Raw genomic sequence first — 111,203 nt, 5'->3', positions numbered from 1 at the left:
CCGGCGAAGCCGCCGAGGCCGCCGAGGACCTCGGGGCGCTGGGCCTTCTTCACCCACTCCTTCATCAGCTCGACGGCGCGGTCGCCCGCTTCGATGTCGACGCCCGCGGCTGCGTAGCTGGCACCAGTTGTCTCAGACATGGCTAATGAGAACCTTCGTGTCGTACAGCAGGTATTGCGGGCTGCCTACGGGCGGCGGATCGCGTCGGCGGCGGCCGTGGCGGCCGGGCCGGCGGCCAGCTCCGTCTCCAGGAGCTGCTTGCCGAGCAGCTCGGGGTCGGGGAGCTCCATCGGGTACTCGCCGTCGAAGCAGGCGCGGCACAGGTTCGGCTTGGCGATGGTGGTCGCCTCGATCATGCCGTCGATGGAGATGTAGGCCAGGGAGTCGGCGCCCAGGGAGGTGCCGATCTCGTCGATGCTCATGCCGTTGGCGATGAGCTCGGCGCGGGTGGCGAAGTCGATGCCGAAGAAGCAGGGCCACTTCACGGGCGGCGAGGAGATCCGGATGTGGACCTCGGCGGCGCCCGCCTCGCGGAGCATGCGGACCAGGGCCCGCTGGGTGTTGCCGCGCACGATCGAGTCGTCGACGACGACCAGGCGCTTGCCCTTGATGACTTCCTTCAGCGGGTTCAGCTTCAGGCGGATGCCCAGCTGGCGGATGGTCTGCGAGGGCTGGATGAACGTCCGGCCGACGTAGGCGTTCTTCACCAGACCGGCACCGAAGGGGATGCCCGAGGCCTCGGCGTAACCGATGGCCGCCGGGGTGCCGGACTCCGGGGTCGCTATCACCAGGTCGGCCTCGACCGGGGCTTCCTTCGCGAGCTTGCGGCCCATCTCCACGCGGGAGAGGTAGACGTTCCGGCCGGCGATGTCGGTGTCCGGGCGGGCCAGGTACACGTACTCGAAGACACAGCCCTTGGGCTTCGCTTCCGCGAACCGGGACGTGCGCAGGCCGTTCTCGTCGATGGCGACGAACTCGCCCGGCTCGATCTCGCGGACGTAGGAGGCGCCGCAGATGTCGAGGGCCGCGGACTCGGAGGCCACGACCCAGCCGCGCTCGAGGCGGCCGAGGACCAGGGGGCGGATGCCCTGCGGGTCGCGGGCCGCGTAGAGGGTGTTCTCGTCCATGAAGACGAGGCTGAAGGCGCCGCGCACCTGCGGAAGGACCTGGCCGGCCGCTTCCTCGATGGTCAGCGGCTTGCCGTCCTCGTCGACCTGGGCCGCGAGGAGCGCGGTGAGCAGGTCGGTGTCGTTGGTGGCCGCCACACGCGGCGTGCGGCCGCCCTCCTGCTTGGGCAGGTCGGCGACCATCTCGGCGAGCTGGGCGGTGTTGACGAGGTTGCCGTTGTGGCCGAGCGCGATGGAACCGTGCGCGGTCGCGCGGAACGTCGGCTGGGCGTTCTCCCACACGGAGGCGCCGGTGGTCGAGTAGCGGGCGTGACCGACCGCGATGTGACCCTGGAGCGAACCGAGTGAGGTCTCGTCGAAGACCTGGGAGACCAGGCCCATGTCCTTGAAGACGAGGATCTGTGAGCCGTTGCTGACCGCGATTCCCGCGGATTCCTGGCCTCGATGCTGGAGGGCGTAGAGCCCGAAGTACGTGAGCTTGGCGACCTCTTCGCCCGGAGCCCAGACACCGAAGACGCCGCAAGCGTCCTGGGGGCCCTTCTCACCGGGGAGCAGGTCGTGGTTGAGTCGTCCGTCACCACGTGGCACGCCACCGAGTGTAGGCGAGGTCGTCCACTGGTCCGAATTGGGGATACCGGACTTTTCAGTGGATCACTGCTCTGCGACGGCTCGCACACTCGTGCCGTTTTCGCTGGTCAGCGTCAGAGTTTGGTGATCCACTCCGTACTTCAGCTTTCCGTCGAAGAGTCGCAGCAGGGTTTTCTCGTCGGACATGAGTGAGTCTTCGCACATCATTCGGGTCGTGGACGGGCGGCCGAGGGTGATATCGCCGTCGCGGACGGTGGCCTCGGCGTTCACCTTGTTGCAGCCGAGGCTGCCGGAGACGGTGCCCTTCTTCTCGTCGAAGGTGAGGTGGGCGCGGCCATCGGTCTCCGGGGTCGTGACGGTCCACTTGGTGCCGCTCAGCGGGGCGTCCTCGGCCTTGGTCAGGCGGACGGTGTCCCCCTGGTCGGTGGTGAGGGTGAGGCGGTCGCCGTCCACCCGGGCCTTGAACTCCCGGTCGGAGAGAGTGCGGGCGAGGGCCTCCTCGAACTCCATGGGCTTGTTCTCGCAGGCCATTTGCGTGGACATGGTCTTGCTGAGCCGGATGCGGTCGCCGTCGACGGTGGCGTCGGCGCCGAACTTGTTGCAGCCGTAGCTGCCCTCGGCCCGGCCCTTGTCGATGGTCACGTGGGCGCCGGCCGGGGCCTTGTGGGTCCGGCCGTCCGCGGTGACGCTGTCCACGCTCCACCGGACGCCCGTCACCGGCTTCTCGGCGCGGACCGAACCGCTGCCGCTGTCCGCCTTCTCGTTGCCGCAGGCCGCCATGAGCGGGACGAGCATGGCGGCGGCCGTCAGGGTCATGCGCTGCTTCTGCCTGTCCATGCCACTTCGACGGGCGACCCGGGGGGATCGGTTCCCCTTACGGCGCCGGTTCCCTCCTGTGCCGCCGCTCATTCCATCAGCGGCAGGAAGGCGGACAGATCCGCCCGCTCCCCGCTGGCGCTGACGCGGGTGTCCTGGCGCGCCTGCGCCCAGGTCAGCCGCCCGGTCGCCAGCCGGATCCAGGTCAGCGGGTCCGTCTCGACGACGTTGGGCGGGGTGCCCCGGGTGTGCCTCGGGCCCTCCACGCACTGCACGACCGCGAACGGCGGAACCCGTACCTCCGTCGAGCCGCCGGGCGCCTTCGCTGCCAGCGCGTCGGCGAGCAGCCGGGTGCAGGCCGCGAGGGCCTGACGGTCGTAGGGGATGTCCAGGCCCGGGACGGCGGCGTTGAGGTCGTCGGTGTGGACGACGAGTTCGACGGTGCGGGTGACGAGGTAGTCGGCGAGGGTCATGGCGCCCGTGCGCGTGGCGAGCAGGCGGGTGCCGGGGGCGTCCGCCAGCTTCTCGGTGAGGCGTTCCCCGGTGTCGGCGTAGAGGGCGTCGAGGTCGGGGTGGGCCTCGGCGAGCTGCCGGGTGTCGTCGGCGATGCCGGCGGCACGGGCGGCGGTGGCGAAGGGCCAGTCCAGGAGGGCGAGCTCCGCTTTCGCCGGCTCCTCGCGGTCGAGGTTGCGGCTGACGCTCTCCACGGCCAGCGTCACGTGCGCCGCCAGCTCCCTGACCGTCCAGTCACCGAGCCGCGTCGGACGCGCCAACTGCTCGGCGCCGAGGGCGCGGACGGCCTGCCGTACGTTCCCGAACTGGGTGGACACGGCCGTGCGGATCTTGGCGGGGTCGTAGCTGCGGGTGCGCTTCTTGGCCGGGGGCATGGCGTCAGCCTAAGGGCGAGTCACGGCTGCCGGATGGGCCTCGAAGATCTCCCCGTTGGCGGGCACGCCGATGCCGTGCCAGGTGAAGGGGATGCCCCGGGCCGCGTCCGGGTCGGGGCCGTCCATCAGCTGGAAGTGCAGGTGCGGCTCGGAGGAGTTGCCGGAGTTGCCGCAGCGGGCGAGCACCTGCCCTGCACGCACGCGGTCGCCCTCGCGGACGGTGAGCGAGCCGCGCTGGAGGTGGGCGTAGGCGGCGTAGGTGCCGTTGCCGAGGTCCAGGATGACGTGGTTGCCGAGGATCTGGCGGACACCGGACATCTCTCGCACCGAGCCCTCGATGAGCATCAGGTACAGCAGGCCCGGCAGCGAGTTGCGGCTCAGGTGGTCGCGCCGGCCGTCGCAGGCCCGTACGACCGTGGCGTCGGCGACCGCGAGGATCGGGGCGCCGAAGGCCGGGAAGGCCTGGGGGCGGCGGGCGAGCGGCCACAGCCAACGGAATGCGGGGCGGGAGCCCGGCTCGGGCTCGGCGAGGATGTCGATGGCGTACGTCTGCCCGTGAGCGTGGATGCCATGGCTCGGGGTGCGGTCGGCCGGGCTGTTCAGCGCGGACCAGCGGCCGGTGACGGGCGGGGCGACCTCGAGGGGTTCCCGGGCCTGGCGAGGGCTGTCGGGGGCGCCACCCCACCGGTGGGCGACGGTGACGACGACGTACGCGAGGGCCAGCAGCAGGCAGTTCCACAAGACGTGGTAGCCCCAGCCGAGGCAGATGTGGGCGATCACCAGCGCGATGAAGGCCAGCTGGAGGCCCTGGAAGGCCACCACGCCAAGCTTGCGTGCGGACCTACGTTCCCCCGGTTCCGTCGCTGTCAAGGACGGGCCGTCGTCACCGCCACCAGCAGCGGTACGACCCGCTCCGGCGGCACCTCGTAGCGGCCCCTGCCGGTCGTGCGCAGCCAGCCGGTTCCGGTGAGCTGGCGCAGGTGGTGGTAGATCTGGCCGGTCGTGCCGACCTCGTCCAGTTCGGCGAGTTCCGCCGCGGTGTGCCGACCGCCGAGGATCTCGCGGAGCAGCCGGAGCCGGACCGGGTGGCCGAGCGCCGCGAGCGACTCGGCGACCGGTGTCCAGTCGTCCTCCATCAGCCCTTCCGTCAGCGTCCCCATCTGCCACGCGTACTCCTCGCCCCCCGGCAGGCGTACGAAGCCGGTGTAGAGGACGCCTCCGTCGGCGGCTTCCAGCTCGGACAGTTGCTCCTTCAGCCCGTTCAGGGCCCAGAAGTCGCCTTCGTCGAGGCGGGGTCCGGCGCGGTGGGCGGCGCCTTCCAGGACCGCCAGCCGGCGCTCGAGGTCGTCCACACGTTGCTCTAGTTCCACTCCGTGATTATTACGGAACTACGTAATCACGCGCAAGGGTTCGGGATCGGCCGAGGGCAAGCACAACACCGGCACCCGGGCCCCAGAACCTGCGAAGGCCCCGCCGGTCACCATGACCGGCGGGGCCTCCGTCGTGCTGCCTCGGGCGCTACGCCAGCAGCGCCGGGATCGTCCCCTCGTGGATCTCGCGCAGCTCGGACAGGGAGAGCGTGAACTCGCCCTGGACGTCCACAGAGTCGCCGTCCACGACACCGATGCGGGTGGCCGGCAGGCCCCGCGCGCCGCACATGTCGTTGAAGCGGACCTCCTCCGAACGCGGCACGGCCACGACCGCGCGGCCCGCCGACTCGGAGAAGAGGAAGGTGAAGGCGTCCAGACCGTCCGGGACGATCAGGCGGGCGCCCTTGCCGCCGAGCAGCGCCGACTCGACGACCGCCTGGATCAGACCGCCGTCGGAAAGGTCGTGCGCGGAGTCGATCATGCCGTCGCGGGAGGCGGCGATCAGGATCTCGGCGAGCAGACGCTCGCGCTCCAGGTCGACCTTCGGGGGGAGGCCGCCGAGGTGGTCGTGGACGACCTGCGACCAGGCCGAGCCGCCGAACTCCTCACGCGTGTCGCCGAGGAGGTACAGCAGCTGGCCCTCCTCCTGGAAGGCGACCGGGGTGCGGCGGGCGACGTCGTCGATGACGCCCAGGACCGCGACGACCGGGGTCGGGTGGATGGCCGCCTCGCCCGTCTGGTTGTAGAGGGACACGTTGCCGCCGGTGACCGGCGTGCCGAGCTGCTGGCAGGCGTCCGCCAGGCCGCGCACGGCCTCCGCGAACTGCCACATCACCGCCGGGTCCTCGGGCGAGCCGAAGTTCAGGCAGTCGGAGACGGCCAGCGGCTTGGCGCCGGTGGTGGCGACGTTGCGGTAGGCCTCCGCCAGCGCGAGCTGCGCGCCCGTGTACGGGTCGAGCTTGGCGTACCGGCCGTTGCCGTCGGTGGCCAGGGCCACGCCGAGGCCGGTCTCCTCGTCGATCCGGATCATGCCGGAGTCCTCGGGCTGGGCGAGGACCGTGTTGCCCTGCACGAAGTGGTCGTACTGGGAGGTGATCCAGGACTTGGAGGCCTGGTTCGGGGAGCCGACGAGCTTCAGGACCTGGTCCTTCAGCTCCTCGCTCGTCGCCGGCCGCGGCAGCTTGTTCGCGTCGTCCGCCTGGAGGGCGTCCTGCCAGGACGGCCGGGCGTACGGGCGCTCGTAGACCGGGCCCTCGTGGGCCACCGTGCGCGGGTCGACGTCGACGATCTTGCCGCCGTGCCAGTAGATCTCCAGGCGGTCGCCGTCGGTCACCTCACCGATGACCGTGGCGATGACGTCCCACTTCTCGCAGATCTCCAGGAAGCGGTCGACCTTCTCCGGCTCGACGACCGCGCACATGCGCTCCTGCGACTCGCTCATGAGGATCTCCTCGGGCGAGAGCGTCGAGTCGCGCAGGGGGACGTCGTCCAGCGTCACGCGCATGCCGCCGGAGCCGTTCGAGGCGAGCTCGGAGGTGGCGCAGGACAGGCCGGCCGCGCCGAGGTCCTGGATGCCGACGACGAGCTTCTCCCGGAAGGCCTCCAGGGTGCACTCGATGAGGAGCTTCTCCTGGAAGGGGTCGCCGACCTGGACGGCCGGGCGCTTCGAGGGCTTGGCGTCGTCGAAGGTCTCGGAGGCCAGGATCGACGCGCCGCCGATGCCGTCGCCGCCGGTCCGGGCCCCGTACAGGATGACCTTGTTGCCCGCGCCGGACGCCTTCGCGAGGTGGATGTCCTCGTGCCGCATCACACCGATGCACCCGGCGTTGACCAGCGGGTTGCCCTGGTAGCAGGAGTCGAAGACGACCTCGCCGCCGATGTTGGGCAGGCCCAGGCAGTTGCCGTAGCCGCCGATGCCCGCGACGACACCCGGCAGGACGCGCTTGGTGTCGGGGTGGTCGGCGGCGCCGAAGCGCAGCGGGTCGACGACGGCGACCGGGCGGGCGCCCATGGCGATGATGTCGCGGACGATGCCGCCGACACCGGTGGCCGCTCCCTGGTAGGGCTCGACGTACGACGGGTGGTTGTGCGACTCGACCTTGAAGGTGACCGCGTAACCCTGGCCGACGTCCACCACACCGGCGTTCTCGCCGATGCCGACGAGCATGGCGTCGTTCTCGGGTGCCTTCTCGCCGAACTGGCGCAGGTGCACCTTGCTGCTCTTGTACGAGCAGTGCTCCGACCACATCACCGAGTACATGGCGAGCTCGGCACCGGTGGGCCGGCGGCCGAGGATCTCGACCACGCGCTCGTACTCGTCCTTCTTCAGGCCCAGTTCGGCCCAGGGCAGCTCGACGTCGGGGGTCGCGGCCGCGTGCTCGACCGTGTCCAGAGGCGTCCGGCTCATGCGTTGACCAGCTTCTTGAGGATCGAGGTGAAGAACGGGAGACCGTCGGTACGACCGGTACCGATCAGCGGCTCGACGGCGTGCTCGGGGTGCGGCATGAGGCCCACGACGTTGCCGGCCTCGTTGGTGACACCCGCGATGTCGTTGTTCGAGCCGTTGGGGTTGACGTCCAGGTACCGGAAGGCGACCCGGCCCTCGGACTCCAGTGTGTCCAGCGTGTGCTGGTCGGCGACGTACTGCCCGTCGATGTTCTTCAGCGGGATGTGGATCTCCTGGCCGGCGGTGTAGTCGCTGGTCCAGGCCGTCTCGGCGTTCTCCACGCGCAGCTTCTGGTCACGGCAGATGAAGTGCAGGTGGTTGTTGCGCAGCATCGTGCCGGGCAGCAGGTGGGCCTCGGTGAGGATCTGGAAGCCGTTGCAGATGCCGAGGACCGGGAGGCCGGTCTTCGCCTGCTCGATGAGCGGCTCCATGACCGGCGAGAAACGGGCGATGGCCCCGGCGCGCAGATAGTCGCCGTAGGAGAAACCGCCGCACAGCACCACGGCGTCGACCTGCTTGAGGTCCTTGTCCTTGTGCCACAGGGCGACCGGCTCGGCGCCCGCGAGCCGGATCGCGCGCTGGGTGTCCCGGTCGTCCAGACTGCCGGGGAAAGTGACGACGCCAATACGAGCGGTCACTTCACGGCCTCCGCGACTTCCTCGACCCGGACCGTGAAGTCCTCGATCACGGTGTTCGCGAGGAACGACTCCGCAAGATCGTGAATGCGGGCGAGGGCGGCCTCGTCGACCGGCCCGTCAACTTCCAGTTCGAAACGCTTTCCCTGGCGGACGTCCGAGATCCCTTCGAAACCCAGCCGCGGCAGTGCGCGCTGCACCGCCTGGCCCTGGGGGTCGAGGATCTCCGGCTTGAGCATGACGTCGACTACGACGCGTGCCACTGGCACTCCCGGTGTGTGGTGCTGAGCAGGTTCCTTCAGACTACCCGCACAAAATTTCTACGCGCGTCGACTTGTAGGAATCTACGTGACGGTCATCACGATCCTGCATCGACCGGCCCCCACACGAAAATTTCCGGGAAAGATTCCGGGTCGACACCCGAAACCTATTGCGTTCGGACACGCGGACAGATTTAGTCGGGTTTCACATTGCATTGTCAGGCACTGTAGAAATGAATTGGCAAGTGCCGCAGGAAGGGACCGATATTCGTGGCGCAGAAGGTCGTGGTCACTCTCTTTGACGACATCGACGGCTCGGAAGCGGCGGAAACGATCGCCTTCGGACTGGACGGCAAGTCGTACGAGATCGACCTGAACGAAGTCAATGCCGGTGAACTGCGGAAGGCGCTCGCGCCCTACGTGGAGGCCGGCCGCAAGCGGTCCCGCTCGGGCAGGGCATACCGGCAGACGGAGGTCGCCCCCGACCCGTCGGCCGTGCGGGCCTGGGCCCAGGCCCACAAGATGGAGGTCCCCGCGCGCGGGCGCATCCCCAAGAGGGTCTACGAGGCGTTCACCGCCGCGCAGTGACGGCCCGGTGAGGCCGGGCGGACGACCGGTCACCCGCCCCTCGCGGCAACCGACTTGCGCAGCACCCCGGCTGATCAGCTAGAGTCTGGAGCACGCCGAGGGGCGAGGCCGAAAGGCCCAGCTCACGGAAACATGCGGGTGTAGTTCAGTAGTAGAACATCCCCCTTCCAGGGGGAAGGCGCAGTGTGCGATTCCTGTCACCCGCTCTGCATCGCCAGTACCGACCACTCTTGTGGATCAGGTAGGCTGGTGCCCGCACCGATCGGTGAGAGCCGGTCGGGAGCAAATGCGGACGTAGCTCAGTTGGTAGAGCGCAACCTTGCCAAGGTTGAGGTCGCGAGTTCGAGCCTCGTCGTCCGCTCGGGAATGAGACCCCGGTCCTGATGGACCGGGGTCTTCTTCGTGTTTGCGTTCCTCGTCCCTGATCCTTGCTCCTGACATTTGTCATGCCGAGTGATGACAGCGCGCACTGCTCCCGGAGCCGCGCGGCCGGGACGCTGAAGGCATGGAAAACAACGGACACGAACACGTGATTGAGGTCACTGACCTGCGGCGTGTGTACGGGGGCGGGTTCGAGGCGGTAAGCGGAATCAGCTTTTCCGTACGGCGCGGGGAGATCTTCGCCCTGCTGGGCACCAACGGCGCGGGCAAGACATCGACGGTGGAAGTGCTGGAGGGACTCGCGGCACCGGCGGACGGCCGGGTACGGGTCCTCGGGCACGACCCGTACACCGACCGGGCCGTCGTACGGCCCCGCACCGGCGTGATGCTCCAGGAAGGCGGCTTCCCGTCCGAGCTGACCGTCGCGGAGACCGCGCGGATGTGGGCGGGGTGTGTGAGCGGGGCCAGGCCACCGGCGGAGGTCCTGGCGCTGGTCGGGCTGGAGTCGAAGGCCGGCATCCGGGTCAAGCAGTTGTCCGGAGGCCAGCGGCGCCGGCTGGATCTGGCGCTCGCGCTGCTCGGCGACCCCGAAGTGCTCTTCCTGGACGAGCCGACCACCGGCCTCGACGCGGAGGGCCGCCGCGACACCTGGGAGTTGGTGAGCGCGCTGCGCGACGGCGGTACGACGGTGCTGCTGACCACGCACTACCTGGAGGAGGCGGAGAACCTCGCCGACCGGCTGGCGATCATGCACGAGGGACGCATCGCCACCACCGGGACCCCGGCCGAGGTGACCGCATCCGAACCGTCGCGGATCTCCTTCGAGCTGCCCGAGGGCTACTTCGCCGGCGACCTCCCACCGCTCGGCGAGCTGGGCGTGACCGGACACGAGACCGACGGCCGGATCATCCGGCTCCGCACCCATGAACTGCAGCGGACGGCCACCGGGCTGCTGATGTGGGCCGCGCAGGCCCGGGTGGAGCTGCGCCGCCTGGACGTGCGGTCGGCCTCCCTGGAAGAGGCGTTCCTCGGCATCGCCAAGAACGTCTCCGCGGAGCAGGCCATGGGGATGACGACGAAGGAGTACGCGGCATGAGCGCCACCCACGCGACGACCCGCCCGGCGCGGGCGGCGACCACTCCACTGAGCCGGATGACGGCACTCGCCCGTGCCGAGATGACCCTGCTCGGGCGTACCAAGGGCGCGCTCGTCGCCGCGCTGTTCGCACCGCTGGTGCTGCCGGTCAGCACATCGCAGCTGTCCAAGGAGATGGACCTCGCCGAAGCCGGGCTGAGCACCGGCACCCTGGTGCTGCCCGCCTCGGTCGGTTTCTCCCTGCTGTTCGCCGTCTACTCGGTGCTCGTCGGAACCCTCGTCGTCCGGCGTGAGGAACTCGTCCTCAAGCGGCTGCGCACCGGTGAGCTGAAGGACGTCGAGATCCTGGCCGGTTCCGCGCTGCCGGCCGTTCTCACCGGGCTCGTGCAGTGCCTGCTGCTGGCGGTGGGCTGCTCGGTCCTGCTGGACCTGTCCGCGCCGCCCGCGCCGCATCTGGCCGTCGCCGGCCTGCTGTTGGGGCTCGTGATGTGCGCCGCGCTGGCGGCCGCCACCGCGAGCTTCACCAGGACCGGCGAGAGCGCCCAGGTCACGCCCATGCCACTGATGATCATCTCGATGATGGGCTCCGGCATGTTCTTCCCGCTGGAGCTGTTGCCCGACCGGGTGGCCTCCGTCTGCGAACTGCTGCCGCTGACGCCCGTCGTCACCCTGGTGCGCGGCGGCTGGACCGGCGACCTGTCGGCGTACGAGGCGCTGGGCGCCGTCGCGACGGCGGTGGCCTGGATCGTCATCGCCGTGTTTGCTGTACGACGGTGGTTCCGCTGGGAACCGCGGCGTTGACCGGAGGGGGAGTGACGGGCTGATGCGGGGGCCGGGCGGGTGGTGGCGGCGGCAGAGCACGCCGGAGAAGGTCGAGACGTACACCCGGGGGTCGTTCCACTTCTTCGCGGTGCTCGAGTTCGTGACGATCGGGCTCACGGCCCTGATCCCGTTGGGAGGGTGGGTGGGGGCCGCCCTGCTGCTGACGGCGGGCGTGCACGCCGCGCTCTGCTTCGTCACCGTGTCGCGGGCGCTGGACTGGACGCGGGGCAGGCGGCCCCAGCCCGTCGGACTGCTGTGGTCGCTGGCCGCCGTCACCGCCGCGGTGGGCGTCACCGCGATCGCCGTCGCGGAACGCGGACCGGACAGCGAGAGCGTGGACGCCGCCGTGGGCGGGGCCTTCGGGGTGGTCGTCATCGTCGGGGTTGGCATCATCGCACTCGGCATCCGTGAGCGGAAGCGCGTGTTCGCCGTCGTCGGGGCCTTCGGCGCGGCCTCATGGATCGTGGCCTTCACCCGGGGCGCGCCTGCGGGCGAATCGCTCTTGGCGTCGGTGACGGTTCTGTTCGGCGGCGGGCTCGTCGCCTTCACGGCCGTCGTCTCGGTGTGGCTGCTCAACATCGTCTACGAACTCGACGAGGCACGTGAGACCCGGTCCCGGCTCGCCGTCGCCGAGGAGCGGCTGAGGTTCGGGCGGGATCTGCACGACGTCATGGGACGGAACCTCGCCGTCATCGCCCTCAAGAGCGAACTGGCCGTGCAGCTCGCCCAGCGGGACCGGCCGGAGGCCGTGGCGCAGATGGTCGAGGTGCAGCGGCTCGCGCAGGAGTCGCAGCGGGAGGTACGCGAGGTCGTCCGGGGCTACCGGGAGGCCGACCTCGCCTCGGAACTCGCCGGTGCGCAGGGCGTGCTGACCGCGGCCGGTATCGACTGCACGATGAGCGGGGCGCCGGCGGCGGGGCTGCCGGTCGCGGTGCAGTCCGCCCTGGGATGGGTGGTGCGGGAAGCCGCCACGAACGTCCTGCGGCACGGGGACGCACGGCGGTGTGCGGTGAGACTGCGGATATCGGAGGGGCGCGTGGTGTTGTCCGTGGAGAACGACGGGGTCACCGAGGCCGGGGGCGGGTCGTCCGGGTCGTCCGGCTCCGGGCTCGCCGGGCTGCGGGAGCGGCTGGCGGAGATCGACGGGACACTGGAGGCCGGGCCCGGGGGCAAGGGGCTGTTCCGGCTGACGGCGGAGATTCCGCTGCCGTCGGGGGCCGCATCGCCGGGGTCCGCTCCTTCCGGGTCCGTCGCCCCTGTGCGATCCATGAGTGAGGTCACGCCATGACGGCCGTGGAGCCGGTCCGGTTGCTGCTCGCCGACGACGAGCACCTCATCCGGGGGGCGCTCGCCGCGCTGCTGTCGCTGGAGGACGACCTCACGGTCGTCGCCGAGGCGGCCACCGGGCCGGAGGCGCTGGCGATGGCCCGGGCCCACAAGCCCGACGTCGCCGTACTGGATCTCCAGATGCCCGGCGCCGACGGTGTGAAGGTCGCCACATCCCTGCGCACCGAACTGCCCGGCTGCAAGGTGCTCATCGTCACCAGCCACGGGCGGCCCGGGCATCTGAAGCGGGCGCTGGAGGCCGGGGTGCGGGGGTTCGTGCCGAAGACCGTGAGCGCGCAGCGGCTCGCCGAGCTCATTCGCACGGTGCACGCCGGGAACCGTTATGTCGACCCGGAGTTGGCCGCCGACGCGATCGCCGCGGGGGACTCGCCGCTGACCGCCCGGGAGGCGGAGGTGCTGGAACTCGCCGCCGACGGTGCCCCCGTGGCGGAGATCGCCGAGCGGGCCGCGCTGTCGCAGGGGACCGTGCGGAACTACCTGTCGTCGGCCGTGTCGAAGCTCGGGGCGGAGAACCGGCATGCCGCGGTGCGGCTCGCGCGGGAGCGAGGTTGGGTATAGTGGTTCTCGCGCCACGGCGCATGCGAACGTAGCTCAGTTGGTAGAGCGCAACCTTGCCAAGGTTGAGGTCGCGAGTTCGAACCTCGTCGTTCGCTCCAGCGAGAAGCCCCCCGGTTCCGGCCGGGGGGCTTCTCTGTGTCCTGAATCCAGCGTCCTACGACCAGCTCGTGCCGGTCAGGCGCTCGTACGCCTCCACGTACTTGGCGCGGGTGGCCTCGACGACCTCCTGCGGCAGCGCGGGCGGCGGCTGCTCGCTCTTGCGGTCCCAGCCGGACTCCGCCGAGGTCAGCCAGTCGCGGACGTACTGCTTGTCGTACGACGGCTGCGCGCGGCCCGGCTGCCACTGGTCGGCCGGCCAGAAGCGGGAGGAGTCCGCGGTCAGGACCTCGTCCGCGAGGACCAGGGAGTCGCCGTCGAAGCCGAACTCGAACTTCGTGTCCGCGAGGATGATGCCCCGGTCGCGGGCGATGTCCCGCCCCCGGGAGTAGACGGCGAGGGTCGCCTGGCGCAGCCGGGCGGCGGTGTCGGCGCCGACCTGGCGGGCGACCTCCTCGTAGGAGACGTTCTCGTCGTGCTCGCCGACGGCGGCCTTGGTGGCCGGGGTGAAGATCGGGGCGGGCAGTTCACTGCCGTCGACCAGGCCCTCCGGGAGGGCGAGGCCGCAGACCGTGCGGGACTCGTTGTACTCGACCAGGCCCGAGCCGGTCAGGTAGCCGCGGGCCACGCACTCCACGGGCACCATCTGGAGCGACTTGCAGACGAGCGTGCGCCCCGCCCAGTCGGCGGGGGCGCCCGCGGGCAGTTCCGTGCTCAGGACGTGGTTGGGGACCAGGTCCGCGAGCTGGTCGAACCACCACAGGGAGAGCTGCGTGAGGACCCGGCCCTTGTCGGGGATCTCGGTCGGCAGCACCCAGTCGAATGCGGAGATGCGGTCGCTGGCGACCATCACGAGGTCGCCCGCCTCGTTCTGGTACAGCTCGCGCACCTTTCCGGTGTGCAGGTGCACCAGGCCCGGAACCTGGATCGGCTCAGGCTTTTCTACGAATCCGGACACGGTTCCTCCCCGTGGTTCTGTCCATTGGGGTTGATTCTCCCGTATGCGGGGCTGATCCCGGACAGTGGGTCAGTCGCGTTTGCAGATGCGGTCCAGGAGGTTTGCGGTGGCCCGCTGAACGCGGGCGTCGACGTGGCCGGGGCGGTCCAGGGCCGGGGTCCAGGCGAACGTTCCGGACGCGAAGACCCAGGCGCCGGAGGGGGCGCGGTACAGCGACGTCTCCTGGTGGCGGGGCGCGCCCTCCTTGTCGGTGTACGGCGAGTGGGCGAGCAGCACGCGCTCCTCGTGCTCGGGCAGCGGGGTGCGCGGGTAGTAGCGGTCGGCCTCGCCCGCCACCAGGCCCTCGATCTCGTCCCCCTCGTGCGCCCCGGTCGCCTCCCACAGCCAGTGGCCGGCGTTGCGCACGATCAGCGGATGCGGCTCGGGGACGGGGCCGGCGTACTGGATGCCGATGAGCTGCTGCTCCGCCCGGTCGACCTCCCGCCACAGCACCGGCTTGCCCGGCCCCCTGCGCTTGCGGCAGGTCAGCAGGCGGTCGGGGACGCCGGACGGGGAGGGGCCCAGTTCCACCTGCCAGTACATGGAGTTGGCGGAGAGGAAGACGAGCGAGGTGCCGGCGTCGCGGGCGAGCTCGACGGCAGCGCGCATCGGGGCCGACCAGTACTCGTCGTGGCCCGGGAAGACCAGGCCGCGGTAGCGGGCGGGGTCGACGCGGCCCGCGTGCAGGTCACCGGCGGTGGCGTAGGCGACGTCGTAGCCGTAGCGCTCGGCCCAGCGGATGAAGTCGTAGGCGTGGCCGATGTGCATGGGGAGGCCGGCGCCCGCGTACGGGCGGTCGAAGGAGACCGTGGTGGCCGCCTCGGCCTCGCCCAGTAAACGGCCCTTCTCGTCCCAGGCGTGGTAGAGGCTGGCGCCGGTGCGGCCGTCCTCCGGGTAGAGGTTGTACGCCTGCCAGGTGATGTCGGGCAGGACGAGGAGCAGGTCGGCGGGCTGGTCGTGGCGGACCGTGAAGGGGACGTGGGAGCGGTAGCCGCCTGCGGTGGTGAGGACGGCGACGTACGCCCCGATGTTCCAGTACGACGGGACCTGGAGCCGCCAGGACAGCCACCAGTGGTGGCAGGAAACCGTACGGTCCGCCGTGAGCGGCGGGGGCTGCACGATGCCGGACAGGCGCGGGCTCGTGGTGATCTTCGCGGCGCCGTCACCGCCGTAGTGGCCGATGCGGTAGATGTCGACGCCGAACTCCTGCGGCGGGTCGACGGTGATGTGGAAGTCGATGGCCTCGCCGGGCGCGACAGCGCCGGTGGAGGTGAAGCCCTTGATCTGGCGGTGGACGTCGTCGGCCGCGCGGGGGCCGCCGGAGCGGCTGCCCTTCGCGGCGTGGGCCGGGTCCTGGTCCACGTACCAGGGGACGACCTGACCGGTGTCGTCGAAGTACGTCACGTTTCCGCGCAGCCACGGAACGGGGCCCAGCCCGAAGGGATCCGTCACGGCGTGCGCCAGCGCTCCCGACTCCCAGCGGTGGATCTGCTCCGAGCCCATGGTTGCTTCCCCTCCCCTTCGCCCCCGTGGTGGTGCGTGCTGATGTGGTGTGTGCGGTGTCGTCCGCGTCTGTGCGGTGTTCTGCGGCCTGTGCCGTGCTCTGGGGGCTGTGCGGTTGCGTCACGCTCATGTGTTTGTCGTATGTCGCAAGCCCTTGCCATGCACGCGAACGGTCCAAGCACATCACATAACGCGCGCACTTCGTTACTGTTCGTTTCGAATTGGCCAGAAGCGGAAGCGGGTGCTCCGGCGGTCAGACGAGCCGGACCGGCTTCTCGGGACGTATCCCCAGCTCGGCCAGCCAGGCCCGCAGGGGCGTGGAGTCGCCGTCCTCGATCAGGATGAGGATCTTGGGTGCGAGGTCGGCGGCGCGTTCGCCGTTGTGGAGGAGGGTCGGGCCGTCCAGCCAGTCCAGGCCCGGTGTCGCACCCGCGGTGTCCATCGCCGCGCAGCAGATCATCGCCGTGAGGTGATCGGCGAGCAGTTCTCGGGCGGTCCGCGGGGGCTGGAGGGGGAAGAGAGGGAGGGTCCGGTCGTCCCAGAGGGCGGCGGGGTCCGGGGTGGCCGGGGAGCCGGTGGACGAGGAGGCCGCGGTGAAGGGGGCGGTGGCCGACGGGCTCGGCGTCGCGGTGGCCTCCTCGCGGGACAGTTCGGCGCTGAGCCGGGCGGCGAGGGTGGCGCTGCGGGGGGTGGTGCCGGAGAGGTCTTCTTCGTCGTCAGGAGGTGGTTCGGGGCTTCGAGCGGTGAGGTGGGTTTCTCCGGCTCTGTCCGTCAGGTGGTCCGGGTCCGCTCTGTCTGTCAGGTGGTCCGCTCTGTCCGTCGGGTCATCCGCTTCGTCCGTCAGGTGGTCGAGGACGCGGGACAGGGTCGGGCCGCCGGTGCTCACGGCCGCGCTTCCCGGGGCCGGGCGGACACCCATGGCGTCCAGGACGCGGTGGAGACGGGCCGCCTCTATGCGCCACTTGCGGTCCACGACCTCCTCCGGATACTCGCTCCAGCCCACCGGCGACCAGTCGGGCCCGGGCGCCGCGGGGCCGCCGTGGAAGAGGCGGGCGGCGAGGAGGGAGGCGGCCTCGTCGACCGTGCCCGGCTCCTCCAGCAGATCGCAGGCGGGCCGCTCGCCGAGACGGGACGCGAAGCCCTCGGCCAGGCGGTCGCGCCGGGACAGCTCCGTGAGCGCCGCCACCACACCGGCGTCCAGCCGGGACGGCCAGCGGCCCATCCGCCAGGCGGGCAGCGCGACCCGGGTCAGCAGCCGGTCCCAGCCCGCGTACGCCAGGCCCACCTGCTCCTGGGCGACGATCCGCAGTCCGTAATCCACAGCCTGTGCACGCTCCGCGGCCGCGGCCGCCACACCCCGCTCCATCTCGGCGGCGTGCACTCGGCAACTGCGCAACAGAAGCCGGGCCACCCATCCGACACCGGCCAGCACGGCTCTGGGCACCGGACCGCGGTGCGGCGACGAGGCCACGGCCACTGCGGCGTCCAGACCCCGGACGAAGCGCCGGGCGGCGGCTATGTCCGGGTGCGCCGAGGGGCCCGTACCGGCGACGACCGGGGCGAGGACCGCGCGCAGCTCGCCGACCCGCATCCACCACAGGAAGGGCGAGCCGATGACGAGGACCGGCGCGACCGCGTGACGGCGGTGCGGGTGTCTCCCGCCGCCGGCTATGTCGTCGTGCTCCTCGGCGGGGGGCGGGCCGTGGGCGCGGTGCGTGCGGTCCTCCAGCCAACTGTCGCAGTCCGGCGTGAGCGCTATCGCGGAGGGCGCGGGGACGTCGAGCCGGTCGGCGAGGTCGCGCACCATCCGGTACAGGTCGGGGGCCGCCTCCTCCATGATCGGAATGGTCGGGCTCATGGCCGGGCGGGCCCGGGCGACGACCAGGGCGATACCCGCGGCGGCGAGCAGTACGAGAACCGCGACCGGCGTCAGGATCCAGCGGGCGGTATCCCAGCCGGGTCCGACGAGACGGCCGGTGGCGGCGCCCGCGAGCAGGATCACGGCGACGGCGGCGGGCAGCAGAGCGATGGCCAGCGCGCGGCTGCGCATGCGCAGCACGATTAGCGCCCGGGACCGCGCGACCTGCGCGCCTGCTTCCACACCCGTTCCGGTCACGACCGACCTCACCCCCTCCCCGTTGACCTGACGCTGTCCTTGCTCACTCCCCCACTGTGGCACCCGCCACCGACATCGCAATGCCGGTGGGCCAAGTGCCGGAACGCTTGCGCCGCACCCTAGTTGGGGCTCCGCCCCCCGTCAGCCGGAAAGGCCATCGGTCACTCGATGGAATGGCTTTGGGGAGAGGTGGATGACGGACAGCGAGGATCGGGCCCGGCATTCCGAAAACTTCAAGCCCCGGATCCTGAGACGGATCCGGGGCCTGTGAGGTTCACCGAGCGGGTCGGTTTCCCGCGTTGGTGTGACGCCAGGTGGCGGGGTTGACGAGTGACGTGACGCTGGGTGGCGGTGACGCCGGGATCCGGGGTTGCCGGGTGGTGGCTGGGAGCCGGGTGGTGGTTGGGAGCCGGATGGTGGCGGGGAGCCACGTGGTGGCTGGGTGCCTGGTGGTGACGGGGTGCCGGGTGGTGGCTGGGTGCCGGGTGGTGGCGGGGTGCCGGGTGGTGGCTGGGTGCCAAGTGGTGGCGGGGTGCCGGGGGGCGGCAGGTCGCCGGGGGGCGGGGTTGCCGGTTACGCCCCTGCCACCTTCGCGGCGATGTCCGTGCGGTGCTGGGAACCGTCGAGCCGGATGCGGCCGACGGCCGTGTAGGCGCGGTCGCGGGCCTCGGTGAGGTCCTTGCCGGTGGCCGTGACGGACAGGACGCGGCCGCCCGCGCTGACGATCGCGTCACCGTCGCGCTTGGTGCCGGCGTGCAGCACGTACGCGTGCGGGGCGTCCTGGGCGGCGACCTCGTCGAGACCGGTGATCGGGTCGCCGGTGCGCGGAGTGCCGGGGTAGTTGTGCGAGGCGATGACCACGGTGACGGCCGCGTCGTCGCTCCAGCGCAGGGGCTCCAGGTGGGCGAGGTTGCCCGTGGCCGCGGCCATGAGGAGGCCGGCCAGCGGCGTCTTGAGCCGGGCCAGGACGACCTGGGTCTCGGGGTCGCCGAAGCGGGCGTTGAACTCGATCACGCGCACGCCGCGGGAGGTGATCGCGAGTCCGGCGTAGAGCAGCCCGGAGAACGGCGTGCCGCGGCGCTTCATCTCGTCCACGGTCGGCTGGAGGACGGTCTGCATCACCTCGTCGACCAGCTTCGGGTCGGCCCACGGCAGCGGGGAGTACGCCCCCATGCCGCCGGTGTTCGGGCCCTCGTCGCCGTCCAGCGCGCGCTTGAAGTCCTGGGCGGGCTGGAGCGGCACGACCGTCTCACCGTCAGTGACGGCGAACAGGGAAACCTCCGGGCCGTCGAGGTACTCCTCGATGACCACGCGCTCGCAGGCGGCGGCGTGGGCCTTGGCCGCCTCCAGGTCGTCGGTGACGACGACGCCCTTGCCGGCGGCGAGCCCGTCGTCCTTGACGACGTACGGGGCACCGAAGGCGTCGAGGGCCGTGGCGACCTCCTCCGGGGTCGTGCAGACGTACGACCGCGCCGTGGGCACCTCGGCCGTCGCCATGACGTCCTTCGCGAAGGCCTTGGAGCCCTCGAGCCGGGCCGCCTGCCCGGACGGGCCGAAGACCGGGATGCCGGCCTCGCGGACGGCGTCGGCGACACCGGCGACCAGCGGCGCCTCCGGGCCGACGACCACCAGGTCGGCGCCGAGCCGCGTGGCCAGCTCGGTGACGGCAGCGCCGTCCAGGGCGTCGACCTGGTGCAGCTCGGCGACCTCGGCGATGCCGGCGTTGCCGGGGGCGCAGTGCAGCGCGGTGACGTCGGGGTCGTGGGACAGGGAGTGGCACAGGGCGTGTTCGCGGGCGCCGCTGCCGATGACGAGGACCTTCACGGGGCTCAGCCTAACGGGAAGCGGCGGGTTCCCTTTGTGCGGGCTGCCGAAGGAGGCGGAGATCTTGGATTGGAGGTTCCTCTGAATGAGGTTGTGGCGACCCGATCGGCCAGGGCTTGCGGGGTCGGCACCGGACCCCTGGGGCGAGCGGCTCAGGGCTCGTTCGAGAACTCCTCCACCACCGTCGCCCCCAGCTCCCGGACGATCAGCTCCTGGCCGGAGAGCGCCGACTCGTCGAGGTCGGGGTCGTCGTCCTCGGGAATGTCGTCCTCGACGGAGACGGACCGGGGCCGCGGGGCGGAGGGCTGGGGTACGGGGGCGGTGGGTGCGGGGGCCGGGGCCGAGCTGCGGGCGGGCGCGCTCGACTGCTGGGGTGAGGCGGACGAGGCCGTCGCCTGGGATGCGGCAGGGCGCTGGGCGGTCGCCGTACCGCCGCCGGTGCCGGTGTTGTAACCGCCGCCTCCACCACCGGCGTTGTAGCCGCCACCGCCGCCGTAGCCACCGGTGCCGCCGCCGTGACCGCCCTGGCCGCCTCCGAACCCGGAAGGGCCGCCCGGGGCCTGCGGCGCGGAGCCGCCGGAGGGGTCGACGATCGCCTCGATCTTCCACTGGACGTTGAACTGCTCGCCCAGCGCCTGCCGCAGCACGTCCTCGCTGCCGCTGCTCAGGAAGTTGTCGCGCGCGCCGGCGTTGACGAAGCCGAGCTGGAGGGTGGTGCCGTCGAAGCCGGTCACCTGGGCGTTCTGGCTGAGCAGGATCCAGGTGAAGCGACGGCGGTTCTTGACCGCTTCCAGGATGTTCGGCCAGAGCATGCGGGGGTCGAGACCGCCCGGGGCGGGGGCAGGGGCGGGCGCCGCAGGTGCCGGGTCCGAGGGCGCCGGTGGGGTGCTGGGTGCCGGGGCGCTCGGAGCGGGCGTGCTCGCTGCCGGGGGCGGCGACGCGGGTGCGGGTGCGCCCGAGGCGGCCGTGGGCCAGCCGCCGGGGCGACGGCCGCTGCCTGCGGAGGCCGCGGTGGGCCAGGCACCGGGGGCCGGGGCGGAGGCGGCTGCGGGAGTGTCGGAGGGAGCGGGAGCCTGAGCGGGTGGTGTCTGGGGCGGCTGGGCGGGCCGGGCCTCGGCGGGCTGGGCGTGCCCGCCGTCGGCGGGGGCGGAGGTGGGTGCGGGCTCGGCGGGAGCGGGCGTACCCGACGCCGACGGCTGCTGCGCAGCCTGGCCCGCCGCGGCGGGGGCATGCGCTTGCCCGCCCGAAGCCGCCGCATGACCGCCACCGCCACCACCGGGGCTCGCGGGGCCCGGGCTCCCGGGGCCCCCGCCACCCGGCGCTCCGGAGGCACGGACCGCCGCCCGGGCCGCGGCCGGACCGCCACCGGGCGAGACGGGAGCGGCCGCCGGACCGGCCGCCTGACCGGCCACCGCTGCCCCGTGTCCCTCCGGCCCCGGCACGTACCCCATGGCGGGCATGCCGGCGGGGCCCTGGGAGGAGAAGTTCACGCCGCGCTCGATCCGGTCCAGGCGGGCCATGACGGACCGCTCGTCACCGTAGGCGGCGGGGAGCAGGACGCGGGCGCAGATCAGCTCCAGCTGGAGACGGGGCGAGTTGGCGCCGCGCATCTCGGTCAAGCCCTCGTTGACGAGGTCGGCGGCCCGGCTCAGCTCGGCGGCGCCGAAGGTGCCGGCCTGGGCCTGCATCCGCTCGATGACGTCGGCGGGGGCGTCGATGAGCCCCTTGTCCGCCGCGTCCGGGACGGCGGCGAGGATCACCAGGTCGCGCAGCCGTTCCAGCAGGTCGGTAACGAACCGACGGGGATCGTTCCCACCCTCGATCACACGGTCGACGACCTCGAAGGCCGCGGCCCCGTCACCGGTGGCGAAGGCCTCGACGACCGAGTCGAGGAGGGAGCCGTCGGTGTACCCGAGCAGGGCGGTCGCCATGGCATACGTCACACCGTCCTCGGCGGCGCCGGCCAGCAGCTGGTCCATGACGGACATGGAGTCACGCACGGATCCGCCACCGGCCCGCACGACGAGCGGGAGGACACCGTCCTCGACCGGGATGGCCTCCTTCTGGCACACCTCGGCGAGGTACTCCCGCAGGGTCCCGGGCGGGACGAGCCGGAACGGATAGTGATGGGTCCGCGACCGGATGGTCCCGATGACCTTCTCGGGCTCGGTGGTCGCGAAGATGAACTTGAGATGCTCCGGCGGCTCCTCGACGACCTTCAGCAGCGCGTTGAAGCCGGCCGACGTGACCATGTGGGCCTCGTCGATGATGTAGATCTTGTACCGGCTGCGCGCAGGTCCGAAGAAGGCCTTTTCGCGCAGGTCACGGGCGTCGTCCACGCCACCGTGGGAAGCGGCGTCGATCTCGATGACGTCGATGGAACCGGGTCCGTTGCGCGCGAGGTCCTGGCACGAATGGCACTCGCCGCACGGCGTGGGCGTAGGACCCTGCTCGCAGTTCAGGCACCGCGCCAGGATCCGCGCGCTGGTCGTCTTGCCACAGCCGCGCGGCCCGCTGAACAGGTACGCGTGGTTGACCCGGTTGTTCCGCAGCGCCTGCTGCAACGGGTCGGTGACATGCTGCTGCCCGATGACCTCGGCGAAGGTCTCCGGGCGATAGCGGCGGTACAGAGCGAGAGACGACACGCATACGAGGTTATAGGCGCCCACTGACAACAGACCCCGCCGCAGGAAGCCCGGAACGCAAACGCCCCCCACGCACCCGCCAGAGCCAACCTACCCTTGCTGCCTTCCGGCCCTGGGGGAGTTCAGTCAGATAGCGCCGCGTGAGGGGCTGCGCCAAGGTTACCTGATGTCGGGGGCAGGGAACGAGTTCGCGAGCACTCCCCTGGGTCATGTAATGTTCCTGGCGGAGGATTCGCCTAGAGGCCTAGGGCGCACGCTTGGAAAGCGTGTTGGGGGCAACCCCTCACGAGTTCGAATCTCGTATCCTCCGCCAGTGCCTCACCGGGCACGATGTCGAAGGGCCCCACCGTTCGCGGTGGGGCCCTTCGGCGTGCTCCGTCTCACATTCCGTCTCGGTCAGGCACCCGGCCCCCGGTGGCCGTTTCCGACGCGGGAACGGGAATGGGCCCACGCCGTGCCTGCCGGTACTCCGCGTACAGCCGGTCGGCGGTCTTGCAGGTGCCGATGGCCTTACCGTCATCGTTCACGGTCCGGCAGGCCGGGCACCCGGGGCAGTGCAGCAGCAAGCGCAGGTACGCGGCCCGCTCGGGACCGCTCGGGCACTGATGGTCCCCGTTCTCGTAGTGATCGCACAGGGCGATGACGGAGCGGGCGAGGACTTGCGCGTGGGCGATCCGGGCGGAAGGGGTGTGGCCGGGTTCCGCACGCAGCCGCAAGCGCCCCTCCCCGATGCAGAAGAAGGCACAGACCCCCGGCACGTCGTCCTCGGACAGGGCTGGCTCCCTCGTCTCGATCTCGGTGATGACGAGCATCAGGTGTCCGCGTAGCTGGAGCGTGAGCGTCCCCGACTCCTCGAGGGAGAGCACGTCGGCATCCTCCGCCAGCACGCGCTCCGCGCAGGCGCGCATCACGTCGAGGTCCACCGGCAGAGCCTCGGTCGCGGGCGCGGTCACGACTCGTCCTCGTCGGTCGCCGAGTCGCCCTGCATCACCAACGCCAGCACGTCGCCGGACCTGCACAGACGACCAGGACGGACCATGGGCACCATCCAATACGAGGCTTGCGTCCGCTCGTCCCGCTCAGTGCGGTCGGCACGCGGCACGCCCAGGTAAGTGCCCTCCCCCAGGCACTCCGCGACCGGCGCGAACCACGCCTGTGCGGTACCGGGCGGCACGAGGGCGTAGTAGCGCCGGAATCCCGGGTCGTGGATGACCGGGCCACCACCGAGATACTGAGCGAGTCGTTCACTCAGGACAGACGACTCGTCGCTTCCAGCAGCACGGTGCACGATCTGCTCAGGAAGACGAATCGCCTCAAAGAGGATCCCCAGCGGAATCAGCGCGAGCCTCGCGGCGCTGCCCCACTCGCTGCGTGCCGTATCCGGCGACGGGTGGGCGGAGGCCAGCCAGTCCTCGACGCTTCCGCAGGGCGACGGGCTGGACAGGGATGCCAGGATCGCCGCCGGGGCCAGAGTCTCTGCCATGTCGATCTGCGCTCTCAGGAGGTGGCCATTCCCCGGAGCCGCGTCAGCGACCACCGAGGATTTCGTCTCGCGATCGTCGTGCGGATGCCCGGGACGGAGGAACCTCTCCCAAAAGCCACTTCGGGACGTCCCTCAGGCGGTAGAACGTCCCTGGAAGCGTCCCGACGTACCGTGAGGGATCTCGAGATGCCGAATGAGAGGCTGCGGGCCGTCATGGCGGCCGGGGGCTGGACCTGCGAGTCCCTGGCAGCGAAGGCAGAGGTGGACCCCAAGTCCGTGGAGCGGTGGGTGAATCTGGGACGCGTACCCCGGCGCCGCACCGCCCACAAGGCCGCCGAAGCCCTGAGGGAGGACGTCTATGCCCTGTGGCCGGCGCTGCGGCAGGCGAAGGCAGCGCGGGCGGTGAGCCCTGAACTGGTCGCCTTGTACGGACACCGGGCGGACGTGCCGGTGTCCGCATTCATCGATCTTCTCGCCTCGGCACGTGAGCGCATTGACGTCCTGGTGTACGCGGCAGTGTTCCTGCACGAGGCGTACCCCCGACTCAACGAACTGCTGCGGGAGCGGGCAGAAGCCGGCTGCACCATGCGCATCGCGTTAGGAGACGCAAACTCCCCGAACGTCCAACAGCGAGGCAGAGAAGAGAAGTTCGGCCACGGCATCGAATCGCGATGCCGACTGGCGGTCATGCACTGTCAGCCGTTGATCGGGGTAGCCGGTGTCGAGGTACGCACGCATGGGACGACCCTCTACAACAGCCTTTACCGTGCGGATGATCAGATGCTCGTCAACGCCCACCTGTTCGGCGTGAACGCCTACGCCGCCCCGGTGTGGCATCTGCGCAGAAGTGACGACGGCGGCATGTTCGACACGTATGCCGCCAGCTTCGACGCCGTGTGGGAGACAGCCCGGCCAGTGGAGGCGACCTAGTGGCCCGCACCGAGTACTACGACGACCCCGAGGCCCCGGAACCGAACAGCCTCGTCGTGGCAGCCTCGGCGGTTGTCACCGACGACCAGGGCCGCCTCCTGCTCCAACGCCGCAGGGACAACGACCTGTGGGCCCTGCCCGGCGGCGGCATGGACATGAGCGACTCCCTCCCCGGCTGCGCAATCCGTGAAGTCAAGGAGGAAACGGGCTTCGACATCGAGATCACAGGACTGGTCGGAACCTACACGGACCCCCGGCACATGATCGCTTACAGCGACGGCGAGGTACGCCGCCAGTTCAACATCTGTTTCCGGGCCCGCATCGTCGGAGGCGAGCTGACCATCTCCGACGAGTCCACAGAGGCCCGGTTCGTCGACCCCTCGGAACTGGACGCACTCCCCATGCACCACACCCAGCGCCTGAGGCTTCGCCACTTCCTGGACAATCGTCCGACGCCCTACTTGGGGTAGGACGAGGCCCGTAGACCGTCTCCAGTCCGTTCGAAATGCCGGACTGCAGACGCAGCTCGCCGCGGAAGCCGCCACAACCCCAGAACCGCCAGGTCAGCCCTGTATCTCTACTCGACAACCGACAACTCCACCAGCACCAATCCCGAACTTCTGCCACACGCCGCCACGACGTGCACAGAAAAGCCGGTCACGGCCACCGTCGACCATCAGCTGAGATCGAAGTACAAGCATCTCCCGGGACCGGACAAGGACGTGCAGACCGACTGAGTTACAACTTTCTCTACTGGTTCAAGGCACCCGGCTCCGCTCCGGGCGCCGCTCCTGCCTTCGGCCCGCTCCGCCCGCGCTGCGCCGACGCGCGCCCACGCGTGATAGGACCGGTAGCCATGAGTCGATCACCGCACACAACGCCCGCGGGTTAGAACAGTGCCTCCGGCGGGGGATCGGCCGGCACCGGGATGGAGGGGGCGCCGTTTCCGACCGCGGGTCCGTAGTGGCGTGCGCGAGAGGCTTCCATCCCGTCCGCCGTCGACCCAGGCAGAGCCGAGCAGACGCGGCCCCTGGCGTCCAGGTCGTTTCGTACAGTGGCGCGCTCCACCTGGACGCCAGGAACCACGCCCGCTCCACATGCGTGTGGGTCGACGGCGGACGGGATGGAAGCAGGGGTGGGTGGTGGTAGGGCGTCTGTTTGCCTGCTACCAGGCGATTTGCGTCTTTCGGGAGTGGGTCGGCGGGTACTCCTGATGCGAGGCTGCCTACTGGTGCATATGGTGAAAATGGTCTGCGTAAGCTGCGGAGGTTGCAAATGGCAGGCACGAAGATGGCACCTGCGCCTCGAAGCCTGGTTTGGGTGATCGTCGTCGTGCTGGCAGCGGTCGGAGCAACTGCCCTGTCCATGAAGTCTCAGCATAAGACTGCAGAAGAAGCGTTCATTAGCGGCGAGTTCACAATTGCCGGGTTCTTGATCATTGCCGCAGGCATCGGAGACCTCCTGTGCTGGATGACCGAAGGGCAAGTGAAAACCACCCTGATCTTTCTACTCCTGGGCTGCATCGCCACCCTGGTCATCAGCGGGACCGCCTACTGGATTGTGCGAATGAGGGGCACCCAGTGACCTCAGAGCATTACGCTTGGGCGATCGGCAGCTTTGCCTTGGCGGCCAGCGGTGGCACGGCAGCCGTCTATCGAGCAGCAGGTGGGTGAAGATCATGAACGTAGTACTTTTGGTGCTGATCATTGTCGCTGTTGCAGCGCTCACCTGGACGAGCGCCGTTCTCGACGTACGTCGGAAGCGCCGCGAAGTTGCAGAGCAGCAGATGAGGGATCTAGCCGCTGCACAACTCGTGCAACGACTCGCCGACCGCCTGCTGGCCACTCATGGATCGGGACCTGCTGAGGTGCCGGTGACACCGGACGAGAAGAAACTCTGGAAGCTGCCGTCCGAACTTGAAGTTACGGGGCACGAGTCGCCGCCACACATGGCGGTCTGAGACTCGGCGGTCGGCCTGGGGCACTCTTGTCAAGACTGCGGGTGGCCGCTGACACCAGTAGCTGACACCAACAAGACCGAACAGCGACGACCGATACCGGACCTCAGGGGACGATCGACCGAGGCACACGGCCGGTTGATCGGCGTCCACGATTCCTGGTGATCGACCTGATAAGGATGAGGCCACAGGTTCAAATCCTGTTAGCCCCACAGCGGCAAAGTGTCAGGTGAAAGCCCGGTAGATCTCCAGGATCTACCGGGCTTCTACAGCAGCCCGGTCATCGCGGGCGCGAGCGCCACTCCCGCGATCGACCCCGCCGCGCCCGCTGAGCGCGCGGCACCGAATTGGGGCTCAGCCGCGGTGATGCCACCAGTAGAGCGCGAGCGCTCCAACCCCACTGAGACTCGCCTTCACACCGACCCGCACCAATTCATCCTCAGCAGTGTTGAGGAGACGCCGGAAGTGGTGCCGTGCCCCGGATTCCGCGAGGGTCCTGTGCATCCGGCGGTGCATACGGGCCGTGCGGGCTGCCGCACGACTGGTGGCTATCCGACGTCGTACGCGCGCTGCGCGGGCGATCTTGGGTGTAGGCCGCTGACACTGGCAGCGCCTACACTTCCGGTTGCTGGGAATTTTCGACCTCCTTGTGGGTTGATCTTCCTGACTCTGTTGGCGGCCTCCTGCTCTCACCCAGGGGGCCGCCGCCGTTTTCGGCGACGGCCATGACCGCGCGCACCATTCTGACGCACCGCACTGACACCAGGTGCCTCTCGAGGTCAAGGCCAATTGACGGCTGCCGCACCGCAGATGAGACCCTCTGTGGGTACTTCAGCCTTGCGCTGGGTCCAAAGTGGCAGCACAGCGCGGCAAGTCGAGCCTGGGCACCGGGCAGGTGACGGTGCACCCCACGACCTGGTTCATGAGCCCCTTCGGTCGCACGGATGTTTCGCGTGAAACAGAGACCAGACCAATACAGGGCGGTTGGTCACGCAGTCGAACTTCACGCGACCTCGACGCACATGCCCAACTCGGTGAACGGGTCGATCTCAGGGCACGGCGTCGACCTCGCCGTCGACGGCGTATCCCATCTCCGGCAACTCGTACTTGTTGCGGTTGATGAACACGTCGATCTACTCCACGACACGGTGGAACTCGATGAACATGTTGAACTTGGTGTGTCCGTGCAGTGCTACGGACTCAGACGACTTCGGGCGCAGCTTCTGTCCGGGTGCGACCACAGTCCTAGCAGCGCACAACCGGTGGCGCGCCGTCTCCGCCTTCGACGACCAGCTGGCCGCCGCACGGCAGGGGGCACGGGTGTGGCACGGCCTCCGTCCGGCGGGCCTCGCCGAGGGTGCGCCGGATCAGCTCGGCACCCATGCGCGCGACGTTCTCCACGGCCTGGCGCTCGCCCTCGGCCAGCGTGCGGAACGGCCCGGGCGAGTTCCGGAACCTGAGGGACAGCCACTCGGCGGCCTCCGGAGCGGAGCGCTGGCCGGTGAACTTCCAGCGGCGCGGGTCCGCGGAGTCCTTCGCAGCGAGCAGCACGACCTGGCGGTGGACGTCGTCGCTCCAGCCCTGGCCCGTGGCGGCGCGGAAGGCTGGCCGTTTCACGCGTTCGGCGAGCCAGTCCGCGGTCGTCACGAGACCCGTCTCGATGGTCATCAGGACGTACACGTCGACGGGCGTCGGGCGGGGGCCGGGGGCGTCCGGGTTGGTGTCGGCGCGGTCGGCGGCCTGCTCCTGGCGCTCCTCCTCGGTCATGAGGTGCCGGAGGGCGGACGCCGTCGGCGTTCATGACCGTTCATGCAGGCCCCTAGCCAGGTCCGACACGGAGTCCCAAGAGCTACAGATCAGAAGCGGAGCCGTCGAGTGCGCTCCGCGACCGCACCACAAGCGCACCAGATCGAGCGGGGAACAGCGGGGAATCACGGGGAAAGCCACCGTGCCCGAGGAGGTCGTTCCTAGGCTGTTCCCCCAGGTCAGCCCCCGGACTGACCACAAATGACCGCAGCTTCTCAAGCTGAGATCATCAGCGCTTGGGACCGCTTCCTCCTTCACAGCGCGCAACAACGTGTGCTCAATACAGTCGTATGGACTGGACTGCACCTCTGAGTGCCATAGCCGGCGCACTCGCTGGCATCGTCGCGACGTTCGTTTTGGACCGAGACCGCTGGAAGCGTGCCCAACGAGCAGACGCGCAGACCGTTCTGCGCGAAGCCTTCGTGACCTACCTCTCTCACCTGGCCCGCGCGACAGAGAGCATGCGCTTCGCCTCAGAAGCTGCCTACGACACACCTGGAGATCGCAGGCGTGCAGTCCGTGCCGCCTTCTCAGAGTCCGGTCTGTTCGAGCAACGATTCGGCCTGACGATGCTTGCCCCGCCTCGCGTGGTCGAGCTGGGCGTCGAAGCGTTCCGCACCGTCCGAACTCTGCGCGATCTACTCGCCGACGGCGCACACGTCACGGATGGCACCTTCCAGACCGCACAGCACACCTACTACAAGGCCGTTCAGGCCACCGCATCCGCCATGCGCCAAGAACTCGGCATCCCTGAATTGCCCTTCGATCCCTTGGCGCCCAGCCACGACACCCGCACTCAGCGGCATCCCTGAGCACCACTCAGGGCATGCCCCTGTGAGAGACACCGGGCCTTCGGGGCAGCTCGGCGCGGCCGGGCCCCCGTCTCAGTTTCCGTCTCATTCAGCGCCGTTCACGGCCGTTCATCAAGGACCGCGCGCCGAGTTCGCCTCACGGGCCAGCCGCCCATGAACGCAGGTGAACGCCCTCGAACCGAGTCCAGCACCCCACCAACACAGTTGGAAAGCGTGTTGGGGGCAACCCCTCACGAGTTCGAATCTCGTATCCTCCGCCAGTGCCTCACCGGGCACGATGTCGAAGGGCCCCACCGTTCGCGGTGGGGCCCTTCGACATGCGTGGAGTGGTTTCAGTCGCCGCGCCGGTGCTCGGCGTCGATCTCGGTGATCAGGGCCTCGATGCGGGTCTTGATCTCGTCGCGGATGGGGCGGACGGCCTCGACGCCCTTGCCCGCCGGGTCCTCCAGGGCCCAGTCGAGGTACTTCTTGCCGGGGAAGACGGGGCAGGCGTCACCGCAGCCCATCGTGATGACGTAGTCGGACGCCTGGACGGCCTCGGTGGTGAGGATCTTCGGCCTGGCGTCGGCGATGTCGATGCCGGCCTCCTTCATCGCCTCGACCGCGGAGGGGTTGACCCGGTCGCCCGGGACGGAGCCGGCGGAGCGGACCTCGATCCGGTCGCCCGCGAGGTGGTGGAGGAATCCGGCAGCCATCTGCGAACGCCCGGCGTTGTGGACGCAGACGAACAGCACGGAGGCGAGCGGGCTGGAGGACATCGGCTCTTCCTTCGTCAGCGGTTCTTGCATCAGCTCTGACTGGTATCAGGCTGGGCTGATGTGACAGTATCAGCCCATGATGACGTCAGTCGACACTGATCTGATCCGGGTTCTGGCCGACCCGCTCAGGCTCCGGATCGTGACCCTGCTCGCCGAAGAGACGCTGTGCACCACCCACCTGGTGGAGGAGACCGGCGCCCGGCAGACCAACCTCTCCAACCACCTGAGAGTGCTGCGCGAGGCCGGTGTCGTCGAGACGGAGCCGTGCGGCCGGTACACGTACTACAGGCTGCGCCCCGACGTCATCGACCGGCTCGCCGGGCAGTTCGCCGACCTCGCCGAGTCCGCACGCACCGCCGCCGACAACAAGAGGGCCTGCCCGTGACCCGCACCGAAGCGTCCGCGACCGCCGAGGAGTCCTCGGTCGTCGGGAAGCTGTCGACGCTCGACCGTTTTCTCGCCGTGTGGATCCTCGCCGCGATGGCCCTCGGGCTCGGCCTGGGCCGTGCCGTCCCCGGCCTGAACGACGCCCTCGCCAAGGTCGAGACCGGCGGCGTCTCCCTGCCGATCGCCGTCGGCTTGCTGGTCATGATGTACCCGGTGCTGGCCAAGGTCCGTTACGACAAGCTCGACGCCGTCACCGGCGACAGGAGGCTCATGGTCTCGTCGCTGGTCGTCAACTGGATCGTCGGCCCGGCGGTCATGTTCGCGCTCGCCTGGATCTTCCTGCCGGACCTGCCCGAGTACCGCACAGGCCTGATCATCGTCGGACTCGCCCGCTGCATCGCCATGGTCATCATCTGGAACGACCTCGCCTGCGGCGACCGCGAAGCGGCAGCGGTCCTGGTCGCGCTGAACTCGGTCTTCCAGGTCCTCGCGTTCGGCCTGCTCGGCTGGTTCTACCTCGACCTGCTGCCCGGCTGGCTGGGCCTGGGCAACGGCGAACACCTCGACATCTCGATATGGAAGATCGCCCTGAACGTCGTCGTCTTCCTCGGCATCCCGCTGCTGGCCGGGTTCCTCACCCGCCGCATCGGCGAGCAGAAGCTCGGCCGGGAGAAGTACGAGAGCAGCTTCCTTCCGAAGATCGGGCCGTGGGCGCTGTACGGCCTGCTCTTCACGATCGTCATCCTCTTCGCCCTCCAGGGGAAGACCATCACCTCGCAGCCGCTGGACGTCGCCCGCATCGCGCTGCCGCTGCTCGTGTACTTCGCGGTGATGTGGTTCGGCACCTTCGCCCTCGGCAAGGTCATCGGCCTCGCCTACGACCGCACCGCGACCCTCGCCTTCACGGCGGCCGGCAACAACTTCGAGCTGGCCATCGCGGTCGCCATCGCCACCTTCGGTGTGACGTCCGGCCAGGCGCTGTCGGGCGTGGTCGGGCCGCTGATCGAGGTGCCGGTCCTGGTCGCGCTGGTGTACGTCTCCCTGGCCTGGCGACGGAAGTTCAGCGCCGGTCGGCGGCTGACGGCGGTACCGCAGGAGAGCGGCGGCTGACGGCGGTACCGCAGGAGAACTGACGCACCGGGCTGGACCGCGCGCTCGCGCAGGGCGCGGTCAGCTCGCGGCCGACGTGCTGGTCAGCAGCTTGCCCATCGCGGCCAGCACGGACGGCTCGACGCGGTAGTAGACCCAGGTGCCGCGCCGCTCGGAGGTCAGCAGCCCGGCCTCCTTCAGCTTCTTCAGGTGGTGGGAGACGGTCGGCTGCGAGACGCCGACGTCGGAGATGTCGCACACGCACGCCTCGCCGCCCTCGTGTGAGGCCACGGCCGAGAACAGCCGCAGCCGTACCGGGTCCCCCAGGGCCTTGAACATCCGCGCGGCCGTCTCGGCCTCATCGGCGGTGAAGGGACGCTCGGTGAGGGGCGGGCAGCACGGCGCCACGGCCTCGGGGACATCGGCTTCCAGCAGCGGCAGTGCCTGGGTGTTCGACATACATCTATGTTGACATGCGTCGAACCAGCGGGGCCAAGGCGCCGCTAATTCGATAGACGTCTATGTTGACGGTCGTCGAAGCAAGTGCCATGCTGGCCGTACAAGCCATCGACAGATGTCGAATCAAAGGGGAACCTCGTGGCCATGTCGATCAGCAGCGTGTCCACCACCGACCAGTTGCCCGTCGTGGTCATCGGGGCCGGCCCGGCCGGCCTGGCCGCCGCGGCCCGTCTCGTCGAGCGCGGCCTTGAACCACTGGTCCTGGAAGCCGGGCCGTCGGCCGGCACTGCCGTACGCGGCTGGGCGCACGTGCGGCTGTTCTCGACCTGGTCGGAGGTCACCGACCCGGCCGCGGAGAAGCTCCTGGCGCCGGCCGGCTGGACCCGCCCGGACGGCTCCGCGTACCCCACCGGCGGCGACTGGGCCGAGAACTACCTCCAGCCCCTCGCCGACGTCCTCGGCGACAAGGTCCGCTACGGCACGACCGTGACCGGCGTCGCCCGCGCCGGACGCGACCGCCTCGTGGACTCCGGGCGCGACGAGCAGCCCTTCGCCGTGCACGTCCTGTCGGCCGACGGCCGCGAGGAGCGGATCAGCGCCCGCGCGGTCATCGACGCCTCGGGCACGTGGTCCACCCCCGGTCCGCTGGGTGCCGACGGTCTGCCCGCCCTCGGCGAGAAGGCCGCCGCCGGACACCTCTCCTACCGCGTCCCCGACCTGGGCGACCCGGCCGTACGCGCCCGGTACGCGGGCAGGCGCACCGCCGTGGTCGGTTCCGGCGCCTCCGCCTTCACCGCGCTTGCCGCCCTCGCCGACCTGGCGGCGGAGGTGCCGGGCACGCACGCGGTGTGGATCCTGCGCCGCGGCATCACCGGCTCGACGTTCGGCGGCGGCGAGGCCGACCAACTGCCCGCTCGCGGCGCCCTCGGCCTGCGCGCCAAGGCCGCGGTGGAGGCAGGCCACGCCGACGCGGTCACCGGGTTCCGTACGCAGGCCGTCGAGCGGGACGGTGACCGGCTGGTCCTGGTCGCCGAGGACGGGCACCGCCTCGACCCGGTCGACGAGGTCATCGTCCTGACCGGTCTCCGCCCGGATTTGTCCTTCCTCTCCGAGCTCCGCCTGGGCCTGGACGACCGCCTCCAGGCGCCCACCGCCCTGGCCCCGCTCATCGACCCCAACGTGCACTCCTGCGGCACCGTCTACCCGCACGGCGTGAACGAGCTCTCCCACCCGGAGGAGGACGTCTACCTGGTCGGCATGAAGTCCTACGGCCGCGCGCCCACGTTCCTCGCGATGACCGGCTACGAGCAGGTCCGCTCCGTCACCGCCGCGATCGCCGGAGACCGTGAGGCCGCCGAGCGCGTCGAGCTGACCCTGCCGGAGACGGGTGTGTGCGGCGGGGCCGGCCTGTTCGACGAGCCCGACGCCGCCCTGGACAGCGGGGGCGGCGGCTGCTGCGGCGCCCCGGCCACCTTGCAGATCGGCACCGGCGCCCCGGCCACCGGCGGCTGCTGAACCCCTCACCCTTTCCAGGAGGTTCGTCATGACGTCCCGTGTACAGCTCGCCCTCCGCGTCCCCGACCTCGCCGAGTCCGTGGCCTTCTACACGAAGCTCTTCGGCACCGGGCCCGCCAAACTCCGCGACGGCTACGCCAACTTCGCCATCGCCGAGCCTCCGTTGAAGCTCGTTCTCATCGAAGGCACCACGGGCGAGGCGACCCGCATGGACCACCTCGGTGTAGAGGTCGGGACGACCGAGGCGGTGCAGGCCGCCGCCGCCCGCCTGAGCGAGGCGGGCCTGTCCACCGACGTGGAGGACGACACCACCTGTTGCTACGCCCTCCAGGACAAGGTCTGGGTCCACGGCCCCGGCCGGGAACGCTGGGAGGTGTACGTCGTCAAGGCCGACGCCGATTCCCTGGCCAAGCAGTAGGACCACATGAGCGAGGCGCTTCCGCAGAGGGTCAGCCGCAGCAGTCGCAACCCGGGCGGCAGCCGCACGCCCCGTCCGCCTCGGCGCCGATGACCGGGGCCGCGGCGGCCGACGGCGCGCAGCACCCCTTGCCCTGCCAGGCGTCCCGGCCTTCCTTGACGGCGATGGCCGCGATGACGAGGGCGGCGATGGGGTCGGCCCACGACCAGCCCAGGGTGGCGTTGAGGACCAGGCCGACCAGGAGCACGGCCGAGAGGTATGTGCACAGCAGGGTCTGCTTGGAGTCGGCGACCGCGCTGGCGGAGCCCAGTTCACGGCCCGCGCGGCGTTGGGCTGCCGACAGGAACGGCATGACCGCCAGAGAAAGGGCGGCGAGCACGATGCCGGGGACGGAGCGCTCCGCCTCCCCCGTGCCGGTCAGCGCGCGGACGGCGTCGACAGCGACGTAGGCGGCGAGCGCGAAGAACGACAGCGCGATGATCCGCAGGGTCGTCCTCTCCCGTGCCTCGCGCACGGCGTGCTCACGGGCGGAGAACTGCCAGGCCACGGCGGCGGCGGAGGAGACCTCGACGACCGAGTCCAGGCCGAAGCCGATCAGGGCGGTCGAGGAGGCGAGCGTGCCGGCGGTGATGGCGACGATCGCCTCGACGACGTTGTAGGTGATCGTGGCAGCGACCAGCAGACGTATCCGGCGGGCGAGCACGTCTCGGCGGGCCGGGGAGGCTCCGAGGGACATCGCCGTCATCAGCAGCATCCCTTGTCGTCGGCCTCGGCACAGGTGCGGTCGGTCTCGACAGCCACCACGGCCGCACGCAGGTCGTCCAGCGCGTGAGCGAGGCGCTCGTCGGCCAGTTCGTAGCGGGTGCGGCGGCCGTCGGGCACGGTGACGACCAGTCCGCAGTCGCGCAGGCACGCGAGGTGGTTGGAGAGCCGGGTGCGCGAGATGCCGAGGGCGTCGGCGAGATCGGCGGGGTAGGCCGGGGCCTCGCGCAGCGCGAGCAGGATGCGGCACCGGATCGGGTCGGCGAGCGCGCGGCCGAAGCGGGCCAGCACTTCGATGTCGGGGGCAACAGTCAGCACAGCGCGACAGTACATCGATTCCTGAATTCAGGAAAGCGTGGATTGTGCGTCGGCGGCGGAGTCGGCAGCCACTACCTGACGATCGGGGAGGTGACCGTGAAGGTCGGCGGGCAGTGGAGCCGCGTCGAGGTGGCCATCAGCGCCTATGCCGACCGGTCCGACGCCGGCCACACGTACGGCAGGTCGTCCGGGACGCCCGGGAAGAGGTCCGCGTAGGCGGCGGGGTCCTTGCGGACGAGGGCCGAGCGGTGGCTGTGGTGGAAGGGGGTGTCGCCCAGCCAGGGAGGCAGTTCGCCCTCGGCCGCCAGGACGTGCTGGTCGCGGACCGGGGCGTGCGGGCGGGTCGCCGCGAGGTCGGCGACCAGGGTGGCCGCGCAGCTGTCCTGGTGGCCCTGTTCGCGCCAGACGCGGCAGATCTCCAGGCCGTAGCGGACGAGTGCCTCCTCGTAGCCGGCCCACATCCGGACCGCCGGGTGGTGGCGCCAGCCGTACCCGGGTACGACCAGGCCGCGCAGCACCTGCAACGCCTCGACCCGCTGTTTGCCGAGCCGGCGGCGGTCCAGGACGAGGGCCGACTCCCGGAAGCCGGGGTAGGGGAGGAAGGTCTGCACGCCGTCCCGTCCCGGGTGCCTACCGGTCCGCGCCGGTGCGGGTGGTGCGGGCCGGACGGCGGCGGCCGAGAGCCAGGGCCAGGCCGATCATCGCGATGCCCAGGGCGAAGTGGAGCCAGTCGTCGGCGGTGTTGAGGGGGACGAAGTTGGCGTCGCTGTCGTGGCCGACGGACAGGCCGTAGACCCACAGCACCAGGTAGACGGCGCCGCCGACCAGCAGGTACGAGTACGCTCCGCCGGCCGTGCGGGCGAGGGCCAGGCCGGCGAGACCGTAGGCCAGGTGCACGAGGTTGTGCAGGATCGAGACCTGGAACAGGCCCAGCAGCTCGGCGCCCGACTCGTGGGAGGCGAACTCCATCGAGCCGTAGTCGGTGGTGATGCCGGGGATGAACCCCAGCACGCCGACCAGGAGGAAGACGACGCCCATCAGCTGGGCGGCCCGCTGCACGGGTGTTGCGGCGGCCCGGTGGGAAGTGTGTGTGGTCATGGCCGGTGGATCCTCACTGGAGAGAGATGGTCTGTTCCGCCCAGATGGTCTTGCCCCAGGCGCCCTGGCGCGTGCCCCAGCGCCCGGTCAGCTGGGCCACGAGGAGCAGGCCGCGCCCGCCCTCGTCGTAGGTGCGGGCGCGCCGCAGGTGGGGAGCGGTGTTGCCGCCGTCGGAGACCTCGCAGATCAGGGTGTTGTCGTGGATCAGGCGGAGCTGGATCGGCGGCTGGGCATGCCGGATGGCGTTGGTGACGAGTTCGCTGACGACCAGCTCGGTGACGAAGACCGCGTCGGACAGCCCCCACCTCTCCAGCTGCGCCACCACGTCCTTGCGGGTCTGGGCGACCGCGGACGGGTCGTCCGGCACCGCCCAGGTGGCGACCTGGTTCGCGTCGAGCGCGCGGGTGCGGGCGACGAGCAGGGCCACGTCGTCGGCCGGGCGCTGCGGCAGCAGGTCGGCCAGCACGGTGTCGCACAGGGCGTCCAGCGAAGGTGCCGGGCGGGCGAGGGACTCCCGCAGCCGGTGGACGCCGGCGTCGAGGTCCCGTTCCCTGTCCCGGTCCTCGATCAGGCCGTTGGTGTAGAGGACGAGCAGGCTGCCCTCGGGCAGGACGACCTCGGTGGCCTCGTAGGGCAGGCTGCCCACGCCGAGCGGGGGCGCGGCCGGGAGTTCTGTCAGTTCGACGCTTCCGTCGGGGCTCACGACGGCCGGCGCCGGATGCCCGGCCCCGGCGAAGCAGCAGCGCCGCGACACGGGGTCGTACACGGCGTACAGGCAGGTCGCGCCCACGTCCCCGGATGTTTCGGCGCCGTCCCCGCCCTCCTCCTCCACGCTCAGCCGGGCGACCAGATCGTCCAGGTGCGTGAGGAGCTCGTCGCACGGCAGGTCGATGTCGGCGAGGGTGCGGACGGCCGTGCGCAGCCGGCCCATGGTCGCGGAGGCGTGCAGGCCGTGGCCGACGACGTCGCCGACGACCAGGGCCACCCGCGCCCCGGAGAGGGGGATGACGTCGAACCAGTCGCCGCCGACGCCGGCGTGCCCGCCCGCCGGCAGATAGCGCGAGGCGACCTCGACCGCCGCCTGCCGGGGCAGCCGCTGCGGCAGCAGGCTGCGCTGGAGCGTCACGGCCGTGGCGCGCTCCCGGGTGTAGCGGCGGGCGTTGTCGATGCTGACCGCGGCCCTGGCGGCCAGTTCCCCGGCCAGGACCAGATCGTCGTGCCGGAAGGAGTCGGGGTTGCGGTGCCGGACGAAGAACACGACTCCCAGCGTGGTGCCGCGGGCGACGAGCGGCACGGTCATCACCGAGTGGATGCCGAACGCCCGGATCCTCTCGGCACGGGCGGGGTCGTGTGCGAGCCACGCCGCGAGCGCCGTGTCGGTCACCTGGTTCAGGGTGGCCCGTCCCGCGCGCAGGCTCTCGTAGGGAGCCGAACCCTCCGGGTAGGAGTCCACCTCTCCGGGCGCCACGACGGCCTCCGGGGCCCCCGGGGTCACGGACCGCAGCGCCACCCGCCGCAGCAGCAGCGGCCCGTCCGCCGGAACGGCCCGGGCGCGTGGTTCGGGTGTGTCGTCCAGCGCGGCGAGCAGATCGACGCTGACGAAGTCGGCCAGGTCCGGGACGGTCACGTCCGTCAGTTCCTGGGCCGTGCGCGTCACGTCGAGCGTGCTGCCGATGCGCCGGCCGGCCTCGGCGATGAGCTGGAGCCGCTTGCGGGCCCAGAACCGTTCCGTCATGTCGTGCGCGGCGAGGCAGACGCCCCGGATCGTGCCCTCGGCGTCCCGCAGTGCGGACTCGAAGACCGACCAGGCGTGCTCGCGGGTCTCGCCCGGGGCGCGCAGGTAGTTCTCCTCGTACTGCGGCTCTCCGGTCCGCAGCACCCGGGCCATGCTGCGCTCCGCCCGCTCACCGGCCTCGTTGTCGACGATCTCGGACACGCGCAGGCCCAGCATCTCCTCCTCGGTGAGTGCCATGGCCCGCTCCATGCCCTCGTTGGCCCGCCTGAGCCGGAGCCGGGTGTCGTAGACCGCCAGGGCGCAACACGGGGACTGGGCGAAGCTCCAGCTCACGAGGGATTCGTCGAGGGCGGGCCGGGGCTGCCCGCGGGTCAGGGCGGAGAGGAGGAGCCAGGCGGGGGCGCCGGTTCCGGGCTCCCTGTGGTGGGCGAGGACCCGGACGGTCAGCTTCCGGCCGTCGTGGTGCCTGAGCGCGACGTCGCCGTTCCACCGGGGCAGGCCGGCGAGCGTGGGCAGGCCGCCGCGTACCGGGATCGGCTCGGCCAGCAGATCCGCGGCGCGGCGGCCGGTCATCTGCCGTGCCGCGTATCCGAGGAGCCGCTCGGCGCCCGTGTTCCAGCCGGTCACCCTGCCCTGCTCGTCGAGGGTGACACGGGCGGTGAGGGACTCACCGACGAGGTCCCCGAGGTCCGTGAGGGCTTCGGGGGCCTCGGACTCCGCTCCGAGCGACCGGGTGGCCCGGCCGACGGTGACGGGCTGTTCCATGATCGGTCATCTCGCTCTCGCGGGGGAATCCCGGGAAATGGCAGCGAAATCGCGGGGGGAATCAGCCGTAATTCCACATATGTGCACTACACCCCTGATTACCCCGATTGTGACGAGTCTTACCGTGCCGTCCCCGGTCGCGGTGGCAAGCCTGCCGCCGCCCGGCCCGGGTAACCGGTCCCCCATGGGCGAGATCCTGGTGGGCACGTGTTCCTGGACCGACCGGGCCCTGGTCGGCAGCGGCTGGTATCCGGTGGGGCGGCGGGACGCCGAGGGGCGGTTACGGCACTACGCCGAGCGGTTCGGTGTCGTCGAGGTCGACGCCTCGTACTACGCGCTGCCGGGCGAGCGGAACAGCTGGCTGTGGGCCGAGCGGACACCGGACGGGTTCGTGTTCGACGTGAAGGCGTTCTCGCTGCTGACGGGGCATCCGACCCGGGAGGCGGTGATGCCGGACGGGCTGCCGGCCGAGCACCGGGACCCGGCGGTGCTCGACGAGGTGTGGGCCCGGTTCGCGGCCGGGATCGAGCCGCTGCGGGAGGCCGGGCGGCTCGGGAGCGTGCTGTTCCAGTTCCCGCCCTGGTTCCGGCCCGGGGAGCGGGCGGAGACCTTCCTCCGGGAGTGCGCCGAGCGGACCGAAGGCTGGCCGCTCGCCGTCGAGTTCCGGCACCCCTCCTGGTGGGAGCCGGGGCAGGCCGAGGCGACGGGCGCGCTGCTCGCCCGGCACGGCATGGCCGCGGTCGCCGTCGACATGACGCAGAGGCTCGCGTCCTCCGTCCCGCCGGTCACTCCCGTGACCTCGCCCCGGCTGTCCGTCGTCCGCTTCCACGGCCGCAGCACCGCCTGGGGGACCGGCAGCAAGGAGGACCGGTTCCGCCACGTCTACGGCGAGGACGAACTCGCCGAGTGGCTGCCCCGGGTGCGCCGGCTGGCCCAGCGGACCGAACAGGTCCACGTCCTGTTCAACAACTGCTGCGGCGACGCCGCCGTCAGCGCAGCCGAGACCATGACACGGCTCCTCGACGACGCCCCGCCGACGCACGACGTGCCACCGACGCACGACGCCCCGTCGACGGCGGCGCGGTTGCCTAGGGCTCGACCCGCACCTTGCGTTCCACCGACACCTGGTCCACGTCCGACACCCGCACGGTCGTCTTCATCGTCCAATTCCCGGCGAGCGGCAGGTTGACGGAGTTGGTGCTCCAGTAGCCGCCCCGGTCGGTGAGTCCGGCGTCGATCGGGCCGACCTTGCGGGAGGGCAGGGTGAAGGTGATGCGGACCTCGGGGACCACCACCAGGTACGTGTCGGAGCCGAAGACGATGGCCTGCACGCCGTTGTCGCCGACGCGGGCCGGGTCCAGGGTGACCTGCACCCTGCCGCGTCCGGTCACGGATCCCGTGCCCGTGTCGAAGGGCACCGTGATCTCGGTCGTGGGCGGCAGTGCGCCCGCCGGGGCCTGCTGGGCCGCCTCGGCCTGGGCCCGGCTCGGAAGGGTTCCCGTGAGCACGGTCGTGATCATCAGCACCACGGCGGCGACGCCGACCTCGACGAGGACCGAGCGGCGCAGGCGGCGCCGGATGCCGGGGTCGCCGGATCCGGTCCCCGGCTTCGCCGGGCCGTCGGGCGACTCCGGCTCCCCGGACGTCTCCGGTTCGCGCGTCCCGGACTCCGCGGCGGCCTCGCGGCCTTCCGCCGACGCGCCGACCGGCTGCGGGACCCGTGCCGGTACGGCCGCCCGGGCCGGAGCCGCCGGTGCCGCGATCCGCGCCGTCCAGCGCCGCGAGTACCCGGCCACCAGCAACAGCACGGCCACCCCGGCCAGTTTGGCGAGCAGCAGACGGCCGTACGACGTGCCGGTCAGCGCGGAGAGGGAGCCGAGGCCGCGCCAGGACTGGTAGAGGCCCGTGACGGCCAGGACCGTCACCGAGGCGAAGGCGATACGGGAGAAGCGGGGCACGACCTCCGTCAGGGCGTCGACGGAGGCCCGGCGCAGGGTCAGGAGCAGCGCCACGAGGCCGCCGAGCCAGACCCCCGTCGCCACCAGGTGCAGCACGGACGACGTCATCGCCACCGGTACCTGGATCCCGGCGGAGGCGTGCTCGGCCGCCGCCCAGGTCAGGGCCAGGGCGACGGCCAGGGTCGCACCCACCGCCCGCATCACAGGTTCTTCGTGGTCGCGGCGCCTGGACAGCCGTAGCAGGAAGGCCGCGGTCAGCAGCAGGACGGCCAGCCTGGCGAGCAGGGCCAGGCCCGGGCGACCGGTCAGGGTGCGTTCGAGGGCGGAGAGGTCGAGAGCCGCGGCGGGACCCGCGCCCGTCTCGTACGGGGCGCGCAGGAGCAGCAGGACGGCCGTCGAGCCGAGCAGTGTCCACCAGGCCGCCACCAGCGGCCTGCGCAGCGGCGACGTGTCCGCGGGCCGGCACAGCAGCGCGAACGCCACCGTGCCGACGAGCAGCGCGGCGGCGAGGTAGGCGAGATAGCGGGCGGCGTCGTGGAGGCCTCTGGTCAGGGGGTCCTCGTCCGGGCCGGTGTCGACCTGCGCGCTCGTCGCGGACCGTTTGCCGACGGAGAAGGTGAAGGCACCGGAGACCGGGTGGCTGTCGGCGGACACCACCCGCCAGGCCACCGTGTAGGTGCCCTGGGCGAGCTTCCCGGGCAGTCCGACCCGTGCCGTGTCGGAGCGGCCGTCCGCGTGCTGCGCCTCGCCGGTGCGCACGCGGCGCTGGTCCGGGCCGAAGACCCGGAAGGAGTCGTCGAGCAGGCCGACGGACTCCGTGAAGCTCAGGGTGAGGTGGCGGGGGGCACGCTGGACGACGGATCCGTCGTCGGGGTCGGTGCCGCGGAGGGCGGCGTGGGCGGAAGCGGGGGCTGCGCTGAAGAGGAGCAGGACCAGCACGGTGCCGAGCAGCACCAGGGCTTGACGTCGCCGGGGGTGTCCGCGTCCGACATTGGGCTCCTCGTTCCGCCGTTCGTGCACGTGGTTCTCCGGGGTCGGGCTGTACGGCTCCCGGTTATGTACGGATGGGAGTTGCGTCGCGCTCAGTGGGGGGTGCGTGCATCGGCGAATGCGGGTCCGTGAGGGCTGATCGCGCCCGCGCGGCGGAGCCGCAGATCGTCACAGCCCCGCGCCCCTAAAGAACAGGTCGGCACAGCCCGCGGACTTGGTCGGCAACTGCCGGATAGCGTGCCGTCAGCTCCGCCGCGTCCCCGTGCTCATAGCCCTCGAACGTGAAGCCGGGGGCCATCGTGCAGCCGAACAGGGTCCACCGCCCGCCCTCGCGCACCCTGCCGCCCATCCACGTGCCCGCCGGGACCGTGAACTGCACGTGCTGGCCGCCGAGGACGTCCGGCCCCAGCACCACCGTCCGCGTGCTCCCGTCCGGGGCGAGCAGGAGGAGCTCCAGGGGATCGCCGAGGTAGAAGTGCCAGATCTCGTCGGTCGGCAGCCGGTGCAGGGCGGAGAAGTCGTCGGGGCCCGCTGTCAGCAGGGCGACGATCGCCGTGCCCTCCGGTCTGCCGTCCGGGCGGTCGGGGCCGGCCCAGGTCTGGCGGAACAGGCCGCCCTCGCGGGGGATCGGCTCGAGGCCGTAGTGGGCGATGAGCTCGTCGGGCGTCACGCGGGGAAGAGTATCTCCCGGTCGAGGAAGGCGAGCTGGGCCTTCTTCTCGGGCAGGTACACGTCCGGGAGGTCGATCTCCGGCAGGGCCACCACCGGCCCCGGGGTGAAGCCCATGGTGAGGAAACGGGCGACCGCCTTCTCGTTGCGGACGTCCGGGTCGACCACGACCCGCCGGCGGTCCAGGCCGAGCAGGACGTACCGGGCGACGGCGGTCACCAGCTGTGCGGTCCAGCCTGAGCGAGCGCCGCCGGGGCCGGCGGGGGCGACCAGCAGGTGGACGCCGATGTCGCCGGGGCGGACGTCGTAGCACTCGCTGACGCGGTCCGCCTCGGGCTCGTAGGTCTGGAGGAGCGCGACCGGCTCGCCGTCGCGGACGACGAGGCAGGCGTGGTGGGTGGTGAGGGTGTCCATGTGGGCGTAGATCTCGGCGACCTGACGCTCGGTGAGGCCGGTCATGCCCCAGAAGACGGCCCGGTCCTCGCTCACCCAGCGGTGGACCGTCCCGGCGTCGGCCTCCGGGTCCAGCGGCAGGACGCGGACGGTGCCGAAGCCGTCGGTCACCTGCTCGTGGACGGCCGTGCGGGAGGCGTACGGGTCAGACATCGGTCTCCTTCTTCAGCAGGGTCCAGTCGGTGACGACCGGGACGAGGTCACCGGCGAGCCACAGGGGGAGCTGGTCGCGGTGGTGGGGCGAGCCGGGGACGCCCGAGGCGCCGAACGGGACGACCCAGCGGCTGTCCTCGCGCCGGGCCAGGTCCCAGACGTACCGGGCCGCCGGGCCGCGCGCGGCACGGTCGGTGAGGCCCGGCACGCCCGAGGTGCACAGCACGCAGTCGTGGTCGCCGGACAGCCCCGGTTCGTCGTACGGCGTCTCCGGCTCCAGCGCCCGCCAGGGAGCGAGCCGGTGGGTGTCGCCCCAGACACCGGCGGGCGGCCGGGCGGCCACCTCCTCGACCGCCGCGCGGACGGCCGACGGGCGGTCGATTCCGTACAGCTCCTCGGCGCGCAGCAGGTGTTCGAGGGCGAAGCCGACGCGCGGGAGGAGGGCGAGCCAGGGCCGGAACACCTCCGGGTAGGCCGGCGGTGTTCCGAGTGCGCCCAAGGCGGGGTGGGCCGCCAGTTGCCGTACGACCGCGCCGCGCACGGCCGAGTAGAGGGCCGCGCCGGCGCTGTCGGCGTCCATGCGGCGGTTCCAGGCGAGGAGGCGGTCCCGGAGGGCGGAGGCCCCGGGGGTGAGGGCGTCGAGGTTCCGGACGTGGTCCAGGAGGGCGGACGCGGAGGCGAGGTGGGTGTCCGTGTGGAGGGCGGGCATGTCGGCGGCGGACCAGCGGTCCTTGCCGGCGAGCAGCGCGGTGATGCGGTCGTGGCGGTGGGGCGGGGCGAACTCGACACCGAGGGGTTCGGCCGGGCCGCGCTGATTGGCCATGACGGCGACGCCGTCGGTGAGCCCGGCGCGGGGCGTCTCCTGCCAGCCCTGCCACGCGTGCCCGGGCTCCCAGGCGGGCACCAGGCGCAGGCGGTTGGCCTCGGCGCGCAGCGGCACCCGCCCGGCGACGCGGTGCAGCACACCGCCCTCGGTGTCGGCGGCCTGGACGACGTTGACCGGCTCGGCCCACCGGTCGAACGCCCGGTCCACGTCGGCGACCCGGCGGGCCCGCAGCAGTGGCAGCAGGGAGCCGAAGCCGAGGTCGCCGGTGACGCGGGGCGGGTGGCGCAGGCTGATCGCCACGGGCGCGTCGGACGGATCTGCCGGGTCGAACGGGTCGCCGTCGAGCCCCTCGGGGCCGCCGACGATCACCGGGCCGCGGTCGGTCTCGATCACCTCGACCTCGACCGGCTCCTCGCCCGCCACCTCGACGACCTCCGTGTGCCGGGCCGCCCGGCGCCAGATCCCGTCCGGGCCGAGGGCCTCCACGCCGGCGCCGGTGCGCCGCAGCCGCTCCCGGTACAGGTCCTGGTAGTCGGCCATGGCGTTGGTGATGGCCCAGGCGACCGTGCCGGTGTGCCCGAAGTGGGCGATGCCGGGGACGCCGGGCACGGCCAGGCCGACCACGTCGAACTCCGGGCAGGACAGGTGGATCTGCTGGTAGACGCCGGGGTCCTCGATCCAGCGGTGGGGGTCGCCGGCGATGACCGCCCGCCCGGTGACGGTCCGTTCGCCGCTCACCAGCCAGCCGTTGCTGCCGGAGGTGCCGGGGCCGTCGGTGGCGAACAGGCCGATGGCGTCCGCGCCCAGGTGGGCCGCGACCTGCTCACGCCAGAGCTTGGCCGGGAACCCGGCGAAGAGGATGTGGGTGGCGAGCCAGACGCCGAGGGGGGTCCAGGGGTGCCAGGTGCCGGGGGCGAGGTGGGCGCGGGCGAACTCGGGGGCCGCGTCGGCGCCCGCCGCCAGCCCGCCGTTGACCCCGTCGACGTACGCCCGCAGCCAGTCCGCCGTCTCGGGGTCCCGTCTCTCCAGCTCCGTGAAGCAGCGTCTGGCGGTGTCGTCGAGTCTGGCGCGTCTGGCGAACCGGTCCCAGGCGAGGGCGCTCCCGCCGAGGAAGGACGCCGAGGTGCCCTGGGCCCGGTGCCGCTCGATCTCCAGCTGCCAGGCCCGGTCGCGGGCGGTGACGAGGCCCTGGGCGTGGGCGAGTTCGGCCGCGCTGCCCGCGCGCAGATGCGGAATGCCCCAGGCGTCGCGGTAGATCTCGGTGGCCACGCTGTGCCCCCACTTTCCTTTAGGTTAGCCTTGCCTAAGTCTTGGCTGTGGCGGAATCGTACGCGAAGGGTGAATACGGGATGGGGCAGGGGCGGGGTTGGGAGGGCGCGGTCCTCAAGCTGCTGCGCGCGAAGGATTTCGTGTTCACCGTGACCGACGCGGAGGACGTCACCCCGGACTACCGGCGGCTGCACTTCACCGACGGCGGTCTGCTCGCGGCGGCCGGCGTGCACCCGACCATGTGGGTCCGCCTGTGGTTCGACAACGCGGGCAGGCCCCACCAGCGGGCCTACACCCTGGTCGACCCGGACCCGGCGGCCGGGACGTTCAGCCTGGAGTTCGCCCTGCACGAGGGCTGCGCGAGCGACTGGGCCAGGGCGGCGAAGCCCGGTGACACCATCGAGGCGACCGTCCAGGGCACCGGTTTCGAGCACCCCGACCCCGCTCCCTCCCACGTCTTCGCCGTCGGCGACCCGGCGTCGCTGCCGGCCATCAACTCCCTGCTGGACGCGCTGGGTGCCGCGCCGGCCACCGTCTGGTTCGAGGGCGGCGACGACGGTCTGCCGTTCCGCACCGACCCGGCCCGGCACGAGCTGCGCAAGGTGCCGCGCCAGGACTCCGGCGCGCAGTTGGTCGACCAGGTGAAGGCGGACCTCCCCGGCCTGCTCCAGGGCACCTCCGACCCGTACGTCTGGATCGCCTGCGACACGGCGACGACCCGGTCGCTCGCGGCATACGTCCGCAAGGAACTGGGCCTGCCCAAGCAGCGGGTGCACGCGCTGGGCTACTGGCGGCCGACGTCGTAGGCCCGGGCGGGCGGGCCTCCGGACGCGGCCAGGCTCGCCCCGAGGGATGATCGGGGCATGGACGTCACTCTTCACCTCGCCCAGGACCCCGAGGCCGACGCGCTGCTCGGGCGCAGTCCGCTCGCCGCGCTGGTCGGGATGCTGCTGGACCAGCAGATCCCGATGGAGTGGGCGTTCAAGGGGCCGGCGACCATCGCCCAGCGGCTCGGCAGGGACGACCTGGACGCGCACGAGATCGCGGTGCACGACCCCGAGGCCTTCGCCGCGCTGCTCTCCCAGAAGCCGGCGGTGCACCGCTACCCGGGCTCCATGGCCAAGCGGATCCAGCAGCTGTGCCAGTACCTCGTCGAGCACTACGACGGTGACGCCGAGGCCGTCTGGAAGGACGCCGCCACCGGCAAGGACCTGCTGAAACGACTGGCCGAACTGCCCGGCTTCGGCAAGCAGAAAGCCCAGATCTTCCTCGCCCTCCTCGGCAAGCAGCTCGGCGTCCAGCCGACGGGCTGGCGTGAGGCCGCGGGCTCCTACGGCGAACCGAAGTCCTTCCGCTCGGTCGCCGACATCACCGGCCCCGAGTCGCTGGCCAAGGTACGAGCCCACAAACAGGAAATGAAGGCAGCGGCCAAGGCAGCGAAGGCGACCGGGAAGTAGCCCCCTGCGGGGCACGGGGCACCGGCTGACACGCCCGCCGCAGACGGCGGACATCGGACCTGCCCGGGTTGTCGGCGGCGCGATCGGGCCCAGACGGCGGTCGTCGGCGGCCGCGGCCGAACGGAGGTGGCGGGCGCCGGCCACACGCCCGGACGAGGCGGCGGGCACCGGCCGCACAGCTCGCCCCACACCGGCCTCAACCGCAGGCCGGGCCCAGCTCGCGGCGTCGGTCGCACAGTTCGCCCCACACCGGCCCCAACCGCAGGGCCGGGCCCAGCGCGCGGCGTCGGCCGCACAGTTCGCCCCAGCTCCTGGACGTCAGCCACAGCCCCACCCACGTCGCGGGCGTCTGGCCGCGCATACCCGGCTCCCGTTCGCGGCCGTAAGCCACGGGCCGCCCGGACAACCGACATCAACCGCACGGCCCGCCCCAGGTGGCGAGCCCCTCGCGGCCGGTCCAAGCATGGACCATGACCGAGCCACCGAGCGGCTCCCCCTGGGAGCCGGAGCGCGGCCCCGCACACGGGCAGGTGCCCCGCCCGCCCCAGGGCTTGGAACCCCACGTCCCCCAGGGCCCGGGCCCGGACGGCCCGCACACCCACGAACGGCCCGGTCACACGCCGCCTCCGCCCGAGCCACCCGACCCGCACGCACCCCGGGGCGCCACGCACACCGCGAGCCCGCCCTCAGGCAGTCACGATCCGGAGCCCCCCTTCCCAGGCCCCCTGCACCAGCTCTCCCACGCCGCCTGGCAAACCGTGCTGGTCACCGGGGTCAGCTCCCTCGTGCTGGGGCTTCTCGTCCTGGTCTGGCCGGGCGCGTCGCTGTTCGCCGCCGGGGTGCTGTTCGGGCTCTATCTGCTCGTCAGCGGCGTCCTCCAGCTCGCCTCCGCCTTCGGCACGCACCGGACGACAGCTCTGCGCGTCCTGGCGTTCATCAGCGGCACGCTCTCGATCCTGCTCGGCCTGTTCTGCTTCCGCCGCCCCATGCAGTCGATCCTGCTGCTCGCCCTCTGGATCGGCATCGGCTGGCTGTTCCGCGGCATCACTCAGACCCTGGCCGCCGCCCACGATCCGGCGATGCCCGCCCGGGGCTGGCAGGTCTTCCTCGGGATCCTCACCGTCGTCGCCGGCATCGTCCTCATCGACGCGCCCTTCGAGTCCGTCGCCGTCCTCACCCTCGTCGGCGGCTGCTGGCTGCTCGTGGTCGGCGCCGCCGAGATCGCCACGGCCCTGCGCATCCGGGGCCGCCGTACGCCGAGCGAGCGGATCTCGCAGCCGGTGGGATGAACGGCATACGCACAACGGGGAACCACCTCCCGTGAACCCCGCACCGCAGCCGGCCACCCGCGGCACCCGCCGGAACACCTGGATGCGGGTGCTCGTGCTGCTGCTCGCCCTGCTCGTGCCCGGCGCGCACGCAGAGGCGCACACGGGCCCGACGGCCACCGTCTCCGGCGAGAGCACGGCCGTCGAGTGCGACGTCCTCGACACCGCCCCGCGCCCACCCGCCCGGGGCACCCGGCGCGCCGCCGTCCCCCTGCGCCCCACCCCGCTCCCGAGCCTCGGGCCCGCGCACGCCGCGCCGCTTCCCGTGCCCGTGCCGCCGGGCCCGCGGTACGACCCTCGCCCCCTGCGTTCCGAGGTCCTGCGCTGCTGACAGGACCGGACACCGGTCCATCAGCCCGTACGCAGCAGCACGCAGCAATACGGAACGAGGAACACAGCCATGCTCGAAGACCCCTACGCGGTCCTGCGCGCCCTCCTGCGCGCCGAAGCCGTCCGCAACGCCCCCAAGCCGCCCCAGCCCCAGACCCGTCCCGAGCCCGAGCCGGAGGCGCGGGATCGCCAGCGGCACCCGCTGGAAAGGGAACGCGGCTGACCGACCCGCGACGGCGGAGGCGACCGGACTGGCGCCTCCGCCGCCCCGAACGGCTGCACCACCGAGAGGACGTCAACCCCTTTCGGGCGAAGAAGACCAGCCCGGCCTGTCGGCGTCGCCGGCCTCGGGCAGCTCGGGCAGTTCGTGGAAGAGGCGCGCATATTCACGCCCCTGTTCCCGGTACGTACCGCCTTGTGGGGTTTTTTTCAGCGTCGCACTCCGCCGCCACGGCTGCGCCCGGAAGGTCCTGCCCGGTAGGCTTTCCGTGTGATCTTCAAGCGCATCGGAAACGGCCGGCCGTACCCCGACCACGGCCGGGACAGCACCCGGCAGTGGGCGGACGTCGCGCCGCGCCCGGTCCGCCTCGATCAGCTCGTGACGACCAAACAGCAGCTCGACCTCGAGACGCTGCTCGCCGAGGACTCGACGTTCTACGGCGACCTCTTCGCGCACGTCGTGAAGTGGCAGGGCGATCTCTACCTGGAGGACGGCCTGCACCGCGCGGTGCGGGCGGCGCTCCAGCAGCGCCAGGTGCTGCACGCGCGCGTGCTCGAGCTCGACTGACTCCCGCCGGTCGCGGGTTGGCCCTTTCGGGTTCCGCTGGGCGACGTCGAATGATCATCTAGTAGGCATCGTCGCCCAGGCGCACTACGCTGCGCTCATGAGCATGCTGACTCCCCCCGGCATGGGCGGCAAATACCGCATCAAGGGAAACAAGTACCCGCGGATGCGCCGGCCCCGGCGGCGCGGCAGGCTCGTCGTCCTGGTCGTCGCCTCCGCCGCCGTGCTCGGCGTGGGCGGCTGGGGCACGTGGCAGCTCGTCGACGTCTTCACCGGCGGCGGCACGAAGGCTTCGGCCGCCGGCGGCAGGACGGACTGTGCCGCCCGGACCAAGGCGAGCCCCTCGCCCACCGCCAAGCCCCTGCCCGAACCGCGCGCGATCACGGTCAACGTGCTCAACGCCACCACCCGCAGCGGCCTGGCCAAGAAGACCGCCGACGAGCTGAAGAAGCGCGGCTTCAAGATCGGCGACGTGGGCAACGCGCCCAAGCAGTACGACAAGAAGGTCAAGGGCCCCGGCGTGCTGCTCGGCCCCGCCTCCGCCCTCGGCACCGCGCTGCCGGTGCTCGGCACCCAGCTCCCGGGCGCCGAACGGCGTACCGAGGCGTCCCGCAAGGGCGCCGCCGTCGACCTCGTCATCGGTGACGCCTTCAAGCAGCTGGCGAAGAAGCCGGACGCCGACCGGGCCCTGACCAAGCTGGCCAGGCCCGAGCCGGCGCCGTCGTCGAAGAAGGGCTGCTGAGCAGCTCGGAGAGAGGGGCTGCCGGACCGCTCAGGGCCGGCTCCCTGGGCGGATGCCTACTCGGCCGCCCCGTACATCCGGTCCCCCGCGTCGCCGAGGCCCGGCACGATGTAGCCGTGCTCGTTCAGGCGCTCGTCGACCGACGCGGTCACGACCGTCACCGGGGTGCCCGCCAGCTCGCGCTCCATGACCTCGACGCCCTCAGGCGCGGCCAGCAGCACCACGGCGGTCACGTCGTCGGCGCCGCGCCGGATCAGCTCCTGGATCGCCGCGACCAGCGTGCCGCCGGTGGCGAGCATCGGGTCCAGCACGTACACCTGCCGTCCGGACAGGTCTTCCGGCATACGCGTGGCGTACGTGGAGGCCTGGAGCGTCTCCTCGTTGCGGATCATGCCGAGGAAGCCCACCTCGGCGGTCGGCAGCAGCCGGACCATGCCGTCCAGCATGCCGAGGCCGGCCCGCAGGATCGGCACCACCAGCGGACGCGGGTGGGACAGCTTGACGCCCGTGGTCGTGGCCACCGGCGTCCGGATGTCGACCTGTTCGGTGCGCACGTCGCGCGTGGCCTCGTAGGCGAGCAGGGTGACCAGCTCGTCGGCGAGACGGCGGAAGGTCGCGGAGTCGGTGCGCTGGTCGCGCAACGCGGTGAGCTTGTGGGCGACCAGGGGGTGGTCGACGACGTGGAGACGCATGTCCACAACAGTAACCGGGCCCGCTGACCCCGGCCGCACGGCAAGCCCGCCTCCCACCCGTCACCCGTTCACCGGCGTCAAACCGCCCGTCCGGGGAAGGCGGGAAGGACGGACTGGGGGTGGTGAACCTGATGCCCGACCGGGAATCCCGAGACGTTCCGTCGCGGCGCGCGCGGCCCGCGACGGACCCGGAGAGCTACGAGACCGGCAGGCCCGGCAGGCCCGGCAGGACCGCGCGGCCCGGCAAGGCTGCCCGGACCGAGCAGGGCGAACGGGCCGAGCAGGCCGACGTGCCCAGCGCGGCCGACACGGCCGACGCGCCCCGCATGCTGGGCGGGACGACGAGCGAGACCGACGCCGAGCGCCGTCGGCGGCGCGCCCGGTTCCTGCGCGATCTGGCCGAGGCGCGGGAGCTGCGCGACCGCGTCCAGCCGCGCCGCGTCAAGGTGGCCCGGCTGCGGCACGCGATGCGCATGCGCACGTTCCGCTGGTAGGAAACGGGTGAGCAAACCCCCGGGGAAGATCACGAACCGCGCGGGCGTTGCCGAGGTGACCGTGCGTGGAGCGGGGGAAAGCCGCGTACGATCCGCAGGTGGCGGCAACGGGCGTGCGATCAAAACTGCCGGACACAGGGTGCCGAAGACGTCCCCTGAGCGCCTTGTTTCTGCCACGATTCCGAGTGGGTGGGGCTCGGACGAGCACTCCCCGCCCGCAACCTCCGCCGGGGGGACCCCCAACCGGCACGCCTATGACCAGTGGGAGAGTCACGGTGTACTTCGCCGCACTGCTCGCGCGCACCGAAGACGGGTGGGAAGCGAGCGACACGGAGCTCGACGATGTGGAAACCCTGTCGGATCTGGCCGACCTGGCCCGTGAAGCCTCCCCCGACGAGGACACGGTGCTCGTGCTCATCGAGCAGGAGGACGCCTGGTTCGGAGTCGTCCGCGTGGACGGCGAGGAGGACCCTCGCATCTACGTCTCGGACGCCGCCGCCGCTGCCCGCAGCAGCTACGGCGAGATCCTCCTCACCGACGAGCTGCTCGGACGCGATCCGGACGACGGGGACGACCTGGACGCCCTCGACCTCGACGGCACCGAGGACGGTGACTCCGACGACGACGAGGCAGACGACGACCCGGTCGCCGGAACCGGCGAGGGCGTGCCGCACGGCCCGGTCGGCGACGCCCAGATCCTGGACGACCTCGGCGTGAGCGAGAAGGAGCTGCGCTCGCTGGCGACGGACGCCGTCACGGAGATCGCCGAGGCCCTCGGCGCCTCGGAGACCCTGGAGACCGTCCGCTGACCGCTCGCACCACCCCGGACCCGCCGGATCCGGTACGGGACCCCTGGCGGCCCGCGATGCGACTCGCCCTGGACGAGGCCGCCGAGGCCGTCCGGGGCGGGGACGTCCCCGTCGGCGCCGTCGTACTGGCGCCGGACGGCACGACCGTGCTCGCGGCCGGGCACAACGAACGCGAGGCCGGCGGCGACCCGACGGCCCACGCGGAGGTCCTCGCCCTGCGGCGGGCCGCGGCCGTGCTCGGCCGGTGGCGGCTCGCCGGCTGCACCCTCGTGGTGACGCTGGAGCCCTGCACGATGTGCGCGGGCGCGATCCAGCAGTCCCGTGTCGACCGGCTCGTCTACGGCGCCCGCGACGACAAGGCCGGCGCGGCCGGCTCCCTCTGGGACCTCGTCCGCGACCGGCGGCTCAACCACCGGCCCGAGGTGATCGAGGGCGTGCTCGCAGGGGAGTGCGCCGGGCTGCTCACCGAGTTCTTCCGCGGTCGCTGACCGTCGCCTCATATCGATTTCAAAGCACGCGGCACCTTGCTGTAAGGTCTCCCTCGGTAGCGTGTCCGAGCGGCCGAAGGAGCTCGCCTCGAAAGCGAGTGTGGCGCAAGTCACCGAGGGTTCAAATCCCTCCGCTACCGCTTGAGAAGGGCCCCGTCTTGAGACGGGGCCCTTCGTGCGTTCTGCCCCTTCGTGCGATCGGGCCTTCGTGCGATCATGTGCGCTGCATGAGACACCAGTGACAGGGGAGGCCGCGATGGCGGTGAACGCGAAGAAGGTCGCCGTCTACGTCGTCGTGGTCTTCGCGCTGTACGTGATCGTCACGGACCCGGCCAAGGCCGCCGACTACGTCCAGATAGGGTTCCAGGGCATATCGGACGCCGCCCAGGCCCTCGGCGACTTCGCCACGTGGGTCGCCGACGGAGGAAAGTGATGATCCGCCACCTGGTCCTCTTCAAGCTCAACGAGGGCGTCGAGCGTGACGACCCGCGAGTCGTGAAGGGCGTCGAGGCCTTCCGCTCGCTCGAGGGCACGGTCCCCGGGATCCGCTTCTGGGAGCTCGGCTGGAACGTCAGCGACCGTCCCATCGCCCACGACTTCGCCATCAACTCGGCCTTCGACGACGCGGACGCGCTGCGCCGGTACGTGGAGCATCCCGACCACCAGGCGGGTGTCGCGCTGTGGCGCGAGTTCGCCACGTGGGTGATCGCCGACTACGAGTTCTGAGCCCGCCGCTTCGAGCCCCCCGTCGCTCCGACGGGGGGCTCATGCGCATTTATGCGGTATTTCATCCCTCAACACGTAGTTATGGGGTGCTTGCACACAGTGCACATGTCTTGTGATGCTATGACCGCTTTTGACGGAAGAGCCGACGGACAGGCTGACGGATGACGAGGTGGAGTGACCGTGCTGGCCAGTACCGCACCTCAGGCACCATCCTCGGAACCGGCTCCCCAGCGGAGCCGAGGCGCCGACACCCGCGCCCTCACGCAGGTCCTCTTCGCGGAGCTCAAGGAACTCCAGCCGGGGACGCCCGAGCACGACCGGGTGCGCGGAGCACTCATCGAGGCCAACCTCCCACTGGTGCGCTACGCGGCCGCCCGGTTCCGCTCCCGCAACGAGCCGATGGAGGACGTCGTCCAGGTCGGCACCATCGGGCTCATCAACGCCATCGACCGCTTCGACCCGGACCGGGGCGTGCAGTTCCCGACGTTCGCGATGCCGACGGTGATCGGCGAGATCAAGCGCTACTTCCGCGACAACGTCCGTACGGTCCATGTGCCGCGCCGGCTCCACGAACTGTGGGTGCAGGTCAACAGCGCGACCGAGGATCTCACGACCGCCTTCGGGCGCACCCCCACCACGGCCGAGATCGCCGAGCGGCTGCGCATCACCGAGGACGAGGTGCTGTCCTGCATCGAGGCCGGGCGGTCGTACCACGCGACCTCCCTGGAGGCCGCGCAGGAGGGCGACGGACTGCCGGGGCTGCTGGACCGGCTCGGCTACGAGGATCCCGCGCTGGACGGCGTGGAGCACCGGGATCTCGTACGGCACCTGCTCGTGCAGCTGCCCGAGAGGGAGCAGCGGATTCTGCTGCTGCGGTACTACAGCAATCTCACGCAGTCTCAGATCAGTGCGGAGCTCGGCGTCTCGCAGATGCACGTGTCGCGGTTACTGGCGCGTAGCTTCCAGCGATTGCGGTCCGCGAACCGGATCGACGCGTAACCGCAAACAGTTGCGAGTGATAACCCTGGCGAGCGAATCGCTCTTCAGGGCCGTTCCCGACAGTTGCGGGCCGAAAAGGCGTCAGACTGCTTGCTTGCAGGGCGGATTGGCGTCTCAGATGTCGACATGTCACTACAGCGTGTTGCCGACATGTGACATTCTGCCGGAAGCGCGTTTGCCGGGGCTTCGGCGCCGGTATTCAGGTGAAGGCTGCGTTCCTCAGACGGGGACGTTCGCCGCGACCGTCCCGCGACCCAAAGGGGGTGGCATGTCCGCAGAACAGGGCAGCTCGAAGGTGCTCACGCTCGCGGAGAGCGACACAGCTCCCCATGCTCTCGACTCACTCGGCCCCATCGACGACGTTCCGGCCGAGCTCGCGACCGAGCCCGCGCCGGTCCTTCCGGCCACGGGGGCCATCGACACCCGCACCCTGTCCCGCTCCCTGTTCCTGCGGCTGGCCGCGCTCGACGAGGACAGCCCCGAGCGTGCGTACGTCCGCGACACACTGATCGAGCTCAACCTGCCGCTGGTGCGGTACGCGGCGGCGCGGTTCCGCTCCCGCAACGAGCCGATGGAGGACATCGTCCAGGTCGGCACGATCGGGCTGATCAAGGCGATCGACCGGTTCGACTGCGAACGGGGCGTCGAGTTCCCGACGTTCGCGATGCCAACCGTCGTGGGCGAGATCAAGCGGTTCTTCCGCGACACGTCGTGGTCGGTGCGGGTGCCGCGCCGGCTTCAGGAGCTGCGGCTGGCGCTGACGAAGGCCAGTGACGAGCTCTCGCAGAAGCTGGACCGCTCGCCGACGGTCACCGAACTCGCGTCCGTGCTCGGGGTGTCCGAGGAGGACGTCGTCGACGGGTTGGCGGTGGGGAACGCGTACACGGCGTCCTCGCTGGACTCCCCGGCGCCGGAGGACGACGGCGGCGAGGGCTCGCTGGCGGACCGTCTGGGCTACGAGGACACCGCGCTGGAGGGCGTGGAGTACCGCGAGTCCCTGAAGCCGCTGCTGGCCAAACTCCCGCCCCGCGAGCGGCGGATCATCATGCTGCGGTTCTTCGCGAACATGACCCAGTCGCAGATCGGCGAGGAGGTCGGCATCTCACAGATGCACGTCTCCCGCCTGCTGACGAGGACACTGGCACAGCTCCGGGAAGGCCTCATCTCGGACTGACCGCGCCGCCGGCCCGCGGGTCAGTGGGCCGTCGCCCATCCGCGGGCGGGCGACGGCTCGCCTACCTGGGGGTGGGCGAGGGTCCACCACCCTGCGGGTGGATGACAGCCCATGACCCGCGGGTGGATAACGGCTCGCCAACCCGCGGGCGAAGGCCCGCTGACCGCCAGGGTGGCGGGCCGCCTAGCCGTAGGTGATGGGCCCCACCCGCCGGGGGGTGCGCCGCGCCAACCGCGCAGGTGATGGGCCGCTGACTGCCGAGGTGGTGGGCCGCCTACAGCAGGCGATGGGCGCCCCACCCGCCGGGGATGCGCCGCGCCGACCCGCAGGTGACGGCTCGCCGACCGCCGGAGTGGTCCACCGTCAAACCGCAGATCATGGGCGCCCCACCCCACGGGGGATGCGCCGCCGACCCGCAGGTGACGGCTCGCCGACCGCCGGAGTGGTCCACCGTCAAGCTGCAGGCCATGGGCGCCCCACGCCACCGGGGATGCGCCGCCGACCCGCGGATGCTGGCCCGCCTGCCCGCCGGTGGTGGCTGCGCCTGCGCCGTGGTGGTGGGTCGGGGCCGCGCCGGGGAGTGTCCGTCCTCGGAACGGCGCGATGGGGTGAGTGACCGACTGACTGTCCGTTGACGCGCCAACCGCTGCGGCCGGACCCCCCGACACGTCCCCTTCTCGCCGCACGCGAGTGCGGCTGCGCCTCGGCTGAGCCGCGGGCGCCTCCCCCGCAGCTGCTGGTGCGGGCGCATCGTGGCGCCGCCTGGCCGCGGGCCGCCGCCGAGTCACCGCTGCGGGCCGCCGGGGGCAGACGCGCGGTCTTCCGCACAGCTGCCGCAGGCCGCCGCCGCTGCGGGCAGTCGTGCCTCCCCCAGTGCCTTGAGGGCCTGGGAGGTACCCCCAGGGCGGCACGGGTGGGCGCGGCGGCACCCCGTAGCGCCAGGGTGCGCGGCGCCCCGGCCCCAGCGGCAACGCCGGGCGACCGGACAGCGCCGGGTTGCGCAAAGCGCGGCCCGACACCGACGCGGAGAACCGCCGTACGCGTTACGCCAGCGCCAGCCAGGCCACCGCCGCGACAACCGCGACGGCGACGACGGCGCCGAGGATGAGACCGATCCGCGGCCCGCCACTCGTCGTCGCGGCCTGCCGCCCCTGCGGCGCCTCGTCGACGAACGCGCGGAACATCTGGGTGCTGCCGGCGGGGTCGTGGTTGCCCTGGGGGGCCTGGTTGTTAGCCATGGCCCGAGACCCTAGCGAAAACGCCGGGGCTCCCCAAGTGGGGGTTGGCCTTCCGCTTGCTCCCCCACGACCCCTGCCGTCATCCTCACCACCTGCACATTTACTACCGCAATACTTGCCTTTGCCAACTTTTTATGCCGCATTCACCTTCTTTATTTGCCTTCAGCAACCAACGGATCCTATGGTTGCCCTAAGCAACGAAAGCGGGAGGTGTCATGGCCGAGAGGGCGCAGTACGAAGAGCTGGTCCGCCAGTTCAGTGCCTTCGGCGCCGTGAAGCGGGAGCTCGGCCGGATCATGCCGGCCGACTGCACCGGCGGCTCGGCGGCCGTACTGACACTGCTGGGCCGCCACGGCGACATGCGCATGAGCAAGCTCGCCGAGCTGCTCGCGGTGGACATGTCGGTCACCAGCCGCCATGTCGCGCACGTCGTGGCCCGGGGCTGGATCGAACGCTCCCCCGACCCCGCGGACAAGCGCTCCCGCATCCTGCGCCTCACACCCGCGGGCCACGCACAGCTCGACGAGCTGTCCCGGCGGACCACCGAGGTCCTCGCCGAGCGCCTGAGCGACTGGACGGACGAGGACGTCGGCCGGCTCACGGACCTGATGGCGCGGCTGAGAGAGAGCTTCGACTGCCGCCCCGCACCCCGCGTGGCGCCCCCCGCTGTCGCACAGACCACCCGTACACCCGCAAGCACGTAAGAAAAGGAAGCCCATGGCAACGACCACACCAGCCGGTGTGCGGGCTCATGCCAAGCACGGGGGAGGCTCCCACGGCTCCCCCGGCGGCGGCGCTCCGATGACGCACCGGCAGATCATGGAGGCCCTCACCGGCCTCCTGCTCGGCATGTTCGTCGCGATCCTGTCGTCGACGATCGTCTCCAACGCCCTGCCCCGGATCATCGGCGACCTCGGCGGCGGCCAGAGCGCCTACACCTGGGTCGTGACCGCGTCCCTGCTGACGATGACCGCGTCCACGCCGCTGTGGGGCAAGCTCGCCGACCTGTTCTCCAAGAAGCTGCTGATCCAGCTCGCCCTGGTGATCTTCGTGCTGGGCTCGGCGGCGGCCGGCATGTCGCAGAACCCGGGCATGCTCATCACGTTCCGCGCGGTCCAGGGCATCGGCATGGGCGGTCTGTCCGCGCTGGCCCAGATCATCATGGCGGCGATGATCTCGCCGCGTGAGCGCGGGCGCTACAACGGCTACCTGGGCGCCGTCTTCGCCACGGCCATGGTCGGCGGTCCGCTGGTCGGCGGTGTCATCACCGACACCGACTGGCTCGGCTGGCGCTGGTGCTTCTACGTCGGCGTGCCCTTCGCCGTGATCGCCCTGATCGTGCTCCAGAAGACCCTGCACCTGCCCGTCGTGAAGCGGAAGGTCAAGGTCGACTGGGCCGGCGCCTTCTTCATCACCGCGGCCGTCTGCCTGCTGCTGGTCTGGGTGACCTTCGCCGGCGACAAGTACGACTGGCTGTCGTGGCAGACGTACGCGATGGTCGGCGGCTCGGTCGTGCTGCTGGCGCTGTTCGTCCTGATCGAGGCGAAGGCGAGCGAGCCGATCATCCCGCTGCGGCTGTTCCGCAACCGCACCATCACGCTGGCCTCCCTGGCCTCGCTGTTCGTCGGTGTCGCGATGTTCTCGGGGACCGTGTTCTTCAGCCAGTACTTCCAGCTGGCGCGGGACAAGTCGCCGACGATGTCCGGCGTCATGACCATCCCGATGATCGCGGGCCTGTTCGTCTCCTCCACCCTCTCCGGCCAGGTCATCACCCGCACCGGCCGCTGGAAGGGATGGCTGCTCGGCGGCGGTGTGCTGGTGACGGCCGGGCTCGGGCTGCTGGGCACGATCCGGTACGACACCGAGTACTGGCACATAGCGATCTTCATGGCGCTGATGGGCCTCGGCATCGGCATGATGATGCAGAACCTGGTGCTCTGCACGCAGAACCAGGTGGAGCCGGGCGACCTGGGTGCCGCCAGCTCCACGGTGACCTTCTTCCGGTCCCTGGGCGGTGCCGTGGGCGTCTCGGCGCTGGGCGCGGTCCTGGGCAACAAGATCACCGACTACGTCAAGGACGGCCTCGCCGACCTCGGCGGCAAGGGCGCGGCCCTCGGCCACGCCGGCACCGGCGGTGGCGGCATCCCCGACCTGAATGCGATGCCCGCGCCGATCCGCACCGTCGTGGAGAGCGCCTACGGTCACGGTGTCGCGGACGTGTTCCTCTACTCGGCCCCGCTGGCCCTGCTCGCACTGCTGGTGTCGCTGTTCATCAAGGAGGTCCCGTTGAAGACGAAGGGCGGACTGGCGCAGGCGGCGGACGACGACGCCCGTGCGGAGGCTCCCGCCGAGGCGGCCGCCGAGGTTCCCGCCGCGGAGAAGTCCGTGCCGAGCTGGGCCGTGGCGGACACCGAGACCGCCGACGGCACCGGGCCCGAGGGCACGCAGCGGCTCGCCGCCGTCGCCACGGCGGCCCGGGCCGAGGAGCCCGCGTCCGGCGGGGGCGGTGTGCCGGTCCGCGGCTTCGTCCGCGGCAACGAGAGCGCGCCCGTGCCGCGGGCCGCGATCACCCTGATCTCGCTGGCCGGGCGTCAGCTGGGCCGGTCCGTGGCGCAGGCCGACGGCTCCTACGCCCTCGACGCGCCGGGCGCCGGGTCGTACGTGCTCATCGCGTCCGCCGACGGCTTCCAGCCGCAGGCGTCCACCGTCGTGGTGAACGGCGAGGCGGTCGCCTACGACATCCTGCTCAGCGGCACCAGCGGGCTGACCGGCCTGGTGCGGGCCGCCGAGAGCGGGCAGCCGGTCAAGGACGCGATGGTGATCGTGACCGACGTGCGCGGGGACCTGCTGGCCACCGGGACCACCGGTGAGCAGGGCGAGTTCTCCTTCACCGAGCTGGTGCCGGGTGCGGTGACCGTCGCGGTGAACGCCACCGGCCACCGCCCGCGCGCCCTGCCCGTCGAGGTGGGCGGCACCGGGGTCACCCGGGTCGAGATCGACCTGGACTCGGGCGCCCGCGTCCAGGGTGTCGTCCGCGCCCCGCACGGCCCGCTGGCCGACGCCCGGGTGACGCTGGTCGACCAGGCGGGCAACGTCGTCGGCTCGGCCACGACCGGCACGGACGGGGCGTACGCCTTCACCGACCTGGACGGCGGCGAGTACACCGTCATCGCCACGGGCTACCCGCCGGTGGCCACCGCCCTGACGGTCACGGGCCGCGGCACCGACGCCCACGACATCGAACTCGCCCACCCCGGCGAGTAGGACAAGCCCCGGCCCGTGGTGGTGGGCGCGCTCCGAGCGGAGGCGCGCCCCTGCCACGGGCCGGTTTCATTTCGAGTTTCTGTTTTAGGGGAGTTAGCTGAGATGGGACTGACCGCGAGGATCCGTACCCGGGACGGTTGGGCCGTGTCGCACGCGGTCGTCACCGTGGCCGACATGACCGGTGCGCAGGCGCTGCGTGCCGAGGCCGACGCGGAGGGCGCCGTGCGGGACGCGACGCCGCTGGAGCCGGGGGCGTACACCGTCATCGTCACCGCCGTGGGATACGCGCCCGCGGCCTCCAGCGTGATCGTCACGGCGAGCGGCCGGGCCGAGGTCGGCACGGTGACGCTGGCGCGGCAGGGCGGTACCGAGCTGCCCCCGCCGGGGCCGTGGACCGTCGACCCGGTGCACTCCAGCGTGGCCGCCGTGGCACAGCACCTGGGCATCTCCAGCGTGCACGGCCGGTTCACGGAGTTCTCCGGCTCGATCGAGATCGCCCCGGACGACGTCACCAAGTCCCGTGTGGAGGCGGTGATCCGGGCCGGGTCCGTCGACACCGGCAACGGCATGCGCGACGGGCACCTGAAGTCGCCGGACTTCCTGGACGTCGAGCGGTTCCCCGAGATCACCTACCGGTCGACGGGGCTGACGGCGACCGGGTCCGACCGGTGGACGGTCCACGGGGAGCTGGGCATGCACGGTGTCGTACGGCCGGTCGACCTGGACCTGGCCTACCTCGGCACCGGCCCGGACCCGTGGGGCGGCACCCGGGCGGCGTTCCGTGCCACGACCGAACTGCACCGCGAGGACTTCGCGATGAACTACAACCAGGTCCTCCAGGCGGGCATCGCCGCCATCGGCACGACGCTCAGGGTGGAGCTGGACATCCAGGCCGTGCAGGGCGAGTCACTTCCGGCCGTCTGAGGCGGGTCCGGAGACCCTCGCCACCAACTGGCCGCACAGGTCCCGGAGTTTGACGTTCCGGTGCTGTGAGGCGCGGCGCAGCCGTTCCAGCGCGTCACGGGCGTCGATCCGCTCCTGCGCCATGAGGATGCCGATCGCCTGGTCGATGACGCTGCGGGAGAGCAGCGCGGTGCGTACGTCGGCCGCCGACTGGCGGCGGCGCTCGATGCGCAGCGCCACGTTGATCGCGTCCCCCGCCCGTGCGGCGAAGGCGCGGGCCGCGTCCCGGCTCTGGTCCAGCGTCCCGGCCCGCACGCCGTAGAGGTTGATCGCGGCGCCCGTCTCGCCCTCCACGGCGATCGGCACGGCCAGCACGCAGTGGACGCCCGCGGAGAGCGCGTACGGCGTGTACGCCGGCCAGCGGGACTCCGCGGCCAGGTCGGTGGCGTACTGCTCGGTGCCGGTCTCGGCGGCGTCGACGCAGGGGCCCGAGCCGTTCTCGTACTGACGCTGGTCCAGGCCGCTGGGCAGGCCGTCGCTGCCGGCCAGGGTGAGCAGCCGGCCACCGCGGCTCACCGTGATGCTGCACGCGGCGGCGCCGGGCACCTCCTGCACAGCACGGTCGGTCAGATCGCGCAGCAGGGTGTCGAGACCGCTGCTGCGCACCATCGCCTGGTCCAGCGTGTCGGACGTCTCGGAGCTCATGAACGTACGGGTATCCCGTCGGCGTCCCTTAACGCCCCCGCCCCTAACTCACAGCGCCTCAGGTGGAGTTGTGAGCACCGACGATCCGGCGGGCGAGGTCGCGCAGTTTCACGTTCTCCCGCTGGGAGGCCCGCACCAGGCTCTCGAAGGCCGCGGCCGCGTCGATGCCCTGGCGCTCCATGAGGATGCCGGTGGCCTGGCCGATCAGGTCCCGCGTGTGCATGGCCTCGGTGAGCTGCTCGCGCACGGTGGCGGACTCCAGGGCGATGCTGACGTGCGCGGTGAACAGCCGGCCGATGCGCGTCGCGTCCTCGTCGAAGGCGCCCGGTTTGCGCGCGTAGGCCGTGAGCACGGTCAGCCGGCGGCGGTCGGCACGCAGCCGCAGCGACAGCGCCGAGCGCAGTCCCAGGGCCGACAGCACGTCCCAGCCGTCGTCGTTCTCGCTGTCCGTCATCCGCACCACCGGGCTGTGCCACAACTCGTCCCAGTGCCTGTGCGGTTCCCGGCCGCCGTGCCGGGCCTCGGCGGAGCGCACGACGTCGTCGGTCCAGGCCAGCGTACGGAACTTGTTGCCGCGCTCGATCTCGGAGATGCCGGCGTGCTCGGCACCGGGCATGAGGTGCACGGCCAACCGGACCGCCGTGCGCAGCGTGTTGTGCCGGGTGGGGGTCTCGTGCAGCTGCTGAGACGCCACCGTCAAGGCCTCGGCCAGCTCGAAGCCGGCCGGAAAACGGGGCAAATCAGGAAACTCGGACGCAGCCACCACGAACCTCTTCGGCATGCACGACCTAAGGCCGTGCGCAGGAGAGCTCCGCAGCACATTCCCGACTGCGAGCACAGGACGAACAGCACTCTAGCTGCTCGGTTGCGTCAAGGTGACGTCCGGCCGACGGCCACCACAGGCGCTTCCGCAGCCGCGGTCCGGCATGGTGGAATGGCCCCACGGGTCAGGAAGAGGCCTTACCGGAATCCGGACGAACGTCTGCCAGGTGAGTGCTGTGACTTTCCTCCCGAATCCCACCGAACCACGTGACCTTCCCGGCCGCGTCCACCTCACCATGCCCGCGGAGATCGACTTCTGCAACGCGGAGCAGCTACTTCCGCTCATCGTGTCCGAGGCTCGGGCCCGTGATGACCGGTTGGAGGTGCTGGTCCTCGACCTCACCACGACCTGCTTCATGGACTCCCAGGGCATCCGCCTCATCAACGACATCCGCCACCGGCTGCCCCCCGGCGCCAGGCTGCGCCTGGTGGCCCGGCCGGAGGGTGTGGCGAGCCGCGTGCTGGAACTGACCGGCCTGCGCCGGGACGTGCCCGTGTACGACGACGTCGCCGAGGCCATGGAGTCGTAGGCTGCCGGACATGGCACCGAACATCGCTACGAACACCCGCGTCTCCCTCGACGAGTTGCTCGACTTCGTACGACCCCGGCACCACGCCATCCTGCTGACCCGGCGCACCGACGGCGGGCCCCAGGGCTCGCCGCTGACCTGCGGGGTCGACGACTCGGGCCGGATCGTGGTCTCGACCTACCCGGAGCGGGCCAAGACCCGCAACGCCAAGCGGGACCCCCGGGTGAGCCTGATCGTCCTCAGCGACGACTGGAACGGCCCCTGGGTCCAGATCGACGGCACGGCCGAGGTCATCGACCCGCCCGACTCCGTCGAGCCGCTCGTGGAGTACTACCGGAACATCGCCGGGGAGCACCCCGACTGGGACGAGTACCGCGCGGCGATGCTCAAGCAGGGCAAGTCGATCATCCGCGTCACACCGGAGCGGTGGGGGCCGGTGGCGACCGGCGGGTTCCCGGCTCGGCTGGCCGAGGGGGAGTAACACCTCATTCGCGGTCGACCATCGCCTCGATGCCCGCGATCAGCAGTTCCAGGGCGAACTCGAAGTCGCGCTCCATCATCTCGGCGACCGTGTCACCGCCGCGCGCCGCCATGATCTCCTGGGACTCCTGGATGACGTCGGCTGCCTGCGGGGCCGCGGTCACCGTGCTCAGGGCCTGCTGGAAGTACTCGTCCACGGTCATGCCGCCGGCCTTGGCCCGGGCGGAGAGGTGGCCCTCCAGCGTGCCGTAGCCGTAGACGAACTGGAAGACGGCCGAGATCGTGCTCGTCAGGCGTTTGGCGGGCAGCCCGGTCCTGCGGACGACGCGCTGTACGACCCGGGAGAAGGCTAGGTTGTGAGGGCCGATGTTGAGGAAGACGCCGACCAGCGCGGACACCCAGGGATGACGCACCAGCAGTGTCCGGTACTCCCACGCGAGCGCCCGCACCTGGTCCCGCCAGTCCTCGTCGGCGTCCGGGTCCGGCAGCCGCATCTCGCCCATGACCTCGTCCAGGGCGAGTTCGAGGAGGTCGTCCTTGGTGTCGACGTACCAGTAGACGGACATCGCGGTGACGTTCAGCTCGCCTGCCAGCCGCCGCATCGAGAACTTGGCCAGCCCCTCGGCGTCCAGCAGCCGGACGGTGACCTCGATGATGCGCGCGCGGTCCAGCCCCGAGGGCTGCCCACCGCCGCGCCGCCGGTGCGCTTTGCCTCCCAGCCAGACGCTGGTCCGCGGCTGATCCTGCCGGGCCGCTTTCGCCATGGCGCACCTTCCTCATTTTCCTGATGCCGGTCATGCTAAGCGCCCCGTCAGGGGCGCGGGGCTGTGTCGACCTGCGGCTCCGCCGCGTGGGCGCGACCAGCCCAAACGATCCCGCAGCCGCCCGGCTACCCAGCCGCCCGGGCTGTTAGGCGGACTCTGCCCGCTCAGCCCGCCGCAGCAACGCCGCCGCGACCAACCCCCCGGCCAGCACAGCCACCGCCCCCACCAGCTGGCTGGTCTCCAACCCGGACGCGAACGCGTCGGAGATACGCGCCTTCTCTTCCGCACTGTCAGCCGCGGCCAGCGCCGCCGGCAGCGACGCCGCGGAAACGGCGACGAGGGACGCGAACCGCGAGTTGAGCACCGCACCGAGGACCGCCACACCGAGTCCGTTGCCGAACTCCGCGAGCGTCCCGTTGATCCCCGCTCCCACACCCGCCTTCTCCGGCGGTATCGCGCTCATGATCGCGTTGGCCATGGCCGGCATGGACAGCGCCACACCCGCGCCCATCACGACCAGGCCGAGCAGCATCCCGCTGTAGCCGTGCCCGCCGAGCAGCGCGATCGCCGCCAGCCCCGCCGACACCAGGGTCATGCCGAGGGCGATGGCCGCGGGCGTGCCGACCTTGAGCACCAGCTTCGCTCCGAGGCCGGTGAAGTTGAGCGCGACCACGGTCAACGCGAGCGGCGCCGTCCGCAGACCGGCGTCCAGCGGCTCGTAGCCGAGCACGAACTGGAGGTGCTGGGTGAGCAGGAACAGCGAGCCCGTCATGCCGAACGCCACGAGGATCGCGCCCGCGACCGCGCCCACGAACTTCTGGTTGCGGAAGAAGTGCATGTCGAGCATGGGGTGCTCGATCCGCAGCTCCCAGGTCACGAACAGACCGAGCACGATGACGCCGATCAGCGCGGAGACCAGCACCTGCCCGGACGTCCAGCCGTGCTCGGGGCCGGTGATGATCGCGTACACGACGGCCGTCATGCCGATGGTCGACAGCACCGCGCCGACCACGTCGGGACGGTCGCCCGCCTTGTGCTTGGACTCCGGTACGAGCGCCGCGACCGCTATCAGGCCGAGCACCGCTACGGGGATGTTGATCAGGAAGATCGCGCCCCACCAGAAGTGGTTCAGCATCACTCCGCCGATCAGCGGCCCGGCCGCGAAACCGAGCGAACTGACCGTGGACCACAGCGCGATGGCCTTGACCCGCTCCTTGTCGTCGAAGATCTGCACGACGACCGCGAGGATCGTGGTCATCAGCAGCGCGCCGCCGACGCCCATGCCGGCGCGGGCCGCGATCAGCTGGGCCGGGCTCTGGGACAGGCCGGCCACCAGTGAGCCCACACCGAAGATCGCCAGGCCCGACATCAGCAGCAGCTTGCGGCCGTAGCGGTCGGCGGCGTTGCCCGCCGTGAGCAGCAGACCGGACTGCACCAGTGAGTAGGCGTTCATCATCCACTGGACATCGGCGGTCGTCGCGTCCATCTCGCGGGTGAGCGAGGGGATCGCCACGTTCAGGATCGTGTTGTCGAGCAGGACGGTGAGCTGCGCGAGGCAGATGACACCGAGGATCAGCCAGCGCTGGGGGTGGCCGCCGTGCGCCGTCTGCGGCGGGGCCTCTTCCTGTGGGGACGTCGTCATGCTGTACACCGTAGAATAGTCCCCATACGCCGTACAACCGAGTAATCGCGCCACCGGAGAAGGGCGGTGGTTCTCGGCCACCGCCCTTCTCCCGGTCAGGGGACTGTCAGCCGCTCGCCTTCTGTGTGAGGTCGTAGAAGGTGGCCGAACCGACCGTGACCTTCTTGAAGTTGGCCTCGACCCAGGAGGTGATCCGGGACGACGAGCCGTCGCTGCCGCCGCGCATGCCGCCACCCGCGCCGGAGGCGATGAAGTAGTGGATCTTTCCTGCCTCCACGTACGTCTTGAACTGCGCGAGCGTCGGGGACGGGTCCGTGCCGTTGAAGCCGCCGATGGCCATCACCGGCTCGCCGGTGGACAGCTGGTAACTCGCGGCGTTCTGGGCGCCGATGGCCGCCGCGGCCCAGGTGTACTGGCCGGCGTCGGTCTCCAGCAGCTTCTTGGCCTCGGAGCCGACGCTGGCGCCGTTGAGCAGACCGCCCATGCCGCCACCGCCGCGCATGCGGCCGCCGTCACCGTTCTGCTGGTTCTGCTGGTTCTGGCCTTGCTGGTTCTGGCCGCCACCCGGGAAACCCCCACCGGGGAAGCCATTGCCGGGCAGTTGACCCTGCCCCTGTCCCTGCCCCTGTTGGCCTTGTTGGCCCTGTTGGTTCGGGCCACCGCCCGGGAAGCCGCCGCCGGGGCCGCCACCACCCGGCCCACCGCGACCGCCCGCGACCGCCGGTCCCGCGGTGACGATCGAGCCCGTGTGCCCCTCGTTCACCGTGGTGAGCGTGTAAGCAGCCGGACCTGCCAGCGCGGCGACCAGGCCCAGTCCCGCCGCTCCCAGGGCCAGTCGGCGTCCCAGCCGGCCGGCGAAGATCAGGCCGAGGGCCGCCGCCAGGCCACCGACCAGGACGAACCACTTCAGCCACGGCAGGTAGTCGGAGGAGCGGTTGAGCAGGACGTAGCCCCAGGCCGCGGTGGCCGTCATCGCGGCCGCCAGGGTCAGTGACGCCCACGCCTTGTCACGCTTGTCCCAGAGCAGCGCCGAACCCATGCCGATCAGCGGCGCGATGTAGGGGGCGAGCGCCACCGTGTAGTACTCGTGGAAGATGCCCTGCATGTAGCTGAAGACCAGCATGGTCGTGATCAGCGCGCCGCCCCAGACGAGGAACGAACCGCGCGTCACCGACGTACGGCGTGCCTTGCGCGTGGCCACCAGGCCCGCCACCAGCAGAATCAGGGCAGCCGGGATCAGCCAGGAGATCTGGCCGCCGATGCTGGAGCTGAACAGGCGGTCCCAGCCGGTCTCGCCCCAGGCGCCACCGCCGCCACCGCCGTTGCCACCGCCGCCTCCGACGCTGCCGGTCTCGTCGCCGTTCAGGCGTCCCAGGCCGTTGTAACCGAAGGTCAGTTCCAGGAAGCTGTTGTTCTGCGAGCCGCCGATGTACGGGCGGGAGGACGCGGGCCACAGCTCGACGATCGCGACCCACCAGCCGCCGGACCCGATCAGCGCGACCGTGGCGAGGGCCAGTTGGCCGAAGCGCTTCTTCACCGGCACCGGTGCGCACACCGCGTAGACGAGGGCCAGCGGCGGCAGGATCAGGAAGGCCTGGAGTGTCTTGGCGAGGAACGCGAAGCCGATGGCCACCCCCGCCCACACCAGCCACTTCGTGCGGCCGTCCGCCAGGGCCCGGATGACGAAGTAGCTGGCCACGGCCATCAGCAGGGCCAGCATCGCGTCCGGGTTGTTGAACCGGAACATCAGCGCGGCGACGGGGGTGAGCGCGAGCACCGCGCCCGCGATCAGACCGGCCGCGGGGCTGAACCGGCGGCGTACGGCCGCGTACACGACGGCCACCGTGCCGACGCCCATGAGGACCTCGGGGACGAGGATCGCCCAGGAGCTGAGGCCGAACAGCCGCACGGACAGGGCCATCGGCCACAGCGCGGCCGGGGGCTTGTCGACGGTGATGGCGTTGGCGGCGTCCAACGAGCCGAAGAACAAGGCCTTCCAGGACTGGCTGCCCGCCTGGACGGCCGCCGAGTAGAAGGAGTTGGCGTAGCCGGAGGCGCTCAGGTTGTAGAGGTAGAGCACCGCGGTCGCCAGCAGCAGGGCGAGGAAGGCCGGGCGGGCCCAGCGGGGGTCCCCGGGCCGGCCGCGCCACAGCCTTTGCCGCAAGGGCCGCTTGGGTTCACCGGCGTCGGGAGCCTCTGCGGGGGCAGGGGGGCGAGGGGTCCGAGGCTCGGGACTCGGGTCTGTGTCGGCGATCTGCTGGTCGTAGTGGACGGTCATCGGAAGTCCCTCGCATCGGTGTCGTGGGGGCGCACCGGCATCAGCTGCACGGTGGCGTCCCTCCAGGGGCCGTCCGCGGCGTCACGGGCGCGGAACTGAGCGGTGTCATATGAGGCGTATGAGGCGTATGAGGCGACCACCGTCGTCTCGGCGTCGCGCCGGTCCGGGAACACCCACGCCCGGAAGAGCAGGAAGCGCAGCACGGTCGCCGCGAGGTTGGCGGCGATGAGGACCGCCAGTTCGGTGGAGTGCGCGGGCTCGGACGTGGCCGCGCCCAGCGCTGCGAGCGAGCCGCTGGTCAGGGAGAGCCCGATGCCGAAGACGACCAGGCCCTGCGCCTGGTGCCGTACGGCCCCGCCGCGCCCGCGCACCCCGAAGGTGAGCCGCCGGTTCGCTGCGGTGTTGGCGATCGCCGAGACCAGCAGGGCGAGGGCGTTGGCGGCCTGGGAGCCGGTGAAGACGCGGAAGCCGCTGTAGAGGAGCAGGTAGAAGAGGGTGGACAGGCCGCCGACGACGCAGAAGCCGACCAACTGGCGGGCCAGGCCCCGCGGCACGTCCTTGATCTCACGGTCGCGCGGGTCGTCGCCGAACGGCCGGGTGAGCCGGTCCAGCGGCAGCGAACCGGTGGCCAGGGCCCTGCCGATCCGCCACACGCCCCTGAGGTCGTCGGTCGCGGTCCTGACGATGTGCACGGTCGAGTCGGGGTCGTCGACCCAGTCGACCGGCACCTCGTGGATCCGCAGCCCCGCGCGCTCGGCGAGCACCAGCATCTCGGTGTCGAAGAACCAGCCGGTGTCCTCGATGAGGGGCAGCAGCACCTGCGCCACGTCACGGCGGATCGCCTTGAACCCGCACTGGGCGTCCGAGAAGCGGGCCTGGAGCGAGCCGCGCAGGATGAGGTTGTAGACCCGGCTGATGAACTCCCGCTTGGGGCCGCGCACCACGCGCGAGCTGCGGGCCAGCCGGGAGCCGATCGCGAGGTCGGAGTGGCCGGAGATCAGCGGCGCCACCAGCGGGAGCAGGGCGTTGAGGTCGGTGGACAGGTCCACGTCCATGTAGGCGAGGACCGGGGCGTCCGAGGCCGACCAGACGGCCCGCAGGGCCCGGCCGCGGCCCTTCTGCTCCAGGCGGAAGGTGGTGACCTCGGGGATCTCCGCCGCCAGCCGTGCCGCCACCCGCGGGGTGGTGTCCGTGGAGGCGTTGTCCGCGATCGTGATGCGGAACGCGTACGGGAACGTGCCGGCGAGGTGCTCGTGCAGTCTGCGGACGCACGGCTGGAGGTCCTTCTCCTCGTTGTAGACGGGGATCACTACGTCCAGGACAGGCGTACCGGCTGGTGCGGCCGGGAGGTGCTCCCGCGCCGGCAGGGTGCCGGGAGAAGAGTCGGTTCGCATGAACCGACTTTCGTCAGGCGCCCTGTCGTGCCCATGTGGTGACGCTGTGGCGTGCCTGTGAGTGCTGTTGCCGGCTCATGTCCGGCTGCGGCTGCGGCTGCGGCTGCGGCTGCGGCTGCGGCTGCGCCGGCAGCGCGGGCAGGTGCACGGTGAACACGGTCCGTCCGGGCCCGCTGTCGACGGTCACGGCACCGCCGTGCGCGGCCGCCACGGCCTGCACGATGGCGAGGCCGAGACCGGTCGAGCCGGTGGCGCGGGTCCGCGCGGAGTCGCCGCGGGCGAAGCGTTCGAAGACGTGCGGGAGCAACTCGGCCGGAATGCCCTGGCCGTCGTCCTCGACGTCCACGCACAGCCAGGTGCCGCGCCGCTGGACGCGGGCGGTGACGGTCGTGCCGGGCGGGGTGTGGGTGCGGGCGTTGCCGAGCAGGTTGACGAGGACCTGCTGGAGCCGGGCCGCGTCCGCCGACACGAGCGCGGGCTCGTCGGGCAGGTCGAGACGCCAGTTGTGGTCCTGGCCGGCCACACGCGCGTCGCTGACGGTGTCCACGACGAGCGGTACGAGGTCGGTCTGCTCGAACTGCAACGGCCGCCCGGCGTCCAGCCGGGCGAGCAGCAGCAGATCCTCGACGAGCAGGGTCATGCGCCCGGCCTCGGACTCGATCCGCCCGAGGGCGTGCCGGGTGTCGGGCCCGACGTCCTCTCTGCCCCGCCTGGTCAGCTCGGCGTACCCACGGATGGAGGCGAGCGGGGTGCGCAGCTCGTGACTGGCGTCGGCGACGAACTGCCTGACCCGCGTCTCGCTCTGCTGCCGTGCGTGCAGCGCGCCGTGGACGTGGTCGAGCATCCGGTTCAGCGCGGCACCGACCTGGCCGACCTCGGTGTGCGGGTCGGTCTCGGAGTCGGGGACCCGCTCGCTGAGGTTCACCTCGCCGGTGTGCAGCGGGAGTTCGGAGACCCGGGTGGCGGTGGCGGCGACGCGGCGGAGGGGGCGGGTGGCTACGCCGATGAGGACGGAACCGGCGATGGCGGCGGCGACCAGGCCGGCGCCGGTGACGCTCACCTCGACGAGGACGAGCGTGTTGATGGTGGTGGTGACGGACTCGGTGGGCAGGGCTACGTAGTAGCTGCCTCCGTCGGCCCCGGGGACGAACTGCACGCGGTACTCGCCGAAGCCGGGTATCTCGACGGTGTGGATTCCACGCGTGGTCGGCACCTCGGCGAGGGCCGCCTTCTGCTCGCCGGCAAGGCTGACGGCGGTGTTCCGCTGGAAGGGGCCCTTGTCGCTTGAGGCCTTCGCGAAGGCTGCCCGGGTGACCTTACCGTCGGCGCCGAGCTCGGCGGCGATGGTTTCCGGCTGGGCCGGTCCCTCGACGAAGCCGGTGACCCTGTCGATCGAGTCGGAGTCCTTGTCGCCGCCGGGTTTCATGGGTCCCGACAGACGCTTGCCGGCTTCGTCGACCTGGCCGTCCAACTGCTCGTACAGATGTGACCTGAGCGCAAGCGTCGTCACGGTTCCGATCACCGCACACACCACGGCGATCAGCACCACGGACGCGACGACGAGCCGTGTCCGCAGCGTGCGCGGCTTGCCCGCTCGCGACGGCTTGCCCGCCCTCCGCTGCGTACTCGGCCGTCGCCGCCCGCTCATGCGGCCGCGGGCTTGATCAGGTAACCGGCACCACGCCGGGTGTGGATCATCGGCTCGCGCCCGGCGTCGATCTTGCGCCGCAGATACGAGATGTACAGCTCGACGACGTTGGCCTGCCCGCCGAAGTCGTACGACCACACACGGTCGAGGATCTGCGCCTTGCTGAGCACGCGCCGCGGATTGCGCATCAGGAACCGCAGCAGCTCGAACTCGGTCGCGGTCAGGTGGATGTTCTGACCGGCCCGGGTGACCTCGTGGCTGTCCTCGTCGAGGGTGAGGTCGCCGACGACCAGCGTCGAGTCGGAGCGCCGGTCGGCGGCACCGGACCGCCGTATCAGCCCGCGCAGGCGTGCGACGACCTCTTCGAGGCTGAACGGCTTGGTGACGTAGTCGTCCCCGCCGGCCGTCAGCCCGGCGATCCGGTCCTCCAGGGCGTCCTTGGCGGTGAGGAAGAGGACCGGCACGTCGGGCAGCTCACGGCGCAGCCGCCCGAGCACGGCCAGCCCGTCCATGTCGGGCAGCATCATGTCGAGCACGACGGCGTCGGGCCGGAAGTCGCGCGCGGTCTGGACGGCGCCCGTGCCGTCACCGGCACTCCGGATCTGCCATCCCTCGTAGCGCAGGGCCATGGACAGCAGCTCGGTGATCGACATCTCGTCGTCCACCACAAGCACTCGGACGGGGCTCCCGTCCGGCCTCAGCAGTTCGGTGCGCCCCTGGGGCGAGGTCGTGGTCATGGTGCACACGGTGTCGGGGTGCTCTGAGAGCGCCCTTTCGAGAGCCTGTGATTTCCCTGAGAAACACACAGGCGCTTCTCAGGGAACTCCTGGGAACGCAAGCGAGCGGGGTTTCATCAGCGGGCTGGGTTCAGCAGCGGACTGGGCTCATCAGCGGACTGGGTTCATCAGCGGACTGGGTTCATCAGGTCAGAACAACCCGTCCTGCACACCGGCCTCCTCCTTGAACTCCCTCACCGGAACAGTCAGTTCCGCACCCCCGGCCGGCACCAGCCCCCACCCGCTCATCAGTCGCGTGTCCAGCACGACGACACCGCCCCCGGTCGCCAGATGCAGATCGGGCCCCGCAGCGGCCACGAGCTCCCCGCTCACAACCCCACCGGCGACGAGCTCGCCCACCTCCCCGACGGCGACGGGCAGCCCGGCGAGCCCGAACACCTCCACGTGATCCACCACTCGCAGCGGCTCCCGCACGAGCGACTCCGGCCACGCGGGAAGCGCCAGCGCTCGCGCATGCAACTCGGCGACCTCGACGGCCCGGTCAGCCGCCGCCTCCGGCAACCCGGCTCGCACGGCCCGCTTCTCGACGTATGGAATCCGGTCGGGCACCCCCAGCGCGGCCCGCAACAGCTCCTCCGTGCGCCGCGCGGCCATGAGCGGCCCGACTCCGAGCCAGCTGAAGCACACGGCTCCCTGCTCCAACAGCCGCGCGGAGCCCCGCTCCTCCGCCGTGATCCCGACCTTGACCATGCCGGGCCCGAACCACGCCAGATACACGTGGTACGGCCGCGGATCGTCCGCGATCGTGTCGGCGGCCACGGAGTGCGCACGGTCCAGCCGCGCACACTCCTCGCACCGCGCCCCCGTACTCCGCCCCGACACGGCCGCCCCCGTCGGACACGCATGCCCCCGAGCCCCCACACATGTCCGCGCACCCCCTTCCGCGACCCCGAAGGCCACCCGTTTCCCCCAGGTCAGCGCACTGCGCCGCCCACCGTCCCACGCCAGCACGGGACCGTCCGCCGACCACCGCAGCCCCGAGCACTTCCATGCCTGTGCCATCTCTGCCGAGACTAGAGGGCACCACTGACAACGGCGCCGGCTGACAACGAGGCCCGCGTGAGTCAGCGCCCGGAATCGGCCCCCACGGCAGCGGCCTCGGGCTCCCCGCCCAGACTCACATCGCCGCGCACGGAAACACCCACGGCCACCTCAGCGGTACGGCCCGAATCCGCCGCCGTCCGCCGACGCCCGGCCAGCCGGCACCCGAGGCACTCGTCATGCCCGGCCCGCGCCCCCGAGTCCCGCACCCGCCACCCCCACTCCTCCCGGGGCCGGATCCCCGGTCCCTTCCCCCAGCCGGCCAGATGCAGAGCCCAGGTGACGAGCAGCGCGACCACACCGATCCCGAGCCCACCGACGATCAGCACACCCGAAACGAAACACACCCCCGCCCCCGCCACGGCGGCCCCGACACTCGCGATCCCGGTTCCGACCCACCCGGCGGCGGTATGGCCGTGGTCATACTGATGTGCACTCATGTGCTGCGGGCCCCCTTACACACGAAGGCTCCGGGGAACCCACCCCGAACCCCTCACCAACTAAGCGTTTAGAGCCCAAACATCTCACGAACTAAGGGATCTGGGAATGCAAGGCAAGCCGCGTCCGGCCGCCACACCGGAGCAGGCACTGTCGGCGATGGACCACCTCATCGCGACCCACCTGGTCGGACAGCACGAGATCGCCCAACAGGTGGGCCTGAGTGTGACCGACCTCACCTGCTTCGCCTACGTCATCGAGGCCGGCGAGAACCTGCCCACGGCCGGCGACCTGGCGGCCCGCGTCCACGTCACCACGGGCGCGGTCACCGGCATCCTCAACCGCCTGGAACGCGCCGGCTACATCACCCGCCGCCCCGACCCGACCGACCGCCGCCGCATCCGCGTAGCCGCCCAGCCGGACGCGGTCGCCCGCGTCCGAGAGGTCTACGAGCCGTACTACGCCCGCCTCACGGAACTCTTCGCGAACTACTCCTCCGACGAGATCGCGGTCCTGAACGACTGGTTCACCCGCGCGAGCGCACTGGCGGCGGACTACTTGGAGGAGCACTGCCGCACGGACTGAAAGCTGCCCCTCAGCAGCACCGGCCCGGCCGACCCGGAGCGGCGGCCTGAAGGGTGCCCTGGTCCTCGACAGCGAGGGGCCTAGGGACACCGTCGATCGGGCGCCCCACAAGCGCAAGCAGTTCAGAGCGGTCGCCGCGCTAGGCGTCCCGGTAGTGGTCCCGGACCTCGGGGAGTTGCTGGAAGCCGGCTGACTTGTACGCAGCGACGGCGCCGGCATTGGAGCTCGGGGTGCAGACGATCGCGCTCGACGAGCCCAGCTCCCGGAGTGCCGCCGCCGCGGCGACGCTGATCGCCCTGCCGTAACCATGACCGCGATGTCCCCCGTGCACGCCCATCGGCTCGAGCAACCCGGGCTTACCCGGACCGGCGGACCACACCGTCACGGCCGCCACCGCGTTGCCCTGGTCGTCGTACGCGACCAGACACCGGGCGTCGGCGTACGGCAGTCCGGCCGCCATCGCGTGCCAGCGCTCGTCCGTGAACCTCGACCCGTCCCACGCTGCCCGGTGGACGGCCACAAACACGTGCGCCTGCTCCGGCCCGACCGCCACGATCCGCACGCCTGGGTCTTCCACCGGCTCCGTGAGCTCACGACGTAGCGGCGTCCAGGGCTCGTCGGTGCTCCAACCCTCCTCGGACAGCAGCTCCTGGAGCAGCGCACCCATCGGCGCCTCGATGTTCACCTTCCCCTCGGGCAGGACGCCGCGCTCCGGGTCGGTCACGTCTCGAGCCAACTGCCGCGCCAGCTCCCCGTCCCGGTGAGCCTCCGGCGCGATCGTCAGCCGCAACAACCCGGGACCGTCCAGCAGCCCGACGGCGAGAACCTGTCCGTCCCGGCTCCACGTCCTGACCGCCTCGGCAGTCGCCTCCGCACCTGACCGCCAGAACCAGCCCAGGTCCCCCGGATGCAGTTGCATCGGCGCCCCCTCGTACTGCCACTCCCGCAGCACACCCACGGCCTCGCCCAAGCCGCCAACTCCCGGCCCGTCCAACACAATCGCCATGCCCCGATCACACACGACGGCACCGACAGGCCGCACCGGGGTTTCGACCGGCCCGCCGCGGTACGGGTGCGGTCAAGCTCCGGGCTCATGCGGTGGACGCCAAAACTCTGCGGTAGCTGCGGTAGACCGCGCCCTGGTCATGAAGTACCCCCGGCCGAGGCTCGGACATGGCCACGGAGCCGTACGCGTGCTGCGCGATCCGGACCGCTACGCCCCAGGAGCCCGGTACTGGACTTGCCCGGCTGTGCGTAGGGCCTCGATCGTTTCGTCGACGGTCAGGAGAACCGTCGTCTCGAACGAACTCAGCGCGCCGCCTCCGCTGATCGCCAGGGCGACCGCGGCCATGGACACGTTGTCCGGGGCCTCCCACAGGCTGTAGCCGTCGTGCGTGCCGAAGGCGTACCAGAAGCCGTGGAGCTTCCCGCCGACGGACTCGATGTACGACTGAGCGGCCTGTGCGCGGTTCTCCGGGCGGCCGATCAGCCTCGCCCAGGTCTCCGGGGTGTAGCTGAACCTCGACAGGTAGAGCGGCATCGTGTCTCCCTTTCGTTCCCTCAAGGGATGCCCCCGCTGGGCGGGAAAGGCGCCGACGTGACCCGCGCATCCCCCGAACGGCCGGGGACGGTGGTGCGCCCAAAGAGTCGGGCAAACACCAGAGGCCCCGGAGTGATCCGGGGCCTCTGGTCTGTGTGCACTCGGCAGGATTTGAATCCATCACATTGCGGTGGCCGTCCTGCGGGAGTTCGGCCAGGGCGTCCTCCCTACACCACGTCGCGGGACACGACCCGGTCCGGCGTCCATGGTCCGCAACTCGAGGGGATCCGTATCACGAATTCAGAAACCGGTGACGGGGCTGAGTCCCTCCCCAGTGCGATGCCACACACGGCGCCCAGTGATGTGCCCGCACCGCCAGCGGACACGGAGTAACAGGCCACATCAGCAGAGGGGATGCATGCCTCCGGAACGTTCTTCGGGCCGATCCACATGGTCGACGGCGGCGAGGATGCGGAGATCCGGTGACAGGGTCTTCAGGTGAGCCGGTGAGGCATCGCCAGGAGCAAAGGTTCGCCCCGCAGAAGATCGTCGAAGCCACCGTGTGGGGCAACGTCGTCCAGATCCAGAACGCCGGTGACGGCCCCATCGATGTACGCAACAGTCTCCACGTCCACCCACCGATGCCTCGTCACTACGAAGCCCTCCTCCGCTCTGGTGATGTGACCGGGTGATGAGGACTGTACTCAGAGGGGGCCAGCCGCCCCCGCCATCGTGATCGCCCAGCGTTGGGGGCGGACAAGCGTTGCCTCGAGGGTCCACGGTTCGCGCTCCGCTCCGCCATGCGCCTCCGCGTCATGGCGTAAGCCGGCCAGAGCCGGAACCCTCTATTCGCGGAGTCTTGATCCGGCCTCGGTGAGAACGGTGATCACTGTGTGGGACCGGATCGGCAACGTCACTTGAACTTGTTATGAACAGCACGCCGCCTCACTGGGACAGGCGGCCGCGTGCCCCGGCCATGCCGCCAGCTCCACACTGTTTGGCCCATGAGAAGCACTATGGCCACGGCCGAGAGCGCGAGAACCGAAACCCACACCATTTCGACGACCTGGCCTTGCGAGTCGTCCACCTCCACTGCCAGCCGCAGGGATGCCTCGGCGAAGGCGATCAACGGCACAAGCAGGCGGAACCCGAGACCGCCGATGCCGGGCGTTCTCGCCATACTCCCCAGGAGCCCAACGGGCGCACCGATGGCGAAAGCCGCTACCCCCCAGAACAGGGCCCTGGTGGTGAGACCATCGCCCGCACCAGAGATGACGTGTCCCCCGGCCGGAACGTTGGGGCTCAGAAACTTGAAGAGGTAATACACGACCACGCCCACGGCCAAGGCCGAAGACGCCAGCAGCGATGCCTCAATTCTTGACCGCCGGGAGTAACCGACGAGGAAGGCAAAGCATGCCCACGACCATCCCACAGAAAATACGATACCTACAGCCTGGAGGGCCGGGTTGTCAGATTTGCTCGCGAATGGGCCAACTATACCGAGCAGTGCACCTGCCCCGAGAACTGCCGCAATAGGGGCGGTGCGAGAACGCGTGGAGTGTGCGATTTTCATGACCCTATTCTTTGGTCAGTTTCCCAGGCGGATAGGATCCGCCCCCGGCGGTGGCCGCCGGGGGCGGAGGCGGCTAGTACTTAGCGTAGTAGGTCTCGCACACGAGCGCCGCACCCGCGGTGACACTGGCCTTGGCCCAATTGCCTGCGAACTCCACCGCCTTATTCGACTGCTTGCCCACCTTCGCGGTCGACCCATGCATCACCTTGGGGTGATAGTAGTTCGAGTAGCATTTCTGGCCATCGCCGTTGAGGATCTTTCCGTAGCTCCACGTACCGCCACCGATGTCGAGGACGGTCTGCGGCTTGAAGCCTCCCGTGGAGCCAACCGTGAACTTCACTACGCCCCATTCTGCGGGGTCTCCCAGTTCCGCAGGCGGCTGGGTGCCGTCACCTCGGGTGTGAGTCGTGACGGTAGCGGTGTCAGCGGCCAGAACCGGCGCATTGTGCGCTGCGGCCGGAGCGGCAAGGGCGCCAACGGCCAGGACCCCGCCCGCAACAGCTAAAGCCACAGACTTACCAGATGCCTTCATGCAATTCCCCTCCCTTGATGCCCCGTCGCCCGGGGCCGCGGATGATCTTTCCCTAACCCGTGCGCCCTGAAAAGAGAACGCGAAGCACTTGGCTGGAAAATGTCGCGCTCGGCGTGCGGGATTTGCGCCCCATTCGACAGTTGACCTCGATTCGTCAGCGGGGTTCGATCGCTGATCGATCTGATGGTTCGCCCGTAATATCCTTGGCCGGTGCAGGACGGGCCGTCGCGTAACGCCGCGGCTGCTGCCGTTCCGCCTCGCGGCGCTCTTCGTCGGCGATCCACCGGGTGCGTGCCAGGTCGCGTTCCTGCGCGCGCTCCAGGAAGCAGAGCAGCGCAAGCCGCCAACCCGAGTCGTCCGTACGTTCGCTTCTACGCCCGAGGGATCCACACAGACCCGCCACCTAGAACCCCGAGCAAGGTCGGCTGCCGTCGTTGCTGCTGTACCGCACTTCTCGGCATGGGCGGCTGCGTGGCGTCGCTACGACTGAGGAGACGGCTTCCGGCGCCTGGCGAGCCGGCGCCAGGCCACCCAGAGATTGATCACAAGCAGCACCGCTCCCGCGATGGGCCAGCCCAAGGAACCACCGTCGCGGTAGGTCTCGATGCCCATGGCCAGCAGCATGACGGCGATCGCTGGACCCATCAGGTCCATGACGGCGTCCAGACGACTCGCGATCTTCGAAAGGTTGGCCACGGCTTGATCGTGACAGGCCACGCGGTGCCTGAAAAGTAGAGACAAGGTCCGGGCCGCATGGAGCTACCGCTGTGCGTCTGCGTCGAGGCCGACCCCGGCCCACTGCCGCAGGGGCTCGCCGTCGGGCCCCTCTACCCCGCTGTTGAACGCCCCTGAAACGCCAGAGGCCCCGAATCGCTCCGGGGCCTCTCACCTGTGTGCACTCGGCAGGATTCGAACCTGCAACCTTCTGATCCGTAGGATCGGGCAGGGCGTCGTGCCCTGTGCCGACAGTCTCCTATTTCGATCGCCCAGGTCAGCGATCGAGTGCGAGTGTGTGCTGTCGTTGCCGTCAGAATTGCCGTCAAGTTGAAGCTCACACCATCGCCGGGTGTCCGCCCTCATCCCCGTCCCAGCAGCAGAGCCACTCCTACCTACACCCCGCCTGAGAGGTAGCAGACACCCGACCGCACGGGAGAACTTGAGTTGAACTTTCTCTGCTACTTCAATGCGGCACTGAGGTATTGCAACTGCCGCAACCGCAGTCGACCACTCCCGCGGTGCTCTTCTGCGATTCGGTGCCGCAGTGTGCGTCAATAGCTTGTTAGCAGAGATCAGCCCTCTTGGCGATGCCGAGCTCGGCGCAGAGACCTACGTGGCGCCGGCCTGGCCGCTACGGTCACCTAGGGCCTGGTAGATGGTCAGGGCCTCCTGGAAGGCAGCGGTAGCTTCCGCATCTCGGCCCTGCAAGCGGTGGATCTCGCCGAGGCCCTGCATGGCGCCAGCCTGACCGCTGCGATTGCCGAGAGCCTGGTAGATGGTCAGGGCCTCCTGGAAGGCAGCCGTGGCCTCCTCATACCGGCCCTGCGCCTGGTGAATCTGACCGAGGCCCTGCATGGCGCCAGCCTGACCGAGGCGGTCACCCAGGGCCTGGAAGATGGTCAAGGCCTCCTGGAAGGCAGCGGTGGCTTCCTCATACCGGTCCTGCAAGCGGTAGATCTCGCCGAGGCCCTGCGTAACGTAGGCCTGACCGAGGCGATCACCGAAAGCCTGAAAGACGGTCAAGGCCTCCTGGAAGGCAGCCGTGGCCTCCTCATACCGGCCCTGCGCCTGGTGAATCTCACCGAGGCCCTGCGCAACGTAGGCCTGACCGGGGCGATCACCGAAAGCCTGAAAGATGGTCAAGGCCTCCTGGAAGGCAGCCGTGGCCTCCTCATACCGGCCCTGCGCCTGGTGAATCTCACCGAGGCCCTGCGCAACGTAGGCCTGACCGAGGCGATCACCGAGAGCCTGGAAGATGGCCAAGGCCTCCTGGAAGGCAGCGGTTCCTTCCTCATACCGGTCCTGCAAGCGGTAAATCCCGCCGAGGCCCTGCATGGCGCCAGCCTGACCGCTGCGATTGCCGAGAGCCTGGTAGATGGTCAGGGCCTCCTGGTAGGCAGCGGTCCCTTCCTCATACCGGTCCTGCAAGCGGTGGATCTCGCCGAGGCCCAGCTTGGCGTCAGCCTGACCGCTGCGATTGCCAAGGGCCTGGTAGATGGTCAGGGCCTCCTGGAAGGCAGCCGTGGCCTCCTCATACCGGCCCTGCAAGCGGTGGATCTCGCCGAGGCCCTGCATGGTGCCGGCCTGGCCGCTACGGTCACCTAGGGCCTGGTAGATGGTCAGGGCTGCCTGGAAGGCAGCGGTGGTTTTCTCATATCGGCCCTGCGCCTGGTGAATCTCACCGAGGCCCAGCATGGTGCCGGCCTGGCCGCTACGGTCACCTAGGGCCTGGTAGATGGTCAGGGCCTCCTGGAAGGCAGCGGTAGCTTCCGCATCTCGGCCCTGCAAGCGGTGGATCTCGCCGAGGCCCAGCATGGCGCCAGCCTGACCGCTGCGATTGCCGAGAGCCTGGTAGATGGTCAGGGCCTCCTGGTAGGCAGCGGTGGTTTCCTCGTATCGGCCCTGCGCCTGGTGAATCTGACCGAGGCCCTGCATGGCGCCAGCCTGACCGAGGCGGTCACCGAGAGCCTGGAAGATGGCCAGGATCTCCTGGTAGGCAGCGGTGGCTTCCTCATACCGGTCCTGCAAGCGGTGGATCTCGCCGAGGCCCTGAGTAACGTAGGCCTGACCGAGGCGATCACCGAGAGCCTGGAAGATGGTCAAGGCCTCCTGGTAGGCAGCGGTAGCTTCCTCATACCGGCCCTGCGCCTGGTGGATCTCGCCGAGGCCCTGAGTAACGTAGGCCTGACCGAGGCGATCACCGAGAGCCTGGAAGATGGCCAGGGCCTCCTGGTAGGCAGCGGTGGCTTCCTCATCTCGGCCCTGCAAGCGGTGGATCTCGCCGAGGCCCTGCATGGCGCCAGCCTGACCGCTGCGACTGCCAAGGGCCTGGTAGATGGTCAGGGCCTCCTGGAAGGCAGCCGTGGCTTCCTCATACCGGCCCTGCAAACGGTGAATCTCACCGAGGCCTTTGAAGGCGCCGGCGTGGTCGAAAGAAGTGGGAGAGGTGGTGCCTAGGATCTGCTGGAAGAGTTCCTGAGCTTCGATGTATCGATCATCCAGATAGAGCGATGTACCGACGGCTTGTAGGAAGTCGGCTACCTGCGGCCAGTTGTCCGTGCTGGAGGCGCGCGCGGCGGCTTGGAGTTCCTGTGCATGCCCATCGAGCCACTGGCGTGCGTTTAGCACCTTTTGATCATTGTGGCGCGCACTAACGTGCAGAACGTCCCGGGCTTGTTTAAGCCTGATTTGTAGGTGTCGATAGAGCCGGTGCCTGCTGGCCTGTTCCTCGTCTTGGGCAGAATGAAGTGCGGCCGTTTGGCGAGCGTAGCTGAGGCTACTGTCGTGGAAGCCATAGCGGTTGCGTTGACGGATCAGGAGCTGTTCGATCTCGGCGAGCCGGACCTCAATCTCGTGTTCCGGGCGTTGGGCCATGGCGGCGAGGGAATCGGGAGCGAAATCGGGTCCGGGATGCCAGGCACACTGGTGAATCAGGTTGCGCAGGTCGGCGTCGAGGGCGTTGTAGGCGCTTGTGAAGGCGGCTCGCTCCGCAGCGTCAAGGCTAGGGAAAGCGGCGTAGCGCTCCGGACCGGCCAGCGAGGCGAGGATGGCGGCAGGGGAGGCGCCGCGCAACAGGCTAGTGCCGACCGGCCCCAGGGCCAAGGGGCTGCCGCTAATGCGGTCAGCAATCTGGTCGAGGCTGCCAGTGTCCTGGGGCACGCCCATCTTGTGCCAGACGGTGACGCAGTGAGCGGCTGGCAGAGGGGGCAGTTCACATCGCCAATGGACGCCGAGCTCCGGCAGTTCGGAGCGGCTGGAGATCAGAACCGCGCTCGGCGACCCGGCGGAGGGCAACAGCGGCGCTAGTTGCCTTGCATCACGGGCATTGTCGAGTAGCAGCAGTACCGCATGCTGCTTGAGGAACAGACGCCACGTTTCGGCTCGTGCGCTCAGATCTTCCGGAATGAGGTCAGGACCGTAACCCATGTGGTGAAGTTGCTCGGCAATGACCATGTGCGGGTCACGAGGCTGTTCGTCGGGTGTCCAGCCCCGTAGGTCGACCTCCAGGCAGCCGCCAGGGAAGCTCGGGGCAATGCGGGCTGCCGCGGCCCGTAGCAGCTCACTCTTGCCTTGGCCGCCGCGTCCATGCACGAGGCACACCGCAGCTGGCTGCCTGGCCGCGCGTTCTAATTCCTCGAGCTCGTCTTGACGACCGGTGAAATACGGCGTGGCCGCATAGGCGGTGTGCACCGTCACCTGCACGGTGGGGGCAGGGGGTTCTAAGGATTCGGTTGATGGGGGGACTGCCGGTGGAGTGTGGGCCTGGTTGGTTGCAAGAGGAATCCGGTGGCCGCCATCCCGGGTGCTCATCCGGGGTATCGGCACCCGGTGACCGTCCAACGTGCGTCCGCTCAATCGCCCGCGCAGGGCTTCATAGACGTCGGCCATGGTAAGCACAGCGAGGTGTTCGCCGCGTCTGCCCTCGCTAAGTTCCCCGGACAGGCCGTCGCGTAGGAGAAAGGTCAGCTCGCGTGTGAAGACGCTGCCATCCGGTAGGCACAACGACCGCTCAGTTTCGGCGGACGAAGTCAGCACGCAAGCGCCCTCAATGTCGAAGTCCGCAGCGGTCGGGTCGCCTTCCTGCCCGGCCATGGGCAGGGCTGCGCCACTGAAACAGCAGTCGACAATCACGACGCGGTGCCGGGCCTGGGAGCCAGCCACGATCGCCCGAATCTCATCGTAGGCAACCGAGTGGTGCGGGCGGTCCGGGCGGGACGCCTCGGTTCCCAGTAACAGAGTGCGACCGTCACGACCAAAGTGACCGTGACCGGCGTAGTACACCAGCAGTAGGCCACGCGCGTGATCCGCGGCGTCCTGCACGGCGTCCAGCAACACCGCCGGTGTGCTGTTAGCAGGCACCGCCACACAGTGCTCGCCAGCAAGCCCGCCTGCCTCTTTCGCGGTCAGCAAATTCCGCAGGGTGGGCACGTTATGCCGGACGCCGTCCAGTGCTGGCAAGTGCTGATAGGCATGGACGCCGAACAACACTGCGCGGGAAGCGGCCTGATCAAGCATGATTAGGGCGTTCGGGGGCCACACCACCATCGTCACCGTGTAGCCGTCGCAGCAGCTCGGCAAGTTCCTCTGCGGAGAGGTGCCCGATGTCAATCGTGCTGTCGCCGTGCACCAGCGTCCTTGCCCCGCCGACCGCGCCCCTCGGCCGCGTGGTGCGCCAGGTTGCGTAGGCCACGGCAAAATTCGCGATGTTGGTCGCGTTGCCGAGAAGCACGTCAAGTGCTTCCAGCACGCTCATGGTCGGGCCGTCACCGGTCACTGCTTCAACGGGTAGCCTGGCTGTCCCTGGATCACGGCCCAGCCACGTACGAAGATCCGTCAGCGCCCGTTCGTCACCCTCGGCCAGTACCTGGATGTGCATGACCCCGCCCCCGATATATGCCACTTCTTCACGTTGAACCCAGGATAGTGGCGGCGTGGCTCTCAGGCCGGTCTTTCACCGTCACTTGCCACCCGCAGACGGGCGCAGCAGTACCGGTCTGGCTGAACAGGCGAATCCGCCACTCCGGGTACAGGAGCGCTCGTCCATCACTGGCTCCTAGCGATCACGCGCATGTCCTGCGACATCGCCTTGCGCAAGCTCGGCGCTGCAATGCGGGTTTCACTGGGTCCCGCCTTCGACTAGGTCGGACAGCAAGGTCCCGCCACTAACGCACAGTCCTGGCCCGAGGCGAAGACCTCATGGCGCATCTCGTCAATGTGACGTGAACTCACCACCTACCTGCGCCGTGCCCTGGCCGAACACCTCGGCATGACGCAGAAGGCGCTGAACTCCGCCCTCCGCGTCTCCTTCGCCAAGGTCGCCGAATACCAGAAGCGCGGCCTGGTCCACTTCCACGCCGTGATCCGCTTCGACGGACCCGACGGCCACACCACCACACCCCCGGCCTGGGGCACCTTCGACGCCCTCCAGGTCGCCGTGGGCATGGCGGTCGAACGGGCCCGGCTCACCGTCGAGTCCGACGCCATCGGAGAACGCGTGCTCAAGTGGGGCGACCGATTCAAGGTCGACCAGATTTCCGCCCTGGGCGACGGCGAACTCACCGACGCCAAGGTCGCCGGATACGTCGCCAAATACGCCACCAAGAACGCCGAAGGCGCGGGCACCGTAGACCGCACCCTTATGTGCCGCCCCTGCCATGGACGCGGCTACATACGAGGTCCCGACGGCTTCCGCGACCTGTGCGACGACTGCGAAGGCACCGGACAGGCCGAACCCATCAAGGCCCTGCCCGTGCAACGGCACGTCCGCCAGATGATCCGCACCGCCTGGGATCTCGGGAACCTGCCGGAGTTCGCTGACCTCAAGCTCTGGAAGTGGGCCCACATGCTCGGCTTCCGCGGCCACTTCTCCAGCAAGTCCCGCGCCTACTCCACGACCCTGGGCGCCCTCCGCGACGTCCGCCGGGCCTGGCGCCTCGCCCAAACCGAAGCCGCCCGTGCCCGCGCCGGCCTTCCCGCCAACGACGAGAACACCACCCTCGTCACCGCCTCCTCGTGGACGTACCTCTGCAGCGGCTACCGCCCCGGCGAGGAACTTCTAGCCGCTCAGGTCCGCCAAGGCATAGCGCACACCCAACGCCTCAAGCAGGAAGGACTGCTGCCCGCATGACGACGGCCGTACTCACCGTGGACCAGGTCGCCGAACGTCTCGGCATCAGCCGCTGGAAGGTCCACGACCTGATCCGCTCCCGCGAACTCGCCTCCTTCAAGATCGGCCGCTGTCGCCGTATCAGCGAAGCCGCCGTGGACGCCTACGTTTCCCTCCGCATCGAACAGGAAGCCGCCTGATGGCCAAGCCGAAGAAAAACGCCAACAACGAGGGCACCATCTACCAGCGGAAAGACGGCCGCTGGGAGGGCAGTGCGTACGTGCTCACCACGGACGGCACGTACAGGCGGCGGAGCGTCTACGGCAGAACCTGGGACGAGGCGCACGAGAAGCTGACCAGGCTCAAGGCCGACTCCCTGAACGGCCTGCCGGTCTCCACCAGCAAGATGACCATCGCCGAGTACCTGACGTACTGGCTCACGAACGTCGCCCAGGGCAAGGTCCGCAGGACCACCTACGTCAACTACGAATCGCTCGTCCGCAACTACGTCACGCCCGAGTTCGGCCGGAAGAAGCTGGCCCGGCTTACCGCCCGCGACATCCGGGCCTTCCTGACCAAGACGGCGGCCACCTGCCAGTGCTGCGCGCAGGGCAAGGACAAGAACCGGCCCGAGCACAAGCGGCGCTGCTGCGCCCTCGGCAAGTGCTGCACGAAGCTCCCCTCAGACCGGACCGTGCGCTTCCTTCTGGTGATCCTGCGGGCCGCCCCCCAGCACGCCGTACGTGAGGACGAGCTGCCCCGCAATGTGGCCCGGAACGTGGAGCTGAGCATGGGAACGAAGCGTGAGATAGAACCGCTCACGGTTACAGAGGGGCGTCAGCTCCTGGCGGCGGCCCGAGACAACCGACTGTGGGCCGCGTACGAGCTGGCGGTTCGCATCGGCCTGCGGCGCGGTGAGCTGCTGGGGCTGCGCTGGTCGGACGTGGATCTCCACGAAGGCGTCCTCACTGTCCGGCAGGCCCTACAGCGGGTCGGCGGCGAACTGTTGATCGTCGCGCCGAAGACTCAGCGCTCGGCCCGCCGCGTGGCGCTGCCGTCCGAGTGCGTTACTGCCCTTCGCGCTCAGCGCGCCCAGCAGCTCGCCGATCGCAAAGCCGCTGGCGCGAACTGGAAGGGGACCGCCCAGGGCCTTGTCTTCACCACGAAGAACGGCACGCCCATCGAGCCGCGCAACCTGAACCGCTCCTTCGAGGCGCTGTGCGTCCGTGCCGGCGTCCGCAAAGTCCGCTTCCACGACCTCCGCCACACCTGCGCCTCGCTCCTCCACGAACAGGGCGCCGACGCCCGCATGATCATGGAAGTCCTGGGTCACAGCTCGATTCGCGTGACCATGGACATCTACACCTTCGTCCGGCTCGACTCGCAGCGCTCGGCCTTCGACCGCGTGGGCCAAGCCCTGCGGAAGGACGACGACACGAAGCTGGGTGAATAGGTGGAGGCGAAACCGAGGCCCTGACTGGAACCACTGTGGTTCCGCATACCCGGTGCCGAGACGGAGCCCTCGCCGCGTTGGCAGGGGCTCCGTCTCAGCACGGGCCTACCTGAGTCAGCCGCTGATCAGGTCAATGGTTTCTACCCGAGCGGACCGGATCCTGAGCGTCACGACGATGTCACCGTCGCTGTCGAGGGTGTAGAAGTCGATGAAGTCGCCAACAGTCTTGAACCCGGTGGCTTCAACCTCACGCTTCCCGCTGAAGTCCTTATTGATCACGTACTTGTCCACCGCGATCAGCCCTTCGACTTCTTCGGGTCGCTGCCCGGCGGGACGGTGTTCTGCTCCCGCACCTGGCCGTTCTTGCCACGGACACGCAGCTCGCCGCCGCCGTCGTTGGCCAAGATCTCCTTGGCACGCGAGACCGCCTCAGCCTGAGTCGGCAGAACTGCACTGGCTCTCTCGGCTCCGGGCTTCGTCACTGCCCAGCCATCACCGCGCTTCGACACGTCCCGAGTATTGGGTCGGCCTGTCATGGCACATCCGTTTCTGAGGACGGACGCACGGGACGGCCATCTTGGAGGAACCAAGATGGGGCGATAGGGTCCGAAGGCGCGACCAACGCATCAGGCCCCATGCCATGCGCCCAACCTCGAGTTGGGCCCCGGCTGGGGCCTGCTTTGGTTTGGCGCACCTAGTGAAGCACCACTTACGACCCGTCAGCAAGCAAGACACCCCTACATATGGTGAGGTATCGATGACTCACCACAACATCTTGTGTTTAGGGAAGAGCTCAACACCAGGGTACCGGCACCCACTGACAGTCAGGCTTCCAAGGCCAGGAGCCATCCATACGCAAAGCCCCGCGCGCTACATCATCGAGCCGGCAGAGACCAAGATCGTGATCTTGGCAGCTGCGCGAGTGGCGCATGTGAATCGCACCGCCCCCTTCGATCGTCACCGACACTCACCCCCGCCCCCGCCGGGGCCGCAAGCCGAGCTGCGGCCGGTTACCGTCAACCGCTGCCGTCAACGCAAAAGCCAGAGGCCCTAAGGAGTGATCCTTAGGGCCTCTGGCCTGCTGTGCACTCGGCAGGATTCGAACCTGCAACCTTCTGATCCGTAGTCAGATGCTCTATCCGTTAAGCTACGAGTGCTTGTTCTGTTTTTCGCCGCTCTCGGGCCTTCCGGCTCGCTCGCGGCGACAGGAAGAACATTACATGACCGCCGCCGCCATGTGAAATCCGTTTGCCATACCGCTTGTGACCTGCGGAAACGGCCCCAGAGGCGCATCGAGTGACGGGGGCGGAGACGCCGAAGCCCCGGTCGGGTGACCGGGGCTTCGTGATCAAGTGCGGAGGCGGAGGGATTTGAACCCTCGATGGGCTTTAAGACCCAAACCGCATTAGCAGTGCGGCGCCATAGACCGGACTAGGCGACGCCTCCAGGCACATCCTCCCGCGCGAGCGCGAGTCGGTGCGTGCCGATGATGACACAGTCGAGCGTGCTGTCACCAATCGACCCCCACGGTACTAGGCGGAAAGGGCGCAGGGCAAAGGCCTTGTCCGGCCGGTGCGGCGGCACCGGGGGTGTGCCGGAGAGCGGCTTTGCGGGGTGCGGGGTGGCGAGGAGTGCGGTGGAGTCGTGCGGCGCCTCGGACCGGCGCGCAACGTACCGGGCCGCGCCGCGTTAGTCAGGGCATGTCGATCTCGCATGCCATTCGCCGGGGTGACCCCGGAAACGCGTCCGGGACCTCCCGGGTCCCCCAGGCCTCCTGGGCCTCCCTAACCTCCCGGACCATCGCTCGTCCCGGGCTGCGGCGGCTCGTCGTCGGGGTCGCCGCCTCCGTCGCCGCCTTCGGGTCGCTGGCCGCGGTGCCCCCGGCCGCGTACGCCCAGGCCGGCCCGTCCCCCGCCGGGCTCGATGGCCGCCAGGGCACGGACCGGGACCATCTCACCGTCACGGTGCGCAACGCGGGCGGTGAGGCCGACGGGACGTACGAGCTTCACTGCGGGCCCGACGGCGGCAGCCATCCCGACCCGCGCGGAGCCTGTGCCGCCCTGAAACGGGACACGCGGTGGGGGAAGGACGTCTTCGCACCCGTCCCGGAAGGCGGCTTCTGCACCATGCAGTACGGCGGGCCGGCCACCGCGCACGTCACCGGGACCTGGGCCGGTCGGCCCGTCGACGCCACGTACGACCGCCGTGACGGATGCGGGATCGCCCGCTGGGACCGGCTCGTGCCGCTGCTGCCGGACATGAGGGCCCAGCAGCGCTCCTGAAGGAAAGGATCCGGGGGAAGCGCGTGTCGGCATTCGGCGTCCCTATCCGGCCACGCACGCCTCCAACCGGCCACCTGGGCGAAAAGGTACAGAAACACTGTCCTCGTAAAGGTCCCGCGAAGGTCCCGCGACGTCGTCGCAGGAGGGCGGGCGTTTGACGGTTACTCGGTCGTCAGTTCGGGGTCACTTCCTCGTGCGACCTCGCTCTCATCCGGCGTCGCGAGCGCAACCGCAGCCCTTAGACTCCCTCGCGTGACACGCTGCGGGACGGTTGGCAAGATGGCCCGAGCGGTCGGCAAGGTGCGGTAACAGGGAGGAAGCGTCTCGTGAGCAGCAGGCCATCCCGAGGCGCTGCTCGCCTCGCAGCCATACTGGACGCTCTTCCCGACGCGTTGGTGCTGGTCAACGCCAATGGGACGGTCGTCAACGCCAACACCATCGCCCTGGAGGCCTTCGAGACTCCGGGGACCGCTCTGGTGGGGCGCGGGCTGCTCGATCTGCTTCCGCAGTTCGACTCCAAGCTCATCCCGGGGTCCATGCGACGGCCTGAGCACCTCGATCCGCATGCCCGGACCAAGCCGACCCGGATGATCGCGCGCAGGACGGACGGGACCGAGTTCCCCGTCGAGGTCACCAGTGCGAATCTGGAGAACGGGCAGCAGGCCTACGACGGGTACGGGTACAGCGGTGACGAGCTGCTCATGCTCGTCGTGAGGGACCTGACCGGGACCGTCGACACCGAGGCCGAGCTCGCGCGGTCGCAGCGGCAGACCGAGATGATCCTGCGGGCCGCGTCCGAGGGCGTCGTCGGGACCGACACCGACGGGCGGGTCGTGCTGGTCAATCCGGCCGCCGCTCAGATACTGGGTTTCCGGGCCAGCGATCTCGGCGGGCGCGCACTGCACGATCTCGTGCTGCACTCGCGCGCCGACGGGTCGCCCTTCCCGTACGAGGATTCGCCGCTCGCCGACACCCTGCGCTCCGGGCGCAAGCACCGGGTGCGCGGGCAGGTGCTGTACGCCAAGGACGGCGGCAAGGTGCCGGTCGATCTGACGACCGCGCCCGTGCGCGACGGCGACCAGCTCGTCGGCGCCGTGATGACCTTCACCGACCGGCGGCCGTACGACGCCGTCGTCGAGGAGAAGGAGGCGGCTCAGAAGCGCCACGAGGAAGAGCTGGAGCGGATCTCCGAGGAGCACGCCTCCGAGCTGACCGCGCTGCGCCAGCAGCACGTCACCGAGCTGGAGGAGCTGCGCGAGCGGCACGCCGAGGAACTCGGCGCGAACGAGGACCGGTACGCCGCCCTCGGGGAGCGGGAGAAGGACCGGTACGAGGCGCTCGCCGCGCGGCACGAGCAGTTGCTGACCCTGCTCGGGCAGTCGTTGCGCGGGCCGCTGGAGGAGCTGCGGCGCGAGCTGGCCGCGCTGGCCGCGGACGACGCCGGGCAGCTGTGGCCCGAGGCCAACCAGGTGCTGCACCACCTGTCCGCCGGGTATTCGCGCATCACGACGCTCATCGACAACGTCCTCGGCTATCAGCGGCTCGACGCGGGCAGCGAGGGCATCTCCCGTACGAAGGTGATGCTGGACGCCGTCGTCGCCGCCGGTGTCGACGGGGCCGTCGAGCTCATCGGGCCCGGGCGGGTGCAGTTCGCCGTGCACGCGCCGCCCATCGAGGCCGAGGTCGATCCCCGGCTGCTCGCGACCGCCCTCGCGCATCTGGTCGCGGACGTGGCGGGCGTCGACGCGACCGGCAACACGCCCGTGTCGGCGGGCGGTTACATGGACAACACCGTCGTGGTCGCGGCGGCGCAGAGGGGCGAGGGCGTACGCATCGAGGTGCGTGGGCCGTACGCCGGCGGCAACACCGTGCACGAGCCCATCGTCCGGGGGATCGTCCGGGCTCACGGTGGCGTGCTCCAGACGCATGAAGTGCCGGGGATGAGCGGTAGCGCCTACGTCCTCGAAGTGCCGATCGGGGGCGGGGCCGGGGCGGTCGCCGCGGATGCCGCAGCCCAGGCCGCCCAAGCGGTCGACGAGGGGATGCCCGCTGCCCCCGGTGAGCAGACCTCCGGTGGGCAGACCTCCGGTGGGGGGCGGCGCCGGGCGCGGCGGGCCAACACCGACGCCTTCCTGGACGCCGACGTGCCGGCTGAGAGTGCTGGGCCTGGTGGGGCCGGTTCCGAGGGGGCCGCGCCCACCGGGCGGCGCAGGAGGCGGGCCGCCGGGGAACCGGCTGCCCTTCCCGCCGCGCAGGCCTCCGGTGAGGACGCGGCCGTGTCGGGCGGTACCGGGCGGCGGCGGCGTGCGGCCGAGCAGGCCGGTGCGGCTCCGGCCCTGCCCGTCGGGGGTGCCGTCCAGGGTGTCGCCGAAGGGGCCGTCGTCACGGCCGCCGAGCATGCGGCGGGAACCGCCGCCTCGGGCACGGGGCTGGGCGGGACCGTTCCGCCGCAGGGCGTGCCCGCGCCCGCCGGGCGGCGGGCCGGGCGTGAGCCCGGCGAGCAGCACGCGCTGCCGCCGGCCCTGCCCGCGCCGTCCGGCGAGGCCGCCGCGGGTTCCGGTGACGCGGCCCAGGGGCAGGCCCAGGCTTCGCAGCCGACCGGGCGTCGGCGGCGGGCCCTGGCTGCCGCCGCCGAGCGGGCGGCCGCGCAGGAGGCGGCGGCGGCTGGGCCGCGTCCGGTGTTCGCACTGCCGCCGGCCGAGGCGGATCAGGCCCCGGCCGGATCGGCCGGACCGACCGGCCTTGCCGACCAGGGGCAGCAGGTAGCGCCGGGTGGTGTGCCCGGTCAGGGACAGGTGCCGGGGCAGGGACAGGGGGCCGTGGCGGTTCCCGGTTCGGCTGCCGTCGGTGACGTGGCTGTCGAGGAGGGGCGGCACGACGCCGTCCCGCACGACCAGTCCGCCGATCACACCCCGCCCCAGCCGCATCCCACGAGTGCGCCGACCGGGCGTCGGCGGCGGGCCGTTGCGGCTCAGCCGGCCGAGGGGAGCGGAGTTCAGGCGCCGGGCGCGGCGCCTGTGCAGGGAATCCCCGCGCAGCAGGACGTCACTGGTCAGATTCCGGTGGGCCAGGCCGTTCCGGGGCAGGGCGCGCCGGGTCAGGGTGCGCCCGTCCAGGCCGGGGTGGCCGCCGGGCAGGTCTCGCCCGGTACGGCCGTGCCGCCGCAGGGCGTGGCGGTTCCGGCGCAGGGGAACGCCGCTCACCCGCAGGGCGACGCCGTTCAGCCTCAGGGGAACAGCCCGCAGGGCACCGTCCCCCAGCCGCAGGGCACCGCAGTCCCGCCCCAGGGCGTCGCCGCGCCCCCGCAGGGCGTCGCCGTACCCCCGCAAGGTGCCGCCCTACCCCCGCAGGGCGTGTCCGTCCCCGCCCCGGGCGGTCTCGGGCACAGCGTGCAGGCGGCCCTGCCGGGTCAGGCGCTCCAGCCTGCCTCCGTGAACCAGCCACATGGCGCGCAGCCCCTGCCACAGCAGGGCGTCGCCGCGCCGGAGCAGCAGCCCTCCGCCGGTCAGCCGCTCCCCGCCGAGGCCGCCCCCGGGCAAGGCACCCCGGCCCAGGGAACCCCTGCTCCGGGCACCGCCACCCCCGGAGCCCAGTCCCCGTCCCCGGCCCAAGGCACCCCGGTCCCCCAGCCACAGCCCTGGCCCGCCGCCGACGACAGCACGGGGACCGGTTTCGCCATGCCCCCGAACGGCGCGGCACAGTCGGTACCGCCCAACGGCACCGCCCACCACCCTGCACCCCCGAATGGCACCCCTGCGGCCCAGGCCCAGGCACAGACCCAGACGCCGGCCCCTACCTCGCAGTCCCACACCCCGCCCCCTGGCACCCCGCTGCCCCCGGAGGGCGCGGCGCAGGCGCAGCGGGCGGCTCAGCCCCTGCCCGCGGAGGCGGCCGCGCCCGTCGACCCGAACTCGACGCAGGGGCGGGCGATCAGCGTGCGGACGCTGGGTCAGGGCGTGCCGTTCAACCGGCAGGCGGCCCACGTGCAGCAGCCGTCGGGCATGCCCGGCGCGCGTCCCTCGGCCGCTTCCGTGCCGCAGGCGCCGGGTGCGCCCGTGTCCCAGCAGTCGGCGACGCCGCCCCCGCACCAGTCGGGCGGATCGGGCCGGCGCCGCAAGCTCGGCACGCCGCCCGACCCGGCCGCGCGGACGGAGCAGTCCGGGCGGAACGAGCAGACCTCCCGCCAGGAACCGGCGCCCCGCCCGGAGCAGGCCGCGCGCCCGCATCCGGTGGCCGAGCCGACGCCCGCGCAGGGCACCGCCCCGGCCCCCGCGCCCGTCCCGGCGCAGCCGTCCCTCGCCGGTCAGTCGCGGCTCGCGCAGATGACCGAGGGCGGTGGACGGTCGTACGCCATAGGCGCGCCGGACGAGAACGCCGCCGAGGGGCCGGAGCCGCTGGACGGGCCGGGCGGTGCCGTCGAGGTGGCCGATCCGCCGCTGCCGCAGCCGATGGACGACGAGTTGCCGCCGGAGCCGCTGGACAATCCGCGGCGGCTGCTGGTGTGGCCCGCGCCGGACGTCAGCACCTCGCAGGCGCTGAGCGACCGCGGCTACCGGCCCGTGATCGTGAACTCGCGCGAGGAGGTCGACGCGCAGATCGCGGCCTTCCCCGCCGCGCTGTTCGTCGACCCGCTGACCGGGCCGATCACGCGTACGGCGTTGCAGTCGCTGCGGCAGGCCGCCGTCGCCGCCGAGGTGCCCGTCCTGGTCACGGCCGGACTCGGGCAGGCCTCGCGGGACGCGGCGTACGGTGCCGATCCCGCCGTCCTGCTGAAGGCGCTGGCGCCGCGCGACAGTGAGCAGCACCCGCCGCGCGTGCTGCTGATCGAGGAGCACGCGGAGATCGCGCTGGCGCTGACGGCGACGCTGGAGCGGCGCGGGATGCAGGTCGCGCGGGCGGCGAGTGACGCCGACGCGGTGACGCTGGCGGGGCAGTTCCGGCCGAACCTGGTCGTGATGGACCTGATGCAGGTGCACCGGCGGCAGGCCGGGATCGTGGACTGGCTGCGCGCGAACGGGCAGCTCAACCGCACCCCGCTCGTCGTCTACACGGCCGCCGTCGACCAGGCCGACCTGCCGCGGCTGGCCTCCGGGGAAACGGTGCTCTTCCTCGCCGAGCGGTCCACCAGCGGCGAGGTGCAGACCCGGATCGTCGACCTGCTGTCCCGGATCGGGACGAACTAGGAACGTCCAGGACCAGCCAGGAAACGACTAGGACCGTCCGGGCGCGCTATCGGGCCGTGAGGCGGCGGGCCGCCTCCTTGACCGAGGTGCGCAGGCGGTCCCGGTCGGGATCCTCGCCGCCGACCAGGATGCGCCGCATCTGCGGCACGACCGCGGTCCAGTTGGCCAGGGCCGTCAGCAGGAACAGCAGGTCTGCCGCGGGGATGGCGTCGGTGACGACACCCCGGTCCTGGCCGTCCCGGAGGGCGGCGACCTTGCGGGCGTAGTGCTCCTGGCGGTCTGACTCGTGGGGCAGTTCGGCGCTGCCGTACTCCAGGCCCTCCCAGAAGAGCAGGCGCAGCAGCTCCGGGTGGGCGGCGTGGTAGTCCATCAGGCGGTCGATCCAGCCCTCGATGTCGTCCGGGTCGATGGGGACGGCCTCGGCGAGGTGCAGCATCTTCCTCTCGAGGACGATCGCGAACAGCTCCGCCTTGTTGCCGAAGTAGGCGTAGATCAACTGCTTGTTGGCCTTCGCCTCGGCGGCGATGCGGTCGATGCGGGCGCCGGCGATGCCGTGCCGGGCGAACTCGGCGACCGCCGCCTCGAAAATCCGGGCCTTGGTGGCCTCGGGGTCCCTTGCTGCTCCCATGGGGGAGAGGGTAGCGCGCCAAGTAACCAACCGTTTGGTTGACAGGGAATCGAAGGGCGGCCCACACTGTTGCCCCATCATCCAACCAACCAGTTAGTTGTTAGAGTCGACTCCAAGGAGTCCCCCTCCCATGCCGTCAGCGACCACAGCCACGAGCACGTCCCGCCCGGCCGGCACCGCCCCCGTGCCGGAGCCGCGTACGCCCGCCCCCGGTCTCTTCCTCACCCTGATCGCCGTGTGCAGCGCGGTCACCGCCGCCAACATCTACCTCGCCGCGCCGCTGCTCTCGCTCATGGCGCGCGACTTCGGCTCGGCACCCTCGGCCATCGCCTGGATCGCCTCGGTCGCGCAGCTCGGCTACGCGGTCGGCCTGCTGTTCTTCGCCCCGCTCGGCGACAGCGCGAACCGGCGCCGGCTGGTCGGCGGGCTCACACTCGTCACCACCGTCGCGCTGGCCGCCAGCGCGGCCGCCCCGGGTGTCACCGCTCTCGCGGTCGCCGTGTTCGTCGCCTCGGCCGCGACCGTCATCCCGCAGCTGCTCGTCCCGCTGGTCGCCGAACGCGCCCCGGCCGAGCGGCGTGCCCGCCATGTCGCGGCCGTCATCGCGGGCCTGTTCACCGGCATCGTCGCGGCCCGGGTTCTGGGCGGACTGGCCGGGCAGGCCTTCGGCTGGCGGTGGGTGTTCGCGGGCGCGGCCGTACTCACCCTCGTCCTGGGGCTCGCGACCACCCTCGTCCTGCCGTCGCAGCGGCGGCGGGAAGGCCCGCTGTTCGCCGGGCTGGCCGCGCTGCCCTCGGTGCTGCGCCACTCGCCCGACCTGTGGCGCGCCTGCCTGCGACAGGCCGGGATGTTCGGGGCGTGGAGCGCGCTGTGGACCTCGCTCGCCCTGCTGCTGACCGGGCCGGCGTACGGGCTGTCCACCGCGGCGGCCGGGCTCTTCGGGCTCTTCGGACTGACGGCGACCGCGGTGGCACCGCTGGCCGGCGGGCTCGTGGACCGGTTCGGCGCGGCGCGTGTGGTGCGGTCCGCGTATCTGCTCGCCGCCGTTTCCGTACCGCTGTTCTGGCTGGGCGGGCACACCCTGGGCGCGCTGTTCGCCGCCGCCGTCCTGATCCACGCGGCACTGGTGGCGTCCCACGTCGCCAACCAGACCCTCGCCCTGACCGCCACGTCCACCCCGGCCACCGCCAACACCGCGTACGTGGTCGCCGGTTTCGCGGGCGGCGCCGGCGCCTCCGCCCTCGCCGGGTTCGCCTTCAGCCACTTCGGCTGGGGCGGGGTGTGCGTGGTGGCGGGCGTGTGGCTGGTGCTGGGGTGGGGGCTGACCGCCGTACGACGATGACGGCGGTCAGGCCGAGCGTGCCCGGGGCTTCAGAGCCGGGTGATGTCCAGCTCCCCCTCCGCGTACTGCCTGCGCAGCACCTTCTTGTCGAACTTGCCGACGCTCGTCTTCGGCACCGCCGGGATGACCGTCCAGCGCTCCGGGAGCTGCCACTTGGCGATGTTGCCCTCGTCGGCGAGGAAGGCGCGCAGGGTCTCGAAGGTGGCGGTGGAGCCCTCCTTGAGGACGACCGTGGCCAGGGGGCGCTCGCCCCACTTCTCGTCGGGGACGGCGACGACGGCCGCCTCGGCGACCTCGGGGTGGGACATGAGGGCGTTCTCCAGCTCCACCGACGAGATCCACTCGCCGCCGGACTTGATGACGTCCTTGGCCCGGTCGGTGAGGGTCAGGTAGCCGTCGGCGGAGATGGTCCCCACGTCGCCCGTCTTGAGCCAGCCGTCCTCGCTGAACTTGTCGGCGGGGCGGAGCGGGTCGGCGCCCGGGCCGTTGTAGTAGGCGCCGGCGATCCACGGGCCGCGCACCTCCAGCTCACCGGCCGACTCGCCGTCCCAGGGGAGGCGTTCGCCGCCGGGGCCGGTCAGCCGGGCCTCGACGCCGGCCGGGAAACGGCCCTGGGTGAGGCGGTAGGCGAACTCCTCCTCCGTGCCGGCCACACCGGCCGGGGGGCGGGCGATCGTACCGAGCGGGGACGTCTCCGTCATGCCCCAGGCGTGGCAGACCCGCATGCCCAGCTTGTCGAAGGCCTCCATGAGGGAGGGCGGACAGGCCGAGCCGCCGATGGTGACCTGGGTGAGGGAGGAGACGTCGCGCGGGTGCGCGGTCAGCTCGCCGAGCAGGCCCTGCCAGATGGTCGGGACGGCGGCGGCGTGGGTCGGCCTCTCGCCCTCGATCATCGCGGCGAGCGGGGCCGGCTGGAGGAAGCGGTCCGGCATCAGCATGTTCACGCCGGTCATGAAGGTCGCGTGCGGCAGACCCCAGGCGTTCACATGGAACTGCGGCACCACGACCAGCGAGGTGTCCTCGTCGGTCAGGCCCATCGACTGGGCCATGTTGACCTGCATGGAGTGCAGATAGATGGAGCGGTGGCTGTAGACCACGCCCTTGGGGTCGCCGGTGGTGCCGGAGGTGTAGCACATGGAGGCGGCCTGGCGTTCGTCCAGCTCGGGCCAGTCGTACGAGGTGGGCTTCCCGGCGATCAGGTCCTCGTACTCGTGGACCCGCGCGGTCGCGTCCGCGAGCAGGGAGCGGTCCCCGGGGCCGGAGACGACCACGTGCTCGACCGTCTTCAGGTGCGGGAGCAGCGGGGCGAGCAGGGGGAGCAGCGAACCGTTGGCGATGATCACGCGGTCGGCCGCGTGGTTGACGATCCAGGCCAGCTGCTCGGGCGGGAGCCGGAGGTTCAGGGTGTGGAGGACCGCGCCCATGGAGGGGATCGCGAAGTAGGCCTCCACATGCTCCGCGTTGTTCCACATCAGGGTGGCGACCCGGTCGTCGCCGGCGACGCCGAGGTCCTCGCGCAGGGCGTGTGCCAGCTGGGCGGCGCGGGCGCCGATCTCGGCGAAGGAGCGGCGGTGCGGCTCGTCCTCACCGGTCCAGGTGGTCACCTGCGATGTCCCGTGGATCGTCGACCCGTGGGTCAGGATTCTCGAGATCAGCAGCGGTACGTCCTGCATGGTGCTCAGCACGGCGTCCTCCCGGGGCGACATTGCCTGCGCGGTGGTAAAGGTTGCGCTGATTCTGCGCACATACCGCGTGGTATGTCACTAGGACCGGGCGATCGATCAGGTCACGGCTGCCGACGGAACCGCTCAGTGGGGACCGACACATCCGCTCAACTACGGACAAGCCCCAGCTCAGCGTCCTCGCGGAGCTTGCCGAGCGCACGGGAGACGGCCGACTTCACCGTGCCCACCGAGACACCGAGCACCTCGGCCGTCTGGACCTCGCTGAGGTCCTCGTAGTACCTGAGGACGACCATCGCCCGCTGCCGGGCCGGCAGCCGCATGATCGCCCGCCACATCGCGTCGCGCAGCGCCTGCTGCTCGGCCGGGTCGTCACCGCCGGACACCGGCTCCGGCTCGGGCAGCTCCTCGCAGGCGAACTCGTCGACCTTGCGCTTGCGCCACTGCGAGGTGCGCGTGTTCAGCAGCGCCCGGCGCACATAGCCGTCGAGGGCGCGGTGGTCCTCGATGCGCTCCCAGGCGACGTACGTCTTGGTGAGCGCGGTCTGCAACAGGTCCTCCGCGTCGCTCGGGTTGCCGGTCAGCGAGCGGGCGGTACGCAGCAGCACCGGCTGGCGGGCCCTGACGTACGACGAGAACGACGGGTACGGAAGTGTCCGCGCCGCTGGTGCAGCGGCCTTCGACGCGCTGGTGCAGACGAGTGTGGTCATGGCTCAACGCTATGAGCGGAGTCGCCTCCGGCGGATCGGCCGCAGGTCCCGAAGCGGGGTCCCCCTCAGGTTGTAGGGGTGGGGTCCGCCGCACCTCCTGTAGGTGGAGTGGAGGACCCGGGGTACTGCGGGTCAACCCTGAGAGTCGGCGCTCAGTACGAGCCCCGACGTAGGCACGCCCGTCCCCGCCGTCACCAGGACCCGTTCTGCACCCGGTATCCGGTTCACCGCCGTCCCCCTGATCTGCCGGACGGCCTCCGCCACCCCGTTCATGCCGTGCAGGTACGCCTCTCCGAGCTGCCCGCCGTGCGTGTTGAGCGGCAGGCGCTCCTCGGCCACGAAGTCCGGTGCCTCGCCGGGTCCGCAGAAGCCGAACTCCTCCAGCTGCATCAGCACGAACGGCGTGAAGTGGTCGTAGAGGATGCCCACGTCGATGTCGGCGGGCGCGAGCCCCGACGTCCGCCACAGCTGCCGGGCCACGACCGCCGTCTCGGGCAGGCCGGTGAGGTCGTCGCGGTAGAAGCTGGTCATCTGCTCCTGCGCGCGTCCCGCGCCCTGGGCGGCCGCCGCGATCACGGCGGGCGGGTGCGGCAGGTCGCGGGCCCGCTCCACGGAGGTGACGACGAGCGCCTGTCCGCCGTCCGTCTCCTGGCAGCAGTCCAGCAGCCGCAGCGGCTCGGCGATCCAGCGGGACGCGGCGTGGTCGGCCAGGGTGATGGGCCGGCCGTGGAAGTACGCCGCCGGGTTGGTCGCCGCGAACTTGCGGTCGACGACGGCCACGTGCCCGAAGGCCTCGGGTGCCAGCCCGTACGTGTGGAGGTAGCGCCGGGCCGCCATCGCCACCCATGAGGCCGGGGTGAGCAGGCCGAACGGCAGCGCCCAGCCGAGCGCCGCGCCCTCCGCCGACGGCTCCCGGTGCCGCACCCCGGAGCCGAAGCGGCGGCCCGAGCGCTCGTTGAACGCCCGGTAGCAGACGACCACGTCCGCCACGCCCGCGGCGATCGCCAGCGCCGCCTGCTGGACGGTGGCGCAGGCCGCGCCGCCGCCGTAGTGGATCCGGGAGAAGAAGGAGAGCTCGCCGATGCCCACCGCCTGGGCGACGGTGATCTCGGGGCTGGTGTCCATGGTGAACGTGACCATCCCGTCGACGTCGGCGGGTGTCAGTCCCGCGTCCGCGAGGGCGGCGTGCACCGCCTCGACGGCCAGGCGCAGTTCGCTGCGGCCCGAGTCCTTGGAGAACTCGGTGGCCCCGATGCCGGCGATGGCGGCGCGCCCGCCGAGACCGTCCCGCCCTCTGAGGCTCATGCCGGAATCCTCACCGTCACCGTGCCCGTGACGTGCTTGCCGATGCCGTTCGCCCCGACGACCCGGACCGTCACCAGGTCCCCGTCGACCTCCTCGACCGTGCCCGTCAGCACCATCGTGTCGCCGGGGTGGTTGGGCGCGCCGAGCCGGATCGCCACCCTGCGCAGCACGGCCCGCGGCCCGAAGTGGTCGGTGATGTACCGCCCGACCAGGCCGTTGGTCGTCAGGATGTTCATGAAGATGTCGGGGGAGCCCTTCCGCCGGGCGAGCTCCGGGTCGTGGTGCACGTCCTGGTAGTCCCGGGAGGCGATCGCCCCGGCGACGATCAGGGTGCGGGTGATCGGGATCTCCAGGGGCGGGAGGCGGTCGCCGGCGTTCACCGCGTCCCCTCCCGGAAGACGGGCAGCACCAGCTCGTCGTCGTACTGCCGGAAACAGAGCCGTACGGGCATCCCGACGCGCACCTCGTCGTACGGCACCCCCACCACGTTGCTGATGATCCGCACGCCCTCCGCGAGCTCGATCAGCCCGACCGCAAAGGGGCCCGCCGCGGCAGCGGCATGATCGGACGCAGTGAAGGCCGGGAAGGGCGGGTGGTGCATGACGACGTACGAGTAGACCGTGCCCTCGCCGCTCGCCTCGACCGTGTCCCACTCCAGACCGCCGCAGCTGTTGCAGCCCGGCAGCCAGGGGAAACGCAGGGTGCCGCAGCCGGTGCAGCGCTGGATCAGCAGCTCGTGGCGCGCCACGCCCTCCCAGAAGCCGGCGTTGTCCCGGTTGACGACGGGGCGGGGGCGGAGTTCCTTCGGGGCGTCCGAGGCTTTCGGCCGGCGTGCGGGGGCGTATTTGAGGATGCGGAAGCGGTGGGTGCCGGCGAGTTCGCCGCCCGCCCTGATGTCCGTGCGGGTCGTGACGAAGTAGCCCGTGCCGAGCTTCGTGGTCTTGCGGCCGGACACCGACTCGATCACCGAGTCGAAGGTGACCTCGTCCCCGGGGCGCAGCGGGCGGAGGTACTCCTGCTCGCAGTCCGTGGCGACGACCGCGTCGTGGCCCGACTCGTCGAGCAGGCCGAGGAGTTCGTCGTAGGCCGCCGTGCGTTCGGGGCGGCGGGAGAGGCCGGCCATGGTCCACGCCTGAAGCATGGTGGGGGGAGCGATGGCGTCCGGGCCCGTGTACGCGGGGTTGGTGTCGCCCATGGCCTCGCACCAGTGCCTGATCATCGGCTCGTTGACGGGGTCCCGGCCGACCCCGGTGGCGGCGGCCGGGCGGCCCTCGTAGGCCTTCAGGCGCGCCTCGAACTCCTCGTGGACCTCCCGCTCACCGTTCACGGTTTCTGACTGTCCGTCAGATATGCGCGCCCGTCAAGGCCCCGCGGCCGCCGAAAGCGCTTGGGCGGCGGTACCGAAGTACCGCCGCCCAAGCGCTTGTCACCCCACGAAGCACACCCACACAGGACGCGGGCCGATGCCGGTCGACCGGCCCGCTCAGCCCATCACCACAGCGGGGCGAAGCTGATGGCGGTGTTGGCGTTGCCCTGGTTGACGGCCGTGGGCTCCGTACCGTTGACCTGGGCGGTGTTGCTCTGGTTGGAGGCGCCCTCGCCGACGGCCTGCTGCTGGGTCGTGGCCACGTTGCCGAAGTTGTCGCCGCCGACGCCGCTGCCGAGGATGCCCTGCTCGGCCTCCGCGGCGGACGCGATCGATCCGTTGTCCGCGAAGGCGCCGCTGTCCGCCGTCGCGACACCGGCGAAGAGAGCGGCCGCGAGCGGAAGGGCGGAGACCGCGGCGATGACGCGGGCGGTACGGATACGTGCCATGTTGTTGTCCCTCCAGGACTTCGGAACCAGTGGCGCACCGCCGGCTCATGGCCGACCGTGCGTGAAGCACTGCTGCCACCAGGGAAGTTGGCCGACCGCCCCGGTGCGGTACGCGACGTCGCGAGTCCAGAGTTGCCCACCGAATCCCCGGCGAACCAGACCGGAAGCCACCATTCGCACGCAAGCGTGATGACATGTCGATAAACCCCTTTGCGTCACTTCTGTCCCGTACGGAAGCGGAAAGGGGCGTTCGAACCCAGGTACAGCAAGGGATGGAGCGTTCCAGCACTTCCCCGGTCCGGCCCTCCGCCCCGGCGCGTCGCACCCGCACCCTCTTTCCTTTTTCGAACGTACGTACGAAACTAGAAGCATGGCCACCACCGACCGGCAGGCCACGACGCTGGCCCTCGCACACGCCCTGTCAGCCGCCGAACGCGGACTGGCCGTCATCCCCCTGTCCCGCACCAAGCTCCCGGCGCTGCGTTCCCCGCACCGCGACGACCCCGCCCCCTCCCCCTGCCACGGCGAGTGCGGCCGGCTCGGCCACGGGGTCTACGACGCCTCCAGCGACCCGGCCCGCATCCGCGAACTGTTCGCCGCGGCGCCCTGGGCCACCGGATACGGCATCGCCTGCGGCCTGCCCCCGCACCATCTGATCGGCATCGACCTGGACGTGAAGACCGGCACGGACTCCTCGGCCGCCCTGCGCGAGCTGGCGCTGCGGCACCTGTTCACCATCCCGCCGACGGTGGTCGTCGTGACGCCGTCCGGCGGCCGTCACCTCTGGCTGAGCGGCCCGCCCGACGTGGTCGTCCCCAACTCGGCGGGCCGCCTCGCACCCGGCATCGACATCCGGGGCGCCGGCGGCTATCTCGTCGGCCCCGGCTCCCGCACCGGCCAGGGCGTGTACGCCGCGGCCCCGGGAACCGCCCATCTCGCCCCCGCCCCCTGCCCGCGCTCCCTCCTGCGCCTGCTCCTCCCGCCGCCCCGCGCCCACCACCCCACGCCCCCGGCGACCGGCGGACACGGCCAGGGCCTGGTGCAGTTCGTCCTCGCCGCGCACGAGGGCCAGCGCAACACCCGGCTGTTCTGGGCGGCCTGCCGGGCCTACGAGGACGGCATCGGCCCCGCGCTCGTGGACGCCCTGGTCGAGGCCGCGCGGGGTACCGGCCTCGCCGAGCGCGAGGCCCGGGCGACGATCGCGTCGGCGGCGCGGCTGACGGGGCACCGGCCATGAGCGACACCCCGTACACGAGCACCGAAAGACCTCCATGCAACAGCACGCCACATCGCCGGCCCTGGCGCTCGCCCGCCTCGTCCTGGCCTCCGGCCGCCCGGTGGACCTCGCCGAGCTGCGGTTCACGTCGACGTACGGCGACCTGCTGGAGGGCTATCCCTGCAAGCCGGTGAACGACCTGCGGATCCGGGGGCTGCTGCGCACCGCCGCGCGGGCCCGCCCCGGCACGCCCGTACACCTGGTCCCGCCGCCGCGCGCCTACCCCGACCAGTACGCGGGCGGCCTCGGGCCCGTCGAGGTCCTGCCCCCGGTGGCCTGCGTCGGCACGTTCCACTCCACGGCTCTCGATCCGGCCCGCGACCCGGTCGCCTACCGCTCCCGTCTCACCGTTCTCTGGTTCCAGACCACACCTCGCCTGCCCGCGGGCTGCGACGCGGAGCCCGCGCTGCGCGACCTCGACTGGCCGGCACTGGCCCGCGACGCCCGCGCTCTTGCGTAGGGTCGTCCGATGAGCGTTTCCCGTACGGAACTGCCGCGCTGGCAGTTCGAGTTGACATGGTCGTTGTTCGAGTACCACCTGGAGCGGCTGGAGCCGGAGGACTTCCTCTGGGAGCCGGCCCCGCTCTGCTGGACGATGCGCAGGGGCCCCGACGGCACCTGGGTACCGGACTGGGCGGACACCGAGCCCGACCCCGTGCCCGTCCCCACCATCGCCTGGGTGAGCTGGCACATCGGCTGGTGGTGGAGCGTGACCCTCGACCACGCCCAGGGCCGCCCGCCCCGCGACCGCACGGACGTCGCATGGCCGGGCGAGGGCACACCGACCATCGAGTGGCTGCGCGGCCTGCGCACCCAGTGGCTGGCCGTCCTGGACGGCCTCACCGACGCCGACCTGGACGCCAAGGCACCGTTCCCCTCGCCGGACGACCCCGAGTACACCGTCGCCCACATGGTGGCGTGGGTGAACGCGGAACTGATGAAGAACGTGACCGAGATCGGCCAACTGCGACTGCTGCGCGCGGCGTCGGCCTGAGCAGGCCCTCCACAACGCGTTCAGCCAGGCCGTGTCGCCGGCTCCCAGGGCACAGGGGTTTTCGCCGAGCCGGGCGGCGCAGCCGGGCGGCGCGTGACATCGTGAGGGCATGAGCATCGACGTTCGACCCGCCACGGTCTTCGAGGACGTCCGTGCCGTGCTGGGGCCCAAGTCGCCCGGTGCGAACGTCTGCTGGTGCCTGAGCTACCGGATCCCCTCCAAGCTCAACAACGAACTGCGCGGACCGGCCCGCGGCGAGTTCGTCGCCGAGCTGTGCGGCGCTGATCCGCCCCCCGGCGTGCTCGCCTACGACGGCGACGAACCGGTCGGCTGGGCCGCCGTCGCCCCGCGCGCGGACACCTCCTTCGCCCGCAACCGCAAGATCCCGCACGTCGACGACCTGCCCGTCTGGTCACTGTGGTGCGTCCGGGTCCGCCCCGGTCACCGCAAGCAGGGCGTCTCGCACGCCCTGATCGCCGGCGCGGTCGAGTTCGCCCGGGCCCACGGCGCACCGGCGATCGAGGCGTACCCCCTCGACAACGGCGACGCCAAGGTCGACCTGACGATGGCGTACGCCGGCCTGCGGAAGAACTTCGAACGCGCCGGCTTCACGTACGCGGCGGACACCACCTCGGTGCTGGCCGGCCACCCCCGCGTCCTGATGCGGCTCGACCTGCGCGGCCACGCGCACGCGTAGCAGCCGCCCGCACACGCGAAGGCCCGACCGCTGGCGACGGGGGATGCACCAGCGGTCGGGCTATGGCCAAGGGTAACAAGCGCTTGCCCATCGGAACCGACTGTTCGTCAGCAAAGCCGGAGTTGTGACTCGTATCACTCAACTGTCTTGATTGTGCGGCCTGTTGTGCGATCGGGTCCCGTCAGGACTCGCACGGCGGGTCGTAGGACAGCCGGGGCAGGTACTCGCGCCAGGTCTCCGGCGTCAGCACGCCCCGGGTCATCGTGCACACGCGGCGTGCGGCATCGTCGACGTCGAGGTTCCAGAGCCGGATGGTGTCGGTGCCGCTCGACACCCCGAGCATGTGGCTGTTCGGGCTGAACGCCAGGAACGTGCCGCTCTTGGCGTTGGGGCTCATCGACTGGCCGATCGCGCCGGCCCTGGAGGGGTCGGAGACGTTCCAGAGCCGGACGGTGCTGTCGTTTCCGCCGCTGGCCAGGGTGCGGCCGGTCCGGCTGAAGGTCAGTGACACGACCGCCTCCGTGTGGCCCTTGAGGCTCCTCTCCGCCGAGGCCTCGGAGGGGTCCTCGATGTCCCAGAGCCTGACCGAGTTGTCGTCGCCGCCGCTGGCCAGCGTGTGCCCGTCGGGGCTGTAGGCGAGGACGTTGACGGCTCCGAGATGGCCCCTGAGCGGTGCGCCGCGCAGGACGACGCGTCCGGGTTTCGTCGCGTTCCACAGCCGGATGGTGCCGTCGGCGCTGCCGCTGGCGAGCGTACGGCCGTCCGGGCTGAAGACGAGGGAGTTGACGTACCCCTTGTGACCGGTGAGGGGCTCGCCGAGCCGACGGGGACGGGACGGGTCGGCGATGTCCCAGAGCTGGATGGTGCGGTCGTCGTAGGCGGTCGCCAGGAGGCGGCCGTCCGGGCTGAAGGCCAGCGGGTCGGCGAACCGGATGGGCAGGGGGGTGGGCGTCCCGTGGGGGACGGGACGGTCCGGATCCCCGACGTTCCACAGCTGCACGGCCCGGTCCCCCGTCACCACCGCGAGGGTGCGGCCGTCGGTGGAGAACTCCAGGGAGCGGACGCCGCCCTTCGGCAGAAACGGCTCGCCCATCGGCACGGGCCTGCCGGGCTTCCGCACGTCCCACAGCCGGATCCGTCCGTCGAGCGCCGCCGTCGCGAGCACCCGCCCGTCCGGCCGGAACGATCCCGTCCGGCCGATCATGTCCGCCGTCGGCAGCGACCACAGGCGGACCTTGTTGTCGCCCGTCCCGGTGGCGAGGGTGCGCCCGTCGGGGCTGAAGCCGAGCGCGTACATCTCGCCGCTGCTGCCCGCCAGGGGCCCGCCGACCTGCGACGGGTACGCCGGATCACTGACCTTCCACAAACTCGCCGTGCTGTCCGCGCTGGCGGCGGCGAGCATGTTCCCGTCGGGGCTGAAGGCCACGGACCACACCGCACCCGTGTGGCCGGTCAGCGGCGCTCCGATCGCTGCCGGGCGACGCCGGTCGGCCATGTTCCAAAGCCGGACGGTGTCGTCCGCGCTGCCGCTGGCGAGCGTCCGGCCGTCCGGGCTGAAGGCCACGGAGTGCACCGTGTCGGTGTGGCCGGTCAGCGGCTCCCCGACCGGCTCCGGACGCCGGGGTCGCGTCACGTCCCACAGCCTGATGGTGCCGTCGTCGCCCCCGGCCGCCAGCGTCCGGCCGTCCGGGCTGAACGCCACCGAGCGCACGGCGGCCTCATGCCCGGTGAGAGGCTCGCCGAGGGACTTCGGACGCTTCGGGTCGGCCACGTCCCACAGCCGTACGGTGTGATCGTCGCCGACGGAGGCCAGCGTGCGCCCGTCCGGGCTGAAGGCGATCAGGTAGATCGTGCCGTCATGGCCGGTCAGCGGCCGGGCGAGGGGCTGCGGGCTGCCGGGGTCCGTGACGTCCCACAGCCGGATCGTGCCGTCGTCGGCGGCGCTGGCCAGGGTGCGGCCGTCCGGGCTGAAGATGGCGCTGCTCACCCAGCTCGTGTGGCCGGTGAGAGGCTTGCCCAGGGGCTTGGGACGCTTCGGGTCGGCCACGTTCCACAGCCGTACGGTGCGGTCGTAGCTGGCGGTGGCCAGGGTCCGTCCGTCCGGGCTGAACGTCGTGAGGTAGACGGCGCCGGTGTGGCCGACCAGCGGTGTGGCCAGCGGGGCGTTCACGATGGAGATCAGGCGGCTGTTCGGGCCCTTGTCGTCCGGCCGCAGCCGGTGTGCCACCAGGTCGAGCTGCGCGGACAGCGAGGGGTCCGTGTCCCGGACGCGATCGGCCTGGGCGAGCACCTGCTGGAACACGGCTTCGTCCCGCTGCTTCCAGGCGACGACGGCCGCTCCGGCGGCCAGCACCGCCAGCACGACCAGGGCCGCCACCGCGCCCCGGCTGATCCAGATGATGCGCCTGCGCAGCCGGACCGAGGCGGCCAGGAACTCCACCGCGCTGCGGGTCAGGAACGTGTCCCCGGCGGATTTCGCCCACCCGTGGGCCTGTTCCAGACGGGACCCCCGGTAGAGCAGCGCGGTGTCGCGGTCCGACTCCTCCCAGGCCCGGCCGTCCTCCTCCAGGCGCTGGCGCAGCAGGTTGCCCTGCCGGTCGTCGTCGATCCAGTCGCGCAGCCGCGGCCAGGCGTGCAGCAGCGCCTCGTGGGTGATCTCCACGGTCTCCGCGTCGAGCGTCACCAGCCGGGCGCGGACCAGCGCCTCCAGCGACTCCTCGGTCTTGCCCGGGTCGGTCGACTCGTCCGCCAACTGGCGCCGGGTGCCGCGCCTGCGCGTGGCCTGGGTGTCCTCGCCCAGCCGGACCAGCCGGAGCAGGAGCAGCCGGGCCGCCGTGCGCGCCGCCGGGTCGAGACCGGACCAGGCCCGCTCGGCGGTCGCCGCGACCGCGCCCTGGATGCCGCCGGCCGCGCGGTACCCGGCGAGCGTCAGCCGGCCCGCCTTCCTGCGCTGCCAGGTGGCGAGCAGGGCGTGCGAGAGGAGCGGCAGCACTCCCGCGTCGTGCGCCCCCCGCGGGCCGTCCGCGCTCACCTCCCGGACGATCAGCTCCGCCAGGCCCGGCTCCAGCTCCAGGCCGACGGCCTTGGCCGGGCCCGTCACCGCCTCGCGCAACTCCGCGGTGGTCAGGGGGCCCAGCACCATGTGCCGGTGCTGGAGCGCGTCGGCCAGTTCGCGATACCTGAGGCACCGCTCGTAGAAGTCGGCCCGTATGCCCAGCACCACGACCGCCGGGGCCGGATCGCCGTCGCCGCCCGGCGAACAGGCGGCGTGCAGGACCTCGACGAAGGCACGCCGCTCCGCCTCGTCGGGGCAGAGGGTGAACGTCTCCTCGAACTGGTCCACGATGACGACCGGCCGCGCACCGGCCGGCGCCTCGCGCCGCGCCCAGGCGGCCACGGCGGCGCGGACGTCGGGGCCCCTCGGGACGCGCGGGCCCACCGTGGCGGGGGCGACGTGGTCCTCCGCGGCGGATCCCCCGGCCCTGACCATGGCCGGGACGACCGGCCCCAGGTCGGGAATGCACCGAGTCAGCTCCGCCAGCGGATCACCGCCGGGGACGAGCTGCACGACCTCGGTCGCCCGGCCGCCCGCACCCCCGTCACCGCTGCTGTCGCTGTCGCCACGGTCGGCGCCGTCGAGGTCCTCACCCAGCGCGCCGTCCCGCAGTGCGGGCACCAGCCCGGCGTTCAGCAGCGAGGACTTCCCCGCCCCCGACGCACCCACGAGCATGACCAGGCCGCCCGTCTCCGACACGGCCCGGAGCTGGGCGACGAGCGCGTCCGTGCTCCGCTCCCGGCCGAAGAACCACCGGGCGTCCTCGTGGCGGTACGAGGCCAGCCCCCGGTAGGGGCACACCCCGCTGGGCGCGGGCGGGGCCTCGGCGGCAGACCGCTCCTGCTCCGCCGCAGCCGTGCCGCGCTCGCCGACCGGGTCGGCCACCGCGGTTTCCCACAGCCGCTGCCACTGACCGAGGTCGTACAGGCCCGGGGACACCGGCGTGGGCCGCGCGCGCCGCGCCTCGGGGATCAGCACGTGCAGCACCGCCGCGAGGGCGGTGAACTGAGCGGGTACGTTCCGGGCCCGGCGCCAGTCGCTGATGCGCTGCGCGGACACCCGGACGGGACGCCCGCGTTCGTCGACCCGCTGGAGCCGGACGACCGCTTCGGACACACGTTTGAGTGGAGGGTTCCCGGCTTCCTTGTACAGCAGTGCGAGGCGCTCCGCGAAGGCGGTGCGTGCCCCGGAGTCGGAACCCAAGGTCTCCACTCCTTAACTCCCCGCGCCTGGACGTCCGGACCGGAAAACTCACTCTATACGTCTGACCTGCGGTAATACCGCTCGTCCGGAACCGGAGACTCCTCGTCGGCTGCCGAAACTGGCAGGATCCGGACGCAGCACCACACTCATCCGGTCGACCTCCAGCGGAGTCGGACGACCGTGACCCCACCGTTCGGTACCGGTCCCCACGAGGGGAGGGACCGGTGCCGGACGACGTGGTGATCCTCCCCAGCGGACCGCGCTCTACAACTCCGGCTGACCCTGGATAACTGACGACTCGTCAGCTATGGTCTGCCTGCCGTTCGCATGCCGCTGTCAGGGCCGGCCTGCCGTACCGCTTCCGGAGCGACGTACAGGGGTGAGCACGTGAGCACAGTGGAGACCCGTCCCGAGAGCCCACGACCGCAGGGCGCCCCGCGCTGGGTGGCGATGTACTACCAGCCGGCCGCGCAGACCTGGCGGACGGCCGCGGAGTCGCCCCACCGCTCGCCCGTGCTGCACGCCCTCGGCGAGATGACACGGACACTGCGGGCCCGTGAGGACGAGGTGACCTTCGCCCTGTGGGGGCCGAAGGACGGCGACTGGCACCGCTTCGACACGTCCCTGAAGCCGGGCCCGGCAGCGTCCCGGCCGGACCCGGAAGCCTCCGCCTCCGAACCGGGCCTGGAGGCCTCCGCCTCCGAACCGGCCCCGCTGGCGGAACGCATGACCGGCCGCCGCCACCAGGTCCTCATGTCCGGCCTGGGCAAGGCGGGCCTCTACGACCTCTCCCCCGAGGACGACGCGACCGTCCAGGCCCTCGCCGAACGGCTCGACGAGGCCGCCGTACGCCGGGTCGCCCACTGGCTCGCGACGGCTGGAGCACGCTAGACGGCCGGTTCAGCCGGTCTGCCGCTGGGCAGTCAACACCTCGGGTCCCGCCGGCTTCCGGCATCGGCCGGTGGGGGACAAGGGGGATGAAGGGGATGAAGGTGGTCTCTGTCGACCGCGAGCTCTGCTACGGCTCCGCCGAGTGCGTCCACAGGGCCCCGGCGGTCTTCGAGTTCGTCGACGGGTTCGGCGCCGTCCGCCCGGGCCACGAACGGACGGACGACGCCCCGGAGATCCTGGAGGCGGCGGAGAAGTGCCCCAGCCAGGCCATCAGCATCACGGACGCGACGGACGCGGCGTCGGCACCGGGCACCCCCTAGCGAGGACCGGTGCCGGTACCGAGCCTGCTCGCGGTCTTCGCCCACCCCGACGACGAGTCCCTGACGGCGGGCGGCACCCTCGCCCGGCACGCGGCGGCGGGCGCCCGCACGGCGGTCGTCACGGCCACCTGGGCGGCGGACACCGTGCGCGCCGCGGAACTGGCCGAAGCGCTCCGCATCCTCGACGCCGGCAAGCCACGTCTGCTGGGATACGCCGACTCCCGCGTCCCGCGGTCGGCCCCGGGCAGACCACGCCTGTGCGACGCCCCGCTCGACGAGGCGGTGGGCGGCCTGGTCGAGCGGATCCGGGAGTTCCGCCCGGAGATCGTCGTCACCCACGACGCCTACGGCGGCCTGACCGGTCACGAGGACCATGTGCACACCCACCGCGTGACCCTGTCGGCGGTCCACGCCGCCGGCCTCGAACGCCTCTACCCGGACGCCGGTGAACCCTGGCAGCCAAGCGCCCTGTACCTGGCCACGCATCCGCACTCCGCCGTCCGTGCGTGGGGCGGACACCTGGCCCCCACGGGCAAGACGATGCGCACGGTCCCGGACGACCGGGTCACGACGACCGTCGACGTGACCCCCTGGCTGGACCGGAAGATCGCCGCCGTGCTGGCACACCGCACGGAGGTGGCACGGGGAGCCGCCCCGGGCCTGATCGCCGCACTGCCGGGGCCCGAGCGGGAGCGGTTGCTCGGCACCGAGTGGTACATCCGCCACGAGCTCGTCGCTCCGGCGCGGGCGGGGACGGACCTCCTGCCGTAGCCGCTGACCCACTCAGGCCGGAGGGAGTTGACCGGCCGAGGTCAGTGCCCCACCGGAAACGGCCACCGAAGACCCGCCAGTGCCCGGGCCCTGGCCTCCACGACCGCCATCCGGGCAGCGCGCTCCGCCCGGTCCGTGTGGGCCTTCTGCCCGGTCACCTGTCCCTCCCACTTCCGGTACAGCAGCCCCACCTCTCCCGAGAACCACCCCCGGCTCACGGCGTTCAGTGCGAGCAGCAGCCCCGTGTCCTCCGACGCGGGCAGCGCCATCCAGCCGCCGAGGGCGAGCAGCAGCTCCCGCCGTACGAACAGCGACGCCGGATGGACCGGTGCGAGGAAGCCGTTCGCCTTCCAGTGCTCGAGCACGGACCCGCGCTCGATCGGCCCCTGCTCAGGGTCGCCCGGAAACCCGACGGTCGACCCGTCGGGCAGGAGGTCCAGCGCCCGCGACGTCGCCCACCCGAGACTGCGGTCGCCCTCCAGCGCCGCCAGATCCCGCGCGAGCGTGCCCGGCGGCAACCGGTCGTCGGCGTCCAGGACCTTCACGTACGCACCCTCGGCATGCGCCAGCGCGACGGTCCGGGCCACTCCGGGGCCCCCGGCCCGGCCCTGCCGGAACGTCACCCGCGCGTCGCCGGGCACGTACGGCCGTACGTCCGCGCCCTCCCCGTCCTCCTGGATCACCCAGTGCCACTCCCAGCCCTCCGGCAGCCCCTGGTCACAGAGGGACGTGTAGGCCTCCGGCAGAAACCGGGCCGACGGGCCGTGCACAGCGGTGACGACGACGATGCGCACTCAAAAACCCCCGCGACCTGCACAGATGCCCGTACTACGGAGCGATCCTAGCCCCGTGGCTCTGTACCACCCCACGGCACCTGCCAGACGTGCCCCGTCAGTCGCCCATGCCGAACCGGGGTTCCTCGATCCGAGTGCGCTTGACCTCGAAGAAGCCCGGAACGGCGGCCAGCGTCAGAAAACCGTCCCACAACTGCCCGGCGGCCTCCCCGGTGGGAGCGGGCGAGACGACCGGGCCGAAGAAACCGACGCGTTCGCCGCCGGGCCCGGCGACAGACACCACCGGGGTACCGATGTCGCCACCCGCCAGGGCGACGGCCCGAGCGTGCGAGGACCGGATCGCCTCGTCGTAGGCGGCGGACCCGGCGACCTCCGCGACCGCCTCCGGCAACCCGGCATCCGCCAGCGCCGCCGCGAGGTTCCCCCAGTCACCGCGCAGGTGGAAGCGGGTGCCCATCGCCGTGAAGAGATCACCGAGCGCCTGCTGACCGAACCGCTCCTCCACCGCCGCGCACACGCGCACCGGCGCCCACATGTACTCCTCCCACTCGCCCTCGGGATGGTCGTCCCGGTGCTCGTTGAGCACCGACAGGCTCATCACCCGCCAGCGGACGGCCACCGGCCGCACTTTGGTGACCTCGACCATCCATCGCGAGCTGATCCACGTGTACGGGCAGACAGGGTCGAACCAGAAGTCGACAGTGCGCTGTTCGGTCATCTCATCGCTCCACGGTCTCGATCGACACACGCGGAAGGGGTGCCACCCCGGAGAGTGGCACCCCTTCTGACCTGCGACATCTATGACCTGCGCGGAGGCGGTGGGATTTGAACCCACGGTGACATCGCTGCCACGACGGTTTTCAAGACCGTTCCCTTAGGCCGCTCGGGCTGCCTGCCTCCTGCCCCGTCCACCAGGGCTGGAGCGAGGACAGCGTACTGGGATCTGGCAAGTCATGGTGCATGCGGTCCACCCTGGGTCCACTGGCAAAGCTTCCGCCCGCCGTGCACCACTCCCGGGGTCTGGGCCGCGGATCTGAAGCCCAGTGCCCTGGATCGGGCGTACACCCGTTC

The 111,203-nt window shown here is 71.0% G+C and carries 107 protein-coding genes, 8 tRNA genes, 1 other RNA gene and 1 pseudogene (1 of these 117 only partly in view); 53 read left to right on the top strand and 64 right to left on the bottom strand.

Annotated elements, in window-relative coordinates; all coding sequences use genetic code 11:
• From purM to purS, 9 genes are all read right to left on the bottom strand, one after another.
• Window positions 1-140 carry the 5' portion of a phosphoribosylformylglycinamidine cyclo-ligase gene (gene purM / locus ABFX81_RS11050; RefSeq protein WP_086844889.1) on the bottom strand. 928 nt of this gene lie to the left of the window's left edge, so the window shows 140 of its 1,068 coding nt (coding positions 1-140); its start codon is at window positions 138-140; its stop codon lies off the left edge, out of view.
• 45 nt (window positions 141-185) lie between these two features.
• Window positions 186-1,715 carry an amidophosphoribosyltransferase gene (purF, locus tag ABFX81_RS11045; RefSeq protein ID WP_086844888.1) on the bottom strand — a complete coding sequence of 510 codons (1,530 nt, stop codon included), beginning with the start codon at window positions 1,713-1,715 and terminating at the stop codon, window positions 186-188.
• A 63-nt stretch (window positions 1,716-1,778) separates the two neighbouring features.
• Window positions 1,779-2,552 carry an META domain-containing protein gene (locus ABFX81_RS11040; protein WP_086844886.1) on the bottom strand — a complete coding sequence of 258 codons (774 nt, stop codon included), beginning with the start codon at window positions 2,550-2,552 and terminating at the stop codon, window positions 1,779-1,781.
• A gap of 68 nt (window positions 2,553-2,620) precedes the next feature.
• Window positions 2,621-3,418 (bottom strand): sterol carrier family protein, encoded by a 798-nt coding sequence (locus tag ABFX81_RS11035; RefSeq protein ID WP_086844884.1) that lies wholly within the window; start codon window positions 3,416-3,418, stop codon window positions 2,621-2,623.
• Between the two features lie 9 nt (window positions 3,419-3,427).
• Entirely contained in the window at window positions 3,428-4,237 is an 810-nt protein-coding gene (locus tag ABFX81_RS11030; RefSeq protein ID WP_346137972.1) for a M23 family metallopeptidase, read from the bottom strand.
• A 47-nt stretch (window positions 4,238-4,284) separates the two neighbouring features.
• Entirely contained in the window at window positions 4,285-4,770 is a 486-nt protein-coding gene (locus tag ABFX81_RS11025) for a helix-turn-helix domain-containing protein (RefSeq protein WP_086844879.1), read from the bottom strand.
• Window positions 4,771-4,936: 166 nt separating this feature from the next.
• Complete coding sequence (purL, locus tag ABFX81_RS11020) at window positions 4,937-7,195, bottom strand: phosphoribosylformylglycinamidine synthase subunit PurL (protein ID WP_086844877.1); 2,259 nt, start codon at window positions 7,193-7,195, stop codon at window positions 4,937-4,939.
• Window positions 7,192-7,872 carry a phosphoribosylformylglycinamidine synthase subunit PurQ gene (gene purQ / locus ABFX81_RS11015; RefSeq protein ID WP_086844875.1) on the bottom strand — a complete coding sequence of 227 codons (681 nt, stop codon included), beginning with the start codon at window positions 7,870-7,872 and terminating at the stop codon, window positions 7,192-7,194. Before purQ ends, purL begins: the two co-directional genes overlap by 4 nt.
• Entirely contained in the window at window positions 7,869-8,132 is a 264-nt protein-coding gene (gene purS / locus ABFX81_RS11010) for a phosphoribosylformylglycinamidine synthase subunit PurS (RefSeq protein ID WP_010045045.1), read from the bottom strand. The genes purQ and purS overlap by 4 nt, the downstream gene beginning before the upstream one ends.
• Before the next feature lie 267 nt (window positions 8,133-8,399).
• Here purS and ABFX81_RS11005 point away from each other — a divergent pair, with 267 nt between their 5' ends.
• From ABFX81_RS11005 to ABFX81_RS10970, 8 genes are all read left to right on the top strand, one after another.
• Complete coding sequence (locus ABFX81_RS11005) at window positions 8,400-8,717, top strand: histone-like nucleoid-structuring protein Lsr2 (RefSeq protein WP_086601717.1); 318 nt, start codon at window positions 8,400-8,402, stop codon at window positions 8,715-8,717.
• A gap of 134 nt (window positions 8,718-8,851) precedes the next feature.
• Window positions 8,852-8,923: transfer RNA gene (locus ABFX81_RS11000), tRNA-Gly, on the top strand.
• 82 nt (window positions 8,924-9,005) lie between these two features.
• A tRNA-Gly gene (locus tag ABFX81_RS10995) sits at window positions 9,006-9,078 on the top strand.
• A 144-nt stretch (window positions 9,079-9,222) separates the two neighbouring features.
• Window positions 9,223-10,194, top strand: coding sequence for an ATP-binding cassette domain-containing protein (locus ABFX81_RS10990; RefSeq protein WP_086844873.1), 972 nt, complete (start codon window positions 9,223-9,225; stop codon window positions 10,192-10,194).
• Window positions 10,191-10,994: an ABC transporter permease gene (locus ABFX81_RS10985; protein ID WP_086844870.1), complete on the top strand. Its 804-nt coding sequence runs from the start codon at window positions 10,191-10,193 to the stop codon at window positions 10,992-10,994. The genes ABFX81_RS10990 and ABFX81_RS10985 overlap by 4 nt, the downstream gene beginning before the upstream one ends.
• Before the next feature lie 22 nt (window positions 10,995-11,016).
• Window positions 11,017-12,303 carry a sensor histidine kinase gene (locus tag ABFX81_RS10980; RefSeq protein ID WP_346137971.1) on the top strand — a complete coding sequence of 429 codons (1,287 nt, stop codon included), beginning with the start codon at window positions 11,017-11,019 and terminating at the stop codon, window positions 12,301-12,303.
• On the top strand, window positions 12,300-12,920 hold the full coding sequence (locus ABFX81_RS10975; protein ID WP_086854748.1) for a response regulator: 621 nt from the start codon (window positions 12,300-12,302) through the stop codon (window positions 12,918-12,920). Before ABFX81_RS10980 ends, ABFX81_RS10975 begins: the two co-directional genes overlap by 4 nt.
• Before the next feature lie 22 nt (window positions 12,921-12,942).
• Window positions 12,943-13,018: transfer RNA gene (locus ABFX81_RS10970), tRNA-Gly, on the top strand.
• A 56-nt stretch (window positions 13,019-13,074) separates the two neighbouring features.
• On the opposite strand, the gene ABFX81_RS10965 is transcribed toward ABFX81_RS10970, so the two are convergent.
• The 6 genes from ABFX81_RS10965 to ffs all read right to left on the bottom strand — a co-directional run bounded on the left by ABFX81_RS10965 (window position 13,075) and on the right by ffs (window position 22,254).
• A complete protein-coding gene (locus tag ABFX81_RS10965; RefSeq protein ID WP_086854749.1) occupies window positions 13,075-13,974 on the bottom strand; it encodes a phosphoribosylaminoimidazolesuccinocarboxamide synthase in 900 nt (299 codons plus the stop codon).
• A gap of 69 nt (window positions 13,975-14,043) precedes the next feature.
• The gene (locus ABFX81_RS10960) at window positions 14,044-15,516 is read right to left on the bottom strand and encodes a N,N-dimethylformamidase beta subunit family domain-containing protein (protein WP_086854750.1); all 1,473 of its coding nucleotides are present in this window, start codon (window positions 15,514-15,516) and stop codon (window positions 14,044-14,046) included.
• A gap of 253 nt (window positions 15,517-15,769) precedes the next feature.
• A complete protein-coding gene (locus tag ABFX81_RS10955) occupies window positions 15,770-17,632 on the bottom strand; it encodes a M48 family metalloprotease (protein WP_346137970.1) in 1,863 nt (620 codons plus the stop codon).
• A gap of 573 nt (window positions 17,633-18,205) precedes the next feature.
• The gene (gene purD / locus ABFX81_RS10950) at window positions 18,206-19,456 is read right to left on the bottom strand and encodes a phosphoribosylamine--glycine ligase (RefSeq protein ID WP_086855519.1); all 1,251 of its coding nucleotides are present in this window, start codon (window positions 19,454-19,456) and stop codon (window positions 18,206-18,208) included.
• A 152-nt stretch (window positions 19,457-19,608) separates the two neighbouring features.
• Window positions 19,609-22,101, bottom strand: a complete 2,493-nt coding sequence (locus tag ABFX81_RS10945) for a DNA polymerase III subunit gamma and tau (protein WP_346137969.1) — start codon at window positions 22,099-22,101, stop codon at window positions 19,609-19,611.
• Window positions 22,102-22,155: 54 nt separating this feature from the next.
• An RNA gene (gene ffs / locus ABFX81_RS10940) (signal recognition particle sRNA small type) lies at window positions 22,156-22,254 on the bottom strand.
• A gap of 72 nt (window positions 22,255-22,326) precedes the next feature.
• Here ffs and ABFX81_RS10935 point away from each other — a divergent pair.
• Window positions 22,327-22,414: transfer RNA gene (locus ABFX81_RS10935), tRNA-Ser, on the top strand.
• 67 nt (window positions 22,415-22,481) lie between these two features.
• Here ABFX81_RS10935 and ABFX81_RS10930 read toward each other — a convergent pair.
• Together ABFX81_RS10930 and ABFX81_RS10925 are read right to left on the bottom strand one after the other, a co-directional pair.
• Window positions 22,482-23,054 (bottom strand): DUF6415 family natural product biosynthesis protein, encoded by a 573-nt coding sequence (locus tag ABFX81_RS10930; RefSeq protein WP_346137968.1) that lies wholly within the window; start codon window positions 23,052-23,054, stop codon window positions 22,482-22,484.
• The gene (locus ABFX81_RS10925) at window positions 23,051-23,584 is read right to left on the bottom strand and encodes a hypothetical protein (protein WP_346137967.1); all 534 of its coding nucleotides are present in this window, start codon (window positions 23,582-23,584) and stop codon (window positions 23,051-23,053) included. Before ABFX81_RS10925 ends, ABFX81_RS10930 begins: the two co-directional genes overlap by 4 nt.
• Window positions 23,585-23,770: 186 nt before the next feature.
• On the opposite strand from ABFX81_RS10925, the gene ABFX81_RS10920 reads away from it, so the two are divergent.
• From ABFX81_RS10920 to ABFX81_RS10905, 4 genes are all read left to right on the top strand, one after another.
• Window positions 23,771-24,514, top strand: coding sequence for an XRE family transcriptional regulator (locus ABFX81_RS10920; protein WP_086847461.1), 744 nt, complete (start codon window positions 23,771-23,773; stop codon window positions 24,512-24,514).
• A complete protein-coding gene (locus ABFX81_RS10915; protein ID WP_086847463.1) occupies window positions 24,514-24,984 on the top strand; it encodes an NUDIX domain-containing protein in 471 nt (156 codons plus the stop codon). The genes ABFX81_RS10920 and ABFX81_RS10915 overlap by 1 nt, the downstream gene beginning before the upstream one ends.
• An 805-nt stretch (window positions 24,985-25,789) precedes the next feature.
• Entirely contained in the window at window positions 25,790-26,098 is a 309-nt protein-coding gene (locus ABFX81_RS10910; RefSeq protein ID WP_346137966.1) for a hypothetical protein, read from the top strand.
• A gap of 85 nt (window positions 26,099-26,183) precedes the next feature.
• The gene (locus ABFX81_RS10905) at window positions 26,184-26,474 is read left to right on the top strand and encodes a hypothetical protein (RefSeq protein ID WP_346137965.1); all 291 of its coding nucleotides are present in this window, start codon (window positions 26,184-26,186) and stop codon (window positions 26,472-26,474) included.
• Between the two features lie 1,242 nt (window positions 26,475-27,716).
• Here the strand turns inward: ABFX81_RS10905 and ABFX81_RS10900 are convergent.
• On the bottom strand, window positions 27,717-28,238 hold the full coding sequence (locus ABFX81_RS10900) for a hypothetical protein (RefSeq protein ID WP_086847468.1): 522 nt from the start codon (window positions 28,236-28,238) through the stop codon (window positions 27,717-27,719).
• Window positions 28,239-28,567: 329 nt separating this feature from the next.
• On the opposite strand from ABFX81_RS10900, the gene ABFX81_RS10895 reads away from it, so the two are divergent.
• Window positions 28,568-29,089: a hypothetical protein gene (locus tag ABFX81_RS10895; protein WP_346137964.1), complete on the top strand. Its 522-nt coding sequence runs from the start codon at window positions 28,568-28,570 to the stop codon at window positions 29,087-29,089.
• A 332-nt stretch (window positions 29,090-29,421) separates the two neighbouring features.
• On the opposite strand, the gene ABFX81_RS10890 is transcribed toward ABFX81_RS10895, so the two are convergent.
• The gene (locus tag ABFX81_RS10890) at window positions 29,422-29,847 is read right to left on the bottom strand and encodes an arsenate reductase/protein-tyrosine-phosphatase family protein (RefSeq protein ID WP_086847472.1); all 426 of its coding nucleotides are present in this window, start codon (window positions 29,845-29,847) and stop codon (window positions 29,422-29,424) included.
• A 76-nt stretch (window positions 29,848-29,923) separates the two neighbouring features.
• Between ABFX81_RS10890 and ABFX81_RS10885 the strand changes: the two genes are divergently transcribed.
• Window positions 29,924-30,232 carry an ArsR/SmtB family transcription factor gene (locus ABFX81_RS10885; RefSeq protein WP_086600222.1) on the top strand — a complete coding sequence of 103 codons (309 nt, stop codon included), beginning with the start codon at window positions 29,924-29,926 and terminating at the stop codon, window positions 30,230-30,232.
• On the top strand, window positions 30,229-31,344 hold the full coding sequence (gene arsB / locus ABFX81_RS10880; RefSeq protein WP_086847474.1) for an ACR3 family arsenite efflux transporter: 1,116 nt from the start codon (window positions 30,229-30,231) through the stop codon (window positions 31,342-31,344). The genes ABFX81_RS10885 and arsB overlap by 4 nt, the downstream gene beginning before the upstream one ends.
• A gap of 60 nt (window positions 31,345-31,404) precedes the next feature.
• Here the strand turns inward: arsB and ABFX81_RS10875 are convergent, their stop codons facing one another.
• Complete coding sequence (locus ABFX81_RS10875) at window positions 31,405-31,782, bottom strand: ArsR/SmtB family transcription factor (RefSeq protein WP_086847476.1); 378 nt, start codon at window positions 31,780-31,782, stop codon at window positions 31,405-31,407.
• Between the two features lie 144 nt (window positions 31,783-31,926).
• Between ABFX81_RS10875 and ABFX81_RS10870 the strand changes: the two genes are divergently transcribed.
• Window positions 31,927-33,297, top strand: a complete 1,371-nt coding sequence (locus ABFX81_RS10870) for an NAD(P)-binding domain-containing protein (protein WP_346137963.1) — start codon at window positions 31,927-31,929, stop codon at window positions 33,295-33,297.
• A 28-nt stretch (window positions 33,298-33,325) separates the two neighbouring features.
• Complete coding sequence (locus ABFX81_RS10865; protein ID WP_086853849.1) at window positions 33,326-33,715, top strand: ArsI/CadI family heavy metal resistance metalloenzyme; 390 nt, start codon at window positions 33,326-33,328, stop codon at window positions 33,713-33,715.
• Window positions 33,716-33,746: 31 nt separating this feature from the next.
• Here ABFX81_RS10865 and ABFX81_RS10860 read toward each other — a convergent pair whose 3' ends face one another.
• From ABFX81_RS10860 to ABFX81_RS10840, 5 genes are all read right to left on the bottom strand, one after another.
• A complete protein-coding gene (locus ABFX81_RS10860) occupies window positions 33,747-34,469 on the bottom strand; it encodes a cation efflux transmembrane domain-containing protein (protein ID WP_086853851.1) in 723 nt (240 codons plus the stop codon).
• Window positions 34,460-34,795 carry a metalloregulator ArsR/SmtB family transcription factor gene (locus ABFX81_RS10855; RefSeq protein WP_086853853.1) on the bottom strand — a complete coding sequence of 112 codons (336 nt, stop codon included), beginning with the start codon at window positions 34,793-34,795 and terminating at the stop codon, window positions 34,460-34,462. The genes ABFX81_RS10860 and ABFX81_RS10855 overlap by 10 nt, the downstream gene beginning before the upstream one ends.
• Window positions 34,796-34,938: 143 nt before the next feature.
• Window positions 34,939-35,406, bottom strand: coding sequence for an MSMEG_6728 family protein (locus ABFX81_RS10850; RefSeq protein ID WP_086853856.1), 468 nt, complete (start codon window positions 35,404-35,406; stop codon window positions 34,939-34,941).
• Window positions 35,407-35,425: 19 nt separating this feature from the next.
• A complete protein-coding gene (locus tag ABFX81_RS10845) occupies window positions 35,426-35,893 on the bottom strand; it encodes a DUF4383 domain-containing protein (RefSeq protein ID WP_086853858.1) in 468 nt (155 codons plus the stop codon).
• Between the two features lie 13 nt (window positions 35,894-35,906).
• Window positions 35,907-38,393 carry a SpoIIE family protein phosphatase gene (locus tag ABFX81_RS10840; RefSeq protein WP_086853860.1) on the bottom strand — a complete coding sequence of 829 codons (2,487 nt, stop codon included), beginning with the start codon at window positions 38,391-38,393 and terminating at the stop codon, window positions 35,907-35,909.
• A gap of 184 nt (window positions 38,394-38,577) precedes the next feature.
• Here ABFX81_RS10840 and ABFX81_RS10835 point away from each other — a divergent pair, with 184 nt between their 5' ends.
• The gene (locus tag ABFX81_RS10835; protein WP_086853862.1) at window positions 38,578-39,582 is read left to right on the top strand and encodes a DUF72 domain-containing protein; all 1,005 of its coding nucleotides are present in this window, start codon (window positions 38,578-38,580) and stop codon (window positions 39,580-39,582) included.
• Here ABFX81_RS10835 and ABFX81_RS10830 read toward each other — a convergent pair.
• The 4 genes from ABFX81_RS10830 to ABFX81_RS10815 form a co-directional block, all read right to left on the bottom strand.
• Window positions 39,482-41,305, bottom strand: coding sequence for a copper resistance protein CopC (locus tag ABFX81_RS10830; RefSeq protein ID WP_086853866.1), 1,824 nt, complete (start codon window positions 41,303-41,305; stop codon window positions 39,482-39,484). The genes ABFX81_RS10835 and ABFX81_RS10830 overlap by 101 nt on opposite strands.
• Window positions 41,306-41,525: 220 nt before the next feature.
• On the bottom strand, window positions 41,526-42,011 hold the full coding sequence (locus ABFX81_RS10825) for a cupin domain-containing protein (RefSeq protein ID WP_086853868.1): 486 nt from the start codon (window positions 42,009-42,011) through the stop codon (window positions 41,526-41,528).
• Window positions 42,008-42,616, bottom strand: a complete 609-nt coding sequence (locus tag ABFX81_RS10820) for a GNAT family N-acetyltransferase (RefSeq protein ID WP_086853870.1) — start codon at window positions 42,614-42,616, stop codon at window positions 42,008-42,010. The genes ABFX81_RS10825 and ABFX81_RS10820 overlap by 4 nt, the downstream gene beginning before the upstream one ends.
• Entirely contained in the window at window positions 42,609-44,711 is a 2,103-nt protein-coding gene (locus ABFX81_RS10815; RefSeq protein WP_086853872.1) for a penicillin acylase family protein, read from the bottom strand. Before ABFX81_RS10815 ends, ABFX81_RS10820 begins: the two co-directional genes overlap by 8 nt.
• Before the next feature lie 80 nt (window positions 44,712-44,791).
• Here ABFX81_RS10815 and ABFX81_RS10810 point away from each other — a divergent pair, with 80 nt between their 5' ends.
• Window positions 44,792-45,517: an SIP domain-containing protein gene (locus ABFX81_RS10810; RefSeq protein ID WP_086853875.1), complete on the top strand. Its 726-nt coding sequence runs from the start codon at window positions 44,792-44,794 to the stop codon at window positions 45,515-45,517.
• 57 nt (window positions 45,518-45,574) lie between these two features.
• A complete protein-coding gene (locus ABFX81_RS10805; RefSeq protein WP_086853877.1) occupies window positions 45,575-46,168 on the top strand; it encodes an HhH-GPD-type base excision DNA repair protein in 594 nt (197 codons plus the stop codon).
• 196 nt (window positions 46,169-46,364) lie between these two features.
• Here ABFX81_RS10805 and ABFX81_RS10800 read toward each other — a convergent pair whose 3' ends face one another.
• A complete protein-coding gene (locus ABFX81_RS10800; RefSeq protein ID WP_346137962.1) occupies window positions 46,365-46,529 on the bottom strand; it encodes a hypothetical protein in 165 nt (54 codons plus the stop codon).
• A 109-nt stretch (window positions 46,530-46,638) separates the two neighbouring features.
• On the opposite strand from ABFX81_RS10800, the gene ABFX81_RS10795 reads away from it, so the two are divergent.
• From ABFX81_RS10795 to ABFX81_RS10775, 5 genes are all read left to right on the top strand, one after another.
• On the top strand, window positions 46,639-47,457 hold the full coding sequence (locus ABFX81_RS10795; protein WP_346137961.1) for an HdeD family acid-resistance protein: 819 nt from the start codon (window positions 46,639-46,641) through the stop codon (window positions 47,455-47,457).
• Window positions 47,458-47,488: 31 nt separating this feature from the next.
• Window positions 47,489-47,827, top strand: coding sequence for a hypothetical protein (locus ABFX81_RS10790; RefSeq protein ID WP_346137960.1), 339 nt, complete (start codon window positions 47,489-47,491; stop codon window positions 47,825-47,827).
• Window positions 47,828-47,896: 69 nt separating this feature from the next.
• Entirely contained in the window at window positions 47,897-48,049 is a 153-nt protein-coding gene (locus tag ABFX81_RS10785; RefSeq protein ID WP_346137959.1) for a hypothetical protein, read from the top strand.
• A gap of 267 nt (window positions 48,050-48,316) precedes the next feature.
• The gene (locus ABFX81_RS10780; RefSeq protein WP_003991361.1) at window positions 48,317-48,613 is read left to right on the top strand and encodes a type II toxin-antitoxin system VapB family antitoxin; all 297 of its coding nucleotides are present in this window, start codon (window positions 48,317-48,319) and stop codon (window positions 48,611-48,613) included.
• A 121-nt stretch (window positions 48,614-48,734) separates the two neighbouring features.
• Window positions 48,735-49,352 (top strand): LytR C-terminal domain-containing protein, encoded by a 618-nt coding sequence (locus tag ABFX81_RS10775; RefSeq protein WP_086854434.1) that lies wholly within the window; start codon window positions 48,735-48,737, stop codon window positions 49,350-49,352.
• Window positions 49,353-49,408: 56 nt separating this feature from the next.
• On the opposite strand, the gene upp is transcribed toward ABFX81_RS10775, so the two are convergent.
• The gene (upp, locus tag ABFX81_RS10770) at window positions 49,409-50,044 is read right to left on the bottom strand and encodes a uracil phosphoribosyltransferase (RefSeq protein ID WP_086601954.1); all 636 of its coding nucleotides are present in this window, start codon (window positions 50,042-50,044) and stop codon (window positions 49,409-49,411) included.
• Window positions 50,045-50,175: 131 nt separating this feature from the next.
• Between upp and ABFX81_RS10765 the strand changes: the two genes are divergently transcribed.
• From ABFX81_RS10765 to ABFX81_RS10730, 8 genes are all read left to right on the top strand, one after another.
• Entirely contained in the window at window positions 50,176-50,538 is a 363-nt protein-coding gene (locus ABFX81_RS10765) for a hypothetical protein (RefSeq protein ID WP_346137957.1), read from the top strand.
• 275 nt (window positions 50,539-50,813) lie between these two features.
• Window positions 50,814-51,347 (top strand): tRNA adenosine deaminase-associated protein, encoded by a 534-nt coding sequence (locus ABFX81_RS10760; RefSeq protein WP_086854433.1) that lies wholly within the window; start codon window positions 50,814-50,816, stop codon window positions 51,345-51,347.
• 56 nt (window positions 51,348-51,403) lie between these two features.
• Window positions 51,404-51,835 carry a tRNA adenosine(34) deaminase TadA gene (gene tadA, locus ABFX81_RS10755; RefSeq protein WP_086854432.1) on the top strand — a complete coding sequence of 144 codons (432 nt, stop codon included), beginning with the start codon at window positions 51,404-51,406 and terminating at the stop codon, window positions 51,833-51,835.
• Window positions 51,836-51,890: 55 nt separating this feature from the next.
• Window positions 51,891-51,975, top strand: a tRNA-Ser gene (locus tag ABFX81_RS10750).
• Between the two features lie 116 nt (window positions 51,976-52,091).
• Complete coding sequence (locus tag ABFX81_RS10745) at window positions 52,092-52,268, top strand: hypothetical protein (protein WP_086854431.1); 177 nt, start codon at window positions 52,092-52,094, stop codon at window positions 52,266-52,268.
• Window positions 52,268-52,561 (top strand): Dabb family protein, encoded by a 294-nt coding sequence (locus ABFX81_RS10740; protein ID WP_086854430.1) that lies wholly within the window; start codon window positions 52,268-52,270, stop codon window positions 52,559-52,561. Before ABFX81_RS10745 ends, ABFX81_RS10740 begins: the two co-directional genes overlap by 1 nt.
• Before the next feature lie 180 nt (window positions 52,562-52,741).
• Entirely contained in the window at window positions 52,742-53,560 is an 819-nt protein-coding gene (locus tag ABFX81_RS10735) for an RNA polymerase sigma factor SigF (protein ID WP_086854435.1), read from the top strand.
• A 268-nt stretch (window positions 53,561-53,828) separates the two neighbouring features.
• Window positions 53,829-54,734, top strand: a complete 906-nt coding sequence (locus ABFX81_RS10730) for an RNA polymerase sigma factor SigF (RefSeq protein ID WP_086854429.1) — start codon at window positions 53,829-53,831, stop codon at window positions 54,732-54,734.
• Between the two features lie 1,043 nt (window positions 54,735-55,777).
• Here the strand turns inward: ABFX81_RS10730 and ABFX81_RS10725 are convergent.
• On the bottom strand, window positions 55,778-55,972 hold the full coding sequence (locus tag ABFX81_RS10725) for a hypothetical protein (protein ID WP_086847813.1): 195 nt from the start codon (window positions 55,970-55,972) through the stop codon (window positions 55,778-55,780).
• 215 nt (window positions 55,973-56,187) lie between these two features.
• Here ABFX81_RS10725 and ABFX81_RS10720 point away from each other — a divergent pair, with 215 nt between their 5' ends.
• The 3 genes from ABFX81_RS10720 to ABFX81_RS10710 all read left to right on the top strand — a co-directional run bounded on the left by ABFX81_RS10720 (window position 56,188) and on the right by ABFX81_RS10710 (window position 60,160).
• Window positions 56,188-56,676, top strand: a complete 489-nt coding sequence (locus tag ABFX81_RS10720; protein ID WP_086847815.1) for a MarR family transcriptional regulator — start codon at window positions 56,188-56,190, stop codon at window positions 56,674-56,676.
• Window positions 56,677-56,773: 97 nt separating this feature from the next.
• Entirely contained in the window at window positions 56,774-59,236 is a 2,463-nt protein-coding gene (locus ABFX81_RS10715; protein ID WP_487222173.1) for an MFS transporter, read from the top strand.
• A 102-nt stretch (window positions 59,237-59,338) separates the two neighbouring features.
• Window positions 59,339-60,160: a YceI family protein gene (locus tag ABFX81_RS10710; protein ID WP_086847819.1), complete on the top strand. Its 822-nt coding sequence runs from the start codon at window positions 59,339-59,341 to the stop codon at window positions 60,158-60,160.
• Here the strand turns inward: ABFX81_RS10710 and ABFX81_RS10705 are convergent.
• Window positions 60,143-60,844, bottom strand: coding sequence for an ANTAR domain-containing protein (locus ABFX81_RS10705; protein ID WP_086847821.1), 702 nt, complete (start codon window positions 60,842-60,844; stop codon window positions 60,143-60,145). The genes ABFX81_RS10710 and ABFX81_RS10705 overlap by 18 nt on opposite strands.
• Before the next feature lie 58 nt (window positions 60,845-60,902).
• On the bottom strand, window positions 60,903-61,625 hold the full coding sequence (locus ABFX81_RS10700) for an ANTAR domain-containing protein (RefSeq protein WP_086847823.1): 723 nt from the start codon (window positions 61,623-61,625) through the stop codon (window positions 60,903-60,905).
• A gap of 208 nt (window positions 61,626-61,833) precedes the next feature.
• Between ABFX81_RS10700 and ABFX81_RS10695 the strand changes: the two genes are divergently transcribed.
• Together ABFX81_RS10695 and ABFX81_RS10690 are read left to right on the top strand one after the other, a co-directional pair.
• Complete coding sequence (locus ABFX81_RS10695; RefSeq protein ID WP_346137955.1) at window positions 61,834-62,196, top strand: STAS domain-containing protein; 363 nt, start codon at window positions 61,834-61,836, stop codon at window positions 62,194-62,196.
• A gap of 10 nt (window positions 62,197-62,206) precedes the next feature.
• On the top strand, window positions 62,207-62,677 hold the full coding sequence (locus ABFX81_RS10690) for a PPOX class F420-dependent oxidoreductase (RefSeq protein ID WP_086847827.1): 471 nt from the start codon (window positions 62,207-62,209) through the stop codon (window positions 62,675-62,677).
• 4 nt (window positions 62,678-62,681) lie between these two features.
• Here the strand turns inward: ABFX81_RS10690 and ABFX81_RS10685 are convergent, their stop codons facing one another.
• The 8 genes from ABFX81_RS10685 to ABFX81_RS10650 all read right to left on the bottom strand — a co-directional run bounded on the left by ABFX81_RS10685 (window position 62,682) and on the right by ABFX81_RS10650 (window position 72,680).
• Complete coding sequence (locus ABFX81_RS10685) at window positions 62,682-63,440, bottom strand: TetR/AcrR family transcriptional regulator C-terminal domain-containing protein (protein ID WP_086847829.1); 759 nt, start codon at window positions 63,438-63,440, stop codon at window positions 62,682-62,684.
• A gap of 145 nt (window positions 63,441-63,585) precedes the next feature.
• A complete protein-coding gene (locus ABFX81_RS10680; protein WP_086847841.1) occupies window positions 63,586-65,082 on the bottom strand; it encodes an MFS transporter in 1,497 nt (498 codons plus the stop codon).
• A 106-nt stretch (window positions 65,083-65,188) separates the two neighbouring features.
• Window positions 65,189-67,360 carry a mannosyltransferase YkcB-related protein gene (locus ABFX81_RS10675; protein ID WP_086847831.1) on the bottom strand — a complete coding sequence of 724 codons (2,172 nt, stop codon included), beginning with the start codon at window positions 67,358-67,360 and terminating at the stop codon, window positions 65,189-65,191.
• Entirely contained in the window at window positions 67,357-68,754 is a 1,398-nt protein-coding gene (locus ABFX81_RS10670; RefSeq protein WP_086847833.1) for a glycosyltransferase, read from the bottom strand. The genes ABFX81_RS10675 and ABFX81_RS10670 overlap by 4 nt, the downstream gene beginning before the upstream one ends.
• 13 nt (window positions 68,755-68,767) lie before the next feature.
• The gene (locus ABFX81_RS10665; protein WP_086847835.1) at window positions 68,768-70,402 is read right to left on the bottom strand and encodes an ATP-binding protein; all 1,635 of its coding nucleotides are present in this window, start codon (window positions 70,400-70,402) and stop codon (window positions 68,768-68,770) included.
• Window positions 70,399-71,139: a response regulator transcription factor gene (locus ABFX81_RS10660; RefSeq protein WP_346137954.1), complete on the bottom strand. Its 741-nt coding sequence runs from the start codon at window positions 71,137-71,139 to the stop codon at window positions 70,399-70,401. The genes ABFX81_RS10665 and ABFX81_RS10660 overlap by 4 nt, the downstream gene beginning before the upstream one ends.
• 189 nt (window positions 71,140-71,328) lie before the next feature.
• Window positions 71,329-72,201 (bottom strand): DUF2797 domain-containing protein, encoded by an 873-nt coding sequence (locus ABFX81_RS10655; RefSeq protein WP_086847839.1) that lies wholly within the window; start codon window positions 72,199-72,201, stop codon window positions 71,329-71,331.
• A 62-nt stretch (window positions 72,202-72,263) separates the two neighbouring features.
• On the bottom strand, window positions 72,264-72,680 hold the full coding sequence (locus ABFX81_RS10650; RefSeq protein WP_346137953.1) for an HGxxPAAW family protein: 417 nt from the start codon (window positions 72,678-72,680) through the stop codon (window positions 72,264-72,266).
• A 106-nt stretch (window positions 72,681-72,786) separates the two neighbouring features.
• Here ABFX81_RS10650 and ABFX81_RS10645 point away from each other — a divergent pair, with 106 nt between their 5' ends.
• Window positions 72,787-73,263, top strand: coding sequence for a MarR family transcriptional regulator (locus tag ABFX81_RS10645; RefSeq protein WP_086843751.1), 477 nt, complete (start codon window positions 72,787-72,789; stop codon window positions 73,261-73,263).
• A gap of 139 nt (window positions 73,264-73,402) precedes the next feature.
• On the opposite strand, the gene ABFX81_RS10640 is transcribed toward ABFX81_RS10645, so the two are convergent.
• The 7 genes from ABFX81_RS10640 to ABFX81_RS10610 all read right to left on the bottom strand — a co-directional run bounded on the left by ABFX81_RS10640 (window position 73,403) and on the right by ABFX81_RS10610 (window position 82,501).
• Window positions 73,403-74,269: a GNAT family N-acetyltransferase gene (locus tag ABFX81_RS10640; protein ID WP_086843753.1), complete on the bottom strand. Its 867-nt coding sequence runs from the start codon at window positions 74,267-74,269 to the stop codon at window positions 73,403-73,405.
• Between the two features lie 207 nt (window positions 74,270-74,476).
• A complete protein-coding gene (locus tag ABFX81_RS10635; protein ID WP_086843755.1) occupies window positions 74,477-74,803 on the bottom strand; it encodes a GYD domain-containing protein in 327 nt (108 codons plus the stop codon).
• Window positions 74,804-75,716: 913 nt separating this feature from the next.
• Window positions 75,717-76,376 (bottom strand): hypothetical protein, encoded by a 660-nt coding sequence (locus tag ABFX81_RS10630; RefSeq protein WP_346137952.1) that lies wholly within the window; start codon window positions 76,374-76,376, stop codon window positions 75,717-75,719.
• Window positions 76,377-76,449: 73 nt separating this feature from the next.
• Window positions 76,450-76,908, bottom strand: a complete 459-nt coding sequence (locus tag ABFX81_RS10625) for a lactococcin 972 family bacteriocin (protein ID WP_086843757.1) — start codon at window positions 76,906-76,908, stop codon at window positions 76,450-76,452.
• A 480-nt stretch (window positions 76,909-77,388) separates the two neighbouring features.
• The gene (locus ABFX81_RS10620; protein WP_086843761.1) at window positions 77,389-77,604 is read right to left on the bottom strand and encodes a hypothetical protein; all 216 of its coding nucleotides are present in this window, start codon (window positions 77,602-77,604) and stop codon (window positions 77,389-77,391) included.
• A 630-nt stretch (window positions 77,605-78,234) separates the two neighbouring features.
• Window positions 78,235-82,140 carry a caspase, EACC1-associated type gene (locus ABFX81_RS10615; protein WP_346137951.1) on the bottom strand — a complete coding sequence of 1,302 codons (3,906 nt, stop codon included), beginning with the start codon at window positions 82,138-82,140 and terminating at the stop codon, window positions 78,235-78,237.
• Window positions 82,133-82,501, bottom strand: coding sequence for an effector-associated constant component EACC1 (locus tag ABFX81_RS10610; protein WP_346137950.1), 369 nt, complete (start codon window positions 82,499-82,501; stop codon window positions 82,133-82,135). The genes ABFX81_RS10615 and ABFX81_RS10610 overlap by 8 nt, the downstream gene beginning before the upstream one ends.
• Window positions 82,502-82,852: 351 nt before the next feature.
• Between ABFX81_RS10610 and ABFX81_RS10605 the strand changes: the two are divergent.
• The 3 genes and pseudogenes from ABFX81_RS10605 to ABFX81_RS10595 form a co-directional block, all read left to right on the top strand.
• Window positions 82,853-83,752: pseudogene (locus ABFX81_RS10605) on the top strand (replication initiator); the annotation flags it as partial.
• Complete coding sequence (locus tag ABFX81_RS10600) at window positions 83,749-83,931, top strand: excisionase family DNA-binding protein (RefSeq protein WP_086843766.1); 183 nt, start codon at window positions 83,749-83,751, stop codon at window positions 83,929-83,931. The pseudogene ABFX81_RS10605 and the gene ABFX81_RS10600, both read left to right, overlap by 4 nt.
• On the top strand, window positions 83,931-85,184 hold the full coding sequence (locus ABFX81_RS10595) for a tyrosine-type recombinase/integrase (protein ID WP_086843768.1): 1,254 nt from the start codon (window positions 83,931-83,933) through the stop codon (window positions 85,182-85,184). Before ABFX81_RS10600 ends, ABFX81_RS10595 begins: the two co-directional genes overlap by 1 nt.
• A 114-nt stretch (window positions 85,185-85,298) precedes the next feature.
• Here ABFX81_RS10595 and ABFX81_RS10590 read toward each other — a convergent pair whose 3' ends face one another.
• The 4 genes from ABFX81_RS10590 to ABFX81_RS10575 form a co-directional block, all read right to left on the bottom strand.
• Complete coding sequence (locus ABFX81_RS10590) at window positions 85,299-85,475, bottom strand: hypothetical protein (protein ID WP_346137949.1); 177 nt, start codon at window positions 85,473-85,475, stop codon at window positions 85,299-85,301.
• A gap of 5 nt (window positions 85,476-85,480) precedes the next feature.
• Window positions 85,481-85,720 (bottom strand): DUF2188 domain-containing protein, encoded by a 240-nt coding sequence (locus tag ABFX81_RS10585; RefSeq protein ID WP_086843770.1) that lies wholly within the window; start codon window positions 85,718-85,720, stop codon window positions 85,481-85,483.
• Window positions 85,721-86,268: 548 nt separating this feature from the next.
• Window positions 86,269-86,341, bottom strand: a tRNA-Arg gene (locus ABFX81_RS10580).
• 198 nt (window positions 86,342-86,539) lie between these two features.
• Window positions 86,540-86,630, bottom strand: a tRNA-Ser gene (locus ABFX81_RS10575).
• 368 nt (window positions 86,631-86,998) lie between these two features.
• Between ABFX81_RS10575 and ABFX81_RS10570 the strand changes: the two genes are divergently transcribed.
• Both ABFX81_RS10570 and ABFX81_RS10565 read left to right on the top strand, forming a co-directional pair.
• Window positions 86,999-87,466: an SSI family serine proteinase inhibitor gene (locus tag ABFX81_RS10570; RefSeq protein WP_428837160.1), complete on the top strand. Its 468-nt coding sequence runs from the start codon at window positions 86,999-87,001 to the stop codon at window positions 87,464-87,466.
• A gap of 326 nt (window positions 87,467-87,792) precedes the next feature.
• Complete coding sequence (locus tag ABFX81_RS10565) at window positions 87,793-92,649, top strand: PAS domain-containing protein (RefSeq protein ID WP_346137948.1); 4,857 nt, start codon at window positions 87,793-87,795, stop codon at window positions 92,647-92,649.
• 46 nt (window positions 92,650-92,695) lie between these two features.
• On the opposite strand, the gene ABFX81_RS10560 is transcribed toward ABFX81_RS10565, so the two are convergent.
• A complete protein-coding gene (locus ABFX81_RS10560) occupies window positions 92,696-93,277 on the bottom strand; it encodes a TetR/AcrR family transcriptional regulator (RefSeq protein ID WP_086851755.1) in 582 nt (193 codons plus the stop codon).
• A gap of 130 nt (window positions 93,278-93,407) precedes the next feature.
• Here ABFX81_RS10560 and ABFX81_RS10555 point away from each other — a divergent pair, with 130 nt between their 5' ends.
• On the top strand, window positions 93,408-94,619 hold the full coding sequence (locus ABFX81_RS10555) for an MFS transporter (protein WP_086851757.1): 1,212 nt from the start codon (window positions 93,408-93,410) through the stop codon (window positions 94,617-94,619).
• A 29-nt stretch (window positions 94,620-94,648) separates the two neighbouring features.
• Here the strand turns inward: ABFX81_RS10555 and ABFX81_RS10550 are convergent, their stop codons facing one another.
• The 6 genes from ABFX81_RS10550 to ABFX81_RS10525 all read right to left on the bottom strand — a co-directional run bounded on the left by ABFX81_RS10550 (window position 94,649) and on the right by ABFX81_RS10525 (window position 100,131).
• A complete protein-coding gene (locus ABFX81_RS10550) occupies window positions 94,649-96,325 on the bottom strand; it encodes a long-chain-fatty-acid--CoA ligase (RefSeq protein WP_086851760.1) in 1,677 nt (558 codons plus the stop codon).
• Between the two features lie 125 nt (window positions 96,326-96,450).
• Entirely contained in the window at window positions 96,451-97,011 is a 561-nt protein-coding gene (locus ABFX81_RS10545) for a SigE family RNA polymerase sigma factor (protein ID WP_086851762.1), read from the bottom strand.
• Between the two features lie 132 nt (window positions 97,012-97,143).
• The gene (locus ABFX81_RS10540; RefSeq protein ID WP_086851764.1) at window positions 97,144-98,316 is read right to left on the bottom strand and encodes a thiolase C-terminal domain-containing protein; all 1,173 of its coding nucleotides are present in this window, start codon (window positions 98,314-98,316) and stop codon (window positions 97,144-97,146) included.
• Window positions 98,313-98,696 carry a MaoC/PaaZ C-terminal domain-containing protein gene (locus ABFX81_RS10535; protein ID WP_086851766.1) on the bottom strand — a complete coding sequence of 128 codons (384 nt, stop codon included), beginning with the start codon at window positions 98,694-98,696 and terminating at the stop codon, window positions 98,313-98,315. The genes ABFX81_RS10540 and ABFX81_RS10535 overlap by 4 nt, the downstream gene beginning before the upstream one ends.
• Entirely contained in the window at window positions 98,693-99,643 is a 951-nt protein-coding gene (locus tag ABFX81_RS10530) for an OB-fold domain-containing protein (protein WP_086851768.1), read from the bottom strand. Before ABFX81_RS10530 ends, ABFX81_RS10535 begins: the two co-directional genes overlap by 4 nt.
• Window positions 99,644-99,807: 164 nt before the next feature.
• Complete coding sequence (locus ABFX81_RS10525) at window positions 99,808-100,131, bottom strand: hypothetical protein (protein ID WP_086851770.1); 324 nt, start codon at window positions 100,129-100,131, stop codon at window positions 99,808-99,810.
• Between the two features lie 370 nt (window positions 100,132-100,501).
• Between ABFX81_RS10525 and ABFX81_RS10520 the strand changes: the two genes are divergently transcribed.
• The 4 genes from ABFX81_RS10520 (at window position 100,502) to ABFX81_RS10505 (ending at window position 103,098) form a co-directional block, all read left to right on the top strand.
• On the top strand, window positions 100,502-101,368 hold the full coding sequence (locus tag ABFX81_RS10520) for a bifunctional DNA primase/polymerase (RefSeq protein WP_346137947.1): 867 nt from the start codon (window positions 100,502-100,504) through the stop codon (window positions 101,366-101,368).
• Window positions 101,369-101,402: 34 nt separating this feature from the next.
• Complete coding sequence (locus ABFX81_RS10515; protein WP_346137946.1) at window positions 101,403-101,867, top strand: hypothetical protein; 465 nt, start codon at window positions 101,403-101,405, stop codon at window positions 101,865-101,867.
• A gap of 9 nt (window positions 101,868-101,876) precedes the next feature.
• On the top strand, window positions 101,877-102,401 hold the full coding sequence (locus tag ABFX81_RS10510; RefSeq protein WP_086854479.1) for a DinB family protein: 525 nt from the start codon (window positions 101,877-101,879) through the stop codon (window positions 102,399-102,401).
• A gap of 109 nt (window positions 102,402-102,510) precedes the next feature.
• On the top strand, window positions 102,511-103,098 hold the full coding sequence (locus tag ABFX81_RS10505; RefSeq protein WP_086854478.1) for a GNAT family N-acetyltransferase: 588 nt from the start codon (window positions 102,511-102,513) through the stop codon (window positions 103,096-103,098).
• Window positions 103,099-103,279: 181 nt separating this feature from the next.
• Here the strand turns inward: ABFX81_RS10505 and ABFX81_RS10500 are convergent, their stop codons facing one another.
• Entirely contained in the window at window positions 103,280-107,365 is a 4,086-nt protein-coding gene (locus ABFX81_RS10500; protein WP_346137945.1) for an nSTAND1 domain-containing NTPase, read from the bottom strand.
• 378 nt (window positions 107,366-107,743) lie between these two features.
• On the opposite strand from ABFX81_RS10500, the gene ABFX81_RS10495 reads away from it, so the two are divergent.
• The 3 genes from ABFX81_RS10495 to ABFX81_RS10485 all read left to right on the top strand — a co-directional run bounded on the left by ABFX81_RS10495 (window position 107,744) and on the right by ABFX81_RS10485 (window position 109,338).
• Complete coding sequence (locus ABFX81_RS10495) at window positions 107,744-108,247, top strand: hypothetical protein (RefSeq protein ID WP_346137944.1); 504 nt, start codon at window positions 107,744-107,746, stop codon at window positions 108,245-108,247.
• 95 nt (window positions 108,248-108,342) lie between these two features.
• A complete protein-coding gene (locus ABFX81_RS10490; RefSeq protein ID WP_086851089.1) occupies window positions 108,343-108,567 on the top strand; it encodes a 4Fe-4S domain-containing protein in 225 nt (74 codons plus the stop codon).
• 9 nt (window positions 108,568-108,576) lie between these two features.
• The gene (locus tag ABFX81_RS10485) at window positions 108,577-109,338 is read left to right on the top strand and encodes a PIG-L family deacetylase (RefSeq protein ID WP_086851087.1); all 762 of its coding nucleotides are present in this window, start codon (window positions 108,577-108,579) and stop codon (window positions 109,336-109,338) included.
• Between the two features lie 41 nt (window positions 109,339-109,379).
• On the opposite strand, the gene ABFX81_RS10480 is transcribed toward ABFX81_RS10485, so the two are convergent.
• The 3 genes from ABFX81_RS10480 to ABFX81_RS10470 form a co-directional block, all read right to left on the bottom strand.
• Window positions 109,380-110,132: a glycosyltransferase gene (locus ABFX81_RS10480; protein ID WP_086851085.1), complete on the bottom strand. Its 753-nt coding sequence runs from the start codon at window positions 110,130-110,132 to the stop codon at window positions 109,380-109,382.
• Between the two features lie 97 nt (window positions 110,133-110,229).
• Entirely contained in the window at window positions 110,230-110,850 is a 621-nt protein-coding gene (locus ABFX81_RS10475) for a mycothiol-dependent nitroreductase Rv2466c family protein (RefSeq protein ID WP_086851084.1), read from the bottom strand.
• A 92-nt stretch (window positions 110,851-110,942) separates the two neighbouring features.
• Window positions 110,943-111,032 (bottom strand) — tRNA-Ser (locus ABFX81_RS10470).
• Window positions 111,033-111,203: the final 171 nt, after the last annotated feature.

This window comes from Streptomyces coeruleofuscus (assembly GCF_039532725.1).
GTDB classification, from domain to species: domain Bacteria; phylum Actinomycetota; class Actinomycetes; order Streptomycetales; family Streptomycetaceae; genus Streptomyces; species Streptomyces coeruleofuscus.
This window is presented reverse-complemented; position numbering and strand designations above follow the sequence as displayed.

What these genes read in the sequence shown, in the direction of transcription:
- ABFX81_RS11040 (WP_086844886.1), bottom strand. Translation starts at nt 2,552, where the DNA reads ATGGACAGGCAGAAGCAGCGCATGACCCTGACGGCCGCCGCCATGCTC.
- ABFX81_RS11035 (WP_086844884.1), bottom strand. Translation starts at nt 3,418, where the DNA reads ATGCCCCCGGCCAAGAAGCGCACCCGCAGCTACGACCCCGCCAAGATC.
- purL (WP_086844877.1), bottom strand. Translation starts at nt 7,195, where the DNA reads ATGAGCCGGACGCCTCTGGACACGGTCGAGCACGCGGCCGCGACCCCC.
- ABFX81_RS10990 (WP_086844873.1), top strand. Translation starts at nt 9,223, where the DNA reads ATGGAAAACAACGGACACGAACACGTGATTGAGGTCACTGACCTGCGG.
- ABFX81_RS10985 (WP_086844870.1), top strand. Translation starts at nt 10,191, where the DNA reads ATGAGCGCCACCCACGCGACGACCCGCCCGGCGCGGGCGGCGACCACT.
- ABFX81_RS10980 (WP_346137971.1), top strand. Translation starts at nt 11,017, where the DNA reads ATGCGGGGGCCGGGCGGGTGGTGGCGGCGGCAGAGCACGCCGGAGAAG.
- ABFX81_RS10975 (WP_086854748.1), top strand. Translation starts at nt 12,300, where the DNA reads ATGACGGCCGTGGAGCCGGTCCGGTTGCTGCTCGCCGACGACGAGCAC.
- ABFX81_RS10960 (WP_086854750.1), bottom strand. Translation starts at nt 15,516, where the DNA reads ATGGGCTCGGAGCAGATCCACCGCTGGGAGTCGGGAGCGCTGGCGCAC.
- ABFX81_RS10925 (WP_346137967.1), bottom strand. Translation starts at nt 23,584, where the DNA reads ATGGCAGAGACTCTGGCCCCGGCGGCGATCCTGGCATCCCTGTCCAGC.
- ABFX81_RS10920 (WP_086847461.1), top strand. Translation starts at nt 23,771, where the DNA reads ATGCCGAATGAGAGGCTGCGGGCCGTCATGGCGGCCGGGGGCTGGACC.
- ABFX81_RS10910 (WP_346137966.1), top strand. Translation starts at nt 25,790, where the DNA reads ATGGCAGGCACGAAGATGGCACCTGCGCCTCGAAGCCTGGTTTGGGTG.
- ABFX81_RS10900 (WP_086847468.1), bottom strand. Translation starts at nt 28,238, where the DNA reads ATGACCGAGGAGGAGCGCCAGGAGCAGGCCGCCGACCGCGCCGACACC.
- ABFX81_RS10895 (WP_346137964.1), top strand. Translation starts at nt 28,568, where the DNA reads ATGGACTGGACTGCACCTCTGAGTGCCATAGCCGGCGCACTCGCTGGC.
- ABFX81_RS10890 (WP_086847472.1), bottom strand. Translation starts at nt 29,847, where the DNA reads ATGTCCTCCAGCCCGCTCGCCTCCGTGCTGTTCGTCTGCGTCCACAAC.
- ABFX81_RS10885 (WP_086600222.1), top strand. Translation starts at nt 29,924, where the DNA reads ATGATGACGTCAGTCGACACTGATCTGATCCGGGTTCTGGCCGACCCG.
- ABFX81_RS10875 (WP_086847476.1), bottom strand. Translation starts at nt 31,782, where the DNA reads ATGTCGAACACCCAGGCACTGCCGCTGCTGGAAGCCGATGTCCCCGAG.
- ABFX81_RS10870 (WP_346137963.1), top strand. Translation starts at nt 31,927, where the DNA reads ATGTCGATCAGCAGCGTGTCCACCACCGACCAGTTGCCCGTCGTGGTC.
- ABFX81_RS10865 (WP_086853849.1), top strand. Translation starts at nt 33,326, where the DNA reads ATGACGTCCCGTGTACAGCTCGCCCTCCGCGTCCCCGACCTCGCCGAG.
- ABFX81_RS10860 (WP_086853851.1), bottom strand. Translation starts at nt 34,469, where the DNA reads ATGCTGCTGATGACGGCGATGTCCCTCGGAGCCTCCCCGGCCCGCCGA.
- ABFX81_RS10845 (WP_086853858.1), bottom strand. Translation starts at nt 35,893, where the DNA reads ATGACCACACACACTTCCCACCGGGCCGCCGCAACACCCGTGCAGCGG.
- ABFX81_RS10840 (WP_086853860.1), bottom strand. Translation starts at nt 38,393, where the DNA reads ATGGAACAGCCCGTCACCGTCGGCCGGGCCACCCGGTCGCTCGGAGCG.
- ABFX81_RS10835 (WP_086853862.1), top strand. Translation starts at nt 38,578, where the DNA reads ATGGGCGAGATCCTGGTGGGCACGTGTTCCTGGACCGACCGGGCCCTG.
- ABFX81_RS10820 (WP_086853870.1), bottom strand. Translation starts at nt 42,616, where the DNA reads ATGTCTGACCCGTACGCCTCCCGCACGGCCGTCCACGAGCAGGTGACC.
- ABFX81_RS10810 (WP_086853875.1), top strand. Translation starts at nt 44,792, where the DNA reads ATGGGGCAGGGGCGGGGTTGGGAGGGCGCGGTCCTCAAGCTGCTGCGC.
- ABFX81_RS10805 (WP_086853877.1), top strand. Translation starts at nt 45,575, where the DNA reads ATGGACGTCACTCTTCACCTCGCCCAGGACCCCGAGGCCGACGCGCTG.
- ABFX81_RS10800 (WP_346137962.1), bottom strand. Translation starts at nt 46,529, where the DNA reads ATGCGCGGCCAGACGCCCGCGACGTGGGTGGGGCTGTGGCTGACGTCC.
- ABFX81_RS10795 (WP_346137961.1), top strand. Translation starts at nt 46,639, where the DNA reads ATGACCGAGCCACCGAGCGGCTCCCCCTGGGAGCCGGAGCGCGGCCCC.
- ABFX81_RS10785 (WP_346137959.1), top strand. Translation starts at nt 47,897, where the DNA reads ATGCTCGAAGACCCCTACGCGGTCCTGCGCGCCCTCCTGCGCGCCGAA.
- ABFX81_RS10775 (WP_086854434.1), top strand. Translation starts at nt 48,735, where the DNA reads ATGGGCGGCAAATACCGCATCAAGGGAAACAAGTACCCGCGGATGCGC.
- upp (WP_086601954.1), bottom strand. Translation starts at nt 50,044, where the DNA reads ATGCGTCTCCACGTCGTCGACCACCCCCTGGTCGCCCACAAGCTCACC.
- ABFX81_RS10765 (WP_346137957.1), top strand. Translation starts at nt 50,176, where the DNA reads ATGCCCGACCGGGAATCCCGAGACGTTCCGTCGCGGCGCGCGCGGCCC.
- tadA (WP_086854432.1), top strand. Translation starts at nt 51,404, where the DNA reads ATGCGACTCGCCCTGGACGAGGCCGCCGAGGCCGTCCGGGGCGGGGAC.
- ABFX81_RS10745 (WP_086854431.1), top strand. Translation starts at nt 52,092, where the DNA reads ATGGCGGTGAACGCGAAGAAGGTCGCCGTCTACGTCGTCGTGGTCTTC.
- ABFX81_RS10740 (WP_086854430.1), top strand. Translation starts at nt 52,268, where the DNA reads ATGATCCGCCACCTGGTCCTCTTCAAGCTCAACGAGGGCGTCGAGCGT.
- ABFX81_RS10730 (WP_086854429.1), top strand. Translation starts at nt 53,829, where the DNA reads ATGTCCGCAGAACAGGGCAGCTCGAAGGTGCTCACGCTCGCGGAGAGC.
- ABFX81_RS10725 (WP_086847813.1), bottom strand. Translation starts at nt 55,972, where the DNA reads ATGGCTAACAACCAGGCCCCCCAGGGCAACCACGACCCCGCCGGCAGC.
- ABFX81_RS10720 (WP_086847815.1), top strand. Translation starts at nt 56,188, where the DNA reads ATGGCCGAGAGGGCGCAGTACGAAGAGCTGGTCCGCCAGTTCAGTGCC.
- ABFX81_RS10715 (WP_487222173.1), top strand. Translation starts at nt 56,774, where the DNA reads ATGACGCACCGGCAGATCATGGAGGCCCTCACCGGCCTCCTGCTCGGC.
- ABFX81_RS10710 (WP_086847819.1), top strand. Translation starts at nt 59,339, where the DNA reads ATGGGACTGACCGCGAGGATCCGTACCCGGGACGGTTGGGCCGTGTCG.
- ABFX81_RS10705 (WP_086847821.1), bottom strand. Translation starts at nt 60,844, where the DNA reads ATGAGCTCCGAGACGTCCGACACGCTGGACCAGGCGATGGTGCGCAGC.
- ABFX81_RS10700 (WP_086847823.1), bottom strand. Translation starts at nt 61,625, where the DNA reads ATGCCGAAGAGGTTCGTGGTGGCTGCGTCCGAGTTTCCTGATTTGCCC.
- ABFX81_RS10690 (WP_086847827.1), top strand. Translation starts at nt 62,207, where the DNA reads ATGGCACCGAACATCGCTACGAACACCCGCGTCTCCCTCGACGAGTTG.
- ABFX81_RS10685 (WP_086847829.1), bottom strand. Translation starts at nt 63,440, where the DNA reads ATGGCGAAAGCGGCCCGGCAGGATCAGCCGCGGACCAGCGTCTGGCTG.
- ABFX81_RS10680 (WP_086847841.1), bottom strand. Translation starts at nt 65,082, where the DNA reads ATGACGACGTCCCCACAGGAAGAGGCCCCGCCGCAGACGGCGCACGGC.
- ABFX81_RS10675 (WP_086847831.1), bottom strand. Translation starts at nt 67,360, where the DNA reads ATGACCGTCCACTACGACCAGCAGATCGCCGACACAGACCCGAGTCCC.
- ABFX81_RS10670 (WP_086847833.1), bottom strand. Translation starts at nt 68,754, where the DNA reads ATGCGAACCGACTCTTCTCCCGGCACCCTGCCGGCGCGGGAGCACCTC.
- ABFX81_RS10665 (WP_086847835.1), bottom strand. Translation starts at nt 70,402, where the DNA reads ATGAGCGGGCGGCGACGGCCGAGTACGCAGCGGAGGGCGGGCAAGCCG.
- ABFX81_RS10660 (WP_346137954.1), bottom strand. Translation starts at nt 71,139, where the DNA reads ATGACCACGACCTCGCCCCAGGGGCGCACCGAACTGCTGAGGCCGGAC.
- ABFX81_RS10655 (WP_086847839.1), bottom strand. Translation starts at nt 72,201, where the DNA reads ATGGCACAGGCATGGAAGTGCTCGGGGCTGCGGTGGTCGGCGGACGGT.
- ABFX81_RS10650 (WP_346137953.1), bottom strand. Translation starts at nt 72,680, where the DNA reads ATGAGTGCACATCAGTATGACCACGGCCATACCGCCGCCGGGTGGGTC.
- ABFX81_RS10645 (WP_086843751.1), top strand. Translation starts at nt 72,787, where the DNA reads ATGCAAGGCAAGCCGCGTCCGGCCGCCACACCGGAGCAGGCACTGTCG.
- ABFX81_RS10640 (WP_086843753.1), bottom strand. Translation starts at nt 74,269, where the DNA reads ATGGCGATTGTGTTGGACGGGCCGGGAGTTGGCGGCTTGGGCGAGGCC.
- ABFX81_RS10635 (WP_086843755.1), bottom strand. Translation starts at nt 74,803, where the DNA reads ATGCCGCTCTACCTGTCGAGGTTCAGCTACACCCCGGAGACCTGGGCG.
- ABFX81_RS10630 (WP_346137952.1), bottom strand. Translation starts at nt 76,376, where the DNA reads ATGAAAATCGCACACTCCACGCGTTCTCGCACCGCCCCTATTGCGGCA.
- ABFX81_RS10625 (WP_086843757.1), bottom strand. Translation starts at nt 76,908, where the DNA reads ATGAAGGCATCTGGTAAGTCTGTGGCTTTAGCTGTTGCGGGCGGGGTC.
- ABFX81_RS10615 (WP_346137951.1), bottom strand. Translation starts at nt 82,140, where the DNA reads ATGCTTGATCAGGCCGCTTCCCGCGCAGTGTTGTTCGGCGTCCATGCC.
- ABFX81_RS10610 (WP_346137950.1), bottom strand. Translation starts at nt 82,501, where the DNA reads ATGCACATCCAGGTACTGGCCGAGGGTGACGAACGGGCGCTGACGGAT.
- ABFX81_RS10600 (WP_086843766.1), top strand. Translation starts at nt 83,749, where the DNA reads ATGACGACGGCCGTACTCACCGTGGACCAGGTCGCCGAACGTCTCGGC.
- ABFX81_RS10595 (WP_086843768.1), top strand. Translation starts at nt 83,931, where the DNA reads ATGGCCAAGCCGAAGAAAAACGCCAACAACGAGGGCACCATCTACCAG.
- ABFX81_RS10585 (WP_086843770.1), bottom strand. Translation starts at nt 85,720, where the DNA reads ATGACAGGCCGACCCAATACTCGGGACGTGTCGAAGCGCGGTGATGGC.
- ABFX81_RS10560 (WP_086851755.1), bottom strand. Translation starts at nt 93,277, where the DNA reads ATGGGAGCAGCAAGGGACCCCGAGGCCACCAAGGCCCGGATTTTCGAG.
- ABFX81_RS10555 (WP_086851757.1), top strand. Translation starts at nt 93,408, where the DNA reads ATGCCGTCAGCGACCACAGCCACGAGCACGTCCCGCCCGGCCGGCACC.
- ABFX81_RS10550 (WP_086851760.1), bottom strand. Translation starts at nt 96,325, where the DNA reads ATGTCGCCCCGGGAGGACGCCGTGCTGAGCACCATGCAGGACGTACCG.
- ABFX81_RS10545 (WP_086851762.1), bottom strand. Translation starts at nt 97,011, where the DNA reads ATGACCACACTCGTCTGCACCAGCGCGTCGAAGGCCGCTGCACCAGCG.
- ABFX81_RS10540 (WP_086851764.1), bottom strand. Translation starts at nt 98,316, where the DNA reads ATGAGCCTCAGAGGGCGGGACGGTCTCGGCGGGCGCGCCGCCATCGCC.
- ABFX81_RS10525 (WP_086851770.1), bottom strand. Translation starts at nt 100,131, where the DNA reads ATGGCACGTATCCGTACCGCCCGCGTCATCGCCGCGGTCTCCGCCCTT.
- ABFX81_RS10520 (WP_346137947.1), top strand. Translation starts at nt 100,502, where the DNA reads ATGGCCACCACCGACCGGCAGGCCACGACGCTGGCCCTCGCACACGCC.
- ABFX81_RS10515 (WP_346137946.1), top strand. Translation starts at nt 101,403, where the DNA reads ATGCAACAGCACGCCACATCGCCGGCCCTGGCGCTCGCCCGCCTCGTC.
- ABFX81_RS10510 (WP_086854479.1), top strand. Translation starts at nt 101,877, where the DNA reads ATGAGCGTTTCCCGTACGGAACTGCCGCGCTGGCAGTTCGAGTTGACA.
- ABFX81_RS10505 (WP_086854478.1), top strand. Translation starts at nt 102,511, where the DNA reads ATGAGCATCGACGTTCGACCCGCCACGGTCTTCGAGGACGTCCGTGCC.
- ABFX81_RS10490 (WP_086851089.1), top strand. Translation starts at nt 108,343, where the DNA reads ATGAAGGTGGTCTCTGTCGACCGCGAGCTCTGCTACGGCTCCGCCGAG.
- ABFX81_RS10475 (WP_086851084.1), bottom strand. Translation starts at nt 110,850, where the DNA reads ATGACCGAACAGCGCACTGTCGACTTCTGGTTCGACCCTGTCTGCCCG.